General features: G+C 34.9%; 114 protein-coding genes, 11 pseudogenes and 1 riboswitch (1 of these 126 only partly in view). Of the genes and pseudogenes, 84 read left to right on the plus strand and 41 right to left on the minus strand.

The genetic code is table 11. The annotated features are described in order from the left end of the window. The first annotated feature begins 404 nt into the window (after positions 1 to 404). From AB3U99_RS03395 to AB3U99_RS03445, 11 genes are all read left to right on the plus strand, one after another. The gene (locus AB3U99_RS03395) at positions 405 to 1,541 is read left to right on the plus strand and encodes an endospore germination permease (RefSeq protein WP_400245454.1); all 1,137 of its coding nucleotides are present in this window, start codon (positions 405 to 407) and stop codon (positions 1,539 to 1,541) included. Positions 1,542 to 1,665: 124 nt separating this feature from the next. After that, the gene (locus AB3U99_RS03400; protein WP_400245457.1) at positions 1,666 to 2,784 is read left to right on the plus strand and encodes a GerAB/ArcD/ProY family transporter; all 1,119 of its coding nucleotides are present in this window, start codon (positions 1,666 to 1,668) and stop codon (positions 2,782 to 2,784) included. Then, complete coding sequence (locus tag AB3U99_RS03405; RefSeq protein WP_400245460.1) at positions 2,781 to 4,373, plus strand: spore germination protein; 1,593 nt, start codon at positions 2,781 to 2,783, stop codon at positions 4,371 to 4,373. Before AB3U99_RS03400 ends, AB3U99_RS03405 begins: the two co-directional genes overlap by 4 nt. After that, the gene (locus AB3U99_RS03410) at positions 4,370 to 5,566 is read left to right on the plus strand and encodes a Ger(x)C family spore germination protein (protein ID WP_400245463.1); all 1,197 of its coding nucleotides are present in this window, start codon (positions 4,370 to 4,372) and stop codon (positions 5,564 to 5,566) included. The genes AB3U99_RS03405 and AB3U99_RS03410 overlap by 4 nt, the downstream gene beginning before the upstream one ends. A gap of 168 nt (positions 5,567 to 5,734) precedes the next feature. Next, positions 5,735 to 6,088, plus strand: coding sequence for a flagellar basal body rod protein (locus AB3U99_RS03415; protein ID WP_400245465.1), 354 nt, complete (start codon positions 5,735 to 5,737; stop codon positions 6,086 to 6,088). A gap of 14 nt (positions 6,089 to 6,102) precedes the next feature. Beyond that, positions 6,103 to 6,753 carry a PspA/IM30 family protein gene (locus AB3U99_RS03420; protein WP_400245468.1) on the plus strand — a complete coding sequence of 217 codons (651 nt, stop codon included), beginning with the start codon at positions 6,103 to 6,105 and terminating at the stop codon, positions 6,751 to 6,753. 534 nt (positions 6,754 to 7,287) lie between these two features. Then, positions 7,288 to 8,022: a cell wall-active antibiotics response protein LiaF gene (gene liaF, locus AB3U99_RS03425; protein WP_400245471.1), complete on the plus strand. Its 735-nt coding sequence runs from the start codon at positions 7,288 to 7,290 to the stop codon at positions 8,020 to 8,022. Further along, on the plus strand, positions 8,019 to 9,065 hold the full coding sequence (locus AB3U99_RS03430) for a sensor histidine kinase (RefSeq protein WP_400245473.1): 1,047 nt from the start codon (positions 8,019 to 8,021) through the stop codon (positions 9,063 to 9,065). The genes liaF and AB3U99_RS03430 overlap by 4 nt, the downstream gene beginning before the upstream one ends. After that, positions 9,058 to 9,690, plus strand: coding sequence for a response regulator (locus tag AB3U99_RS03435; protein WP_400245476.1), 633 nt, complete (start codon positions 9,058 to 9,060; stop codon positions 9,688 to 9,690). Before AB3U99_RS03430 ends, AB3U99_RS03435 begins: the two co-directional genes overlap by 8 nt. 198 nt (positions 9,691 to 9,888) lie before the next feature. Further along, the gene (locus tag AB3U99_RS03440; RefSeq protein ID WP_400245479.1) at positions 9,889 to 11,214 is read left to right on the plus strand and encodes an oligosaccharide flippase family protein; all 1,326 of its coding nucleotides are present in this window, start codon (positions 9,889 to 9,891) and stop codon (positions 11,212 to 11,214) included. Between the two features lie 92 nt (positions 11,215 to 11,306). Further along, positions 11,307 to 11,867 (plus strand): RNA polymerase sigma factor, encoded by a 561-nt coding sequence (locus AB3U99_RS03445; RefSeq protein WP_400245481.1) that lies wholly within the window; start codon positions 11,307 to 11,309, stop codon positions 11,865 to 11,867. A 400-nt stretch (positions 11,868 to 12,267) separates the two neighbouring features. On the opposite strand, the gene AB3U99_RS03450 is transcribed toward AB3U99_RS03445, so the two are convergent. Beyond that, positions 12,268 to 12,528, minus strand: a complete 261-nt coding sequence (locus AB3U99_RS03450) for a hypothetical protein (RefSeq protein WP_400245483.1) — start codon at positions 12,526 to 12,528, stop codon at positions 12,268 to 12,270. Positions 12,529 to 12,654: 126 nt separating this feature from the next. On the opposite strand from AB3U99_RS03450, the gene AB3U99_RS03455 reads away from it, so the two are divergent. From AB3U99_RS03455 to AB3U99_RS03465, 3 genes are all read left to right on the plus strand, one after another. Then, a complete protein-coding gene (locus AB3U99_RS03455) occupies positions 12,655 to 13,587 on the plus strand; it encodes a magnesium transporter CorA family protein (RefSeq protein WP_400245485.1) in 933 nt (310 codons plus the stop codon). 111 nt (positions 13,588 to 13,698) lie between these two features. After that, positions 13,699 to 14,205 carry an acyl-CoA thioesterase gene (locus tag AB3U99_RS03460; protein WP_031537398.1) on the plus strand — a complete coding sequence of 169 codons (507 nt, stop codon included), beginning with the start codon at positions 13,699 to 13,701 and terminating at the stop codon, positions 14,203 to 14,205. Positions 14,206 to 14,488: 283 nt separating this feature from the next. Continuing rightward, a complete protein-coding gene (locus tag AB3U99_RS03465) occupies positions 14,489 to 14,773 on the plus strand; it encodes a hypothetical protein (protein WP_400245487.1) in 285 nt (94 codons plus the stop codon). Between the two features lie 231 nt (positions 14,774 to 15,004). Here AB3U99_RS03465 and AB3U99_RS03470 read toward each other — a convergent pair whose 3' ends face one another. The 3 genes from AB3U99_RS03470 to AB3U99_RS03480 all read right to left on the minus strand — a co-directional run bounded on the left by AB3U99_RS03470 (position 15,005) and on the right by AB3U99_RS03480 (position 16,495). Then, positions 15,005 to 15,637, minus strand: coding sequence for a Bax inhibitor-1 family protein (locus tag AB3U99_RS03470; protein ID WP_400245490.1), 633 nt, complete (start codon positions 15,635 to 15,637; stop codon positions 15,005 to 15,007). Between the two features lie 73 nt (positions 15,638 to 15,710). Next, the gene (gene mscL, locus AB3U99_RS03475) at positions 15,711 to 16,085 is read right to left on the minus strand and encodes a large conductance mechanosensitive channel protein MscL (protein WP_400245492.1); all 375 of its coding nucleotides are present in this window, start codon (positions 16,083 to 16,085) and stop codon (positions 15,711 to 15,713) included. 137 nt (positions 16,086 to 16,222) lie between these two features. After that, positions 16,223 to 16,495, minus strand: coding sequence for an acylphosphatase (locus AB3U99_RS03480; RefSeq protein WP_400245495.1), 273 nt, complete (start codon positions 16,493 to 16,495; stop codon positions 16,223 to 16,225). Between the two features lie 400 nt (positions 16,496 to 16,895). Here AB3U99_RS03480 and AB3U99_RS03485 point away from each other — a divergent pair, with 400 nt between their 5' ends. Beyond that, positions 16,896 to 18,014, plus strand: coding sequence for a hypothetical protein (locus AB3U99_RS03485; RefSeq protein WP_400245497.1), 1,119 nt, complete (start codon positions 16,896 to 16,898; stop codon positions 18,012 to 18,014). A gap of 105 nt (positions 18,015 to 18,119) precedes the next feature. On the opposite strand, the gene AB3U99_RS03490 is transcribed toward AB3U99_RS03485, so the two are convergent. Continuing rightward, positions 18,120 to 19,352 carry an aminopeptidase gene (locus AB3U99_RS03490; RefSeq protein WP_400245498.1) on the minus strand — a complete coding sequence of 411 codons (1,233 nt, stop codon included), beginning with the start codon at positions 19,350 to 19,352 and terminating at the stop codon, positions 18,120 to 18,122. A 215-nt stretch (positions 19,353 to 19,567) separates the two neighbouring features. Here AB3U99_RS03490 and pgmB point away from each other — a divergent pair, with 215 nt between their 5' ends. After that, positions 19,568 to 20,233 (plus strand): beta-phosphoglucomutase, encoded by a 666-nt coding sequence (gene pgmB, locus AB3U99_RS03495; protein ID WP_400245500.1) that lies wholly within the window; start codon positions 19,568 to 19,570, stop codon positions 20,231 to 20,233. Positions 20,234 to 20,890: 657 nt separating this feature from the next. On the opposite strand, the gene AB3U99_RS03500 is transcribed toward pgmB, so the two are convergent. Together AB3U99_RS03500 and AB3U99_RS03505 are read right to left on the minus strand one after the other, a co-directional pair. Continuing rightward, complete coding sequence (locus AB3U99_RS03500; RefSeq protein WP_400245503.1) at positions 20,891 to 22,972, minus strand: DNA topoisomerase 3; 2,082 nt, start codon at positions 22,970 to 22,972, stop codon at positions 20,891 to 20,893. A 248-nt stretch (positions 22,973 to 23,220) separates the two neighbouring features. After that, positions 23,221 to 23,415, minus strand: coding sequence for a hypothetical protein (locus AB3U99_RS03505; protein ID WP_400245505.1), 195 nt, complete (start codon positions 23,413 to 23,415; stop codon positions 23,221 to 23,223). A gap of 78 nt (positions 23,416 to 23,493) precedes the next feature. On the opposite strand from AB3U99_RS03505, the gene AB3U99_RS03510 reads away from it, so the two are divergent. From AB3U99_RS03510 to AB3U99_RS03525, 4 genes and pseudogenes are all read left to right on the plus strand, one after another. Then, the gene (locus tag AB3U99_RS03510; protein ID WP_400245507.1) at positions 23,494 to 23,874 is read left to right on the plus strand and encodes a DUF1992 domain-containing protein; all 381 of its coding nucleotides are present in this window, start codon (positions 23,494 to 23,496) and stop codon (positions 23,872 to 23,874) included. A 264-nt stretch (positions 23,875 to 24,138) separates the two neighbouring features. Further along, entirely contained in the window at positions 24,139 to 24,939 is an 801-nt protein-coding gene (motA, locus tag AB3U99_RS03515) for a flagellar motor stator protein MotA (RefSeq protein ID WP_400245510.1), read from the plus strand. Beyond that, entirely contained in the window at positions 24,932 to 25,729 is a 798-nt protein-coding gene (gene motB, locus AB3U99_RS03520; RefSeq protein ID WP_400245512.1) for a flagellar motor protein MotB, read from the plus strand. The genes motA and motB overlap by 8 nt, the downstream gene beginning before the upstream one ends. 208 nt (positions 25,730 to 25,937) lie before the next feature. Then, positions 25,938 to 26,114: pseudogene (locus AB3U99_RS03525) on the plus strand (winged helix-turn-helix transcriptional regulator); the annotation flags it as partial. 29 nt (positions 26,115 to 26,143) lie between these two features. Here the strand turns inward: AB3U99_RS03525 and AB3U99_RS03530 are convergent. Both AB3U99_RS03530 and AB3U99_RS03535 read right to left on the minus strand, forming a co-directional pair. Further along, positions 26,144 to 26,794: a hypothetical protein gene (locus tag AB3U99_RS03530; protein WP_400242608.1), complete on the minus strand. Its 651-nt coding sequence runs from the start codon at positions 26,792 to 26,794 to the stop codon at positions 26,144 to 26,146. Further along, complete coding sequence (locus tag AB3U99_RS03535; protein ID WP_400242607.1) at positions 26,724 to 27,728, minus strand: transposase; 1,005 nt, start codon at positions 27,726 to 27,728, stop codon at positions 26,724 to 26,726. Before AB3U99_RS03535 ends, AB3U99_RS03530 begins: the two co-directional genes overlap by 71 nt. Positions 27,729 to 27,819: 91 nt before the next feature. Between AB3U99_RS03535 and AB3U99_RS03540 the strand changes: the two genes are divergently transcribed. Further along, positions 27,820 to 28,737, plus strand: a complete 918-nt coding sequence (locus AB3U99_RS03540; protein ID WP_400247945.1) for a carbohydrate kinase family protein — start codon at positions 27,820 to 27,822, stop codon at positions 28,735 to 28,737. A 14-nt stretch (positions 28,738 to 28,751) separates the two neighbouring features. Then, a complete protein-coding gene (locus tag AB3U99_RS03545; protein ID WP_400245514.1) occupies positions 28,752 to 29,663 on the plus strand; it encodes a pseudouridine-5'-phosphate glycosidase in 912 nt (303 codons plus the stop codon). 151 nt (positions 29,664 to 29,814) lie between these two features. On the opposite strand, the gene AB3U99_RS03550 is transcribed toward AB3U99_RS03545, so the two are convergent. Further along, positions 29,815 to 30,144 carry a helix-turn-helix domain-containing protein gene (locus tag AB3U99_RS03550; protein WP_400245516.1) on the minus strand — a complete coding sequence of 110 codons (330 nt, stop codon included), beginning with the start codon at positions 30,142 to 30,144 and terminating at the stop codon, positions 29,815 to 29,817. A 462-nt stretch (positions 30,145 to 30,606) separates the two neighbouring features. Here AB3U99_RS03550 and AB3U99_RS03555 point away from each other — a divergent pair, with 462 nt between their 5' ends. After that, positions 30,607 to 30,816, plus strand: coding sequence for a hypothetical protein (locus AB3U99_RS03555; RefSeq protein ID WP_400245518.1), 210 nt, complete (start codon positions 30,607 to 30,609; stop codon positions 30,814 to 30,816). A gap of 195 nt (positions 30,817 to 31,011) precedes the next feature. Continuing rightward, a riboswitch (cyclic di-GMP riboswitch) is annotated at positions 31,012 to 31,096 on the plus strand. Between the two features lie 32 nt (positions 31,097 to 31,128). Next, positions 31,129 to 31,278, plus strand: coding sequence for an anti-repressor SinI family protein (locus tag AB3U99_RS03560; protein WP_400245520.1), 150 nt, complete (start codon positions 31,129 to 31,131; stop codon positions 31,276 to 31,278). Between the two features lie 168 nt (positions 31,279 to 31,446). On the opposite strand, the gene AB3U99_RS03565 is transcribed toward AB3U99_RS03560, so the two are convergent. Further along, positions 31,447 to 31,770: a helix-turn-helix domain-containing protein gene (locus tag AB3U99_RS03565; protein WP_400247946.1), complete on the minus strand. Its 324-nt coding sequence runs from the start codon at positions 31,768 to 31,770 to the stop codon at positions 31,447 to 31,449. 274 nt (positions 31,771 to 32,044) lie between these two features. On the opposite strand from AB3U99_RS03565, the gene treR reads away from it, so the two are divergent. The 3 genes from treR (at position 32,045) to map (ending at position 34,435) form a co-directional block, all read left to right on the plus strand. Further along, entirely contained in the window at positions 32,045 to 32,761 is a 717-nt protein-coding gene (gene treR / locus AB3U99_RS03570) for a trehalose operon repressor (protein WP_400245522.1), read from the plus strand. A 76-nt stretch (positions 32,762 to 32,837) separates the two neighbouring features. Next, positions 32,838 to 33,356, plus strand: a complete 519-nt coding sequence (locus AB3U99_RS03575) for a type 1 glutamine amidotransferase domain-containing protein (protein WP_400245523.1) — start codon at positions 32,838 to 32,840, stop codon at positions 33,354 to 33,356. Between the two features lie 326 nt (positions 33,357 to 33,682). Next, positions 33,683 to 34,435, plus strand: coding sequence for a type I methionyl aminopeptidase (gene map, locus AB3U99_RS03580; RefSeq protein ID WP_400245525.1), 753 nt, complete (start codon positions 33,683 to 33,685; stop codon positions 34,433 to 34,435). 522 nt (positions 34,436 to 34,957) lie between these two features. Here map and AB3U99_RS03585 read toward each other — a convergent pair. Continuing rightward, a complete protein-coding gene (locus AB3U99_RS03585) occupies positions 34,958 to 35,182 on the minus strand; it encodes a DUF1128 domain-containing protein (protein ID WP_400245527.1) in 225 nt (74 codons plus the stop codon). A 155-nt stretch (positions 35,183 to 35,337) separates the two neighbouring features. On the opposite strand from AB3U99_RS03585, the gene AB3U99_RS03590 reads away from it, so the two are divergent. From AB3U99_RS03590 to AB3U99_RS03600, 3 genes are all read left to right on the plus strand, one after another. Beyond that, positions 35,338 to 35,811 (plus strand): low molecular weight protein-tyrosine-phosphatase, encoded by a 474-nt coding sequence (locus AB3U99_RS03590; RefSeq protein ID WP_400245528.1) that lies wholly within the window; start codon positions 35,338 to 35,340, stop codon positions 35,809 to 35,811. A gap of 54 nt (positions 35,812 to 35,865) precedes the next feature. Further along, entirely contained in the window at positions 35,866 to 36,240 is a 375-nt protein-coding gene (locus AB3U99_RS03595; protein ID WP_400245530.1) for a YtxH domain-containing protein, read from the plus strand. Between the two features lie 398 nt (positions 36,241 to 36,638). Further along, entirely contained in the window at positions 36,639 to 37,460 is an 822-nt protein-coding gene (locus tag AB3U99_RS03600; protein ID WP_400245532.1) for a YihY/virulence factor BrkB family protein, read from the plus strand. Between the two features lie 692 nt (positions 37,461 to 38,152). Here AB3U99_RS03600 and AB3U99_RS03605 read toward each other — a convergent pair. Both AB3U99_RS03605 and AB3U99_RS03610 read right to left on the minus strand, forming a co-directional pair. Then, positions 38,153 to 40,084 (minus strand): heavy metal translocating P-type ATPase, encoded by a 1,932-nt coding sequence (locus AB3U99_RS03605; protein ID WP_400245534.1) that lies wholly within the window; start codon positions 40,082 to 40,084, stop codon positions 38,153 to 38,155. A 194-nt stretch (positions 40,085 to 40,278) separates the two neighbouring features. After that, on the minus strand, positions 40,279 to 41,454 hold the full coding sequence (locus tag AB3U99_RS03610) for an MFS transporter (protein ID WP_400245536.1): 1,176 nt from the start codon (positions 41,452 to 41,454) through the stop codon (positions 40,279 to 40,281). Positions 41,455 to 41,695: 241 nt separating this feature from the next. On the opposite strand from AB3U99_RS03610, the gene cax reads away from it, so the two are divergent. The 3 genes from cax (at position 41,696) to AB3U99_RS03625 (ending at position 44,727) form a co-directional block, all read left to right on the plus strand. Beyond that, the gene (gene cax / locus AB3U99_RS03615; protein WP_400245538.1) at positions 41,696 to 42,760 is read left to right on the plus strand and encodes a calcium/proton exchanger; all 1,065 of its coding nucleotides are present in this window, start codon (positions 41,696 to 41,698) and stop codon (positions 42,758 to 42,760) included. Positions 42,761 to 43,191: 431 nt separating this feature from the next. Beyond that, positions 43,192 to 43,803, plus strand: coding sequence for a YitT family protein (locus AB3U99_RS03620; protein ID WP_400245540.1), 612 nt, complete (start codon positions 43,192 to 43,194; stop codon positions 43,801 to 43,803). Positions 43,804 to 43,902: 99 nt separating this feature from the next. Beyond that, entirely contained in the window at positions 43,903 to 44,727 is an 825-nt protein-coding gene (locus AB3U99_RS03625; protein ID WP_400245542.1) for a YfkD family protein, read from the plus strand. Between the two features lie 211 nt (positions 44,728 to 44,938). On the opposite strand, the gene yfkAB is transcribed toward AB3U99_RS03625, so the two are convergent. Then, complete coding sequence (yfkAB, locus tag AB3U99_RS03630; protein WP_400245543.1) at positions 44,939 to 46,060, minus strand: radical SAM/CxCxxxxC motif protein YfkAB; 1,122 nt, start codon at positions 46,058 to 46,060, stop codon at positions 44,939 to 44,941. Between the two features lie 418 nt (positions 46,061 to 46,478). Between yfkAB and AB3U99_RS03635 the strand changes: the two genes are divergently transcribed. The 6 genes from AB3U99_RS03635 (at position 46,479) to AB3U99_RS03660 (ending at position 51,946) form a co-directional block, all read left to right on the plus strand. Beyond that, complete coding sequence (locus AB3U99_RS03635) at positions 46,479 to 46,964, plus strand: hypothetical protein (RefSeq protein ID WP_400245545.1); 486 nt, start codon at positions 46,479 to 46,481, stop codon at positions 46,962 to 46,964. Positions 46,965 to 47,173: 209 nt separating this feature from the next. Continuing rightward, positions 47,174 to 47,359: an SE1561 family protein gene (locus AB3U99_RS03640; RefSeq protein ID WP_349204163.1), complete on the plus strand. Its 186-nt coding sequence runs from the start codon at positions 47,174 to 47,176 to the stop codon at positions 47,357 to 47,359. Between the two features lie 190 nt (positions 47,360 to 47,549). Further along, complete coding sequence (locus tag AB3U99_RS03645) at positions 47,550 to 49,091, plus strand: fumarate hydratase (protein WP_400245547.1); 1,542 nt, start codon at positions 47,550 to 47,552, stop codon at positions 49,089 to 49,091. Positions 49,092 to 49,267: 176 nt separating this feature from the next. Next, entirely contained in the window at positions 49,268 to 50,017 is a 750-nt protein-coding gene (gene pdaA / locus AB3U99_RS03650) for a delta-lactam-biosynthetic de-N-acetylase (RefSeq protein WP_400247948.1), read from the plus strand. 109 nt (positions 50,018 to 50,126) lie between these two features. Further along, positions 50,127 to 50,993, plus strand: coding sequence for a DNA-3-methyladenine glycosylase family protein (locus tag AB3U99_RS03655; RefSeq protein WP_400245549.1), 867 nt, complete (start codon positions 50,127 to 50,129; stop codon positions 50,991 to 50,993). 92 nt (positions 50,994 to 51,085) lie between these two features. Beyond that, positions 51,086 to 51,946: a YitT family protein gene (locus AB3U99_RS03660; protein WP_400245551.1), complete on the plus strand. Its 861-nt coding sequence runs from the start codon at positions 51,086 to 51,088 to the stop codon at positions 51,944 to 51,946. Between the two features lie 87 nt (positions 51,947 to 52,033). On the opposite strand, the gene hmpA is transcribed toward AB3U99_RS03660, so the two are convergent. Continuing rightward, positions 52,034 to 53,242: an NO-inducible flavohemoprotein gene (gene hmpA, locus AB3U99_RS03665; RefSeq protein ID WP_400245553.1), complete on the minus strand. Its 1,209-nt coding sequence runs from the start codon at positions 53,240 to 53,242 to the stop codon at positions 52,034 to 52,036. Between the two features lie 170 nt (positions 53,243 to 53,412). Between hmpA and AB3U99_RS03670 the strand changes: the two genes are divergently transcribed. Next, on the plus strand, positions 53,413 to 53,871 hold the full coding sequence (locus AB3U99_RS03670) for an RrF2 family transcriptional regulator (protein WP_400245555.1): 459 nt from the start codon (positions 53,413 to 53,415) through the stop codon (positions 53,869 to 53,871). Positions 53,872 to 53,973: 102 nt separating this feature from the next. Here the strand turns inward: AB3U99_RS03670 and tnpA are convergent. Further along, a pseudogene (gene tnpA, locus AB3U99_RS03675) lies at positions 53,974 to 54,224 on the minus strand (IS200/IS605 family transposase); the annotation flags it as partial. Between the two features lie 189 nt (positions 54,225 to 54,413). Then, on the minus strand, positions 54,414 to 54,554 hold the full coding sequence (locus AB3U99_RS03680) for a hypothetical protein (RefSeq protein WP_341191764.1): 141 nt from the start codon (positions 54,552 to 54,554) through the stop codon (positions 54,414 to 54,416). A 492-nt stretch (positions 54,555 to 55,046) separates the two neighbouring features. Here AB3U99_RS03680 and rlmD point away from each other — a divergent pair, with 492 nt between their 5' ends. Continuing rightward, positions 55,047 to 56,447: a 23S rRNA (uracil(1939)-C(5))-methyltransferase RlmD gene (gene rlmD / locus AB3U99_RS03685; protein ID WP_400245557.1), complete on the plus strand. Its 1,401-nt coding sequence runs from the start codon at positions 55,047 to 55,049 to the stop codon at positions 56,445 to 56,447. 20 nt (positions 56,448 to 56,467) lie between these two features. On the opposite strand, the gene AB3U99_RS03690 is transcribed toward rlmD, so the two are convergent. The 7 genes from AB3U99_RS03690 to AB3U99_RS03720 all read right to left on the minus strand — a co-directional run bounded on the left by AB3U99_RS03690 (position 56,468) and on the right by AB3U99_RS03720 (position 62,293). Further along, entirely contained in the window at positions 56,468 to 58,057 is a 1,590-nt protein-coding gene (locus AB3U99_RS03690) for a recombinase family protein (RefSeq protein WP_400245559.1), read from the minus strand. Between the two features lie 247 nt (positions 58,058 to 58,304). Continuing rightward, entirely contained in the window at positions 58,305 to 59,777 is a 1,473-nt protein-coding gene (locus AB3U99_RS03695) for a recombinase family protein (RefSeq protein ID WP_400245561.1), read from the minus strand. Further along, positions 59,774 to 61,186, minus strand: a complete 1,413-nt coding sequence (locus AB3U99_RS03700; RefSeq protein ID WP_400245563.1) for a recombinase family protein — start codon at positions 61,184 to 61,186, stop codon at positions 59,774 to 59,776. The genes AB3U99_RS03695 and AB3U99_RS03700 overlap by 4 nt, the downstream gene beginning before the upstream one ends. Positions 61,187 to 61,219: 33 nt before the next feature. Further along, positions 61,220 to 61,621 carry a recombinase family protein gene (locus AB3U99_RS03705; RefSeq protein ID WP_400247949.1) on the minus strand — a complete coding sequence of 134 codons (402 nt, stop codon included), beginning with the start codon at positions 61,619 to 61,621 and terminating at the stop codon, positions 61,220 to 61,222. Next, complete coding sequence (locus AB3U99_RS03710) at positions 61,587 to 61,784, minus strand: hypothetical protein (RefSeq protein WP_400245565.1); 198 nt, start codon at positions 61,782 to 61,784, stop codon at positions 61,587 to 61,589. The genes AB3U99_RS03705 and AB3U99_RS03710 overlap by 35 nt, the downstream gene beginning before the upstream one ends. Positions 61,785 to 61,849: 65 nt before the next feature. Beyond that, complete coding sequence (locus AB3U99_RS03715; protein ID WP_400245567.1) at positions 61,850 to 61,990, minus strand: hypothetical protein; 141 nt, start codon at positions 61,988 to 61,990, stop codon at positions 61,850 to 61,852. A gap of 141 nt (positions 61,991 to 62,131) precedes the next feature. Beyond that, entirely contained in the window at positions 62,132 to 62,293 is a 162-nt protein-coding gene (locus AB3U99_RS03720; RefSeq protein ID WP_400245569.1) for a hypothetical protein, read from the minus strand. Positions 62,294 to 62,623: 330 nt separating this feature from the next. On the opposite strand from AB3U99_RS03720, the gene AB3U99_RS03725 reads away from it, so the two are divergent. The 7 genes from AB3U99_RS03725 (at position 62,624) to AB3U99_RS03755 (ending at position 73,887) form a co-directional block, all read left to right on the plus strand. Next, positions 62,624 to 64,114, plus strand: a complete 1,491-nt coding sequence (locus AB3U99_RS03725; RefSeq protein WP_400245571.1) for an N-6 DNA methylase — start codon at positions 62,624 to 62,626, stop codon at positions 64,112 to 64,114. Continuing rightward, positions 64,104 to 65,273: a restriction endonuclease subunit S gene (locus tag AB3U99_RS03730; RefSeq protein WP_400245573.1), complete on the plus strand. Its 1,170-nt coding sequence runs from the start codon at positions 64,104 to 64,106 to the stop codon at positions 65,271 to 65,273. Before AB3U99_RS03725 ends, AB3U99_RS03730 begins: the two co-directional genes overlap by 11 nt. A 47-nt stretch (positions 65,274 to 65,320) precedes the next feature. Beyond that, positions 65,321 to 68,647 (plus strand): DEAD/DEAH box helicase family protein, encoded by a 3,327-nt coding sequence (locus AB3U99_RS03735; protein WP_400247950.1) that lies wholly within the window; start codon positions 65,321 to 65,323, stop codon positions 68,645 to 68,647. A gap of 173 nt (positions 68,648 to 68,820) precedes the next feature. Beyond that, entirely contained in the window at positions 68,821 to 69,360 is a 540-nt protein-coding gene (locus tag AB3U99_RS03740) for a hypothetical protein (RefSeq protein WP_400245574.1), read from the plus strand. Positions 69,361 to 69,485: 125 nt separating this feature from the next. Next, positions 69,486 to 70,580 carry a DUF4297 domain-containing protein gene (locus AB3U99_RS03745; protein ID WP_400245575.1) on the plus strand — a complete coding sequence of 365 codons (1,095 nt, stop codon included), beginning with the start codon at positions 69,486 to 69,488 and terminating at the stop codon, positions 70,578 to 70,580. Positions 70,581 to 70,625: 45 nt separating this feature from the next. Continuing rightward, positions 70,626 to 72,326 (plus strand): hypothetical protein, encoded by a 1,701-nt coding sequence (locus AB3U99_RS03750; RefSeq protein ID WP_400245577.1) that lies wholly within the window; start codon positions 70,626 to 70,628, stop codon positions 72,324 to 72,326. A 367-nt stretch (positions 72,327 to 72,693) separates the two neighbouring features. Beyond that, complete coding sequence (locus AB3U99_RS03755; RefSeq protein ID WP_400245579.1) at positions 72,694 to 73,887, plus strand: hypothetical protein; 1,194 nt, start codon at positions 72,694 to 72,696, stop codon at positions 73,885 to 73,887. Between the two features lie 304 nt (positions 73,888 to 74,191). On the opposite strand, the gene AB3U99_RS03760 is transcribed toward AB3U99_RS03755, so the two are convergent. Continuing rightward, positions 74,192 to 75,193, minus strand: a complete 1,002-nt coding sequence (locus AB3U99_RS03760) for a toll/interleukin-1 receptor domain-containing protein (RefSeq protein WP_400245581.1) — start codon at positions 75,191 to 75,193, stop codon at positions 74,192 to 74,194. Between the two features lie 221 nt (positions 75,194 to 75,414). Between AB3U99_RS03760 and AB3U99_RS03765 the strand changes: the two genes are divergently transcribed. Continuing rightward, positions 75,415 to 76,302, plus strand: a complete 888-nt coding sequence (locus AB3U99_RS03765) for an FRG domain-containing protein (protein WP_400245583.1) — start codon at positions 75,415 to 75,417, stop codon at positions 76,300 to 76,302. Between the two features lie 316 nt (positions 76,303 to 76,618). On the opposite strand, the pseudogene AB3U99_RS03770 reads toward AB3U99_RS03765, so the two are convergent. After that, positions 76,619 to 77,701: pseudogene (locus tag AB3U99_RS03770) on the minus strand (tyrosine-type recombinase/integrase). Positions 77,702 to 77,810: 109 nt separating this feature from the next. Here AB3U99_RS03770 and AB3U99_RS03775 point away from each other — a divergent pair. From AB3U99_RS03775 to AB3U99_RS03790, 4 genes are all read left to right on the plus strand, one after another. Next, a complete protein-coding gene (locus tag AB3U99_RS03775) occupies positions 77,811 to 78,164 on the plus strand; it encodes a hypothetical protein (RefSeq protein ID WP_400245585.1) in 354 nt (117 codons plus the stop codon). A gap of 209 nt (positions 78,165 to 78,373) precedes the next feature. After that, positions 78,374 to 78,691 (plus strand): hypothetical protein, encoded by a 318-nt coding sequence (locus AB3U99_RS03780; protein WP_400245587.1) that lies wholly within the window; start codon positions 78,374 to 78,376, stop codon positions 78,689 to 78,691. A 481-nt stretch (positions 78,692 to 79,172) separates the two neighbouring features. Next, positions 79,173 to 79,397 (plus strand): hypothetical protein, encoded by a 225-nt coding sequence (locus tag AB3U99_RS03785; protein ID WP_400245589.1) that lies wholly within the window; start codon positions 79,173 to 79,175, stop codon positions 79,395 to 79,397. 48 nt (positions 79,398 to 79,445) lie between these two features. Beyond that, positions 79,446 to 79,676: a hypothetical protein gene (locus AB3U99_RS03790; protein WP_400245591.1), complete on the plus strand. Its 231-nt coding sequence runs from the start codon at positions 79,446 to 79,448 to the stop codon at positions 79,674 to 79,676. On the opposite strand, the gene AB3U99_RS03795 is transcribed toward AB3U99_RS03790, so the two are convergent. Beyond that, positions 79,654 to 79,785, minus strand: a complete 132-nt coding sequence (locus AB3U99_RS03795) for a hypothetical protein (protein WP_400245593.1) — start codon at positions 79,783 to 79,785, stop codon at positions 79,654 to 79,656. The two genes, AB3U99_RS03790 and AB3U99_RS03795, sit on opposite strands and share 23 nt — an antisense overlap. 348 nt (positions 79,786 to 80,133) lie before the next feature. Between AB3U99_RS03795 and AB3U99_RS03800 the strand changes: the two genes are divergently transcribed. The 7 genes and pseudogenes from AB3U99_RS03800 (at position 80,134) to AB3U99_RS03830 (ending at position 83,908) form a co-directional block, all read left to right on the plus strand. After that, positions 80,134 to 80,322 (plus strand): hypothetical protein, encoded by a 189-nt coding sequence (locus AB3U99_RS03800; RefSeq protein ID WP_400245595.1) that lies wholly within the window; start codon positions 80,134 to 80,136, stop codon positions 80,320 to 80,322. Positions 80,323 to 80,435: 113 nt separating this feature from the next. Next, positions 80,436 to 80,991 (plus strand): annotated as a pseudogene (locus tag AB3U99_RS03805) (DUF4372 domain-containing protein); the annotation flags it as partial. A 19-nt stretch (positions 80,992 to 81,010) separates the two neighbouring features. After that, positions 81,011 to 81,385, plus strand: a pseudogene (locus AB3U99_RS03810) (ATP-dependent helicase); the annotation flags it as partial. 20 nt (positions 81,386 to 81,405) lie between these two features. Beyond that, positions 81,406 to 81,696 carry a hypothetical protein gene (locus AB3U99_RS03815; protein ID WP_400245597.1) on the plus strand — a complete coding sequence of 97 codons (291 nt, stop codon included), beginning with the start codon at positions 81,406 to 81,408 and terminating at the stop codon, positions 81,694 to 81,696. Between the two features lie 212 nt (positions 81,697 to 81,908). Next, a pseudogene (locus tag AB3U99_RS03820) lies at positions 81,909 to 82,273 on the plus strand (type II toxin-antitoxin system PemK/MazF family toxin). 106 nt (positions 82,274 to 82,379) lie between these two features. After that, complete coding sequence (locus AB3U99_RS03825) at positions 82,380 to 83,360, plus strand: bacteriophage abortive infection AbiH family protein (protein WP_400245599.1); 981 nt, start codon at positions 82,380 to 82,382, stop codon at positions 83,358 to 83,360. A 389-nt stretch (positions 83,361 to 83,749) separates the two neighbouring features. Next, a complete protein-coding gene (locus tag AB3U99_RS03830) occupies positions 83,750 to 83,908 on the plus strand; it encodes an HNH endonuclease (RefSeq protein WP_400245601.1) in 159 nt (52 codons plus the stop codon). A gap of 230 nt (positions 83,909 to 84,138) precedes the next feature. On the opposite strand, the gene AB3U99_RS03835 is transcribed toward AB3U99_RS03830, so the two are convergent. Both AB3U99_RS03835 and AB3U99_RS03840 read right to left on the minus strand, forming a co-directional pair. Continuing rightward, entirely contained in the window at positions 84,139 to 84,390 is a 252-nt protein-coding gene (locus AB3U99_RS03835; protein ID WP_400245603.1) for a type II toxin-antitoxin system RelE/ParE family toxin, read from the minus strand. A gap of 11 nt (positions 84,391 to 84,401) precedes the next feature. Further along, a complete protein-coding gene (locus tag AB3U99_RS03840; RefSeq protein WP_400245605.1) occupies positions 84,402 to 84,701 on the minus strand; it encodes a type II toxin-antitoxin system RelB/DinJ family antitoxin in 300 nt (99 codons plus the stop codon). Between the two features lie 460 nt (positions 84,702 to 85,161). Between AB3U99_RS03840 and AB3U99_RS03850 the strand changes: the two genes are divergently transcribed. The 7 genes and pseudogenes from AB3U99_RS03850 (at position 85,162) to AB3U99_RS03880 (ending at position 89,672) form a co-directional block, all read left to right on the plus strand. Then, positions 85,162 to 85,599, plus strand: coding sequence for a hypothetical protein (locus AB3U99_RS03850; RefSeq protein WP_400245607.1), 438 nt, complete (start codon positions 85,162 to 85,164; stop codon positions 85,597 to 85,599). A 19-nt stretch (positions 85,600 to 85,618) separates the two neighbouring features. Then, a complete protein-coding gene (locus AB3U99_RS03855; RefSeq protein WP_400245609.1) occupies positions 85,619 to 85,822 on the plus strand; it encodes a hypothetical protein in 204 nt (67 codons plus the stop codon). A 13-nt stretch (positions 85,823 to 85,835) separates the two neighbouring features. After that, a complete protein-coding gene (locus AB3U99_RS03860) occupies positions 85,836 to 86,327 on the plus strand; it encodes a hypothetical protein (protein ID WP_400245611.1) in 492 nt (163 codons plus the stop codon). Beyond that, the gene (locus AB3U99_RS03865) at positions 86,324 to 86,851 is read left to right on the plus strand and encodes a hypothetical protein (RefSeq protein ID WP_400245613.1); all 528 of its coding nucleotides are present in this window, start codon (positions 86,324 to 86,326) and stop codon (positions 86,849 to 86,851) included. The genes AB3U99_RS03860 and AB3U99_RS03865 overlap by 4 nt, the downstream gene beginning before the upstream one ends. Before the next feature lie 328 nt (positions 86,852 to 87,179). Next, positions 87,180 to 87,509 (plus strand): TnsD family Tn7-like transposition protein, encoded by a 330-nt coding sequence (locus AB3U99_RS03870; RefSeq protein WP_400247953.1) that lies wholly within the window; start codon positions 87,180 to 87,182, stop codon positions 87,507 to 87,509. Between the two features lie 236 nt (positions 87,510 to 87,745). Beyond that, positions 87,746 to 88,347: pseudogene (locus tag AB3U99_RS03875) on the plus strand (IS4 family transposase); the annotation flags it as partial. 71 nt (positions 88,348 to 88,418) lie between these two features. Beyond that, entirely contained in the window at positions 88,419 to 89,672 is a 1,254-nt protein-coding gene (locus tag AB3U99_RS03880) for a hypothetical protein (RefSeq protein ID WP_400245615.1), read from the plus strand. Positions 89,673 to 89,734: 62 nt separating this feature from the next. Here the strand turns inward: AB3U99_RS03880 and lgt are convergent. Next, positions 89,735 to 90,534 (minus strand): annotated as a pseudogene (lgt, locus tag AB3U99_RS03885) (prolipoprotein diacylglyceryl transferase). Positions 90,535 to 90,821: 287 nt separating this feature from the next. Then, entirely contained in the window at positions 90,822 to 91,025 is a 204-nt protein-coding gene (locus AB3U99_RS03890; RefSeq protein ID WP_400245616.1) for a DUF2933 domain-containing protein, read from the minus strand. Between the two features lie 382 nt (positions 91,026 to 91,407). Here AB3U99_RS03890 and AB3U99_RS03895 point away from each other — a divergent pair, with 382 nt between their 5' ends. The 4 genes from AB3U99_RS03895 to AB3U99_RS03910 all read left to right on the plus strand — a co-directional run bounded on the left by AB3U99_RS03895 (position 91,408) and on the right by AB3U99_RS03910 (position 92,914). After that, positions 91,408 to 91,584, plus strand: a complete 177-nt coding sequence (locus tag AB3U99_RS03895) for a hypothetical protein (protein ID WP_400245618.1) — start codon at positions 91,408 to 91,410, stop codon at positions 91,582 to 91,584. An 86-nt stretch (positions 91,585 to 91,670) separates the two neighbouring features. Next, positions 91,671 to 91,931 carry a hypothetical protein gene (locus tag AB3U99_RS03900; RefSeq protein WP_312095812.1) on the plus strand — a complete coding sequence of 87 codons (261 nt, stop codon included), beginning with the start codon at positions 91,671 to 91,673 and terminating at the stop codon, positions 91,929 to 91,931. Further along, positions 91,928 to 92,311: an aspartyl protease family protein gene (locus AB3U99_RS03905; RefSeq protein ID WP_400245620.1), complete on the plus strand. Its 384-nt coding sequence runs from the start codon at positions 91,928 to 91,930 to the stop codon at positions 92,309 to 92,311. The genes AB3U99_RS03900 and AB3U99_RS03905 overlap by 4 nt, the downstream gene beginning before the upstream one ends. 339 nt (positions 92,312 to 92,650) lie before the next feature. Further along, positions 92,651 to 92,914: a YolD-like family protein gene (locus AB3U99_RS03910; RefSeq protein WP_400245622.1), complete on the plus strand. Its 264-nt coding sequence runs from the start codon at positions 92,651 to 92,653 to the stop codon at positions 92,912 to 92,914. Between the two features lie 6 nt (positions 92,915 to 92,920). On the opposite strand, the gene AB3U99_RS03915 is transcribed toward AB3U99_RS03910, so the two are convergent. Then, complete coding sequence (locus AB3U99_RS03915; protein ID WP_400245624.1) at positions 92,921 to 93,115, minus strand: helix-turn-helix transcriptional regulator; 195 nt, start codon at positions 93,113 to 93,115, stop codon at positions 92,921 to 92,923. Between the two features lie 224 nt (positions 93,116 to 93,339). On the opposite strand from AB3U99_RS03915, the gene AB3U99_RS03920 reads away from it, so the two are divergent. After that, entirely contained in the window at positions 93,340 to 93,702 is a 363-nt protein-coding gene (locus AB3U99_RS03920) for a ParM/StbA family protein (protein WP_400245626.1), read from the plus strand. Beyond that, a pseudogene (locus AB3U99_RS03925) lies at positions 93,692 to 94,359 on the plus strand (IS110 family transposase); the annotation flags it as partial. The gene AB3U99_RS03920 and the pseudogene AB3U99_RS03925, both read left to right, overlap by 11 nt. A 165-nt stretch (positions 94,360 to 94,524) precedes the next feature. On the opposite strand, the pseudogene AB3U99_RS03930 reads toward AB3U99_RS03925, so the two are convergent. Further along, positions 94,525 to 94,881: pseudogene (locus AB3U99_RS03930) on the minus strand (DNA topoisomerase III); the annotation flags it as partial. 210 nt (positions 94,882 to 95,091) lie between these two features. On the opposite strand from AB3U99_RS03930, the pseudogene AB3U99_RS03935 reads away from it, so the two are divergent. The 4 genes and pseudogenes from AB3U99_RS03935 to AB3U99_RS03950 all read left to right on the plus strand — a co-directional run. Next, positions 95,092 to 95,541: pseudogene (locus AB3U99_RS03935) on the plus strand (DNA topoisomerase); the annotation flags it as partial. Between the two features lie 49 nt (positions 95,542 to 95,590). After that, positions 95,591 to 95,857 carry a pectate lyase gene (locus tag AB3U99_RS03940; protein WP_400247955.1) on the plus strand — a complete coding sequence of 89 codons (267 nt, stop codon included), beginning with the start codon at positions 95,591 to 95,593 and terminating at the stop codon, positions 95,855 to 95,857. Positions 95,858 to 96,421: 564 nt separating this feature from the next. Beyond that, the gene (locus tag AB3U99_RS03945) at positions 96,422 to 98,125 is read left to right on the plus strand and encodes a PTS transporter subunit EIIC (RefSeq protein WP_400245628.1); all 1,704 of its coding nucleotides are present in this window, start codon (positions 96,422 to 96,424) and stop codon (positions 98,123 to 98,125) included. Positions 98,126 to 98,137: 12 nt separating this feature from the next. Continuing rightward, the gene (locus tag AB3U99_RS03950) at positions 98,138 to 98,953 is read left to right on the plus strand and encodes an MBL fold metallo-hydrolase (RefSeq protein ID WP_400245630.1); all 816 of its coding nucleotides are present in this window, start codon (positions 98,138 to 98,140) and stop codon (positions 98,951 to 98,953) included. Positions 98,954 to 99,340: 387 nt separating this feature from the next. Here the strand turns inward: AB3U99_RS03950 and AB3U99_RS03955 are convergent, their stop codons facing one another. The 6 genes from AB3U99_RS03955 to AB3U99_RS03980 form a co-directional block, all read right to left on the minus strand. Continuing rightward, entirely contained in the window at positions 99,341 to 100,747 is a 1,407-nt protein-coding gene (locus tag AB3U99_RS03955) for a subtype B tannase (protein WP_400245631.1), read from the minus strand. A 112-nt stretch (positions 100,748 to 100,859) separates the two neighbouring features. Next, on the minus strand, positions 100,860 to 101,609 hold the full coding sequence (locus tag AB3U99_RS03960; protein ID WP_400245633.1) for a ChbG/HpnK family deacetylase: 750 nt from the start codon (positions 101,607 to 101,609) through the stop codon (positions 100,860 to 100,862). 24 nt (positions 101,610 to 101,633) lie between these two features. Further along, the gene (locus AB3U99_RS03965; protein ID WP_400245635.1) at positions 101,634 to 102,146 is read right to left on the minus strand and encodes a PTS glucose transporter subunit IIA; all 513 of its coding nucleotides are present in this window, start codon (positions 102,144 to 102,146) and stop codon (positions 101,634 to 101,636) included. A 15-nt stretch (positions 102,147 to 102,161) separates the two neighbouring features. Further along, positions 102,162 to 102,998, minus strand: coding sequence for a PRD domain-containing protein (locus tag AB3U99_RS03970; protein WP_400245637.1), 837 nt, complete (start codon positions 102,996 to 102,998; stop codon positions 102,162 to 102,164). Between the two features lie 62 nt (positions 102,999 to 103,060). Further along, entirely contained in the window at positions 103,061 to 103,801 is a 741-nt protein-coding gene (locus AB3U99_RS03975; protein ID WP_400245639.1) for a DUF554 domain-containing protein, read from the minus strand. Positions 103,802 to 103,903: 102 nt separating this feature from the next. Then, the gene (locus AB3U99_RS03980) at positions 103,904 to 104,773 is read right to left on the minus strand and encodes an alpha/beta hydrolase fold domain-containing protein (RefSeq protein ID WP_400245641.1); all 870 of its coding nucleotides are present in this window, start codon (positions 104,771 to 104,773) and stop codon (positions 103,904 to 103,906) included. Between the two features lie 275 nt (positions 104,774 to 105,048). Here AB3U99_RS03980 and AB3U99_RS03985 point away from each other — a divergent pair, with 275 nt between their 5' ends. From AB3U99_RS03985 to AB3U99_RS04015, 7 genes are all read left to right on the plus strand, one after another. Then, the gene (locus AB3U99_RS03985) at positions 105,049 to 105,924 is read left to right on the plus strand and encodes an AraC family transcriptional regulator (protein ID WP_400245642.1); all 876 of its coding nucleotides are present in this window, start codon (positions 105,049 to 105,051) and stop codon (positions 105,922 to 105,924) included. Positions 105,925 to 105,980: 56 nt separating this feature from the next. Continuing rightward, a complete protein-coding gene (locus AB3U99_RS03990; protein WP_400247957.1) occupies positions 105,981 to 106,280 on the plus strand; it encodes a recombinase family protein in 300 nt (99 codons plus the stop codon). Between the two features lie 180 nt (positions 106,281 to 106,460). Continuing rightward, a complete protein-coding gene (locus AB3U99_RS03995; protein WP_400245644.1) occupies positions 106,461 to 106,673 on the plus strand; it encodes a hypothetical protein in 213 nt (70 codons plus the stop codon). Between the two features lie 354 nt (positions 106,674 to 107,027). After that, on the plus strand, positions 107,028 to 108,998 hold the full coding sequence (locus AB3U99_RS04000; protein ID WP_400245646.1) for a sensor histidine kinase: 1,971 nt from the start codon (positions 107,028 to 107,030) through the stop codon (positions 108,996 to 108,998). After that, positions 108,991 to 109,974: a response regulator gene (locus tag AB3U99_RS04005; protein WP_400245648.1), complete on the plus strand. Its 984-nt coding sequence runs from the start codon at positions 108,991 to 108,993 to the stop codon at positions 109,972 to 109,974. The genes AB3U99_RS04000 and AB3U99_RS04005 overlap by 8 nt, the downstream gene beginning before the upstream one ends. A 2,005-nt stretch (positions 109,975 to 111,979) precedes the next feature. After that, positions 111,980 to 112,762, plus strand: coding sequence for a septum site-determining protein MinD (gene minD / locus AB3U99_RS04010; RefSeq protein ID WP_400245650.1), 783 nt, complete (start codon positions 111,980 to 111,982; stop codon positions 112,760 to 112,762). A gap of 467 nt (positions 112,763 to 113,229) precedes the next feature. Then, on the plus strand, positions 113,230 to 114,153 hold the full coding sequence (locus AB3U99_RS04015; protein ID WP_400245652.1) for an ISL3 family transposase: 924 nt from the start codon (positions 113,230 to 113,232) through the stop codon (positions 114,151 to 114,153). Positions 114,154 to 114,270: 117 nt separating this feature from the next. Here AB3U99_RS04015 and AB3U99_RS04020 read toward each other — a convergent pair whose 3' ends face one another. Continuing rightward, positions 114,271 to 115,343 carry the 3' portion of an ABC-F family ATP-binding cassette domain-containing protein gene (locus tag AB3U99_RS04020; protein WP_400245654.1) on the minus strand. It continues 481 nt past the right edge of the window, so only the last 1,073 of its 1,554 coding nucleotides appear in the window; the start codon falls outside the window, past its right edge; its stop codon occupies positions 114,271 to 114,273.

Below are 115,343 nucleotides of genomic sequence, written 5' to 3' on the forward strand. Positions count from 1 at the left end.
TTATCGTCTTAATAGATGGCTGTCTTCTATAAGATTCTTTTTTTTCAAAAGTATTCAGGCTGCAAGGTAATAGCAACAAACAGCCTAATAATATAGAAGCAAGATAGATTAATTGGAAGTACAAACCCATCTCAACAAGAAGAAAATTAGGGAAGGTGAAATTCCGAAAACCCGGCTGATGGAAGTATCCCTTTATCTAAATAAGTGACTACTCTTACCTTAGCGGATTAATTTTAGTATGCTTTCACTCTTAGAAGAAGGATATAGGTACACAGTCTTGCAAAGCAAACTTAGATAAATCTCTTTCGTGTAATGTAAGTATACATATCAAAACTACATGTTTTTAATTTGTATATATAGGAACCAAGGCGCTTGCGCTTTTCTAAAAGGAAGTGTGTAACAGCATGTTAAAAGAAAACATTTCGTTAACTCAATTGGCTGCAGTAATTTTTAATTTCCAAATTGGTAGTACGATTGTAATTGGCCTTGGATTAAAAGCGAAGGAGGATGGATGGATTGTTCTTCTGATTGCTTTAGGGTTAGGAATAATTATTACCTTGTTTTTTATTTATATGATGTCTTTGGCACCGGGGAAAAATTTATTTGAGATGTTTGAGTATTGTTTTAAGCGTCCGGTTGCAATTGGCCTCAGTCTTATTTATGCTATTTATTTTTTTTATTATAGTTGTCGTATTATTAGGGACTTTGGAGAGTTAATTGCAAGTACGGTACTTCCTATAACACCAATTGAAGTATCGACAATCATGCTTGTAATTGTGATGGGATATATTATGTATATGGGATTGGAAGTTCTTGCTAGAACTGCAGAAATCTTTACTCCTTATGCGTTTATCTTCATTCTTCTTTTATTTATTTTTTTGTATGCAGGCAATAACATCGATTTTTCCAATATTCGACCAATCTTAAAGGATGGGGTTAAGCCACTCTGGAGTGTTATTTTTCCCTATGAAATTGTACGACCCTACGGACAATTGCTTATTCTAACCTACATATTGAGCAATGTATCAAATGCCAAATACAGCAAGAAAATAATTATTTATAGTGTCCTTATATCAAGTCTATTATTGCTAGTAACGTCGCTGATGACTATTTTGTCTTTGGGGCATGATATTGCCCTACGCTCCAATTTTCCATTGTTGAGTGCAGCTCGGCTTGTTTCAATCGGCAATTTCCTGCAGCGAATAGATGCTATTGTTGTTTTCTGTATGATGCTAGGAACACTTGTAAAAAGTTGTATCTATATTTATGGAGGATTAAAAGCATTAGAATATATTTTCAATCAAACATTTCGATATTTTGCCTTTCCAATGGTTTGCGTTATAGGTGTTTTTACAACCTTAATTGCTCGGAATTATTCTGATCATATGAATGAGGGGTTGCAGTCTAATCCTTACCTATTACATATTCCTCTGCAATTTGGATTACCATCACTTATGGTGTTTATTATGATGATTAAACATTGGAACAAATCTAACATCAAGAAGAAGGTGAATAGAGATTATACCGAACACGGTTCATAAAGAAGCTGTTGTTTATAAAGGAAGATGATAACTCGGAAGAAGTGATGCTTAAATTCCAACTAGCAATGAACTAGATGTTTTAAACGCTAGATGAAAATTAAAACCAACAAGGTGCTGAATGATTATGTTGACAGAAAAACTATCTTTAACTCAAATATTTACGATGATTATCAATTTCCTTCTAGGAAGTTCTATCGTAGTTGGCATAGGAATGGATGCCAAAAGAGATGCATGGCTAGTTGTATTAATTGGAATGTTTGTCGGCTTAATTATTATGAATTTTTATCTTTATTTAATGTCATTGCTACCAGGAAAAAATATATATGAGATAATCGAATATTGTTTTTCTCGAAAAATTGCTGTCATTTTTGCTCTAGTTTATTTAAGCTATTTTATCTATATTTCTGCAAGGGTTATTAGAGACTTTGGGGAATTAATCACTTCTGCTATTCTCCCTGCAACGCCCGTAGAATTCACGATATTCACGCTTATGTTAGTAATCGGTTATATCTTGTATTTAGGTATCGAGGTATTAGGAAGAACAGCAGAAATATTTAGCCCCTATATGTTTATATTTGTATTCATGTTGTTTATTTTATTATACGCTGGAGGCAAAATTAATCTTACTAATGTGCAACCAATTCTTAGCACTGGTATTAAGCCAATCATTAAGTCTGCCTTTCCGTCTATTATTGCCTTTCCTTTTGGAGAGTTAATAGCATTTACAGTTATTTTAGCGCATATAGGGGATTTCAAAGTGGCTAGGAGGATATGTTTAATCAGCGTATTTATAGCAAGTGTAATCTTATTAGCTTCCGTTTTTCTCATCATTGCTACTTTAGGAGAAAATACAGCAGTGCGTGCAAATTTCCCATTATTGATTGCGGCAAGGCTTGTTAGCATTGGGGAGTTTCTTGAAAGAATAGATGTGTTAGTTGTGTTTATTATGATGTTAGGAATATTAATTAAAAGTTCTGTGTTTTTATACGGTGGCTTAAAAGGAATTGAGTATATGTTTAAGATTCCTTATCGTTATTTTGCAATGCCGGTCTCCTGTATTGTAGCGATGTTTTCTATCTTTATTACGATAGATTTTTCCGATCATATGGTGGAGGGTTTAAATGTAGATATATTTCTACTACATATTCCACTTCAATTTGGATTCCCTATTTTGATTGTGTTGGTACTGTTAATAAAAAAATGGAAGGAACAAAGGAATGAAAAAAGGGGGATAAAAGCATGAATTATTTTAAAAAAATAATGTCTATAAATAGCAAAAAAGAGATACCCTCTAATGTTGTTCCAACTAAAGCAAAAGAGATAGGCATAGATAAACTTACTTTTGAAGAGCTAAAAGAGGAACTTAATTCAACCTTCGGGAATACTGCTGATTTGCAGTCTGATGTTATTCGAGTGGGCAAAAGTGAAGGGTGTATTTACTATTTAGAAACGGTAGTAAATACGGAAATGTTAAAAGAGATGTTAGGAAATACGTTGGAAAATTCGGCAGATAAAGATATTACCATAGAAACAGTGGATGATTTGCAGGATCTAAGTAAAAAAAGTTTTGGTGTTTCTGGGTATAAATTATTAAAGACAGTTAATCATATCGTTTCTTCAATCTTGGAAGGGCGTATTGTCATTGTTTTCAGAGGTGTTGAGCAGGCGCTTAGTTTAAATTATATTAACAGTGAAGGAAGGGCTGTAGCCGAGCCGACAACACAAACAGTAGTAAGGGGACCAAAGGACGCTTTTGTAGAGGATGCATCGACAAATATAAACTTAATAAGAAAAAGAATAAAAAATCACCACTTACGTTTTGAGAAATTCATGATAGGAAATGAAACACGTACAAATGTCTATATGGGTTATATGTATTCTATTGTGAATGAAAAAATATTAGAAGAAGTTCGGTCAAGATTAAATAAGATTGATATATCTGCCGTGTTTGAGTCTGCAAATGTGGAGGAATTAATTGTAGATAAAAGTATGACTGTGTTTCCACTAGCTATGAATACGGAGCGTCCGGATGCAGTAGCAACCTATTTAATGGATGCGAAGATTGTCATTATTATTGATGGATCACCGTTTGTATTAATTGTTCCAGCTGTTCTTACTGATTTTTTTACTTCACCGGAAGATAACTATCAAAATTATTTTATGAGTAGCTTTGTTCGGATGATTCGATATTTGTCTTTTATGATTGGTTTAATCATGCCTTCCGCTTATGTAGGTGTATTAACCTTTCACCCAGAGCTTTTACCAACCACTTTATTATTAAGTGTTATTGCTCAGCGGGAGGATGTTCCTTTTCCAGCTGTAGTAGAGGTATTCATTATGGAAATTACATTTGAAATTTTAAGAGAAGCAGGGGTAAGGATGCCACGGGCTGTAGGTCAAACTGTTTCTATTGTAGGTGCATTAGTTATCGGACAGGCAGCGGCTGAAGCAGGAATTATTTCAAACATTATGGTTATTATTGTTGCGATAACCGCGATTGCTAATTTCGTTTTCCCGAATTATAACTTCGCAAACGCATCGAGACTTATTCGATTCGTTCTTATCATTGTTGCATCTATATTAGGTTTATATGGTGTTCTTTTAGTACTTGTATTCATGGTTGCGCATTTAAGTTCTCTTCGTTCCTTTGGAGTTCCATACTTAGCGCCAGTTGCTCCATTTATCGTTGAAGATCAAAAGGATGTATTTGTCCGATTCCCACTATGGTCGATTAGTAAGAGACCATCCTATTTAAGCCCAAATGTGAAGAATAGGCAAAAGCCCCAAGGATCTCCGTCGCCCCCTAAACATGAAGGTGGGGACAAAAAGTGAAAAGAATCGCTGTCTTTCTATGTATACTAAACAGTTTATTTCTATTAACGGGCTGTTGGGATAGAAAAGAATTATCAGAAATTAAAGTAGTTGCAGGGATGGCAATAGATAAAGGCGAAAATGCAAAATACAAAGTGACAGTGGAGGCGTTGAATGCTGCTGAATTAAATACACAATCTGCAGCTGGAAATTCGCCTACGTTGGTTGAAGGTATTGAAGGGGATTCCGTCTCCGAAATTACCCATCTTTTCAATGAGTATTATTCGCAGTTTCTAATCTTCTCTCATATGAAAGTGCTCGTAATTAGCGAGGAAATAGCAAATGCAGGGAGACTTGACTTTATTGATTTTTTAGAAAGAAATAGAGAAATTAGAGATGATTTTAATATTATTATTGCTAAAGATGGAAGGGCAGAAGATATTTTAAAAGTAACTGCCCAAGATAGAAAGGCATCTTCTTTAAAGCTATCTCCACAAATGGATCATTTGCTGGAGGACTGGGGAGGAGACCCTGGAATGAGCATTATTAATTTTATCTCCGAACTTAATTTGGAAGGAAAAGAACCAGTACTTGCTACTGTCCGGTTAAAGGGTGATGTAGAAAAAGGAATGAGCATGGAAAATATTACGAAGGTAACGCCTGATGCGATTGTAGTGGTAGATTCGTTGGCGATTTTTAAAGATGGCAGGGTGATAGGTTTTCTTAGCTTAGAGGATTCCAGAAACTATTTATGGACAAGAAATGATTTAAAGACAACTTCATTGACCATTGAATGTAAAAAAGGAGACTATAGTGCGATTCGAGTAACAGAGTCACAAACAGAAGTAACTTCTAAAATGAAGAACGGGAAGCCTTCTTTTCATGTGAGTATAAAGGCGGAAGGATTTATTGAAGGAACACAATGCTATAAAAGCGTGGAAGAGCTAGGTACGATTGCGAAATATGAAAAGTTAATCAATGAAACTTTTTCAAAAAAAATAACGGATACTATTACGAATGTTCAAAGACAATACCAAGCAGATATTTTCGGATTCGGAGAAGTGATGAGAAGACAAGAATTTAACTCCTTTATGAAGGTAAAAGATAAATGGAATGAAGAATTTGCAAAAGGAGATGTAAAAGTAGATGTGAATTTTGTTCTTAGAAGATCGGGAATTCGATCTAAGAGCTTCTTAACAGAAACGGAAAAATAAATACTGCTGAATTAGAAAAACTGTTCACTGCGAACAGTTTTTTCTTAGCCCTTTTTAGGATTAGCCTCTTCTAAGACTAAAGTTGTAGAGGAAAATCAAGCTAAGGCATGTTATGAAAAAAACAGGAAGAAGGTAACATAGTAGATAAGAAAGGAGCGAATACACAAAATGAAAAAATTTGGTTTATTTCTTATTGGAGCAGTAGCCTCTATTATACTTTTATCACAGATAGGTCCATTACTAGGTTTAGTTATTAGTGCAGTAATTCTTTATTTTGCCTTTAAACAATATGTAAAAGCAACAAGTACAACAGGCAAAATAGGGTGGGGGATTGCAGGAATCATCATGCTCGTAATAACTGCAAGTAATCTGCCAGCAATTATTGGATTGGCAGCCGTTTATGTACTGTATCTTGTTTATAAAAAATGGAACAACAACAAAAAACAATCGATTATTTCAAAAAATTCATCTGACGACCCATTTCAAAATTTTGAAAAGCAATGGTCTGAATTAAATAAATAAGGAGAGATAATAACATGACAAATTTATTAGAAAGAATGAAAAATACCGTTTTGGCTGACATTAATAATTTATTAGACAAGAAGGAAGAGAAAAATCCACTTGCTCTTTTAAATCAATACGTAAGAGAATGTGAAAAAGAGACAGATAAAGTAAAAAAATTGGTGGAAAGACAATATAAATTAAAAGAAGAATTCTCCAAAGAATTGCTTCATGCAGAAGAGATGGCAGAAAAAAGAAAAAGGCAGGCTGAGGTTGCTAGTAAAGCAGGAGAAGAAGAGCTTTATTCCTTTGCTCAGCTGGAACAAAAAAATTATGAAGAAAGAGTAATACGTTTAAAAGAATCGTTGAGAAATACTGAACAGCAATTGCATGAGATCGAAACAAAATATATGGATATGAAACATAAATTAAAAGACATGAAGATTCGCCAAATGGAGCTAATGGCAAAGGAAAATATCACAAAAGCACACCATACGATGAATAAAGTTTTGGAAGAAAAACAAGCAAAACCAACAAATCAAGCACGCTTTACCGAAATGGAACAATATATTGAAAAACTAGAGAACAAGATAAATACAGAATACTATAAACAAACAATGGATGAAAAATTAGCAGAATTAGAGAAAGATATGCTAAAAAAAGAAGATGACTCCATTTCCTTATAAAAAAATGGTATCCTAAAAGAGGCTGGAGCTACAAAAGCCAGCCCCTTTTATTTTTGATATAGACAAAAAAGAAAGAATTAAATAAAATTTCAAAGGTTGTTTTTAATAAATTATGTAGGTAACCACGTTGTCAAACGGTTGATTGGAACGGAAGGTGCGAGACTCCTGCGGGATTAGTGGGATAGGTGAGACCCCGCAGGCGGAACGAGGCCACTGAAAAAGTATAGTTATCCAAATTAAATGAGGATTTGAGTCTTTAAAAGCGAATAATAAGTTGGTTTGGAGAGGTGACCGCTTGACTCCTATGGGAGCTGCGAGAAAGTCCGAGACCCTGCAGGAGCGTGAGCTGTGAAGCGGCTCGGCGCTCCCCGCGGAAAGCGAGCATCCTGGAGTGGAAAGCAACCTACTCATTCAACGTGTACTGTCATTTTTAGTCGGTCTTAATTTAATGATTTAGTATTAGCCATTTATTTTTTGTGGGGAGAAACAATCAAATTTTCACCATAATAAAACAAAGAAGGGAGAGAATAGCCAATGTTTAAACAACTAAAAGATAATTATGCAAATTGGGTTTATGTGGTTGGAGGGTTTTTATTATTAGAACTCTTTGTCTTTAATCCAGGACTAATCTTTTCCCTTCTTGTTTCAATTGGCATGATGTATATATCAAAGAAATCACTACAAGGCGGAATTGGAAAAATCCTTTTCTGGGTTGGTTTACTGCTTTTAATCGTTAGTATTCTAAATATGATTACCGTAAAAATAATTTTATTGACGATTCTTGCCTATTATCTTTTTCAATTATTCCAAAAGAAGAACACTACCGATGTAATTAAACCAATTATTAAAGATAAGGAAACGGAAACTCTTACAGAAGAGCCAATAATTAAGAAAAAGTCCTTATTTACTAATTCATTCTATAATCGCAATATTACTCCAGATCATGTCTATGAATGGAATGATATTAACATTCAATGTGGAATAACGAATACGACGGTTGATCTTAGCTATACTGTTTTGCCAGAGGGAGAAACGGTCATCATGATTAAAAATATTGTAGGTGATGTGAAGTTATATATCCCTTATGATATGGAAGTTAGCATCAATCACTCCGTTTTATTTGGTTCTTATCATATATTTGGCGAAGAAGAAGAGAATGTATGGAATAAAAATGTAAGTATTCGGACTGCTAATTTTGATCAAGCAGAAACAAGAGTAAAAATTTTCACCACCTTTATTGCTGGTAGCTTAGAGGTGAAAAGAATATGAGTATTATTACGAGACAAATTTTGTGGGGAGTATGTACATCCCTTCTTTTACTTGTATTCTTTTCCATTTGCTATTTAGTTGTTTTTCCTCCAGCAAACTGGGAAGCTTTGTGGGAAAAAGAGTTAATGGACGTTCCGTTCATTTTATTTTTAACAAGCGTTGATATTACATTAGGTATCCTAATTGGTTATTTGTCCGGGTTTTCTTGGAGAAAACAAATTCGTTCCATTGAAGCAATGTTACATACGATGGATAAAATGGAGTATCATCCCTTGCAGCCCATTGGCTCAACAGAGGAGCTGCAATCATTAAGCTATAAAATGATTCAATTGCAGAATCAATTAGTAGAACAAACGAAGCGCTCACAAAAGCTTGTGAATGAGAAAGCGGAAGATCAAGCAGTGAAGGTTCAAAGTGTCATTATCGCAGAACGAAATAGACTAGCAAGAGAGCTACATGATTCTGTTAGCCAACAATTATTCGCAGCATCTATGCTGTTGTCGGCGATTAACGAAACAAGACCGAAAACAAATGATCATGAATCAAAACAGTTACAGCTAGTAGAGGATACAATTCAACAATCTCAATTAGAAATGAGAGCTTTATTGCTTCATTTAAGGCCAGCTGCTTTAAAAGGAAAATCATTAAAGGTAGGAATCCTCGAATTATTACATGAATTGCAGCAAAAGGTATCTTTAGAAATAGAATGGAAATTAGAAGATATTGATTTAGATAAAGGAATTGAGGATCATCTTTTTCGGATTCTTCAAGAATCTGTATCCAATACATTAAGACATGCAAAGGCAAATTACTTAGAAGTTCAGCTTATTAAAAGAGAAGCTTTTGTCATTTTACGAATAATAGATGATGGTGTCGGCTTTAATGTGGATAAAAGAAAGGCAGGGTCTTATGGTCTTCAAAATATGCATGAAAGAGCAGCAGAGATTGGCGGAGTATTAAAACTAATTAGCTTGGAAACGAAAGGTACACGTCTAGAAGTAAAAGTTCCAATTTTGGAAAGAAAGGAGGATACAAATGATTAGAGTATTACTAGTTGATGATCATGAAATGGTACGAATTGGAGTTTCCTCTTATTTATCTGCACAAGCAGATATTGAAGTAGTGGGAGAAGCAGAAAATGGAAGAAAAGCAGTGGAGCTTGCACTTCAATTAAAACCGGATGTTATTTTAATGGATTTAGTAATGGAAGAAATGGATGGAATTGAAGCAACACGCCAAATAGTAGAAGCATGGGAGGCTGCAAAGATTATTATTGTCACTAGTTTTCTTGATGATGAGAAAGTCTATCCAGCTTTACAGGCGGGTGCAACTAGCTACATGCTCAAAACATCGAAGGCTAGTGAAATAGCAAGAGCTGTGCGCGAAACCTTTCAAGGCCAAATTGTGCTAGAACCAGAAGTAACCGATAAAATGATGACAAAAATGCGGGAAAAGAAAGCAACTCCTCTGCATGAAGAATTAACCGCGAGAGAAATGGAGATTCTTCTATTAATGGCAGAGGGCAAAAGCAATCAGGAAATTGCTGATCATTTATTTATCGCTTTAAAAACGGTAAAAACACATGTTAGCAATTTACTTAGCAAACTACAAGTACAGGATCGAACGCAGGCAGTCATTTATGCTTTTAAGCATTCCCTTGTAGAATAAGTAAGCCAAAACCCCTTTAATATACGGAATAATCCCTTAATCAAATGTTTAATTAATACATTTCTCTCTCTTCTATTGAGAAAAAGACAAACTAGGAAAATATTTTTCGAACTTGTCTCATATGATGGTAAAGAAGAGAAAAATAAACACACATCTTTTACGTATACGTTTGTGGAAGATAGATTGAGGGAGAGATTCATGAGTTCATTTTACAAAGGGACCTTCTTATTAATTGTAACAGCGTTTTTTGGCGAATGTATTGAATTCATCGTTAATATGATAATGGCACGGGAACTGGGAGAGCATGGACTAGGATTATTCATGACAGTGTTACCTACTATTTTTCTCATCGTTCTACTTGCTACCTTTGAGTTACCAACATCTATTTCAAAATTTATAGCAGAGAAAGATTCGAAGTATCATTTGTCGATGCTTCAGCAAGTATTAAAGTGGACGATCATTTCTACTATTTTTCTAACCATCATCGCATCTATCATCATACCTTTTATCCCAATTTTTAATTCCTATCATCCACTCTTAAAATGGCTAGTCATTCTCCTGCTGCCGATTATTTCCTTCACTTCTATTGCAAGAGGTTATTTTATGGGGAAACAGCAGATGGGGAAAATTGCAGCTTCTAATTTTTTGAAAAAAATCATTCAGCTTGGATTATTGGTCTTCTTATTTCAGTGGTTTTCCTTTGACTTAAATACCTCTGTATTAATTGCCTTTTTTACAATTGTCGGAAGTGATACAGTCGTATTACTGTACTTAATGCATATGTTTTTCGTACAGTATCAGCGGATTAAAAAAGGGAAAAATGAAATCATGAATGGAAAGGTAATTTGGAAAGATTTATTATCCGTATCTATTCCAACAACGGGTCTTCGAATCTTTCATGCGCTGACTCATGCAATTCAGCCTTTTTTAATTAAAGGAGCGTTAGTGGCTTCAGGAATTACGGCAGCAAACGCAACAGAGCAATATGGAATGCTTGCTGGAATTGCGATGACGATTGGATTTTTCCCAGCCTTTATAGCCCATAGCTTTATGACAATGTTGATACCGACCGTTTCGAAAGCATATGTCCAAAATGACTATACAAAACTGCAAAAACTATTGCAGCAGGTCATGATTATTACCGCTATCTACGGAACGATTGCTGTTGGGATTTTTTATTTTTACGCGGATACATTGACAATGACCTTTTTTCATTCCACTCAGGCAGCAATAATTGTTCAGCTTCTATGGCCGTATTTTTTACTACATTATTTTACGATTCCAATGCAAGCGTACTTAATTGGCTTGGGATTGCTAAAGGACGCGGTTTTTCATAGTATTTGGTCAACTTCTTTCTCCTATGCAGCGATATATTATTTAGGTTCTTTAAGTCAGCTTCAAATGAGTGGAATCGCGATTGGAATGAATGTAGGGGCAGTCATTTTAGTATCGTTACATTATTTAACAATATGCAAAAAAATAGGGATTTCGATATGGTTAACACCAGTAAATAAACTTCATTAAAAATTTTTGTTAAAAAAAGTGTAGGGATTCGTACGTTGCAAAACGTTTATTAAGTAGAATCGTAAAAAAAGGGAAGGGGAAAGCGAAAGAAAATGGAATCCCTAATAGATAAAACGCAATTAGCGGAAGAAAATCAAGAGGAATTATTTGAACAGGTAGTGAAAGAATACGGAAAATCAATTTATATTTATATAGTATCACTCGTGAAACATAAAGAACTAGCAGAGGACTTGTATCAAGAAGTATTAATTTCTGCTTATACATCGTTTGGATGCTTTGAGGATTTTCAGAAAGTAAAAAGCTGGCTATATAAAATAGCTCTTAATAAATGTAGAGATTATTGGAGAAAAGAAAAAAAATCGAAGAAATTTTGGGAAGAGTCTGTCTATACATATGCCAGAGATACTTCAGATGTACTGGAACCAGAGGAAACATTAATGAGCAAATGTGATAAAGAGGAAATGATTGATACACTAGAAGAACTTCCTAATATGTATAAAGAGCCTTTACTCCTTTTCTATTACCATAATCAAACATTAGTGGAAATTAGTACTCATACAAAAACACCGTTATCCACGGTGAAAACAAGAATGAAACGAGCGAAGGATCAATTAAAGCCTAAGGTCATGAATAATAAAATTGCTTATTTATAAAATGAAACTTGCAGTAGTGGGGAATGTTCATCCACTCATTGATTTGTTGATATCACTGGAAAAATTGCTATTTATTGCACTCTTAACGGACAGTAAGTCTCTCACCTGCAAGCTTTATGAGAATTCGAGGAAGATAGGTGGGAGATCAACTATCCGTAAAGGTCCGAATGGTTTAACTAACTATCAGAGGGGTATGAAGGAAAACCGCCTCTTATGGAAGTTTCGCTTTATTGAATATTGATAGTAGTCGGGTGCTAAAATTGGGATGGAGCATTGGTTTTCCTTTCGAATGCTCGATATTCTAATTGATTTTAGAACACTTCTAATGGACTTGGATTCCATTCCTAGTGGATAAGTGCAGCCACCATGTAGTTGCTATTCAAATCCTGTAATAATAGACTTAAGTTTCTGCTAATTTGTCATTTCTTTGTTTATTATAGTAATTCACCGAATACATGGCACCTTCATTTACCATATTATTATCACCAATATCATCTGGAGCGGGATTTCCTGCTTTCGAAAGTAAATCATCTTTTTGCGTAGTATTGAATTTGTTTTTAAAGCGAGTAAGCATATCTTTTCCTTTATGTGTGAAAAGGAAAAAACTTCCCACTCCTGCCCCAACGATTGCAAAGGTACGCATTGAATTTTTTCCAAACATTCGAGAATCCCTCCTATTTTTTTACTAGTCCTTCTTGTTTCATTCCTATTCTTTATTTACCCCATTTTAAGTTTTACAAACTACGATCAGGGAATAATAATAGAAAAGCTAGTAAGGGGGATTCAAGTGAATAAATACCGTTTAGAGAACTGGGATTGGTATCAGTTGTTAGAAGAAGCGGATATTGGGGAAGTTTCCTTTGAAAAGGGACCGTTAATAAATACTTGGTTTCGCGAAATCAAAGATAACCGAAATAACTATCTTCATATTGATACCTCTGTAGAAGATCAGGAAACATTAAGTGGCTCCCTTATATACCATCGGGAGATAGATAAAAGAGAAGAGTATGAAATTTTTCATTTCTATTTATCAAATGATACATTAATCACCTTTGATTATAAAGATAATAGTTTGCATATCGATAGAAATAACTTCATCCAGGAAATAAAGCGAGCACAAACGCCGATTGAAGGGTTTATGGTTATTTTAGGGAAAATACTGACAGAGATTTTGTACCATATCGATTCATATGAAGAGCAATTGGATGAATTGATTTGGGATGTAAAACAGAGAAATAGTATAAAGACATTAGATAAAGTATATCAATCTAGACATGAACTTCTTATTTGGAAGAATGTCATGATCCCCTTTCTCGAAATAAGATACTCGTTAGAGGAGGCATTTGGAGAGAAAATTACAAAGGGAAAAGAATATGCTCGTGTCAGTAAAAGAATGGAGCGAGGATTAACCTTGGTGGAAGAATACCAGAAGGAATTAAATAACCTTGTCGATTTTGAAGAAGTCGTATCGCAGCATAGAGGGAATGAAATTATGAAAACTCTTACGGTGTTTACTACGCTATGCACCCCAATTATGGCTTGGGGTGCATTATGGGGAATGAACTTTAAAATAATGCCAGAGCTAGAATGGAAGTTAGGCTATCTGTTTTCTTTAGCAATTATTATTGGGTCTACTGTCGTTGTATTTTTCTATCTCAAATCAAGAGGGTGGATGGGAGATTTACTAAAAGTACGGAAGAAAAATTCTTTTTTTCGATAGCTCTTTTCCAATCAAAATTAGACTCTCCATAATAAATTAGCATATAATAATGATGGTAGATATGATATTTATATTAAATAAAAACTCCCACAGGTTATGCAAGGAGGATGTATGGAAGAGTCTAAATTTTGTAGTGAATCACTTGTTGTAAAAACAAGCATTGTTTTTCCAACAGACACAAATACTTATGGAACATTATTTGGCGGTAAGTTAATGGCATATATAGACGATACTGCTGCCATCTCAGCTATGCGACATGCAAGAAGAGGAATCGTTACGGCTTCGACCGATTCTGTTGATTTTTTGTATCCGATTCATGAAGGGAATGCTGTTTGCTTAGAAGCTTTTGTGACCTATACGGGATCTTCATCTATGGAGGTTTTTGTAAAAGTAACTGCGGAAGATTTAATTTCCGGAGAACGGCATTTATGTGCACTCAGTTTTCTAACGATGGTTGCTATTGATGAGCATGGAAAACCGACAAAAGTTCCCAAAGTAATCCCACAGACAGAAGAAGAAAAGAGTTTATATGAATCTGCGAAGGAACGAGCAGAAGCAAGAAAGAAACGGAAGAAAGAAACAGAAGAGCTTGCAAAAAAATATAGAAGTTTAGGATGAGTGATAGAGAAATGTCATTTTCTCAAATGGAACAATCGGATGATTCGCTAAATAGTGGAAGAAGTTGTCGAAGGGATAATGCTTGATGATATAAGATTCCCCAAATGGTAAAAAAACGATATTAGATGCTGTCGAAATATCAAATTATTTTCCAGGAAATGATGGGAATTTCCGATATCTTGTCTAATAACATTGTCTGATTTTGCAGGGGGGATAGATTTCATTTTTTCCTTGCCCATATATTATCCTCATTACTACAAGGGATAGATGCTAGGAGGTAAAAATGAAAATATTTTCCCTTTCCTATTTTGTTGTCACAAGGAAGATTGACTTACATATTCAAATCGAAGAAGAAGAAAAAAGTCTCATTTTATGGAGTGATAGAGTTACAAGTGAAGAGCATACATTTCATTTAAAGGCGATACATGACATTTCTTTTAAACCATCACCAAATCGCTATAAAATGCTTTACTTGCATACAAATAGAGGTGTATTCTCTTTTGTTGTAAAAGATAATCCTGAGGAAATGATTCAACTAATCAAAAGTCGTTTGGAGGATTATCAATAAAAGGGATAAAGTGCAGCTGTTTCTTTATCCTACTCTTAACGGACAGTAAGACTCCCATCACAAGCTAATGAGAATTTGAGGAAGATAGGTGGGAGATCAACTGTCCGTAAAGGTCCGAATGGTTCAACTAACCATCAGTGGGGGATGAAGGAAAACGCCCACTGATGGAAGTTTCAATTTATCAAAAAAGGTTTGAGCAAGGAGGTTATGGGCCTCTTTACTCAAACCTTTCTAATCTTTTTGGGACAGAATGCCGAATATACGTAAGATACTTATAAATAAATTTAGGAAATCGAGGTATAAATTTAAGGCCATTAAAGGGACCTGATCTGCTGTTACGCCATGATGCTTCATTCGATTGAAATCATAAAGAACATAGCCACTAAATACAAGTACACCGACAAAGGAGTATGCAAGCATTCCGCCTGTTGCTAATGGCCAGAAGATATTAAAAATACCGATAGCAATTAAGGCTATTAAGGAAGCAAGTAACATCCCTCTTAAGAAAGAAAAGTCGCGCTTCGTTTTTGTCGCGTAAATAGCGACACCAGCAAACACAACGGTTGTAGTTCCTAATGCGTTGATGACAACATTTCCTCCGCCTGTTGATACATAATAAGATACGATTGGAAATGTAGTAATCCCTGAAATAAACGTAAAGGTAAATAAGAAACCGTAGGATAATGATTTTCCTTTTCTCGCAAAAATGGCAATTAATAAAAGAACGACTTCTAAAATAGACAATGGTAAGAATAAATAGGTTGGGACAAAATTACCAATCATCGTGCCGATAAAAGCTATTCCAAGAGAAAGGGCAAAAGTTCTTAAAACAGAGGGCATATATTCATTACTTGGACTATGCATACATTTTTCTTCACTCCAGTATTGAGTTTTGGTTTATAAGATACTACGAAAACACTCTCTAAGAAGTTTCAATTTATTTTTCGCGAACAGCTTCTGCTTTTAATAAATCGCGGATTTCTTTTAATAATTCTTCTTTTGTATCTACTGTTACAGCTTCTTCTTTGACTTCTTCCTTTTTCTTAAATTTACTTATTAAACGAACTACTAGAAAAATAGAGAAAGAAATAATGAAAAAATCAACAATGCTTTGTATGAAATTACCATATTTAATATCTTCATATTTCCATGAAGAAAAGTTTACTCCAAGTATAAAGTAAGTGAAGAGGGGCATAATCAAATCCTGAACTAATGAACTGACAATTTTGCTGAATGCTGTGCCAATAACGACCCCAACTGCTAAATCAATTACGTTTCCTTTTATTGCAAATGCTCTAAATTCTTTCCACATATAATCCTCCTGAAATAAATCTTTTGTTTCCATTATTGGTTATTAAGATATAATTATTCTTACATGAAAAATATGTCATTTCAAGCCTCTTCTATTGATAAAATAGGTTAAAAAGGAATAAGGGGAAGCCTGAAAAATTAGTATATTACTTTAAAATTTAAAAATGGTTCTTTTGGCTCATTTTCGGTTATTTCTATATGCTGTACTTTTGCGAAGCGATTTCCTTTTTTTAGTTTTTCTACAAAAGTATGTAGTGTATCGGGTGAAGCAACGGCAATACATTCAACAGTGCCATCTGTTTTATTTCGAACCCAGCCAGTTACATGGTTTTCTAAAGCTAAAGTTTGTACAAAGTATCGAAAACCAACTCCTTGTACCCTTCCGCTAACAATAAGATGAAATTGCTTCATTTTTTACCTCCTCATGGAATAACTTCTTATAGATGATGAGAACCATTTGCTTTTTCTATCAATCATCTCATATTTATTTGTATTGTCGCAAGTTGGGTCATTAGATGTGGAGAAGAGCTGCAGAAAATAGTCCATATGTTGTGTGTGAATGGTCTTGGGAATGGGGAGGAAAGTTGTTGGAAAAAGCTAGATTTGTAGATTGGAGAGCAATTTGGTACTATTAATAGGTATGTATCAGGGCTCTGACAAAATTTTAGTACTATTCTTTGTGAGCCTTAAATAAAATAACTTATGGTGAGAGTGCCATTTTTTGATGAAAAGGGCAACAAATAACCGTAATCGAAATATTTATTCTCCTAATAGAGGAGAATAGATGTGTTTGAAAAATAGGAGAAATATAATGAAAAGAAATAAATATATCTGGCTGTTATGGGTCGGAGTAATTATAATTGCAGGAATTTTAGTGGCTTCCATGGTGAATTCTTATTTAACAGATAAACAAAAGAATGAGATTGACAAAAAGCATGTAGTTATTAAGAAAGATTTACAATGGGTAGAAGAAAATGCATATTTTGAAATAGATATGAAAGTCAAAGAGAAAGCGTATCAGGTATTTATTGTAGGTGAAGGGGAAAGGAAGTATCAGCAAGTCGAAGATAATGAATTTGGAAAAAAAGATGATACGATTGTAACTGGAGACTTTTCCTTTTACTTATGGACAGAAGAGTACGGAAATGAGGTAGTGAAACAGGAGCTTGAATTACCAAATCCGATGACTTTTAATTTGTCACAAAAAAATACAGGAACATTTCTTGTTAATCAGCAAAATATTGCAGCCATTTTTCAAGGGAAAGAAGCAAATGAAGTAATGGCTTATTTCTATACTATTCATGGTGAGAAATTGGTTACTTTGACAGATTATGGCATGCAAATATACAGTAAAAATATTAAAAACATTCAACAAAAATATATACAGACATTAAGAAAAAAAGATAATGAAATAATGGAATTTGATACATGGATGCTTGAGCCAAAGAATGGGAAATTATTAAAAGTGGATGGAACTTCTATTGAAAATAAGAAAATCATTAAAAATTGGCTGGATAAGGAAGAGTTTTATTTTCCGTATAAGAATTTAAGCATCACATCAAGCTTAATAAATTTAGCGGAACAAGGAATGTTAATAGGTGCTCAATATCCAATTGGTACCAATATAAAAGAGATAAAGAAAATAAACTCGAATTATACGGATGCTGATTATAATCAGAGATACAATCAATTAGATCTTCCAGAGGTGACTTATTACTATGATAAGGGCACGGAACTGGTTACCTCTATTTCAATCCCTGGAATTCGATTAAAAGAAACGGTGCAGTCTATTCAAGATACATTAGGGAAGCCTGAGGATTTTGTTACAAAAGAAGATGGGTATGTTGCGACATATTTAGCAGGAAAATATAAACTAATGATCCAATTAGATTTATCTCAAAGGATTAAATCAATTCGATTAGTAAAATAGGATTTTTTATTGTATCAAAAATAAGGATGTTCCATGGAATGTTAGATAAATCGTAACCATTCCATGAGACATCCTTTCTTTCAATCTATTTCGGGAGGTAGGTGCTTAAAAAGCCCAATCGCCATTACGGAACACTGCTTCTACTGTACCATCTGCAGTAATACCATCAATGTTCATTTTGTCTGAGCCAATCATAAAGTCGACATGTGTAATACTGTCGTTTAATCCTTTTTCTGCTAATTCTTCGCTAGACATCTTTTTTCCACCTTCGATACAGAATGCATAGGCACTGCCGATTGCTAAGTGGTTTGATGCATTTTCATCAAATAATGTATTGTAGTAAAGAATGTTAGATTGTGAAATTGGAGAACGATGTGGTACTAAAGCAACCTCTCCAAGATAATGAGAGCCTTCATCTGTTTCTACTAATTGACGAAGAATTTCTTCTCCTTCCTCAGCCTTCACTTCAACAATACGTCCATCTTTAAAGGTAACAGAGAAATTATTAATAATGTTACCACCATAGCTTAATGGTTTTGTACTTGATACAGTTCCATTTACACCTGTTTTATGAGGAACAGTGAAAACTTCTTCTGTCGGCATATTTGCCATGAATTCAAAACCTTTTTCATTGATAGAGCCTGCTCCACACCATAGATGTCCTTTTGGAAGCTCAATAGTTAAATCTGTACCTGGAGCTGTGTAATGAAGCTTTTGGTATGCTTTCTCATTTAAGTAATCTACTTTTGTATGAAGTGTTTTATCATGCTCTTTCCAAGCTTGGATTGGATTATCTCGATCCACTCTAATTGCTTTGAAAATAGCATCCCAAAGTAATTCTATTCTAGTATCTTCCGGAGCGTCAGGGAAAACAAGGTTTGCCCAAGCTTTTGAAGGAACAGCGATTACAGTCCAGCTTACTTTATCGGACTGTACATATTTTCGGAACTGGCTTAAAGCTGTGCCAGAAGCTTTTTGGAAATTACTGATTCTTTCAGAAGCAATCCCTTTTAAAAGGTCTGGACTTGAAGATACTACAGACATGAAGGCTGCTCCTTCTTCTGCAAGTGCAATTGTTTCTTTTGCTCTCCATTCAGGATATTCCGTGAATGCTTCGTCTGGTGCCAATTCATATTTTGTGCGAGTAACGACATCATCACCCCAGTTAACAACAACATTTTTTGCACCAATTTGGTATGCTTCTTTCACTACTAAACGAACAAATTCAGCCGATTCAATGGATGTATTGATAACAAGTGTTTGTCCTTTTTGGATGTTAACGCCGACCTTTACTGCCAGTTCTGCATACTTCTGCAGATTTTCTTGAAATGTACTCATATTTTTATTCTCCTTTTCTATAAGCTATTAGCTCTATGTATGAGCAAGAATCCCATGGATGGAATGGATGCTGCTTCTATTGTAGCTTTTTTAGAAAAAGAAATAAACTGATTCATCGTAACATTAGGATAATAATTGATAGTATTCAGAGGAGCATGACAACTAGGCTGTATTTTTTGTTAGAATAGAGGTGACGATTATTCAAGGAGGATTATATGTCTAATAAATTGCAGGCAGTTATCTTTGACTTTGACGGGGTAATAGCAGATACTGTCCCTAATTATTACGAAGCAACGAAAAAAATGGCGATGGAAATCGGTGCACCTTTTACAAGAGAGGATAATTTAAAGTATCAGGGAGTACCAAGAAAGATTCTTATTGATGATTTAGTGGCACGGACAAATAAAGTTTTCACGGAATTAGAAAAAGAAGTGCTAGGCAATCGGAAAAGTGATTACTATAAAGTCTTAATTAGTGAATTTACCGTTGAAAATATGTTGCCAGGAATGTATGCGTTTCTGAAAGAATTGAAGGATGCAGGTATAAAATTTGGAATTGCGTCCTCTAGTTCCAATGCTCCTTATCTTTTGGAGCGTTTTGGAATTCGAGACTGGTTTGAATGTATCGTAGATCCTCATTCTTTAAAGAGGGGAAAACCAGATCCAGAAATATTTTTAACAGCTGCGGATTGTTTAGGGGTTGATTATGCTAATTGTGCTGCAATAGAGGATGGGCAAGCAGGATTAAGCGGGATATTACAAACACCTATGTTTGCTGTTGGAATTGGGGAAGGGGAAGTTTTTGAAAAAGCAGATTGGCGTGTTTCCTCGACTTTGGAATTAAAGGCTGATACTTTATTAGCGAAATTTAATAAGAGATAAGAGGTTGGGGGACATAAATAGAAGATTTGTAAAGGCGAATTATTATCCAAAATGGTTTTCATATGCTTGGTGAACGCCATTTAGCCTATGGTTTTAGTCAAAAGTGGTTTTCATATGCTTGGTGAACGCCATTTAGCCTATGGTTTTAGTCAAAATGGTTTTCATATGCTTGGTGAACGCCATTTAGCCTATGGTTTTAGTCAAAAGTGGTTTTCAAATGCTTGGTGAACGCCATTTAGCCTATGGTTTTAGTCAAAATGGTTTTCATATGCTTGGTGAACGCCATTTAGCCTATGGTTTTAGTCAAAAGTGGTTTTCATATGCTTGGTGAACGCCATTTAGCCTATGGTTTTAGTCAAAAGTGGTTTTCAAATGCTTGGTGAACGCCATTTAGCCTATGGTTTTAATCAAAAGTGGTTTTCATTCGCTAGATGAACGCCATTTAGTCTATAGTTCCTATCAAAAGTGGTTTTCACTTGCTTGCTGAACGCTATTTTTTCCATAGGGGAGCATATCATTCAAGCTGTGTGGGTAATAGCTACAAACTATATAAAACGCTTTCTTAAAAGCTAATTAAAAAGCCAAACAATCAAACTTTCGTGTAATTGTTTGGCTATAACTTGAGCTAAGACACATTTGTCCTAGCCTTTTAGCATTCTATTCTTCTTTTTTCATTGCAGCTTTTAACAGGTCACCCAAACTGTTTCCAAAGCTTTCGTCTTTACTATATTTTTGAACTAGTTTTCGTTCTTCTCTTTTGTTTATCGTTTTTTTACGATCTGTCGCTTTTTCCACAACATTACAGTTTCTACATTGGAAATAGGTTCCAGCTACACCGTCATGAATCTCCATTTTCTTATGGCATTGTGGACAGCGTTTATTTGATAGTTTAGGATCCTTTCTTTTGCTGAAGGAACAATCTAAACTCGAGCATACAAGGATTTTTCCGTTTTTCGTATTCTTTTCCTTCAAGAAGGAATCACACTCAGGACATTTGGATCCCGTTAAATTTTGCATTTTATATGATTTATCACTATGCTTAATTTCACGGACAAATCGTTTGGTTTGATCTTTGATTTGCTCCATAAATTGTTTAGCATTTGCTTTTCCTTTAGCTATATCCTCTAACTCCTGTTCCCACTTTGCTGTTAAATCTGGAGTAGTTAAATCATCGTTAACAAGATTAATTAGCTGTTTCCCTTTAGAGGTAGAATGTAATTTGCCATTTTGTCTTTCTAGCACTTCAGAGGAAAGAAGTCTTTCGATAATTTCTGCACGTGTAGCCGGCGTACCAAGACCAAACTTCTCCATTTTCCCTAGAATATCAGCCTCCGTAAAACGAGAAGGGGCTTCAGTGAATTTTTGTTCCATTATCACGGATTGGACTTTTAATTGTTTTCCCTTTTGAAGCTGTATGCTTTTGGTGGAATCAGTTTTACGGTTATCTAAAGCTTTAAAGCCTAAATCTAATACATTTGTCTCTTGGGCAACAAAGTTTTCTCCATTGATATTTAACGTAGTAGAAATCGTTTCATACTTATATTTTGGATAAAATAATGCCAAAAATCTTTTTACAATTAAATCATAAATCTTTACTTCCTCATTATCTAACCGATTTAAAAAAACTGGCTGTTCGGTTGGAATAATCGCATGGTGATCGGACACTTTATTGTTATTAAATACATTATTTGCCTCGACTTTGCCTTTATTGCGTAAAACAGGCTGTACTTCTTCTTTAAATGCCCCAGAAATACTTTCTAATCGATCAAGCATAGTTGCCTTCATATCTGTCGTTAAGTAGCGTGAATCCGTTCTTGGATAGGTCACAAGTTTATGTTGCTCGTATAGTTTTTGCAAAACATTTAACGTCTTCTTAGCAGAAAAACCAAATCTTCTATTTGCGTCACGTTGCAACTCGGTTAAATCATAAGGCAATGGTTGATGTTCTGCTTTTTCTTTAATGGTAAGGGACTCGACAACCGCTGGCTTTCCTTTCGAATTGGAGACAATCTGTTCTGCTTTTTCTTTAGAAAAGACTCTTCGTTCCTGGTTTTTTTCATATTTTGCTTGCAGAGAGTCTACATTTGCCGTGATAGTCCAATATTCTTTCGGAATGAAGGCTTGAATTTCTTTCTCTCTTTCTAATACCATGGAAAGGGTTGGCGTTTGCACTCGTCCAGCTGATAAGGGATCATTGAACTTTGTCGTTAAGGCTCTAGAAACATTTAATCCAATTAACCAATCTGCTTGCGCTCTACATACAGCGGATTCGTATAAACGATCAAATTCTTTCCCTGGTTTTAACTGCTTAAAACCATCTTTTATCGCACGATCCGTTTGAGAGGATATCCATAAGCGTTTAGTTGGTTTGTTAAAACGGATTTTGTCTAATATCCACCGTGCAACTAATTCTCCTTCTCGACCTGCATCGGTTGCGATAATGCATTCTTTAATATCTTTTCTTTTTGCTAACTGTTCAATTGCTTTGTATTGATGACTTGTTTGTTTCATTACCTTTAATTCCATTTTCTGTGGAATTATTGGCAAATCATCTAGATTCCAATTTTTGTATTTAGGATCATAGTGCTCTGGCATTTTTAATTCAATTAAGTGACCTAAAGCCCATGTAACAATGTATTTATCTGATTCTAAATAGCTTTTATTTGATTTATTGCAGCCAAGCACTCTTGCTATTTCTCTAGCAACACTTGGTTTTTCACATAGCACAAGAGATTTCATGTAAACACCTTCTAACAGAAAATTTTTGGCTGTTTCTTGATTTTTGAATAAAAGTTGGTTGATTACTGTTTATTCAATTTAAGGAAAAGCCTTTTGAGAATTATACGATACCTTCTAGTATAACATGAGATGAGGCTGGTAATAGGATATAGTATTCAATGAGGGGAAGGACTGAGCTTGTTTTTGTTTTTGGGGAATAAGAGGAACGGCGTCCAAGTCTCTTTTTGAACGCCGTATATTGCTTTGTTTTACTCTTCTTGTTCGATTCGATTCTTGAATGCTTCTTGTGTTACAATAAATTCTTCATCTCCAGGAGCATCTTCTGTATGCGTATGCTTTCTTGTGTCTTTTGGAAGCGGTCCTGGATGGTGTTTCCTTTTATGATTAAAATGTTCTCCACGTGCCAATGATAACACCCCTTTCTTACCTTTTTTATTTTTCATAAAAATGGTCTATCCTATGCGAAAGAGAAGTAGAAAATATATAATGGAAATAAGTTAATAAAATAGGAGGGTTCGCGAATGGATTTTTCGTTTCTTGTTTCAGAGGATAAAATTAAAAAAGCGTATCAAAATGGTGAGTTTAACAATCTTCCTGGGTTCGGTAAACCACTTCCCAAAGATAGCTTAGCCTCCGTACCAGAAGAATTGCGAATGGCTTATCGCGTATTGAGAAATGCTGGATATTCTTTAGAAGAAGATAAGATTAGACAGGAATTATTGTCAATGGAAGATCTAATCCGTTCTTGTGAGACAGCAGAGGAGAAAGTGGTTTTACAAAGGAAATATAATGAAAAATTATGGAGATTTAATAAAATAATTAGAAAACGAACAGGCACTAGTCATTCAACGCATTTTTCTGATTATCAGAAGAAGGTGGAGGACCGGTTATTTCCTAAGTGAGTTTTATTATGTTTGGCTGATATAGGTAATTTTGGATCATAAGTGGTAGAATTAGCTGATTATTCGATTTTTTCCTCATAATCAGATTGAATTATTACGAGAAGGTGATGATAATCGCCCTTTTTTGAAAAAAAAGCGGGATTATCGTCATGAATCATGAAGTTATCAAAATTTACATAAAATAAAACTAAAAAAAGGAGGAGAAATGTCGAAAAAAAGGGTAAGACTTAGAAAAGAAATTTTGGAATAAGATAGGTGAACAAGATGGATAAAACGTCATTGATAGGAATTATACTTGCCATTATTGCTGTTGGAGTAGGGATGGTATTTAAAGGAGTAAGCCCAATAGTATTAGTGAATCCAGCGGCTATTCTCATTATTTTAGTAGGTACAGTTGCAGCAGTTGTAATTGCCTTTCCTACGTCAGAGATTAAACGAGTTCCAAAGTTATTTGGAATTTTGTTTAAGGAACAGAGATTACAGGATACGAAAGAATTAATCCGATTGTTTACAGAGTGGGCACAATTAGCTAGAAAAGAAGGTCTCCTTGCTTTAGAGGCAAAAATAAACGAAATTGAAGATTCATTTTTGAAAAATGGCTTATCCTTATCTGTTGACGGACAAAGTGCAGAGTATATTAGAGATATATTAACAGAAGAAATCGAGGCAATGGAAGAGAGACATCGCGCAGGAGCACTTATTTTTACGCAAGCAGGTACCTATGCACCTACATTAGGAGTGCTTGGAGCAGTAATCGGGCTAATTGCAGCTTTAGGAAATATGTCTGATGCTGAAGCACTTGGACATGCTATCAGTGCTGCGTTTGTTGCTACCTTGATGGGGATTTTTACTGGGTATGTTTTGTGGCATCCATTTGCAAATAAGCTGAAAAGAAAATCTCATATGGAAGCAAGTCAAAAATATTTAATGATTGAAGGAGTTTTATCCATTTTAGAGGGAGAGGCACCTAAAGTAATTGAGCAGAAACTAGCATCGTATTTACCAGTTTCAGAAAGAAGACAATTTCTGGAAGGAAACGAAAGTAGTGTGAATGCGAATGAGTAAAAAGAAAAAAAAGAAAGTGCATCATGACGAACATGTAGATGAATCTTGGCTGGTTCCTTATGCAGATATTCTTACGTTATTGTTAGCTTTGTTTATCGTATTATATGGAATGAGTTCTGTCGATGCAAAAAAATTCTCAGCAATAGCAGATGCCTTTAATAGAGAATTACAAGGAGGGACAGGTTTTTTTGAATATCCTAGTCCCGCACCATCGACGAAGAATGAGAATTCAGATGTTGAAATAGTTGATAAAGAAAAACAAGAAGAAACGAAAGATCTCGCTGAAGAGGACTTAAAGGAATTACAGAAACAGCAAGATAAAAAGGAATTGGCAGACATTCAGAAAAAGGTAAATGCCTATATTGATGAGAATGAATTAGGAAATAAGCTTGATACGGAGCTTACTGGGGAAGGCTTGCATGTATCGATTAGAGATAATGTCCTATTTGCTTCAGGAAGTGCAGATGTACGAAGCAAGGATAGAAAAATTGTTTCTGAAATTGCCAATTTACTGGTGATGGACCCACCAAGGAGTATTATAATAAGCGGGCACACTGATAATGTTCCAATTAGTAATTCTCGCTATGACTCAAACTGGGAACTAAGTGTAACTAGAGCGTTAAATTTCATGAAATTACTCCTTGAAAATAAAAAACTTGATCCTAAATCATTTAGTGCTAAGGGGTATGGAGAATTTCAACCGATTGCCAGTAATAAGACTGCTGAAGGAAGAGCAAAAAATAGAAGAGTGGATATTTTAATTCAACCACGAATAGCAACAGAAGACTAACGAATGATAGTCTTTCTGTTGCTGTTTTTTTGTAATTAGGAAGAAGGATGATCGTTATAAGACGAATAGATAAAATTTTTGCAGGAATGAATAAATTATTGTCTTTCTATAAACAAAAGTTTATAATATAAACAAAAGTTTTGTTGAGTTGAGAGGCTATTTTTCTTACTTTATACAATTGCTAGTTTCACTTTAACCTGAGGGGGAGATGGAAGTGAATGATAGAGAGATGTACATACTTCAGCTAATTAAAGAAAATCCCTTTGTGACTCAAAATGAATTAGCGGAGAAAATGGGTCTGTCCCGTTCTGCGGTAGCAGGGTATATTTCTTCTTTAACAAAAGAGGGAAAACTATTAGGACGAGCTTATGTATTACCGAAAAAAAACTTAGACGGCACAACTAACACAATAGGTTAGTTGTGCTCGTTCCATTTGCTCTCAATATTGAGTAAATATGCATTTGGGTCCTTTTTAAACCTTCTCTGTTTTGTGTGTTCAAGTATCCGGTTATTCCACTTATTAGCTTCGTTCTTATAGGTAGAATAGTCAGCTTTCCTTATCTTATTCAAACCGTCTCGTTCATCTGTAACACCTTCAACAAAAACAATGTTTTCACCATGACGAACAATATAACGATTCCAAGTTCGACTACCAGTTATTCGCCTATGCCTTACTTTTGTACGTCTAAAGAATAGTTCTAAATCATTGTTCGTCCTAGGTAAGAGAGGGAAATCGTATATAGTAAAAAGTCCTTTCCAAAAGCCATTACTATATCTTAAAAGATTATCCACAAACGCATGATCCTCTTCCCGATTAAGCTCTTTTTTAATATGATCTAGATACTGTTTTAGTCTATTTTCGACCCAAGAACTTGTTTTATTTTCAGATGGCTCCATAATAGTGGCAATCCGTTTAAAACGCAGGTCCCAACGTTTCACAAGTTGATAATCTGAGTTAAAGTTATCAACATTACTGACTATTCTGAATAGCTTTTCAAGTAAAAGAGTCCCCTTTTTTATCCAGGCATTTTTCAATCGAGTCTTTGATTGATTTTGTTCGTTCATAGACTCGAGTACCAGGTAATTCAAACGGGGGCTTACCATCTTCCAGTAATACGGAGCGAATGGCTGCCACATAATCACTTGCGATTTCATCTTCTAAGCTTTCTGAAGGGGATTCTTCTATTTTTCTCTCGATATCTCGAATTCCCCTTAGCTTCTTTTTAATATTTGTCTTTAACTTTCGGTCCTTTTCCACTAATGGTTTGGCAATATCCTTAAAGTAATGGAACTGACAATACTGATATGGAATGTTTGGTGCGACTTTCTCAATCGCTAAACGGATTGACTGTTGCCCATCACTAATAAACCCTTGAATTGGGTAACCCCAATTAATGATGGGTTGAATAATCCCAACCAATTCTTGAGATGCACTACTCTTTAGATTGTGTGCAGCTAGGACAGTTCCACTTAGTACCTCACGGATTACATAAAGTGTTTCGTTTCCTTTTTCAGGTTGAACGCCATCAATAGAAAGGATTAATCCGTCACTTTCTTCTACGACTTTCTCTAAAATTTCTTTCGTGTTCTCTTCGACAGATGACCTAAGTAGTAACGCGTAGCGTTCATAGAGTTTTTGAACCTGTCTTTCAGAGATTTTAATCTGCTTCTCCGTTAGTATGTCGGTAATTTCTAATCGTGTTTTATGTTCTTTAAAGCGTAAATGACCAATATGAGCAATGACATCCATTCCATATGTAATATGTTTCATACTGAGTTGTTCAGCCTCTGCAGAGCGATAAACGATATGATTATCACAGGAGTTATTTTCGCATCTGTAACCTAGATTGATTACTTTAAATTCACCTTTAAGAGTAGAGATGGTTTTCCGCCATACAGGATGACAGTATGTTAATTTGCCTTCACATTTAGGGCAATGTGTAATCTCAGGAGTATAGTAAATAGATTCAACTGGATTTAACCGATTTTTTGTACGCATAAATAAACACCAACTTAAATAATTTATAAGTCTATTATAACTCATAAACATGGTTGGTGTTATTTATTCCGCGTAAGAAAAAAAAGAAGTTATTTGTATTGGTGGAGCCAATATTGATCGTAAAGTGCAAGCAGAGGAAACGATTCAGTATGGAACGTCGAATCCGGCTTCTACAAGTCAGTCACCTGGAGGAGTTGCAAGAAATATTGCGGAGAATATAGGCAGACTGGGGCTCGAGACCTCTTTATTTACGATCGTAGGAGATGACCATGAAGGGGAATGGTTATTAGATAACACGAAAAATTATGCAGATATCACTCCTTCTCTATTGTCTAATCTGTATAGAACGGGTACATATACAGCCTTGTTAGATTCTGATGGTGAGCTTGCAGTTGCCTTAGCTGATATGTCCATTTATGACAGCATAGATAAAGAAATAATTGATAAAAAATGGGGCTATATAGCAACCTCGGAATTAGTCATACTAGATACTAATTTTTCTGGGGATGTTTTAGAGCATATCATTGTTAGATGTAGGCAAGAAAAAATGGCATTATGTATTACACCAGTTTCTGCACCAAAAGTAAAAAAATTGCCAGAAAACTTGCAGGGAGTTACATGGCTTATTGCAAATAAAGATGAGGCCGAAGTACTTGCTGGAATGAAAATTAAAGAAGAAGGCGATTTCTTTAAGGCAGCCGAAATAATTCTTGCCAAGGGTGTAGAAAAAGTGGTTATTACTCGAGGTGATAAAGGACTTATTTATTTTACTAATTTAGGTGAGGCTGGAGTTATTTTACCTCCTAAAGCAGAAGTGGTCGATGTTACAGGGGCTGGCGATTCACTTGTTTCAGGCATTATGTATTCTCATATTAAAGGCCTAAACACGGAAAATGCCTGTAAAATTGGAATTGCTTGCTCGATCATAACACTTCAATCCAATCAGACAGTAAATCCTTTATTAAATAATAAAAAGCTGCAAGAAATATTCGGAAAAAACTTTCATTAAAAGGAGCATATAACATGAAAATGGAATGGCTAGAATTCTCAAAAGAAGTCTTAGAAGCAAAGAAAAACAATCAACCAATCGTCGCATTAGAATCAACAATTATATCACATGGTATGCCTTATCCTCAAAACGTAGAAACGGCTAAAGAAGTAGAAGATATTATTCGCAAGAATGGGGCAGTGCCTGCAACGATTGCCATTATTGAGGGTAAAATTAAGATTGGCTTATCAGAAGACGAAATTGAATTTTTAGCGAAGAGCGACAATATTGAGAAAGCAAGTAGACGTGATTTGCCTTACCTAATTGCTGGCAAAAAAAATGGAGCAACAACTGTAGCTGCTACCATGATTTGTGCAGAACTTGCAGGGATTAAAGTGTTTGTAACGGGCGGAATTGGCGGTGTTCACAGAGAAGCTGAACAAACAATGGATATTTCTGCAGACTTACAAGAGCTTGCTCAAACAAGTGTAGCAGTTGTGTGTGCTGGTGCAAAATCAATTCTAGATATTGGTTTAACACTAGAGTACCTAGAAACATATGGCGTGCCGGTTGTTGGTTATGGAACAAAGTCTCTTCCAGCCTTCTATACAAGAACTAGCCCATTTGAAGTGAATTTTTCTGTAGAAACTGCAAAAGAAGCAGCAGATATGATTCAAACAAAATGGAATTTAGGACTAGATGGAGGGGTTGTGATTGCCAATCCAATTCCAGAAAAAGATGCCCTTGAGGAAAAATATATTACCGACATTATTGAAAAAGCACTACAAGAGGCGAAGGAGAATAATATTACTGGTAAAAGGGTAACGCCATTTCTATTAAGCAGAGTAAAGGAGCTAACAGAAGGTACCAGCCTTGTAGCTAATATTGCATTAGTTAAAAATAATGCAGAAGTTGGATCTAGAATAGCAGTCGAGTTAAATAAATAATAAAAAGGACTATTTAAAGTAGAATGCCGCCTAAAACCGGTAGCGATTCTTTTTGAATAGTCTATTTATTTTTAAAAAGGGGCTTCTTCTTGAAAAAGTTGAAGCCCCTTCTGTATGATGCCTGCGCTTTTCCATTGCGCATTCTGCGTTACTAGTCTTCTTGTCTTTTTTTGAACTTAACGTATTCTAGAATACCGGCAAAATCATCTTTTGTAATCCCGTCCTCTATAGCTTCTTCTACTAAACTCAACCAGTCTTCGTCTATTCCGTCTATGGCAATATTGTTATTGTCTAGTAGTTCTTCTACATTGGTATCAAGGGTATGCGCGAGTTTCGTTAGCACTTGAAGGGAGGGGTTTTTTTGAATTCCCCTTTCAATGTAACTTAAGTAGGATTTAGAGACACCGGATCTGTCGGAAAGTTCATTGATAGAATAACCTCTTTTTAATCTAAGCTTCTTTATTTTTACTCCAACCAACATGAATATTCTCCTTACCACAAATAGAAGTACCATTTCATTATAACGAACGAATCGTTCAATAAAAAATACAAAAAAGCTAGAAAACGGGAGGTATTTCGAGAAAAAGAACGGTAATTGTTCGTTAAAAAGAAAAAACGGCTGATTTTGGAATTTTTGAAAATGATAGATTTGCACTATACTAATTAAAAAGTTCTTTAATAAGAACATTTTAGTGTTTGTAGAACGAATAGAAAAACTACAACAGAAAACCATCGTGGAAAGTTCGTTATAACGATGTACTTTTACTCCAATTAATGATCATTTATTTTAAGCATTGCATATTTTATCCCACTCTTAACGGACAGTAAGATTCAACCGTCCGTAAAGGTCCGATTGGTTCAACTAACCATCAGTGGGGGAGGAAGGAACCCCCACTGATGGAAGGTTCACTTTATGAAGCTAAATGAATAAAGAGGGTGAAAAATGTATAGGAAAAACTGTGATAAATGCTATAGACCATCGTTTAGTAGTAATGAACTAGGAAAATGGATTTGCCCTATATGCCAAAATGATTTAACTGAATATCCTTTTTTTGACGCGATTACATTTGAACAAATTCATATTAATTATTCGTTTAAAAAAGTGATGAAAAGCTATACAACACAATATTATGATAGAAGTCAAAATAAATAGTAATGAAGGCATATAAATTAAATGTAAATAATGCGTTAGTAGGAGTATTTCGATAAAATTTGAGGAATATAACATTTTTTGTAGAAAAAAAAAGAAATCTTTTAGCGATTTGTCCTAATTTTATGACAAATTACTGCATCTTTTAAATGTAAAAAAAGATATAATGAGAAAACAGGAAAGGACAAGTGAAACATTATATGTTAAGGGCAAACCAATACGAAAGTTTGGGACGCAAAGTCACGGATCTAATGTTTTATACAATGATGGCCGGACTGCCAAAATACAAATGTATTTTTGGGAGGGAAGAATTAAGTGATTAATAGTCAACTTTTTACCGAAGAATTGGATTCAGAATGGATTCAATTAATTAATGAAGCCAAAAATATTGGAATGAATTTGCAAGAAGTAAGAGAATTTCTACGAAATGAGAAGGATTACTTAATTCAGGGAAATCCAAAATAATCATTTGTATAAAGTAGATTTGTAAGGATATAGGCAAAAAAAATAGGAATGTCTACATTGAATTCATCACAATAGGTATGAGGATACAATCGTATTGTGAGAAATTCAATGTAGGAAAACCTCTTTCGAATTTTTATAACTTTTTATGATAATATGTTGAAAATAGGATTATTTTTTTTGTTCCATTCGCCACCTATTAAATTCCAAAAACTCACGAAATTCTTTTTTTGATACACCAGAATCCATTGCTTCTTTTACAATTTTTAACCATTCAGAATCTAAATCATCTTTATTTTGTTGATCATTTATTAAATGATCAACTGGTATATTGAAAACAGCTGCTATTTTTTCTAAAAATTGAATGGATGGGTTGGATTGTAAATTTCTTTCTAAAGAACTTAAATATGATTTTGCAACTCCTGCTTGTTCTGCTAATTCCGATAAGGACATTCTTTTCTCTAAACGTAGCTGCTTTACACGATCCCCAATCATACGCTCACTCACTTTCACTCTTAACGGTATGTATATTTATCATAGCATTTATAGATAAAAAGTTCCATATAAAGAACGAATTGTTCTATCCATTATGCTTAAATAGAAAGGCTAATGTCATTTTTTGTTCAAAATATTGAAATGTATTTTGTAGTATTTACCCTTTCCTAAATAAAATGAAACATTTTTTTATTTGTTTTTCAATCCTTTTTAGACAATTTGTTTAAAAAAGAGTAGAATGGTAACGAATAATTTGAAAATGTTGGTGAATTGCGTGTTGAATAAATATTATATGATATTTGAGGAGCTTGAAGCTGCGATAAGAAATGGGAAGTACCCGCCAGAAACTATTTTACCATCTGAAAATGAATTAGCAGAGCAATATAATACATCTAGAGAAACAATTCGTAAGGCTTTAAATATTTTATCTCAAAAAGGATATATCCAAAAACTCAGAGGGAAGGGTTCCTTAGTTCTTGATTTAGAAAAACTGCAATTTCCGATTTCGGGATTGGTTAGCTTTAAGGAATTGGCCAATAAAATGGGACATTCCTCTGTAACCATTATTGAGAGCTTTTCGAATAAAAAGCCATCCTCTCTTTTGCAAAAAGAGATGCAGCTTAGGAAAGAAGATACAATATGGGAAGTTTTTCGAGTCAGGGAAATTAATCAGGAACGGATTATTCTAGATAAAGATTATATCGTCGAAAAATATGTGCCTGGATTAACAAAAGAAATATGCAGAAACTCTATTTTTGATTATATAGAGAACGAATTGAACTTAAAAATTAGTTTTGCTAAAAAGGAATTTACAGTGGAAGAACCGACAGAAGAAGACTATAATTTGCTTGATTTAGAAGGATTTCATTCCATTGTTGTCGTTAAAAACTATATCTATTTTGAGAATGCCACTTTATTTCAATTTACAGAATCCAGACATCGACCAGATAAGTTTCGATTTGTTGATTTTGCAAGAAGAAATGAAGCGTAAAAATAACGATAGCATGTTTTATTTTCTTTCTATGGGGAACGTTACTTATAGAAAATAGGAAAAGGAGATGCTATATATGAGTAAGAAAATTGCTACTTTAATAACTGATATGTTTGAGGATTCTGAGTACACAGAACCAGCTAAGGCTTACAAGGAAGCTGGACATGAAGTAGTAACGATTGAATTGGAAGCTGGTAAAACAGTGGAAGGAAAGCAAAAAGAAGCGACGGTTAAAATTGATAAAGGAATAGCTGATGTTACTCCAGATGAATTTGATGCATTATTTATCCCAGGTGGATTTTCGCCTGATCAGCTTCGTGTAGATGATCAAGTAGTTGCCTTTACTAAAGCCTTCATGGATGAGAAGAAACCAGTTTTTGCAATCTGTCATGGCCCTCAATTGCTTATTACTGCGAAAGCGCTAGAGGGGAGAAGTGCAACTGGCTACAAATCGATTAAAGTGGACATGGAGTATGCTGGTGCAACGTTCAAGGATGAAGAAGTTGTCGTATGTGGGGATCAATTAGTGACAAGTAGAACGCCTGAGGATATACCGGCATTCACTAGAGAGTCTTTAAAGCTTTTAAATAAATAAGGAAAGTAAGATAGGATGAGTCTGTACGTACACCTATTCATGATAAGGAGAATATAATCTTTTTATCATGAGTATGGAGTAGGTATAGGCTCTTTTTTTGTGTTAATCTTAAGGAGAGATCATTTGTTATTTTGGCTTATACAATTAAAGCCTGTTGATTTCCACCTCAATCAACTCAGAATGTTAATTACATTCTTTTTAAAAAGAGAGCATACTTAATAAAACCGCGAATATTAAAGAGGAAATATCAGAAGAAAAACGAGAAATAGACAAAATTCTATTTTTTAATCCTTAGCGGTAACTATAGATAGAAAGAAGGATTGTAAATGATTGTTTTAAAATCGAATCGAGAAATAGAGCAAATGAAGAAGGCTGGTGAGATTCTGGTTGGTTGTCACAAAATGATTGCTAAGCTGATAAGACCGGGTATTACCACTTTGGAAATTGATCAGAAGGTAGAAGCGTATTTAGCGGAAAAAAGGGCAACGCCTGAGCAAAAAGGGTATCGTGATTATCCATATGCAACTTGTGCAAGCATAAATGATGAAATTTGTCATGGTTTTCCAAGGAAAGAGCCGTTGAAAAAAGGGGATATTGTCACAATTGACATGGTTGTTAATTATAACGGAGCATTGGCTGATTCAGCATGGACATATGCGGTTGGAGAAGTATCAGCAGAGTTGCAGAAATTAATGGATGTAACAAAAAAAGCATTGTATGTAGGTATTGAACAAGCTAAGCCTGGGAATCGAATCGGGGATATTGGATTCGCGATTCAACAGTATGTGGAGGAACAAGGATTTTCTGTTGTGCGAGACTTTATCGGCCATGGCATTGGAAAAGCAATTCATGAAAAACCAGAAGTTCCTCATTTTGGGTTAGCTGGAAAAGGGCCGCGCATAAAAGAAGGCATGGTATTCACAATCGAGCCAATGGTCAATGTTGGCGATTATAAAATGAAAATGGATAACAATGGCTGGACAGCAAGAACGATGGATGGCAAGCACTCCGCGCAATATGAACATACGATTGCAATCACAAAAGAAGGACCTGTGATACTTACAGATCAAGATGCATGATCTGTAAAAGCTACATAAGGGAGGGCAAGTTACTCTCCTGGGGATTTAAGGATAACTGCTAAAAAGAGGCTGGGACAAAAGAATTCCAGCCATAGATAAATCCAAACAACTATACGGTAGTTCCATATGATTGTTCGGGTTTATATTGGTTTATAAAAGGCTGTTTCAGTAAAGATGGTGTTATTATCCGCAGCCTAAAATACACTTCGCTTTCCATGGGGCGAGCGCCGAGCCGCTTCGTCGCTCACGCTCCTAACAGGGTCTCGGACTTTCTCGCAGCTCCCATAGGATTCTACGTGTATTCAGGCTGCTCCGTTTTTCCAATTAATTAATTTTTTCTATTTCCATAATAGTTTATAGAAAAACAATCTTTAAAAACGAATTAGTTTTTACACTGACTATATAAAATCATAAATAACTAGCATGAAAAAGTAGCCTTTACTTAAGAGCTAAATTAAGGATTGTTCGTCTTTACAGGTTGGCTATTTAGTTTTGTCCCAGCCACTTTCTTTATAGGGAAAATTATTGCTTACGTAAGCTTCCTAATTCTTCAGCAATTGCCTGCATTTCATTTGGACTAAAAGAATCTCTTTTCATTACATGCTCATAAATTTCTTTAATGTCATCATAAAGATCTTCATCAAAATGAGTGGATTTGATGGCACCGATGTTTAAAACCTTTAACTTTTCTTTTATTTTTTCAATCATGAAATTTACGTTTTCTGTAGTTTTATTATCTAAATTCATACCTTTCCCCTTTCTTGGACAATAAAGTTGTTCTATTTATCTTTTCATGCAAACATAGAAATGTCAATATAGACTATGGTTCGCTAATATAAGTTGGTTATAATCACCTTAATAGTAAATGAAGTATGTAAATACAAAAATGGAGGAAAATAAAAATGAAAGTACGCGTTTTATTTATTTGCTTAGGAAATATTTGTCGCTCCCCAATGGCTGAGGCAGTGTTTCGTGATTTGGTGGAAAAAGAAGGATTGCAAGAAAAGATTGTTTGCGATTCAGCTGGAACAGGTGGATGGCATATTGGAAATCCACCGCATCATGGAACTAGAGATATTCTAAAAGTAAATAAAATTAAAGATACGGGCATATTTGCTCGTCAATTAGAGGAAAAGGATTTAGAAGATTATGATTATCTAATTGCAATGGATAACAGTAATATTGCAAACATTAGAAAGCTAAATGAAATGTTAGATCATACAAAGGTTCGACTTTTAATGGATTATACTCACCATGCTGTGGGAAAAGAAGTGCCAGATCCATATTATACTGGCAATTTTGACGAGGTTTTTGCATTAGTAAAGGATGGCTGTGAAGGTTTGTTACATGATATAAAAAGTAAGTATGTCTTGTAATCAAATCATTTCCATCCTTTATTGATCATAAAAAAAGAAGGGTGGAACCAGTGGATGAAAATGTGTATTTCAAAAGGACTTTTTATCGGTAGCCTTATTGGAACGGCAATAAGTTTATTGGACAAACAGACAAGACAAAATGCTGTTACGAATATGCAGCATGCAAAAGATACGGTAACAGATTTTGAGCAAATGACGACTAGTCTTAATAGTACCACGGAAAAAATAAAGAAAACAGCGATGAAAATTTCGGATGATGCTGTTTTTGTCAAGAAGCAATTGGAAGAATTAAAAGGGATAACACCAGTGGTAGCAAGCATTATTCACGATACGAAGGAAGCTTTTTTCAATGGTAATATTAGAAATCAGGAAAGAAAGCTTGTTTCCAGCATACAATATTTACCTGAGACAGGATCAGACAGAAGATAATTTTTTGAGAACAGTTTTCCTTGCCATTGTTACTTTAACTAATCGTAAGGAAAACACTTTTCGAAGGGAAAAAGAGATTTGGATGAACCTAAATAATGTAGAGTTATATTCTGCATATTTTCGCAGCATAACATTCTTTTCTTTTCCCTGTAATAAATGTATTTTATCCCACTCTTAAAGGACAGTAAGACTCTCACCTGCAAGCTTTATGAGAATTCGAGGAAGATAGGTGGGAGATCAACTGTCCGTAAAGGTCCGAATGGTTCAACTAACCGTCAGTGGGGGAGGAAGGAAAACCTCCATTGATGGAAGTTTCACTTTTTCCGTATCCTATGTTTTAATGGGGCTGTAAAGGGCAATAGACATACATAAAAGAACTGTTAGGACGGTGATTTTGTATGGGAGAGGTCATTCCATTTATAAAGGTTCTCATCAAGAAAATCCAACAAGATAGTGTATTTGATCTCGCAGCACAGTTATCTTATTATTTTCTATTATCTATTTTTCCGTTGCTTATTTTTGTTATGACGCTCCTTCCGTATCTTCCGATTACAAAGGAAGACCTATTAGGAGTGGTCGATGGTTTTGCACCTGGAGATATCATGGATACTATTGAAACAAATATCGATCAAGTGTTAAGCAGAAATGTTAGTCTTTTATCATTCGGTATTATCGCAACAATATGGTCTGCTTCTAATGGATTAAACGCTATCGTAAAGGCACTTAATAAAGCCTATGATGTCGAAGAAACTAGATCTTTTATTGTTGCAAGAGGAATGTCTATTTTGCTGACGCTTGGGATGATTGCAGTAGTGGTAGTAGCCTTGCTATTACCGGTGTTTGGAGAACAGATAGGGATGTTTTTATTTTCCCAATTTGACTTAACAGAAGAATTCTTATCCATGTGGAACACACTCAGGTTTCTTGCTTCCCCAATCATTTTATTTATTGTGTTTCTTGCCCTTTATTGGGTTGCCCCCAATAAGAAACTTAAATGTATTTCCGCTATTCCAGGAGCCACTTTTGCAGCGATTGGTTGGGTGATTGCTTCTTTAGCTTTTTCCTATTATGTAGGGAACTTTAGTAATTATTCGGCGACATATGGAAGTATCGGAACGATTATTGTTCTAATGATTTGGTTTTATATAACAGGTATCATCATTATATTAGGTGGCGAAATTAATGCCTACTTTACCGAGAGAAAGAAAGAGCCTTGCTAATTGTATCCGTTTTTTACCTTTATAAAAGAAGGAAAAAAGAACAAACTACTAGAGGGGAAAACAATAAATAAGGGGGAATTTAGAATGACAAAGCATACAAAAAAAGATGGCGGCACTAAACAAAAAGGGAAAAGCAAACCTAAGCATAAAACATCTGGATCTGCTAACGGGCAAAACGGCTATCACTAACCTAAAGCAAGAAAATAATTTCTGAAATGATGTGCTCCCATTATCGTATTCGCTATAATGGGAGTTTTTTTAGATCAAAAGGCAAAGGTTTTCTTTAGACAAGAAAAAGTGTAAGTTGTTTTAATAATAAGGGCCTCTAAAGTAAGTGGCGTTATAAATAGTACTCGTTCTGACGAATAGAAAATCCATAATGGGGCACAGAAATTGTCATTTCACGTGTGTAAAGCCTTTCTGTTTCAAAAATCATTATTAGTAACCACTGTCTTTCGTGAAAATATTTATCCTACTCTTAACAGACAGTAAGACTCTCACCTGCAAGCTTTATGAGAATTCAAGGAAGATAGGTGGGAGATTAACTGTCCGTAAAGGTCCGGGTTGGTTCAACTAACCATCAGTGGGGAAGGAAAACACCCACTAATAGAAGTTTCCCTTTACCATAGGGAGAAAGAAACATGCAAAAACTCGAATCCATTTTAAGATTCGAGTCTATAGAGGTGTTTGTATTAGTTTTTGAGCAATCGCAAGCTATTTAAGATAACCAAGATTGTACTTCCTTCATGTCCTATTACTCCAAAAGGAAGGGCAACGACTTGTAAGAAGTTTGAAACGATAAGAAGCATGATAACCGAAATGGAGAAGATAATATTCTGTTTAATAATTCGATTCATTCGCTTGGATAGGTGAATCGCTTCTGCAATACGTGGTAAATCATTTTTCATTAATACGACATCTGCGGTCTCTAAGGCAACATCTGTCCCTTCTCCCATTGCAATTCCTATATTCGCAGTTGCAAGAGCAGGTGCATCATTGATTCCATCTCCTACCATTGCAACGATTCCATATTTTTCTTTCAGTTCTTTAATGGAAGTTACCTTCTTTTCTGGTAGGCATTCAGCAATATATTCATTGACATGACTTTCTTTGGAAATGGCTTTTGCGGTTTTTTCGCTATCTCCTGTAATCATAACAGTATAAATGCCGTTTTGCTTTAAGCTTTCAATCGCTTTTTTTGATTCTTCTCGGACAATATCCTTTAATGCAATCAATGCTATTATTTCATCGTTTTTTTGGACAAATACAGCTGTTTTACCTTCTTCGGATAACTGATTAAATATCCCCTGCTGGAAAGTTTTCGCTTCTTTTTCTCCTACAAAAGCTGCTTTCCCGATTCGCCATTCTGCCTTATTCATTTTTGCAGTAACACCCCAGCCTGAATTATCTTGAATGCTCTCAGGCTGTTTTAACGGTTCTTTATATTTCTGCTCAGCATACCGAACAATTGCTTTTGCTAAAGGGTGGTTCGAATGGCTTTCAATGCTAGCTGTTAATTGGATAATTTCTTTTTCAGTATATTTGTCATGAACAATCACATTCGTTACGACGGGCATTCCTTTTGTTAACGTTCCTGTTTTATCAAAAGCGATCGCTTTTACATGAGCAAGATTTTCCAGATGAACTCCACCCTTAAAAAGGATTCCAGCTCTTGCTCCGTTTGATATCGCAGCAAGGGTAGCTGGCATAATACTTGCTACTAATGCACAAGGTGATGCTACAACTAAGAAAATCATTGCTCGGTAGAAAGTTTCATTCCAAGACCATCCCAGAAAAAAATGAGGAAGGAACATAAGTAGAACAACGATTGACAAGACTATTTTGACATAGGCCCCTTCAAATTTTTCGATAAATGCTTGAGAAGGAGATTTCTCACTTTGAGCAGATTGAATTAATGTAATAATCTTTTGGAATAGTGTTTCATCTGCATGCTTTGTAAGTGTCACGGTAATAGAGCCACTTATATTTACAGTACCTGCAAACACCTCATCATTTATTTCCTTCGTTAGCGGTATCGATTCTCCTGTAATGGCTGCTTCATCAATGGCAGTTGTTCCTTTGAGAATTTTACCATCGACAGGGATTCTTTCTCCTGGCTTAATTAAAATAGTGTCTGAAACGGTAAGAGAGGAAACGGGAACTATTTCTTCCCGACCATCAGGGAGTATTTTCACTGCTTCCTCAGGCTGTAAATTCATGAGCGCAGATATTTCCTTGTTGCTCTTATTCATCGTATAGGTCTCTAACGCACCGCTTACAGAAAAGATAAAGATTAGTATCGCTCCTTCTGCCCAGTATCCGATAAGGCAAGAGCCAATCGCTGCAAAAATCATCAGCATTTCCACGTTTAATTCTTTATTTGCGATTGTCTCTTCGATGCCTTCCTTCGCTTTGGCATATCCACCAATCACAAAAGCGAGCAAGTATGCAGCGATAGACAGGGGCGAATAATCCAAGTGGTTTAAGATCCATCCTATCATAATAAAAATTCCGCTTATTCCAGCAGCAATAAGCTCGAGATGAGGAGATAGCTTTGCTAATATAGATGGCTTCACTTCTACATTGGATTGTACGAAGGATTTTAATTCTGTTTCTGTGGACATTTACATTTCCTCCTTTTAATAACTAAATATTTTTGATTTCTTTATTCTTATTGAGAGAGATAATCAAGTTCAATACCCTTAAAAAACACGAAAGCTGCCACCTAAAAAGGTGACAGCAGAAATGACAAATTAAAATAATTTTTTGATATTTAATTGTATGAGTTTATCCTACCACATATTGTATGTGCTGAACATCATTTTGCTTCTGCCAAACGATGGTTTTTTCTTTCTTTTTTTCCAAAGATAAAAATCACCAAGCAAACAGCTAATAAGATGGTAGCTATCACTATAAAATAGCTAATATGCTGGAAATATTGAATAAATACTCCTCCTAAATAAGGACCAATTAAACTACCGACACTAAAGGCCATACCACATAGAAGATTTCCAGTAGGCAGTAGATTGGCTGGAACTAAATCAGTCATATAGCTAATCCCTAAAGAGAAGGTAGAGCCAACTGCCATTCCAGCAAGGAAAAGACAGATAATTAAACCGATTAAATAAGTCTCTAGGACGCTGGCAAAAGAAAAGCAGACAGTGCCGATAAATAAAATGGTTATAAGTGTCTGTCTTCTACCGAACTTATCGCTAATCATTCCTAAAGGAAGCTGAAAGACTATTGCACCTATGGAAAAGGCAGTAAGTAAAAAGGAAATTTGGACAACTGTTAATTCGATTCTCAAACCATACACTGGAAAACTTGAATTTAAGCTTGATTCCAAAAATCCATAGGCAAGCGGTGGAAGAAAGGCGATCCAGGCATACTTCATAGCACTGGAAAAGCGTTTCATCGTATCGATAAAGGAATTAGTTTCTACCGTTTGCTCTGGAAAATCATTTTTAATCCATAAAATAAAGATCCATGCGATAAAGCACATAATGGATGAAAGAATGAAAGGAAGGGATTCATTAATTTTGATTAATGGTGTTAATAATGGTCCCACTGCGAATCCAATACCAAAGAAAACCCCATATAGAGAAATATTTCGTCCCCGTTTTTCTTTAGGTGATGCTGTCGTTATCCATGTTTGTGTAGCGAAATGAAGGGCGTGATCACCAATTCCGATACATAAACGAAGGAGGAACCAAAACCAAAAGGTCTTCCATAGTGGAAAAAGGGCTAATGAAAGGATGACAATCAACCCGCCGAAAACGATTACAGGTTTATAGCCATATTTACGCAAAGGATATTCCATAAAAGGAGAAATCAGAAGAATCCCTATATAGAGCCCCACTGCATTTAATCCATTTAAACTAGAAGAAAGACCATCATTTTCAAAAATGACTGCTATTAATGGAAGCAGCATTCCTTGACTAAATCCAGAAATACTGACAATGCTAATTAGTACTGCAAATTTTTTACTGTTCATATTATTCTCCTCAATGTTTTACCTGCTGACAATATTTAGTCTCCCTAAAAGATGTTAAATGGGATTTAACAGTATTGCAATAGATTTTTTTTAAGAGATAAGAAAGTTAATTGACAAAAAGAAAAGGAGAAACATTTTTTTAGAGAATTGGTTATATTTGGGCAGAGTAGCTGTATAATAAGTTTAGCCTCCGGTTGGAAGGGAAATTATATGAAAGTGATAGAAGAAAGGAAGCGAAAAAATGGTTAATAAAATATTTACGATTGCAGCTTTTATTGGGGTTCCAGTATCAATAATCGGCACCTTACTCCATTGGTCAAGCATTGTTATGTTTGTTATTTACTGTCTTACGATCATCGCTTTATCTAGTTTTATGGGAAGAGCGACAGAAAGCTTAGCGATTGTTGCTGGTCCTCGAATTGGTGGATTATTAAATGCAACCTTTGGTAATGCAGTAGAATTAATCATTGCTATATTTGCATTACGTGAAGGTTTAACGGAAGTTGTATTGGCATCCTTAACTGGATCCGTTTTAGGGAATTTATTGCTTGTGGCAGGCTTGTCCTTCTTCATTGGGGGATTAAAGTATAAGAGACAGCAATTTAATGTTTTTGATGCTCGCCACAATTCTGGTCTATTAATTTTTGCAGTAATCGTTGCATTTGTTATTCCAGAAGTATTTACGATGAATATGAATGAAGGAAAAACACTTTCTTTAAGTATTGGAATAGCTATTATTTTGATTTTATTATATTTAGCGGCATTATTCTTTAAACTTGTAACTCATCGTGGAGTTTATCAAGTCGAAAAGAATGGCGAAACTGGGCATGAGCATGAGGAAACTCCAGAATGGTCCGTGAAAAAAAGCATCACTATTTTAGCAATCGCAACACTAGCTGTAGCTTATGTGTCAGAAAACTTAGTACATACCTTTGAAGTAGTAGCAGAGTCCTTTGGATGGTCAGAGTTATTTATCGGGATTATTATTGTTGCTATCGTTGGAAATGCAGCGGAACATGCTTCAGCTGCTGTAATGGCCTATAAGAACAGGATGGATATTGCTGTGGAAATCGCGATTGGATCGACGCTGCAAATCGCGATGTTTGTTGCACCATTATTAGTGCTAATATCTCTATTCTTCCCGAGCGGGATGTCATTAGTATTTACCTTGCCAGAACTTATTAGTATGGCAACAGCGGTGTTATTAATGGTGAGCATTTCGAATGACGGAGAGACGAACTGGTTTGAGGGTGCAACATTATTAGCAGCTTATGCGATTATGGGGATTGGATTTTATTTGCTTTAAAACGTATAGAGAATATAGAGAAATAACAAGGCCTAGCCGCTTTCTTTACAGCGGCTAGGCTTTCTTTCGTAAATCCACCTCTCTATTATTCATAATTAAGTCTTTTTTAAGTATTCGTTGATTTAAATATGTTGTGTAGGGAATCTATCATGTCGCTTCCATCGGATCACCAACCTCTTTTCCTTTTATTGTTTGGATAAAATTCTGATTGATGAATATTCAAAGGTTTTTATTTTCCTCCTTTACTAAAATACAAGCGATCTAAAATAGCTACCCTCCTTTTATTTGATGACTTTATTATACAATAATAATTGATAAATGTAAATATTCTGATTATTTAATTTTGTGTATTTTGGACAAGTTTCCGATTTTTTATGCATATGAATGAAAGTAGCGATAAAAGCATGTATGAGAAAGGAGATATAAGGGGAATGTCACTGTTTTTTCGAAGCACTATCTATGTTGGTGGGCTTTTCATATTAGCATTTGGGGCTACGTTGACAATTAAGGCAAACTTAGGAGCAGGTCCTTGGGATGCGCTCAATGTGGGGCTATCTCATTTAGTGGGACTTACTATAGGGAGCTGGATTGTGATTGTAGGAATCGTCCTTATATTCGTCAATGCTTTTCTTTTGCGCAAAAAGCCAGATTTATTATCACTTGCAACGGTGTTTATTTTAGGGTTTTTTGTTGATTTCTGGATGGCACATCTCGTCAATCAGCTTCATTATTTTATGTTTATGAGCCAATTGCTATTACTTATTACTGGATTAATTATTATTGGTTTAGGCATAGCTCTCTATTTACAATCGGAGTTTCCTTTAAATCCAATCGATCATTTTATGGTTACTATTCAAGAAAGATTTGGCGTAAATCTTATGACGGCCAAGTTAATTGGAGAAATACTTGCGTTATTGTTCGCCTTTTTAGTAAATGGCCCAATTGGACTTGGTACACTCATTATTGCTTTTGGGCTTGGTCCTGCTATCCAATTTTTCCATCCGTATTGCTCAAAGTTAACAGGAAAATTTGTAGTGAAATAGAAGTTAGAAAAAAAATAATTTAATAATGGATAATCTAGGCGAACTCCGAAAAAAATAATCATAGTTATGGATGATTATTTGAAGGGAGTCAAACTTGCTATGTATAAGAAAATAACGATTGTGCTTTTATCTTTTTTCTTAATGCTTCCAATGTTAACTTATGCGGAAAAAGCAAAAGAGAAAGAAAAAGAAGAAAATCTACCGAAATCTAAAATTATTACCATACCTAATTCCGTTATGAATATAACAAAGGAAAATACGTATCCAAATCCGACTCAGGATGTGCCTAAGCTACAGCCTAGTGAATTAACGCAACAGCTTATTAATTCTTCTAAGGTGAAAATCGACAATCCAGATTTAATCCGGATGCTGAATGAGTCCACGGTGAATAGTACGCCATTTGCTCTCGGCTATAAAGCGATTGTATATTTAGGACAATGGCCCCTTAACTATGAATCAACAGAAACAGCACCGAATTGGGAGTATCAAAAAATAAATACTAATTATTACGATAACCGCGGTGGCAAGTCACCATATCAAATCCATTATGTACAAGAATCACAGAAAACGGTAAGAGGCGGCTTAACTGCCAAGGTGCCAAATGCGGAGCAAGTAAAGAAAATGATGCTAGTTAAAGCAACACAAAATTCAGGATTATCGCTTGCTTTTGAAACGGTAATTGGTACAGGGACTAAGAAAGACCAAGTCTATAACATCCCTCCTAAAAGACTAGGATATTTATATGGATATGCTCCTGCTGTCAACGAAAAAGGGAAAGTGACATATGGAGAAGTTTATATGATGCTAAAAGGAAGCAAGAAATCAATTGTTGTTAAAAATGTAACTTCTCAAGGAATTGGTGCATGGATTCCAGTACAGGATCATGTTTCCTTTGGATTTTTGGCGAGTGAAAGACCGAAATAAATAGGGAAAGGAAAGGCTGACTATTGGTTGTCAGTCTTTTTTTATGGGGGGGAGATTTTGGAATGAATGGTGGGGGGGAAGTAGTTTTGATGGGGAGGAAGAACGCCAAAAAAGCAACAGGAAGAGCAGAGAGTAGTTTTCAAAAAGCTGTTACATACTCAAAACCAATTAAAAAAGTGCCCATTCTTTCAAAAATGAGCACTGATTTCCTTTATCTACTAATTAACGCTTTTCTTTTAGTAAAATCAACATCTTGATAATAGCTATTTTTCACAAGTACGTTTGGACCAAGGCATTTGACAGCTGGGCAATGGCAATTTAATGAACTTGCTAAATCAGTAGACAGCCATTTTTGGAAAATATCCTGTAAATTATCTTTTTGGATATTTCCAAGTGCTGGCGTGTCGCCAAAATCTGTAACAATAACGTCGCCGGTAAAAATATTTACATTTAAACGAGAACGACCATCTGGATCATTACGGACCGTTACATTTTTGCTAGAATAAAGGCGGTTTAATAGCTGTAAGTCTTCTTCTTTCGTGTTACAAGGATAGAATGGAAGTGTACCAAATAGCATCCACACATTTTCATCACGAATATCTAAAAGGTGGTTGATGCTGTCTCTAATTTCATCTAATGACAATGTTTCTAGAGCAGAGGCGAAATCTGATGGGTACATTGGGTGAATCTCGTGCCTCTGACATTTCATTTCATCGACAATTTGTCGGTGGATATGCTCTAAATATGGGAGGGTACGTTTATTAAGCATCGTCTCTGCAGAAACAACGACGCCAGCTTCTACTAATGCTCTACTATTTGTAATAATGTTGTTAAATAGTTTGCCTCTTTGTTCATACGTTGGTTTTCTTGTCATCATTGCAAAACCGCGTTCTGCGAATTCCTCTTCTGTTCCCCAGTTATGGGAGATATGCAATACATCTAAGTAAGGAATTACGGGTTCATAACGATCAAGTCCTAGTGTTAAATTTGAATTTAACTGCGTTTTTACGCCACGACTATGGGCATATTTAAAAAGTGGCACGACATAATTTTCCACAGATTTTCTACTCATCATTGGTTCTCCACCAGTAATACTGAGGGAGCGCAAATGAGGAATTTCATCAAGTTTTTTCAGTAATAAATCAATCGGTAAGGCATTCGGATCTTTTGGCTGAAGCGTATAACCGACAGCGCAATGTTCACAGCGCATATTACATAGGGTCGTTGTGGTGAATTCAATATTTGATAAGGTTAATTTTCCATGCTGCTCCATATCCATATAAGCTTCCCAAGGGTCTATGCTTGGAGTAATCATGTTTTTTTCTGTAATCATCTTAATCTCCTTTAAAAAGAATAGTTAAACTATATCTATGTGCAATTAAGGTATAGAATGCGATTTTTATCATTTCATGCTATATAAAAGGGGATAAAAGACCCCTTGTCATTATTAAAGGAAAAATCTTATCTGTCAAATGTTTTTGTTTTAGGCTATTTTCGTAAAGTTTGTTGCTATCACCTGCAGCCGGAATACAGTTCGCTTTCCGTGGGGCTCGCGCTGAGCCGCTTCGTCGCTACGCTCCTGCAGGGTCATAAGACTGTCTCGCTAATCTACGTGTATTCCGGTTGCTAATTGCTTCCAACTAATTTTTTTTCCTATTGAAAAAACAACAATTTTTTAGAAAACAACCTTGTTTTAAATGCTGCTTGTAGGGGAAAAGAAACGAATAATGAGAAGAAGGGAGATGAATGAGATGTCTAATGCAACAAAGCAAGGAAATAAAATTGTAACAGGCTTAGTAATTGGAAGTGTCATTGGTGTCACAATTTCTCTGATTGATCCAACCACAAGAAGAAGAACAATGCAGAGGGTAGAACATTTTAAAGACACAAGTACTCGTTTTGCCCAAAGCTATAAAGACAATCCTGATGAGTTCAAGAGCAATTGTAAGGAAAGAATGAGTATTTCTGCTGATGCAATGAGGGAAATTGCGACAGAGACCCAAGGATTGTACAAGCAGATTCAATCCACCTTAACAGAACGATCCAAGGATTTAAAAGAGATTACAGATGATTTTAAACAGCTTTATTTTCAAACAAAGAACCAGTATAAACGCATTACAAAGAAAATCATCACCACAAAAGATCGAATTATTGAATCATCCGATGTAGAAGAAAAGCCACAGCTTCCTGCTACAGCAGACAAAGAAGTTATGAAAACAGACACAGTACTTTCATAAGCAACTTTCAATAGCATATATGGAGAAAGGAGCATCTAGATTTTTTGCTAGATGCTCTTTTTAGTAGCTATTTTGATTGAGGGGGCTAGCGAAACAATGGAATAAGGGTGTAAAATGATAAAACATGTGTAAAGCTATAATAAGGAAAGGTTGCCGAATCGGCGAAAATTCGATACGATTAATAGGTAGTTTTGAAAGGAGAGAATACATTGGGTAGTTCAATTACTGATAAAAATGAGCAAGTTACTTTTTTAAAGACAAGATTAAATATGTTTATGGATGTACTAGATGCGATTGATCCAGAAGAAGCAGAATTAGAAGATATTGATCGTTTAATTGAAATGATAGACGAAATTGAATCGAAATGTAATGAATTTAAACATAGAGATATGTAATAAATAGCTGCTTGGGTGAAAAAATTCATCCAGGCATTTTTATTGGAGTTTTTTCGGAATATTTCTGTAAACGATTGCAAATTACTTCTCTATCACAGGAGAGAAGAGTATAATTTTTTATAGGGAGTTATTTGAATGCAACATAAAATTTGCAAGGATTACTTGCGCTTTTCAATTGAGGGGGAGAAGCATGTATTTTGAAAATCTGAAGAAGAGTATTTACGATTTAATTGTAGAAACATCGACCAATCTTCCAAAAGATGTGAGACGTGCAATCGCGAAGGCGACAGCGTCAGAAAATGCTGGAACGCGTTCTGCGATGAGCTTAGCGACGATTACGCAAAACATTGGAATGGCCGATAAGGAAGTCTCACCTATTTGCCAAGATACAGGGTTGCCAACTTTTAAAATTAAGACACCTATTGCTGTCAATCAGCTAGAAATAAAAGCAGCTATTTACGAAAGCATGGAGCTTGCAACGAAAAACGGTAAGCTTAGACCGAATTCCGTCGATTCTCTTACAGGGGAAAACAGTGGAAATAATTTAGGGGCAGGTACACCTGTCATTAAGTTTGAACAGTGGGAAAAGGACTATATCGATATTCGTTTAATTTTAAAAGGTGGCGGCTGTGAAAATAAAAATATTCAATACAGCCTTCCTAGTGAATTGGAAGGACTAGGTCGTGCCGGTCGCGATTTAGACGGGATTCGTAAATGTATTCTACATTCTGTTTATCAGGCACAAGGGCAAGGATGTAGTGCTGGATTCATTGGAGTTGGAATTGGTGGAGACCGCTCTGCTGGCTATGATTTAGCGAAGGAACAGCTTTTCCGCTCGGTAGATGATACAAATGACATTCCGGAATTAGCAGATCTCGAAGATTATATAATGGAAAATGCCAATAAATTAGGAATAGGTACAATGGGATTTGGCGGGGAAACAACGCTTTTAGGCTGTAAAATTGGTGTGATGAACCGGATTCCTGCAAGCTTCTTTGTATCCGTTGCTTATAATTGCTGGGCATTCCGCAGATTAGCGATCTCTGTAAGCCCTAATACAGGTGAAATCAAGGAATGGCAATATCAAGAAGGAGATAAAATTAACTTCAAGGCAGAAGCTGATGAGCAAGATGAAGCAGCGGCAGCTGAGGAAGTAATTACACTTCAGGCACCAATCACGGAAGAAGCCATCCGTCAATTAAAAGTTGGAGACGTTGTCCAAATTAATGGCATGATGTATACAGGCAGAGATGCTATCCATAAGTATTTAAGTACAAATGACGCGCCAATTGATTTAAATGGGCAAATCATATACCACTGTGGACCAGTAATGCTAAAAGATAAGGATGGAAATTGGCAGGTTAAAGCAGCCGGACCGACAACGAGTATTCGAGAAGAGCCTTATCAAGGGGATATCATGAAAAGATTTGGCATACGTGCTGTTATTGGAAAAGGCGGTATGGGTGCCAAAACACTGAAGGCGTTGGAAGAGCATGGTGGCGTCTATTTAAATGCAATTGGAGGAGCCGCTCAATACTATGCAGATTGCATCAAGTCAGTAGAAGGGGTAGACCTTATGCAATTTGGTATACCAGAAGCAATGTGGCATTTAAAGGTAGAAGGATTTAAAGCAGTAGTGACAATGGATGCCCATGGCAATTCTCTTCATAAGGATATTGAAATGTCTTCATTAGAAAAATTAGCGCAATTTAAAGATCGTGTATATAAATAAAACTGGGAGGAACGGCTAATGATTAGCCGTTTTTTTCTGTGCTATTCCTTTGCTTTTTATTACCAAGAATGAATTTCTCTAGCCTACAGAAAATAACAAAAGGAATGAAAGGCAAAGGAGGAATTGCATTGAAATTGGCCATCAAAACGTTTATTTGCTTTGCTGCTTTTTGTTTAATGGCACTTCCTGTTTTAGCGAATGTATCCAATAAACCGCTGAGCTGGGGATTTAAAAAAGGGGTAAATGAGCAGCCGGCAGAAGCGGGAAAAGAATTAGATGAATTACTTGAAAAATATGGTGCTTATTATAAAGATACAAGCGAAAAGAAGGTGCTTTACGTAACCTTTGATAATGGCTACGAAAATGGTTATACAGGTAAGATACTAGATGTATTAAAAAAGGAAAAAGTTCCAGCAACTTTTTTTGTTACAGGTCATTATTTGAAAAGTGCTCCTGACCTTGTAAAAAGAATGGCAGCGGAAGGACATATTATTGGCAACCATTCCTACCATCATCCAGATTTCACGCAAGTAAGTGATGAAAAGCTAAAACAGGAGCTTGAATCAGTGGTAACAGAGACGGAGGCACTAACAGGAAAAAAAGGGATGACTTATTTACGTCCTCCCCGTGGGGTTTTTAGCGAACGAACATTAAAGCTAGCGAACGAACTTGGCTATACGCAGGTATTTTGGTCCCTTGCCTTTGTGGATTGGAAGACTGATCAGCAAAAGGGCTGGCAATATAGCTATGATAATATTATGAAGCAAGTTCATCCAGGCTGTATTTTATTGCTTCATACCGTCTCGAAAGATAATGCCGATGCATTGAAACAAGCAATTAAGGATTTGAAAAAAAGAGGCTATACCTTTAAAAGTCTAGATGATTTAACAATGAAAAGAGAAATGGATGAAGGAATATTCCATTAAATAGTGTTTCCCCGCCCAAATAGAGCTCCACTCGATTTGGGCTTTTCAATGGATTTGTACACCTCTAATTATGCTATAATAAAAGTGAAATGAGAACAGGTGATGCTCTTTGCATACAGTTAACATTCAAGGACCATATAATTTTGATTTGGTATTAAGTCGGCTAGCGTTGGACCCATTACATGTCCTCGACAAAGAAGAAAGATGGGTCAAGGTACCAATCCGTATATATAACCAACCGATTGTAGTAAAGGTGCAGGCCGACGGTACAACTGAAAATCCAGTCTTTCGTTTAGAATTGGATGAGATAGATCCATCCTTCCATGTCCTCATTATTAAAGAAATCCGCAGAATTTTCAGATGGGATGTATCCATGCTTGCCATTCATGAACACTTTCAAAAAACGAATTTAAATCAAATTTTTGACCAGCATTATGGAACTCCAATAGTGTTGGATTTTCATCCATATAATAGTCTTGTGCAATGTATCATTCATCAACAGTTAAATCTTAAATTTGCGTTTACTCTAACAAAACGATTCGTTACTACTTATGGGTCTGAAAAAAATGGGGTTTGGTTTTATCCATTGCCTGAAACGGTGGCAAAATTGACCGTGGAAGACTTGCGAGCACTTCAATTTACTACGAGGAAAGCAGAATATATTATTGATTTGTCGAAGGAGATTGAGAAGGGAAATTTGAATATAGACAGCTTATATGAAAAGTCTGATGAAGAAATTATGACGGAACTCCTACGTTATCGGGGAATTGGTCAATGGACAATTCAGAATGTATTACTATTTGGCTTAGGGAGAAATAATCTTTTTCCAATAGCAGATATCGGAATTCAAAATGCCATCAAGAAGCTCTTACAATTAGAACAAAAACCAACAAAAGAGGAAATGGAGGCAATGCTTCCAGAATGGCATCCATATTTAAGCTATGCTTCGCTTTACTTGTGGAGAAGTATTGAGTAGCGAGTGGACCTAAAGCGTGTTAAGAGAGTGTTTATGGTAAAATATAGAGTAAGTAAGCTAATTATTTCAATAGTTTGAAACGAGGAAAGTAAATGCAGAAAAAACAAAAGAAGCTTCTTATGGCTTCACGAGCACTATTAGTGATAATTGGAGGAATTATCACTGGGTATGGGCTCGAAGCAGTGCTTATTCCAAATGCAGTCTCTGATGGAGGGGTTACTGGTTTAAGTATCGTTGGTTCTCAGTTAACAGGATTTCCTCTCGGGATTTTAATTGGAATATTAAATATTCCCTTTATATTTTTAGGATATAAACAGATAGGGAAAAGTTTTGCTGTATATTCCGTTATCGGCATACTATCTTTAGCTGTCAGTACAAGCTTAATGCATCATGTTCCAACAATAATTGAAGGAGATACCCTTCTGATAACGGTTGTTGGTGGGATTATCATCGGTTTTGGAATGGGTTTAGCATTACGTAACGGTGGGGCATTAGATGGAATTGATATGTTAGCTGTATTGCTTTCAAGAAAATTGCCATTTGGAACAAGTGATTTAATCTTATTTTTAAATATGTTTGTTTTTATTTTCGTATCTACGGTATTTGGTCTCCAAGGAGCTATTTTATCCGCTATCGCATACTTCATTGCCTCTAAAGTAATCCACATTGTAGAAGAAGGTTTAAGTGGATCCAAAACATTTAAAATTATTACAGAAGAGCCGGAAATAATGGTAGAAACAATTCGTGATCGCTTAGGTCGCGGTGCAACCTATACACTAGCAGTTGGCGGATACTCTAATGAACAATTTAAAGAAATCACCTGTGTAGTCAGCCGTATGGAAGAAAGAAAAATGAAGGAAATAATACATGAATTAGATCCTAAAGCGTTTGTCGCTATTTACGATGTTTCAGAAGTAAAGGGCGGAAACTTTAAAAAACGGGATATTCATTAATAGAAAAGGAGAGCTAGTTGTGAAAGACAACGTTGCTTTCCTTTTTTGCGTTTTAATTAAAACACATTCGCCTTTATATGAACTAGCTTATAATTTTAATGAGGGTCCAAAGAATTCATAATGAATATGTGCATCATCGATATCATTGTCTTTCAAGCCTTTTACTACTGTCTGTAAAAATGGAACTGGTCCACAAACATAGTAATGCCCGTCTGCAACGATGGCATTCTCTTTTAGCCATTCTGTGTCAAGGTAGCCGGCCTTCTTAAAGAAAGGATTTAATTTATCCTTCTCTGATGGATATTCGTAAATATAAGAAAGCTGGAAGTTAGTGATTCTGTCTTTAATACTGATTAACTCCTCATTAAATGCTTGGATAGCACCGTTTCTTGCAGAATGGATAAAGTTTACCTCTCTCTTTGGCTGCTCTTCGGCAATTGTTGCTACCATACTCATAAATGGTGTAATACCAACACCACCACTGATAAAAACAATAGGGCTTTCTTCTTTTATTAGCGTAAAATCGCCAGCAGGTACAGTAACTTCTAACGTATCGTCCACATTTATATCGCTATGTAGATAATTAGATACTTTCCCATCAGGATTCTCTGTTGCCGCTTCTTTTTTTACAGAGATTCGGAAATATTCTTTATTGCTAGCACTTGATAAGCTATATTGTCGATTAAATAAGAATTGTTCTCCTGGAATCGATAAGCGGATTGTAATATATTGACCTGCTTCATAGGCAGGTAAAGAACTACCGTCTGTTGGAGCTAGGTAAAAGGAAGTAATCACATCACTTTCTTGGACCTTTTTGCTAATTTTAAATTCCTTATAATCAGACCAACCCCCACTTTTAACAGCACTTTCTTCATACATTTGTTTTTCAATATCAATAAATACTTGTGCAATTACACTATATGCATCAGCCCAAGCTTGGATAATCTCATCGGTAGCAGAATCCCCTAGAACTTCTTTAATCGCTTTTAATAGAAATTCACCAACGATTGGATAATGCTCTGCTTTAATCATTAAACTGCGGTGTTTATGGGCGATTTGTTTGACAACTGGTATAATAGTCTCAAGTCGATCAATATTTTGTGCTGCTGCTAATACGGTATTAGCGAGAGCGGTTTGTTGACGTCCCTTTGCTTGATTAGCATGGTTGAAAATATTCAGCAGTTCAGGATGGGCTGTAAACATATTTTTGTAGAAAACAGTAGTTATTTGTGTACCATGGACTTGTAATACTGGTACAGTAGATTTAATAATCTCAATTGTTTTTTGTGCTAGCATTTTTATAACCTTCTTTTAAAGTAATATTTCAAATACATCTTTTATGATAAAAGTCTGTCTGTATAAAAGCAATATTTCAAATACATCTTTTTCACTGTTTTTAACATGTTTAACAAAATGTTCACATTTTCACTATAAGAACCGTAAAAATAACAAAAGGAGATAGAGTTATGCGGTTAACTAATTATTCTGATTACTCTCTAAGAGTATTAATCTATTTGGCAACACAAGAAACGTCAAAACTTACAAATATAAAAGAAATATCCGAAGTTTATCAGATATCCAAAAATCACTTAATGAAGATTATTTTCAATCTCGGAAAACTGGGATATATTGAAACAATTAGAGGCAGAAGTGGTGGCTTTCGCTTAGCAAAGGATCCAGCTGACATCAACATAGGAGAACTTATTCGCAAAACGGAAGAGAACTTTTATTTGGTTGAATGTTTTGAGGATAAGAATGCTTGTGTCATTACGCCAGTATGTTCTTTAAAACATGTATTAAACAATGCCTTAGAACAGTTTTTTAAAGTATTGGACCAATACACGCTTGCGGATATAGCAGAAAATCAGGTGATGCTAAAAGACTATTTTGCCTTGAAAAATAAACCAACCTCAGACAATATCTAAGTTTGGTTGGTGCTATTCTTTTTTTTCTTTTTCTTGAGAAATAGGGGTAGCACGATACACATAACCACGGCTTACTATTTCAAGCATTGGTTTCACCTCCTGTCATTTTTGTTTTTGGTTTTGGATATATCTACGAACCTGCTCTCTTCCGTATTTTCACTAACCGTTGCGATAAAGTAGCTAGGACTCCACAAATGACCTCCCCAAAGAAATCTTTTGATTTCGGGATGGAGTTTAAATAATCTCCTAGCTGATTGCCCCTTTAAGGTCTTCACAACAATTGGGATATAATGCTGAGGCTTCAAGGAAATCAACAGATGAATATGGTCTTTATCGGTTTCCATTTCTTCCATCGTTATCTCGTGCCATATGTATTTCCCTCTTTTTCCGTCTCCTTTCATTCATTAGAAATACTATTTTTAGGAAGCTTATTCCCTTTAAGGGATAAATCTATACTATAAAGAGGGAGAACGGAGAAAAAAAGGGAAGAAGAGGCTGACATTTAAGTCCGCCTTCTCTTCCCTTTTTATTTATCTCATTACTTATTCATTTGTTTCATTCTCAGCAGGTGTTTCTGTTTCAGTATCTTCTGTTTGGTCATCATTTTGGTCTGAGCAACCAACTAGCATACCAGTGAAAAGTAAAGCTGTCATCATTCCTAATGTTAACTTCTTGAATTTCAAAAGAATCACCTCAATAAGTAATTTTTGGTACTACCCTAGTGTATAGAAACTTTGTTAATTCACTATTAAGCTAACGATAAAACATGTTAATCATTTCTAGGTTTTTTCTCCTAAAAATCTATCCTTTTATTTATTACTTTCACCCCATTAGCGGTAAAAAATCTTGGTTTATAAAGATTCGTTCATTAATAGGGCTTAACATTTCTTTATAACAAATTCACTTCTTATTAATCTTTCAAACTTGGTACCAAGTTATTCTAAAAGTAAAGTTGACCAAGGAGGGATTTTTGTCATGCACTAAAGGCTGCACTTGAAGGGAGGGTGTTTTTTGTTGTCTTTCTTTGAAAAGGAGATGGGAATTTTTTCTGCAGACAGCTGATGATCAGAACTGGATATTTCGGCTAAGAAGCTTTAGTATATGAAGAAGACAAGAATGAGGAAAGCTAGTTATAATAAGTTTTTTAATAGAGATGATAATAGGAGTAATTATAGATGAAAGATAAACAGCAAAATACGGTGGCAAAGTTGAAGGTAGGACAAACCTTTCCATTAACAATCAAGCGATTAGGGATAAATGGCGAAGGAGTCGGCTATTTTAAAAGACAGGTTGTATTCGTGCCAGGTGCTCTTCCTGGAGAAGAAGTAGTAGTAGAGGCAACAAAGGTTCAGCCTAAGTTTTCGGAAGGAAAGGTAAAGAAGATAAGAAAATCTTCCCCCTTTCGCGTACAGGCACCATGTCCCATTTACGAGCAATGCGGTGGATGTCAGCTTCAGCATTTAGCCTATGACCAGCAGCTACAGGAAAAAAGAGATATCGTTATCCAATCATTAGAACGTCATACAAAGCTGAAAATCGATAAATTAGATATTCGCCCAACAATCGGAATGGAAGATCCATGGAACTATCGCAATAAGAGCCAATTCCAAGTGGGACAGCAAAAAAATGGTGCAATCATTGCAGGTCTATACGGACTTGATTCCCATCGCCTAATCCCAATTCAGAATTGCATGGTACAACATCCGTTAACGAACAAGGTATCAGAAGAAGTTCGCAAAATCTTAGAAGAATTCCAAATCCCAATCTATGATGAACGAAAACAAAAAGGGATCGTCCGCACGATTGTAACTAGAGCAGGATTTAATTCAGGCGAAGTTCAAGTCGTACTTATCACGACACAAAAAGAAATGCCAAGAAAAAAACTAGTAATGGCTGAAATCCAAAAAAGATTACCAGAAGTGAAATCATTAGTACAAAACATAAACGGTAACAAAACCTCGCTTATTTTTGGAGAAAAAACAATCCACTTAAGTGGGGAAGAAGTAATCCAAGAAACATTAGGAGATTTAAATTTCGAACTATCAGCACGTGCCTTTTTTCAATTGAATCCTGTGCAAACAGTAAAGCTGTACGATGAAGTGAAAAAAGCAGCTGCCTTAACTGGCAAAGAAAAAATTGTAGATGCCTATTGTGGGGTTGGAACAATTGGTTTATGGCTAGCAGATGGCGCAAGCGAAGTCCGAGGGATGGATACGATCGAAGCAGCAATTACAGATGCGCAAAAAAATGCAGATAAACACGGTATCGAAAACGCAACCTATGTAACAGGAACAGCAGAACACTGGCTGCCGAAGTGGGTAGAAGAGGGGTGGCGTCCTGATGTGGTTGTAGTCGATCCACCGAGAACAGGCTGTGATCGTAAGTTATTAGATGCGATTAAAAAGGTTAAACCGAAGAAGTTTGTGTATGTTTCTTGTAATCCATCTACGTTGGCGAAGGATATTGATTATTTGTCTAAGGATTATAAGGTGGAGTATTTGCAGCCGGTGGATATGTTTCCGCATACGGCGCACGTCGAATGTATCTCGCAACTCATTTTAAAAGAAGGCAACTAACCCAATTGGGTGTTGCCTTTTTACGTTTCCTGAAAAGGATTTACGAAGTTGTAATGTATACGTAGATTTCCATCAATGCTACAGGTTATTTTATTCACTAAAGAATGCAAGACTTGAGGAGTAAGTTCGCTTAGTAAAGAAACTTCTTTAAGCTTTTTACCTAAATCAATGGCATAGTTCTCACTTTCACACTCTTCAAGTTTTTCTTGATACTCATTCTTGGACTTTTCTAGCTCTGCTACGTCCTGGTCTATCTTCTCTCTATACTCTATCAACTCTTCCCGAGAGATAATTTTATCTGCATACATATCAAGGTAATCTTTCTTTCTGGTACGTAATTTATTTGCTTTGTTTTTGATTTTTGTTAGTTCATTTGTAATTGAAACCTTCTTTTGATCCAGTCTTTTCTGTAAGCTCTTAATAAATTGTTCGTCTTGAATGGATGCGAATAGCTCTTGTAAATCTTCTAGGATAGTGTTTTTAAGTTCCTTCTCCCGGATAACTACTCTATTTAAGCAAAAAGTATCTCCGTGTTTAATATTGCCGCCGCATCTGTACCCTTTTTGATTTGCTTTGTACCACATTCCTTTTTGACAATTTTCACAGAACAATACATTCGTGAATAAATGCTTTTTGGGTGCAGTAGTAGTACGTGTTCTACTTTGGAGCATTTTTTTTACAGCCTGAAAAGTTTCTTTTGAGATGATCGGTTCGTGCGTGTTTTCTTGAATTGTAATTTTGTCTACTTCAAGAATTCTTCGTTTTGTTGTTGTAACCGAAACTGTTTCAGTCCTGTTTTGAACAAGATCACCACAATAATGTTGATTGTTCAAGATATTTTTAATTGTAGTAGCGTGCCATAAAGGTGATGAGTTAGACTTATTAGCAATTTGTGAAGGAGTAGGAACTTTTTCTGCTGTGAAACTTTTTGCTATTGAATCCATTCCTTTTCCATCCAAGTATTCTCTGAAAATTCGTCTTATGATTTCCGGAGTGTTGTCTTCACGGATTTTTAGCTGTCCGTTTTCCGAATAATATCCATAAGGTGGATTAGAGCCTACAAATAAGCCTCGATTAGCTTTTGTACGTTTGGCAGCCTTATTTCTGCGGCTGCTAGTGGCTGACTCATTTTCGTACAGCCAAGCAAAAAGACCAAAGTTTTGCACGTCCCCGGTAATCGTATTAATCGAGTTATCAAGGCAGACAATATGAATATTATTTATCAGGCAGATATCTCGTAGTTCATACGATAATCTTCCATTACGGGCAAGTCTGGAAAGTTCTTTAGCTAGTATTACATCAAATTTTCCAGCTTTTCCATCTTCAATTAATGTCTTTAAACCAGGTCTGTTTCCTTTTGTTCCTGATTGCTTGTCAGTATAAATCTCTACGATCTCCCAATCATTTTGGGCGGCGTAATTTCGAAATAGATCGATCTGATTATCGATTGAAGTTCTTTGTGAATCCATCTCTGTGGAGACACGAGCATATATTGCACATCTCAAAACACGATCACCACCATTAGTAGTAAAGTATTGAGATGTTGGTGGGTTTGTAGGTATAGTATTGACCACATTCATAGGTCTTAACTGAGTTGTAATTAAATTCATTGATAGGTCTCCTTAATGATTTATCTATGTATAATTTTCGATACTTCGTCCATACTAATAATAATTTTTTCGATACTTCATCCAGAATGGTATACCAATCTGGACAAAGTACCGAATTAGCCTCAAATGAAACCCCTAGTTATAGGGGTTCTGGTTATAGTCTCAGTTTGCGATATTTCCGAACAGCTAAATGTTCGGTTCTATGTCCAATAATCAACTACTACATTTCGATAATTCATCCAATATGTTAATCAATTAGATTGGAGAAGATATTTGATTTAAAATGTAATTGTGGTTCCTGGTCAGTAGAGAGAATAAGGTAGTCTACAAAATACAGGATGATGAGTCTTTTCTCATCTGATCCTAATTGATGATCCAGTATCTCATTAAATCTGGAAAAGAACTGATCCTTTTCTACAAGTTGATAAGTGGCCTTTAAATTTTCTTGGCAAATCGTGTATTCTCTTAAAGAATTTTTGTGTTGTTGAATAAATTCCAAAATCTTTAGCTCAAGTTCTCGATCTTTAAGATCTCTTGCTATCTTTAATTTTTCTTCTAGCTTTTGTAAAAGTATTTGCTTTGTATCAACAGTTTGTTCAACTTCTATACTCAGTTCGTTAATAAAAGCCAATGTCTTAGGTATTATCTGGTTTGTTGAAATTAACTCCTTAACACGAATTAGTATTTCTGGGATAAATCTGTTGTGAACTTCTTGAATGCCAACTTTATATCCGCAACTTTTACATACATAGTAATAATAGTCATATTTGATTCCATTTCTTTTAGTTGAGCCATTCTGTGTGCTTAAGGGCTGAGCACAATGTTTGCATTTCACTTTGTTTAAAAATAAAAAAGGTGTATCTATCCGGCCGAATGTTTTTTGCAAATGATTGTTTTGTTTAATTAATTGAGGAAGGAATTTGTTAATGATAGGTTGATGTGATTTTTCAAAAATGAATTGCCTTTGCCCATCATCTTTCCTCTTGTGTACATTCCAGATTAATTCGCCTATATAAACTGGATTTTTAAGTATGTTTTCAACTGTACTAGACCGCCATATTCCGCCTTTTGGTGAAGGAATCTCTGCTTCATTTAAGATTATGGCAATTTTTTGTAAAGACTTCCCCCAGCCTGAAAGGAAAAAAATAAAAGATACAATGTCAGCATTTTCATTGGGTTCCAATTGTTGTTGGTGTTTTTGTTTTTTTATCTGATTATATCCATAAGGAGTTTTTGAACCGGGTCTAAATGTTTCTTTACTTTCTAAAAAAGTTGTTAAATTACCTACTGCACGCTCAGATTTTACTTCTGATTCGTGTTGGAATAACAAGAAATTCATTTTGATACTGGTATCTTCTGGATCAATAGGTTTATTCGAGTTAGTTGTATAGACTTCTAGTTCCGGCAGCTTTTCTAGCATTGGGCGGTAAAAATCAATAGTGAATGAATAACCAGTACGATCCATCCGAGAAATATCGTGAAAAATAACAGTCGGTATATTCATTTCAACCATTTTTTCACCCAGTTCCATCAGCTTTTTTCGTTGAGCCGCACGTTTGGAATATTCACTTGTAACGTCTTCAATGTAAATTAAATCATCAGTGACAGAGAGTTGATTCCGCTTGGCGAATTCTTGAATATGCTGTTTCTGGATTTCTACACTGTTATTTTCTTGTTGCTTATACGAAGAACGGCGAATATAAGCAAATGCTAATTTCAAAGTAAATCATCTCCTTTAAAAATGTATTGGGAACGAAAATCTTGGATATAGTCAAATTTGTTAACTTCAATGTTTACCTCATTTGGATAAACATATAATGTTCGGATAAGTAACGAAGTTAGAAAAAAAGGATTTGTTTGCCTGCATTTATGTAAATATTCTTTTACAAGTTTTACTAAGTTTTCATTTTCTAATAAAAGGTCCCCTTTTTCTTCTATTAGGTTAAGACGATCCTTTTGTATGTTCTCTAATTTTGTAATTTCAACGTAGTGAGGGTTCTCCTTCCAATTGGTAAAATCATCAGTATCAAAAATGATTTTCTCCATCAAATTATGTTTTTTTACTTCTAGTGATTTCAATTCTGCATCAACATTTTTCCGAATTATTTGGAAGAAGTGCCTTGAATCTTTAAGTAGCAGTTCGGTATTTAGGTGCTTAATGATTTTGCCTAGTGATTTATTAATAATAAGAAATAAATCTTCAGTTCCTAATAAATTTTTTGAGTGTTTTCGTGAGCAGGAGTACCAGGCTTTTTCAGCTGGGATATCCATATAAAAAATCATTGGCTTCCTACAAATGCCGCAGCTCACATTGTAAATATCTTGATTTCTTAAAGATCGCTCAATCTCTTGATAAGTTAAAAGCACGGCATTGTGAGCTTGTAATTCTTCAAAGCCCTCATAACTTAAATAAGGCTCTACGTGTGAAAGTTTGTTCCTCCCTGTAGTCAAATCATATCCGGCATAAAAAGGGTCCCTAGCAATTTTTATTAGTTGATTTGTAGTAGTTTTAAGGGCCTTTTTATACTCTTTTAAAGTTTCTTCCAAATCTTTATGTGTTGTAACCTTTTTGATTGCAGTGAAGAATTGGAGTAAAGAATCCTTTTTACTAGGATCTTTAATGTACTGCTTGGTCTCTTTTTGTTTTATGTATCCAAGTTTATGAGGTGGATATCTTTTTCTAGCTTCTTCTGTTCGCCTAGCAATGTTTTTTCCCTCAACATCACTTACAATGTTCATTACGCCTTCAATAAATGTGCTATCTGTTGCCTGTTGATGACCATTCCCAGCTGATGTAAAGAAAATCTTTACATTATGTTTTTTACACAGTGAAATAAAGTAATTAGACTCATAAAAGTCCCGAAACAATCTTGAGCGGTCAAAGGCATAGACAATCTCAACTTGATTATTAATCATCATTTGAATCAGTTTTTTCATTTGTGGCCTTTTCTCAATATCCAGTTTATTAGCAGAAACTCCATCCTCATTCAAAATTAAAATCTCATTAGGAATGTAATTCTTGCGATACATAGAATCAGCTGATTCCTGCATAGCTAAATCCTGGTTGGTGGTACTCACTCTACGAAAAAAGACCTTATACTTGCTTTTATTCTTTACTGTTTGAACCATTGTTTCTCTTCCCTTTACTATGTTTTGAAGTAATTAATCTTTTAAAAAAAGATTGTCTAAAAGTGTGCAGTGTGTTTCCTGTTGATAACCATTTCCTGTTGAAGTATAGAAGATGTTCACGTTATGTTTTTTACAGAGTAAAAGAAAATCATTAAATAAATAAAAATCTCGGAACAATCTTGATCGGTCATAAACGTAGATAAGATCAATCTGATCGTTCATAATCATTTGGTACAGTTTTTTCATTTGTGGCCGATTCTCAATAGTTGTGTTTGCAGAAACTCCATTTTCATTCATTATTAAAATCTCACTAGGTGAATAATTCTCTCTGTATAAAGAATCTGCTGATTCCTGTATTTCTAGATTTTGATTGGTGATGTTAGCTCGACGGTAGAATACCTTATACTTTGTTATGTTTTCTTTTGTTTGAATCATTGTTCTCACTTTCCTTCGCAATTTTTTGATGAAGTAATTTTGCCTGAAGCCGATGAGGTAAATCTAATTGATCAACAATTATTCGCTGGATTAAATGTTGAATCCAAATCTCAGCTACAGGGTTAATCTCAGAATCCGTTTGGATATTAATTTTCTTCCGCATAAACACACCTCCGCTTTACATCTTTGACGGAAATAGGTGTGTTTTATACGGTTAATCATAGATAACTAACTATTGATTGATTTCTGATCGTCAAAATCTAAATCAAATCTTAGTTGAACAGATTCCTCTTTATCTGTGTTTTTAATAAGTATTTTGATAATTCCTTTCTTCTCACCGGGAAAAGAATTAATGCTTTTTTCTTTCATTGTTTATGCCCCCAGTTTTATATGCTAGGAATTGTTCTAGTAGGAAGTTCGATAAGTAGCCTTCCTCCTGAAGTCTTACTAATTTTTCAGTAAAGTTGTTATGTTCTAATCTAGTTAAGGATAAATCTGATTCTGTATGTCTCAAGCACACTCACTTCCTATCTGGTCTTTCTTATCTAGTGAATATTTTTCATTTGATGTTTGATCTATTATTCTATCTATTTCAGAAACTAATAAATCTTGGATAATAGTCCTTGCATTAAGTGCATTTTCTTGTGAAGCGTAGCAACGTATAACTTTCAAAATTCTCTCTCCTTGTTCTAGTGATATTTTTATGTAAGAAAAAAGGAAGTAACTAAAGCTCAATACTGATTCTTATATGTAAGTGTTTAATTATTGGTTGAATTACATCCAAATTTCTTGCGATAAATTTTTCAAACGGATTATATTCTTTAATTTTTTTGAAAACCAGTTTTTGCAGAAAAAATATAAAATATATTTCTTTTAGGTAAAAAGTATTGTGCTTTTGGACTCTGATAGCGGGATCTTCCATTATATTTCCATTGGGAGTTATAGTATAATTAACCTTACATATGTGTTTGGTATGATTCTTATTATTTATGAGGTGTAACAATGATAACGGGAGAATTAAAGAATAAAGTAGATAAAGTCTGGGAGACATTCTGGACAGGTGGAATAACAAATCCTTTAACTGTTATTGAGCAGTTTACATATTTGTTGTATATCAAGGGCCTAGATGATAACGAAAAGAAGAAAGAAATGGATGCAGAACTTTTAGGCATAGAACACGAAGGTATCTTCCCACAAGATAAGCCACAGTTGCGTTGGTCTATTTTTTCAAATATGGGTCCAGATGAAATGTTTAATGTGGTGACCCAGGAAGTTTTCCCATTTATTAAAGATCTTGGTGGGAAAGGATCTATTTACTCTAAATTTATGAAGGATGCTATTTTTGTAATTCCTACACCATCGCTCTTAGCAAGAGTAGTTGCAGGAATAAATGGATTAATGCAAGCCAGTAATACAGGTGGTAAAAAGGATACTTTAGGTGATTTATATGAGTATTTACTTTCTAAACTTTCAACTGCTGGTACAAATGGCCAATTTAGAACCCCGCGTCATATCATTGATATGATTGTTAAATTGATGAAGCCAACACCTGAAGATATTATAGTAGATCCAGCAGCCGGTTCAGCAGGATTTCTTGTTTCCGCTGGAGAGTATTTAAAAGAAAATCATAGTGATATGTTCCTGGTTCAAAGTCTGAGAGAGCATTTTAACCAAAAAATGTTCCACGGATTTGAGATGGATGGAACAATGCTCAGAATCGGTGCAATGAATATGATGCTTCACGGGGTAGATAATCCTAATATAGCTTACCGTGATAGTTTGTCCGAGCAGAATAAGGATACTGAGCAGTACACACTTGTTCTGGCTAATCCACCTTTTAAGGGTTCTTTGGATTATGATTCCGTATCTGACGACCTTCTAAAAATAACAAAAACAAAGAAGACTGAGTTATTATTCTTAGCATTATTTCTTAGAATGCTAAAAAAAGGCGGAAGGGCTGCTGTTATTGTTCCAGACGGCGTATTATTTGGCAGTTCTAATGCTCATAAATCTATTCGGAAAGAAATTGTTGATAATCAAAAATTAGAAGCAATTATATCAATGCCATCAGGCGTATTTAAACCTTATGCGGGAGTTTCAACTGGTGTAATGATCTTTACCAAAACTAATGCTGGTGGAACGGATAATGTTTGGTTTTATGATATGAAAGCAGACGGGTACTCCTTAGATGACAAACGGAGCCCTATTAAAGAAAATGACATTTCTGATATATTAGATAGGTTTAGCGATTTAGCTACTGAAAGAGAAAGAAAACGAAATCATCAATCTTTCATCGTACCGGTGGATGAAATTAGGGATAATGGGTATGACCTGTCAATTAATAAATATAAAGAAAGTGATTTTGAGGAAGTAAAGTATGAAAAGCCTGAGATTATATTAACTCAGATAAAAAAACTGGAAGAGGAAATCTTAGTTGGCTTCTCAGAGTTAGAAAAAATGGTATTAAGTTCAGGTGGTAACAATGACAAATAAACTTAGTGAAGTTGCATTAAAAGATATCATTGATATACGGGATGGTACACACGATTCTCCCAAATATGTTAATGAGGGTTTTCCTTTAATAACATCTAAAAATATAAAGGATGGAGAAATTGATTTTTCTAATGTTAATTTAATCTCTGAAGAAGATTACAAAAAAATTAACAAAAGGTCTGAAGTATCAAATGGTGACATTATAATGCCAATGATAGGTACCATTGGAAATCCTATGATAGTTAATACAGAAAAGAAATTTGCTATAAAAAATGTAGCACTATTCAAGTTTGATTCAGACCGAAAATTAAATAATAGTTATTTATACTATTACTTAAAGTCTGATTTATTTCATCAACAAATAAATTTTGTAAAAAGAGGCGGAACACAATCTTTTATATCCTTATCAGATATTAGAAACCTTAGAGTGCCTATTTTTAATACAAACTATCAACAAAAGGTTGTAAAAATACTTAAAAAGGCTGAAAATCTAATCGAATTACGTAAAGCACAAATAGTAGCATTATTTGAGTTAATGCAGAGTATTTTTTTTGAGATGTTTGGGGATTTAAGAGAAAATAATAATTGGGACAAAGTTCCCCTATCGGAATTGATTGAAGTTGACACAAAAGTTATAAAGACTATTAGTGATTATCAAGACTATAACTTAGTAGGGATTGATAATATTGAGAAGATTTCTGGCAAGCTAATCAATTTAAGAACAATTAAAGAAAGTAAGGTTTCAGGTAGTAAATATTATTTTAAATCTGAACACATCCTGTATAGTAAAATTCGTCCATATTTAAATAAAGTAGCCATACCAAACTTTGAGGGATTATGTAGTACAGATGCATACCCATTAAAAGTTAAGGAAGGTAAGGCTAATAAGGCCTTTATTGCATTTATTTTAAGGTCAGATGCTTTTGTTAAATATGCTGTTTCTAACAGTAAGGGAGCAAATATTCCCAGGATTGATAAGAAGCAACTTCTAAATTATTTAACTATTAACCCTAATATTGATTTGCAAAATGATTTTGAAGTAAAGTACAAATTTATTCAATCAAAAATTGAATTACTAGAATACAGTCTTAATGAACTTGAAATAAACTTTAAATCACTAACCCAGGGTGCATTTAAAGGAGATTACTCTAATGATTAGTATCGCCATTAATATTAGTTAAGGGGGATAATTCGGTGACAAATTTTATGTTTTTACAAAAGAAAGCTCATTTTGCTAGTTTTGCAAATTCTTGCTTGGAGGCTGAAAAAAGTCTCCAAGTAAGTCCTGCTACTTGTGCCATTTTAACTCGTCGTGCTTTAGAACTGTCTGTAAAATGGCTATATACTTCAGATAGCGAACTTAAAGTACCTTACCAAGATAATTTATCTAGTTTGATTCACGAGCCAACTTTTAAGTCAATTATAGATGAAGATCTTTTTCCTTTAATGAAATACATCATTAAACTAGGTAATGTGGCGGTTCACACTAATTCTACTATTACAAGGGATGAGGCTGTATTAGCATTACATAATCTTCACCAATTTGTTGATTGGCTAGATTATTGCTACTCAGAAAGTTATTCAGAGACAGAGTTCAAAGAAGAGCTTCTTTTAACTGGAGACGAGCCAAGAAGAAGACCTGAAGAATATAAAGAGCTATATGAAAAGTTGAGTTCCAAAGACCGAAAGCTTGAAGACTTGATGCGTGAAAATGAGGAACTACGTAAGGTCTTAACTGATAAACGCATTGAGAACACCGAACAATACAATTTTCAAGTTGACGAAATTTCTGAACTTCAAACCAGAAAGATCTACATTGATTTAGAACTTAAATTAGCCGGTTGGGAGTTTGAAAAAAATGTAATTGAAGAATATCAAGTTACTGGTATGCCGAACAATAAGAATACAGGATTTGTGGATTATGTTCTACTTGGAGATAATGGGAAGCCAATAGCTGTAGTTGAAGCAAAGAGAACCTCTTATGATGCAAATAAAGGAAAGCAGCAAGCTAAGTTATACGCTGATTGCATTGAACAAATGCACGGTCAAAGACCGGTTATCTTTTATACAAATGGTTTTGATATTCGCCTCTGGGATGATATGAATTATCCTGAGAGGAAAGTATCTGGATTTTATACTAAGTCAGATCTTCAACTATTAATTGATAGACGTACAATTCAAAAACCGCTAGATAATATAGAAATTAAGGATGAGATTTCAAACCGTTATTATCAAAAAGAAGCAATCCTTGCTGTTTGTGAAGCTATTCAATCAAAACAACGAAAAGCACTCTTAGTTATGGCTACTGGAAGTGGAAAAACAAGAACCGCAGTATCCCTGGTAGATGTTTTGGTAAGACACAACTGGGTGAAAAATATATTGTTCTTAGCGGACAGGACTGCTTTGGTATTACAAGCAAAGAAAAATTTTAACAACCTCCTCCCGAGTATGACTCTCTGTAATTTGCTTGATAACAAAGACAACCCTGAATTAAGCCGAATGGTATTTTCGACATATCCGACGATGATGAATACGATTGATGATACAAAACGAAAAGACGGTAATAAGCTTTTTACTGTTGGCCATTTTGATTTAATCATTGTTGATGAAAGTCACCGAAGTATATATAAAAAGTTCCGGGCAATCTTCGAATACTTTGATGGTATCATATTAGGCTTAACAGCTACTCCAAAGGATGAAATTGATAAAAACACTTACGATATTTTTGGTCTAGAAACTGGTGCTCCTACTTATGCATATGAACTTGAACTAGCAGTAAAGGATGGTTATCTAGTTGAATACAGAACAATTGAAGCGTCTTCGAAAATATTAGATGATGGTCTCCGTTATGATGAATTATCTGATGAAGAAAAAGAACAATTTGAAGATACCTTTGATGAAGAAAGTGAAGAAATAAGTAACTCTGCTGTAAACCAATGGTTGTTTAATGACAATACTATTGATCAAGTGTTAAATGACCTAATGGAGAAAGGGATCAAGGTTGAGGGTGGAGATAAGCTAGGTAAGACAATTATCTTTGCTAATAATTCCAAGCACGCTAAACGTATTGTTGAACGGTTTAATCATATATATCCGCAATACAATGGGAAATTTGCTGCTCAAATTGATTATAAAGTCGATTACGTTCAAACTCTTATTGATGATTTTTCAACAAAGGATAAATTTCCTCAGATTGCAGCATCTGTAGATATGTTAGATACAGGGGTAGATATTCCTGAAGTGGTCAACCTGGTATTTTTCAAAAAGGTTCGATCAAAGTCTAAGTTCTGGCAGATGATTGGCCGTGGTACTCGCCTATGTTCAAATCTTTTTGGAGTCGGTGAGGATAAAGAGTACTTTTTAATTTTTGACTATTTAAGAAACTTTGAGTTTTTTAGAGAAAATCAAAAAGGAATTGAAGGGAAAGTTTCAGTTGGATTAACTGAACGGATCTTTAATTTGAAAGTAGATATTATTAAAGAACTCCAGGCAATCGATTTTCAAGAAGAACCTTATATTCGACACCGTAAAGAACTAATTGAAGATGTGTATCAAGAGATTAGTCGGCTTAACGATGAAAACTTCCAAGTAAGAATGCATCTACAGTATGTCCACAAATATAAAAACAGGGACAATTGGCAAGCTCTTAGTGTAACGAATGTAAGTGAAATACAAGAGCATATCTCTCCGTTGATCATTTCCATAGTGGATGATGAACTAGCAAAGCGATTTGATAGCGTAATGTATTCCATTGAACTTGCAAAACTAACTGCAAAAAATGCAACTAGGCCAATTAAAAGTGTAGTTCAAACAGCCGAAGAGCTCTCTAAGCTAAGTACCATCCCACAAGTTAATGCTAAAAGAGATATCCTATTAAAAGTACAGACTGATGTTTTTTGGGAAGAAGCCAATATTTTTGAACTTGAAGAAGTTCGTGAAGCAATACGTGAGTTGGTTAAATTCCTAGAAAAAGAAAGCCAGAAAGATTATTACACTAACTTCAAGGATAATTTCACTTTAATTGGTGAAGGTGAAGCTCCTTTTTATGGATCAAATGACCTGCAAAATTACCGTAAGAAGGTAAATCAATACTTGAAAGAACATCAAGATCAAACCGCCATATATAAGCTCCGGCATAACAAGACACTGACCAGACAAGATGTAGAAACTCTTGAGGGAATTCTTTGGACTGAGCTAGGAACACAGGAAGACTATAAAAAAGAGTTTGGTGATACCCCGATTGTAAAACTGGTTAGACAAGTAGTAGGTCTTGACCAACAGGCAGCCAATGAAGCTTTTTCAGAGTTCTTAAATGAAGAAAAGTTAAATGTTAACCAACTACGTTTCGTTAAACTCATTATTGATTATGTCGTCAAAAATGGAACTCTTGAAAAGAAGGTATTACAAGAAGATCCATTCCGGGCTCTTGGTAGCGTAACTGAACTGTTTAGAGATAACATTGATGATGTAAGAGGGATTATTCAAATAATCGATGTAATTAATCGTAATACGGAGGAGTTTGAAGGGGCTTAATGTTACATTAATTTTCTGAATAAACATAAGCTCGAAGCTGTGAGAATATTAAAAGGTTTATCTAATTTTCAGGTAAACCTTTTGAGTATTTTTTGAAAAATAGGGGGCATACAGGATTGTCTTTAAGCTTTTGACAGCTAGTAAGGGGATTTTATTGATAAGAGGTGATGTTGATGGCTCTTCAAGCGGAAACATTGGTTGAGGAATGGTTCAATCGTAACGGTTATTTTACTATACGAGGATTAAAAGACAAGATTGATGAAATTGATATCCTGGCTATAAAAAATATTGGCGGAAACAAATGGGATTGTATCCACTGCGAAGTTCAAGTTAGTATACGGCCGGTTGGTTATATAAGCAAACTGACATCACAAGTTATGAATGAATTACAAGTTTTAAAGAATACAAGTGCAAAGTTAAGAAATGATCAGCAACTCAAATTATGTGCTACACAATGGGTTGAAAATAAGTATGGCTCATCCAAAAAACAACTATTTAGAGATAAACTGATGTCTAATGCTAACTGGCGTTATCAATTCGTTTATGGAAATGTTAAGGATTCAAAAGAACTAATCTATATTTCTCAACAGGGTGTTCAGATAATCTCTTTTCAAAAAGTATTAGAAGATTTATGCACAAAACGAACAGAATTTGACTTTTCGGGGTCATCAGCTGGAGACCTAGTTGAAATTATTAACTTTATAAATGGATAAGTAACACCGACCTACATTGCAGTTTAAATAACGGAACAGGTTGATGAATATAATGATTACTGAAGGAAAATATTGATTTAAGTCGAATTATGTATAAAATAATCATTTTTTTAAGGGCGGATCAAATGGAACTTAAGGAATTAATTATAAATATAAAACCGAGAGAAAAAAGTGGTTCTAGGTCTGCTAATCGCTTTGCTTATCAGCAGGATTGGGTGATTTGCAAAATTTTAGAGTTACATAAGGAAAATTTAGACTATTTAATTCTCCTAGACTATCACGATGATGTGGTTGTACTTAATAGCGAGAAAGAACCGGATCAAATGTCATTTTATCAGCTAAAAACAAAGCAACCTGGTACTTGGTCTACCACAGATTTAACAAGACAAAGTTCAGGGAAAAGCGGCAAATTGCCTTCCATATTGGGGAAACTATACGATTGTCGTTTGAAGTTTCAAAAACATACATTGTCAATTCATTTTGTTTCAAATGCTCTTTTTAATGTGAAGTTAAATTCATTAGAGGAGAAAGGGATTGACAAAAGAAAAATTTGTTTTAATCAGCTTTCGTCAAGTGAAGTAGGAAAGGTAGTAAAGAAAATCAAACAAGAATTTAATTTGGCTGACGATCCAGACCTAATTGATATGACTTTCTTGGAAGTGTCTGATTTGAATGTAAATGACCGAGAGACGTATGTGAGAGGAAAGCTAGGGGTTTTTTTAGAAGAATTAAATCCCAATGGTAAGTTTCGAGTAGGGTTGATATATAAATCCATCTTTGATGAAGTAAAAAGAAAAAACAATTATGAATATGATTTAGATCAGTTTGAGGATTTAATAAAACATAAATCAATTGGTCGTTCTATGTTTGAACATATTCTAAGTAATGTTGATATAGAAAATAAATATGAAGAATTGTGGAATATGACTGAGAGACAGTTATTGGCTGAGGGCATCCCCATTAGAGTAAGGTTAAATCTAAGAAGCTCTTGGGACAAGTATGAAATTCAAAAAATGGACTTGTCTAATCAGTATTTATTATCGATTAAGAATATAATTAAAAGAACGCTTGAGCCATATATTGAAGATTCAACTATTTCGAAACTTTATCAAGGAATATTGGAGCCAACATATAAACACTTTTTGGTTACAGAACCAAACTGTATTTATGATGAATTTTATATAAAATCTATTATTCTAATGGAGTATTACGGGATATGAATGGAAACTTTAGAAAACTAATCCGGAATTTAAGGAAGAGGAATTATGAAGAGCTTAATAATAAACGAGATACTGTTGTTATCGAAAATGGAGAGAAAAGCAAAGAGGGTACAATTTCATCCAAAGACAACAATTATAAAAGGGACTAACCACACTGGGAAATCTTCATTACTAAAAAGCATCTATACTACCTTTGGGGCAACTCCTAAAATTGTTCATCCTAAATGGCAAAACGCTGATGTGATAACTGTTGTTAAATTCAGCGTGGAGAATCAAGATTACACGATTTTAAGAAAAGATAAATTTTATGCTGTTTTTAACCACGAAACAAAATCCATTGAGACGTTTAATAGTGTTACAAAAGGTTTAGGTCCTTATTTGTCTACTATATTAGGCTTTAAGATTAAGTTGAACAACAAGCAAGGAGATTTGATTACACCACCACCAGCCTATTATTTCCTTCCCTTTTATGTGGATCAGGATGCAGGATGGAAAGCAAATTGGTCTTCATTTGATAAGTTGTTTCACCTTAAAGGAACTTGGAAGAAAGATATGGCAAATTATCATTCTGGTATCAAACCAAATGAGTATTATGAAACAAAGGCTGAAATCCAAAAATATAACACAGTAGTTTCAAATTTAGAATCTGAAAAGAAACTTACTCAAAATGTATCGAACAAACTCATTGATCAATTTACTAGAGTTCAATTGGACATTGATATGGAAGCCTTTAAGAGAGAAATAGACGAATTAGTGATGCTTTATCATTCTTTACGAGAAGATGGGGATGCACTACAAGGAAAAATTGTAGAGCTTAACAATAAAAAAATTAGTATTCAATCCCAAATTTCAATCATTAAGAACACAATGACAGAATTAAATATGGATTACCAATTTGCATTGAATGAAGATGAGGTAGTTTCTTGTCCGACTTGCGGAAGTATCTACGAGAATTCATTTGCTGAAAGGTTTGATTTAGCAAAAGACGAAGATCGTTGTCAGGAGTTATTGATTGAAAAGGAGCTTGAGTTAAAAGAGATAAAAGAGGCAATTGCTATTCAGTATCAATCCTTTAATCAAAATAATACCGAGGTAGAAAAAATTAAAGAAACCTTAGATAAGAAACAAGGCGAAATTACACTTAGGGACTTGATTCAAAACGAAGGCAAAAAAGAGCTTAGAGTTTTATTAGACTCGGATATAAGTCGATTGAACAAAGATATTGTTGAAAATACTGAAAAGATTGACCTTTTAAAGGAAAATATAAAATTCTATGATGATAAAGAAAGGCAAAAGGAAATAAAAACCCTTTATACAAATACAATGACTGACCTTCTGTTAAAATTAGACGTGCTTACGATGTCACAAAAATCATATAAAGCCATTGATTCAGTAATAAAGGAAACTGGAAGCGGATTGCCAAGAGCATTACTAGCTTATTATTATAGCTTCTTAAAAGTAGTATTTAAATATTCGACTGCAACCTTTTGTCCTATTGTTATTGACTCTCCAAATCAACAGGATCAATCTCCAGAGAATTTAAGGAAAATGATTAACGTTATTTTGGAGAAGCAGCCAAGGAACTCCCAGATTATCTTGGGAGTAAGAGAAATGGATACTGAAGTTGATTTTGAAGGTAAGATAATAGAACTAAAAACACAATATAGCCTACTTCAAGAAGATGAATACGAATCTGTCTCTATGGAAATAAACCAACTTTTAGAGGAGAGCTTGAATCTCCGATGATTTTCTATAATGATATGGACAAAGTTAAAAGAGCTCATTGAATTTCAACCGGAAACAGTCAAAAGGTTCAACTTATAATCTTACTGACCTTACCAAGGACATTAACTCGAACTGATGGCTTAAATGAAGAAACTAGGTATAAAGATAAATCTGGTTCAAGAGTATAGGGGTTAAACTTAATTATAACTAGTTGCAATATGTGGATAATCAAATCGAGAACGTGATTCCTCCTTTGATTAGCATAAATAGCAGGAGGATATGAATCTATTAATCCATTTCATCACTTTAATGGTTATCTATTTAGATGAGTTAGGATTAGTATTATCATCTACTTATTAATGAATCCAAGCAGAAAGTAGTGAATTCAATGACTAAAAAACTGCTGTTGATACTGGTGATAATCGTGATAACCGCTTGTAGCAATTCAGATGAAGAACCGCTTACTAACCAGGTAGATAGTAATAGTGTTGATAAGACAGTTTTAGAAATTTCCAAAGAGATTGAGCCAGTCCCCCAAGATTCTTTAAAAACGATTAAAGATATTAGTATATATTTTTCGTCAAATCGGCATTCCTCTACCACCTTTGATATAACAAATGAAGAAAACGATAAGGTGGGTACTTATAAGCAAATAGTTACTAATGAAGATAAGGAAGGAAATTATGTTATTTCCTCTACTATGGAAGAGTTCCCCTCAGAAACAGCAGAAAGTCTAAATACAATTAAGAATTATAGATTATCACTTGAAGAAATTAAACTGATACGCCAAATCGATAATTTAGTAGGTACAACCCTTAAGGATACAACTATTATTAGTAATACTAAAAATAGTTGGATAAATAATTATGAATTAGGAGGAGATCAACAAAGTAGTATTACTTCGATAAATAAAGAAGTGCAAACTTCATTCGGTACATTCTCTAATTGTATAGAAGTTACAGAAATTACGGAAGATTCAAGGGAAATTACCGTTAAAACATATGCACCCAATATTGGTTTAATTCATCAGGTGGTTACAATAGATGGAGTGGTTAATATGGAGTATAAATTAGTAAATTATTATCCGGAAATATTTGGAAAAGATATAGAGGAATCAAAGAATACCTTTGAGAACATTGAAGAGAACGAATATTTGTCGGAACTTCCCTCTATTACAACAGGAGAAGTAAGCAAAATAAATTTAAATGATTATGCTGCTAACGTTAACGAATACTCAATCAATCAAGTAGAATACCAAATTCTTCACCGTCCCAATTATCAAAACGGAAAAGATAATGAACACATTTATACCTTTGGTAATGATATAGGAGATATTCAAATTTTAACTAATAATGATGCTTTAATTAAAGAAGTGAAATTTGAATCTGATGAACCTTTAGGAGAAGAAGGTTTGTTATATATGCAATGGCTGATTTTGAGTCTTAACTCAGAGATTAAACCAGAAGAAGCTAATGAGTTCTTGTTTAGCAGTCCCTCACAGTATTATGAAATTAAAAATTTTTTAGTCGGTCTAGAGTCAGACGGTAATAACTTCAAATTCGTGATTTTACCTAATAAATAAAACCAGCGTTTAGTGCATTTACTTCCTATGTTGTATTTTTCGCATTTAAAAGGGGTTACTAAAGCCGGAAATAACAAGAGTTTTGAGAAAAAAATATTCTTTTACAAACTAAAAAAAGAACCGAAATGGTCCTTTTTTACGTATCGAAAAGATTTATAAACTTTGCCATTAAATGAATTCGTTTTTCTAGTCGTATCTATATTATACTGAGTAATGAACTCAGACTACTAAGTTCTGCTGCTCTTTTATTTCGGCCTACTTGATAAGGTTCACATCAAACTAATATGTCCTTTGTCTTGTGCAGCTACCGAATAGAATGGACAATATTGTTTTTCCAAATTTCTTTGACGATTTCCTCTGGGGTTGAAGCATTTTTGTTTCCGAACATATTCATTGTCATTTTTAACTTCAATTGTTTCTTATCATCAATATCATACGTTATCATCTCATTCATTGAATTGTCTGACATATTTATGTGTCTACCATAGGAGAGATTGATGGTATTACGTCCGAATGATCCACCATACCATATCTTTATTCCGTTCGCATTTTGACCGTCAACATACAAGTTGAAAACAGTTTTATAGTTGTCCACGTCATCTTGGTCAAATTCAAATTCTGGGTTTGTAGATTGGATCTGAGTAAACAGTGAATTGAATACATCAACTATTTGCTTAAAACTGTCCTTCATAAACTTTTCAATATCCCGATCTGTGATACGTTTAAGGCTTGGTAAATCTATATCGGAAAAATCGACATCCACAGATATAGTTTTATTCAAATTTTTTGGTTTTTCTATTATTCTTCTTGAAGGTATTTTAGGCTCCAGTGTAGGAAATTCACCGACAGGCTCGACATAATACCGTGGCTTTTCATATAGCCGATAGATTAACTCGTCAAGTTTATCATCAAATTCTGTATCGTTGCTAAAATCTATTGCATACTGACCTTTGAAGTGGAAAGGAAATACCTTGTTATAGTCTCCTTGGTGTCGCATTATCGGAACCAATTTATTAGGATTTTCCATCAATAACGGAAGTGTCAATTGGGATTCAAATCCTACTCCACCTTCAAAGTTATCAGCTTTGCTTGCATAGTTTTCCGTCAAAACAATAATAATGTAATCACTATCCCTTACTTTTTCAACCATCATTCTATTAAGATGGACTGATTTTTCCTGCGTTTCAAAGATATCTGTATCTGCAATTAACCCTTTTTCTCTTAATCGGTTAGCAAGATAGAGAACCCACTCTTGATGTTCTTCTGAATCCCAACTATAACTTATAAAAACACGTTTTCTTTCCATTCGAATGCCCCTTTTTACAAATGAACTTTTGTCTGATGCAATTAAATCTTTAATCATAGAGTGATTTGACGTATTAATTATAACAGAAGATAAGTGAACATCTTGTTAGTCATCATTTTTATTTTCAAAAAAACTACCTAGATTTGAGGAATTAGAAAATAGAACGGGTATGGGGAATATCCGATATTGATTATAATTAATAAATAATAGGGGGGATTTTTATGGAAAATGAAAAGAGAGCGTATGACCAGCTTAAAAGTCGAATAATTAATCATATTGAAGATCACAATATGAAATTGGGTAATCTTTGGTATAGAGGCGAATCTAAATTATTTGATAGTATGCCGTCAACATTATATCGACAAATGAATTTTAATGGTGAGCCGGATGAACGAAAAGTAAGTCGTTTAATCCACTTTAATAATATTCATCACTATGAAAAGTGGATTTATGATAAATTTACGGAAGAACTAAAAGAGAAAGATATTGATTTATACCGAAGTATAACAATGAATGGATGGGATATTGTATTTTATATGCAACACTATGGCATTCCAACTCGATTCATAGATTGGTCTGAAAGTTTACATACATCTTTGTTTTTTGCAACAGAAAAAGCTCATATGAACGAAGAAGATGCTGTCCTTTGGTTATTTGAACCTAAAAAAATGAACGAAATACTACGTGACAGTTATCAACTACAACACCCTGAACCAAGCAATACGTATGAAAATTTTGTTAATGCATATTTCCTGCGTATAAATCAAGATTTAGGAGCTGCTATAAGTCCTAATAGTTATAGTATTGGAGTCTACGCGTCAGGTGATATTGAACGTATGCATAGCCAGTATGGTCATTTTGTTTTTATTCCAAAAGAGTACAGAGATATGAGGTCTTATATTGAAGAAATTGTTTTAGGTGATAGTAACCTTCAAGAGAGAGTTCTAAAAAAACTAATTATACCTAACAATGAAGCAAAATTAATTAACAGATACTTAGAAAGCATTGGCTGTGACATAAGTAAATATAGGTTAAACGAAACACCTTTAATTAATGCCAAAGAATATAATTTCACCGAATTTATTAATCGTTATCAGACACATTCTTAATGTGAAGTATAGTTAGATATATAAATTTAAAAAAGCTATAAATTCGTTGGCGATAATTGGAGAAAAAAGAATCCTGTTGTTAAGGTATGTAAGCATTTTTTAAACAAGCCAGCAGCACCTTTATATGGTTTGATTTACATACTGTAAAACCAGTACACTATAATGGATAGTTGATAAACCCACCAACATCCCTTGTGTTGCCAATTACAGTCCACGCATGTTGAATGCGTAGCTCGATTAAATTTGATATAACAGGCTTTTCATGCAAGGTATGTACACATTGACCACATTTTGACCACATACCTTGCAAATAAAATTATTTAGAGATGAATTTTTCAAAGAGATCGACTGATTTTTCTTTCATTGATTCGGTGACATGAGCATAAACATCATCGCCAGTTGTTTTTATACTGCTATGGCCAAGACGAACTTGTACTTCTTTTAAAGACATACCTGCTTCTAGACACATGGTAGCATGAGTATGCCTCAAATCATGAAAACGGATTTTTTAAACATGGGCAGTTTTAATTGCTTTATTAAAATCTGCTGTTAATGCTCGAGGGAAAATTGGTTTTCCGGTTTGTGTTGAGAAAATTAGATTATGGTCCTCGTAACTTTTGCGAAGGGCCATTTTCATTTTGTTCAGATGCGCTTTCCAACTTTTAAGAACCTGTATAGCAGAATCACCTAGTTTGATTACACGATTAGATGCTTGGGACTTAGTTGTGGAAAACTTATATCCGTCTTTATTGTAAATTAGAGATTTATCCACATTAAGATCATTCTTTTCCAAGTCTAGGTCATCCCAAGTTAAGGATAGAATTTCACCTCGACGACAACCGGAACTTAAGGCGGTATTAATTATTGTATAGAGTCTAAGGTTCGTTAACTTAGTAACTTCCAAGAAAATGTTCATTTCATCCACAGACCATGTTTTTTGTTCGATTCTTCTTGGTCTTGGTTTTTCCACATCGATAAGAGGATTAGCGGGGATAACTTTCCATTTACGAGCTGCATCCAATGCTCCGTAATGGTATTGATATACTCTATATATCTTGGAGAAAGTCCTTCCTTCGTCTGTTAGATCATTAATAAACTTTTGAAGGATAATAGTATTTAACTTTTTTACCTTGTATTCACCTAATACAGGGATGATTCTGTAATTTGAAGCATTTGTGTACTCTCTAAAGGTTGTTTCCTTTAATTTTCGCTTCATTGTTAGCTCGAACCACCGCTCGAATAGATTTTTAACTGTTATTTCACTTAGCTCTGCAGACACTTCACCGTTATCTTGTTTCTTAAGTTTGTTTAAAGCTTCGTCGATTTTTGCGAGGGCTTCTTTTTGTGCGACGGGCAGTCGCATAGAGTGTTGATAAAAGTCAACACTCTTCTTTTGCATTTTCAGACAGAGACGTCATTTTGATGAAACGACTGAGAGAAGAAAATGATGAAGGAATCCCAAGTGGTGTAAGTCCACTCCCGAGGAGACTGACCTAGCGAACAAAGGAGTGGGTGGAATAGACGGAGAAACAATAGAAAGTTATGAAACTAAAATAGAAGAGAATATCCAGTCCCTTCTAAATAAATTACGAACAAAAACGTATCAAGCACAGCCCGTAAAAAGAGTATACATTCCAAAGAAAGATGGCAAGAAACGGCCTCTAGGGATTCCTACAATAGAAGACTGTATCGTACAACAGTGTGTAGTGAATGTGCTTCAACCAAAGTTCGAAGATCTCTTATTTCATAACTGGTCAGTGGGGTATCGACCAAACAGGGGAGTAGAAAGAGCACTACAAATCGATTCACTTTTCACCATTGGAGACAAGGAAAGAAAGATAAGAAACCAGTTTTCCATGTAACACCAAAGAAAGAATCTATGAAAGACTTTCGTCTCAGAATAAAAGATAAGACACGGAAAACATTAACTTTAAGCAAAGAAGAATGGATAAATCGTGTAACCCCAATAATACGAGGAAAAGTTAATTATTATGTGACCATCATCAAAGCGATTAAGTCCAATGAAGAAATATAACTGAAAAGCTCTTGTATTACTCGTTGGATGAAACGTATGTTCTTAGAAATAGACGTATACATAAGAAGACTGGGAGTAGCTTTTATCCACCGTCATCGTAGTCAAAAGAAAGAACAAAAGATGCGGTCTAAATGGAACAACCAGTTCTTCGTTAAAATTAAACTAATTCCTAGCTATTGGTTATACCTAAACAAAGCCTTTGGTTATACATTAGAGCAATATCTAGAAGAGATGAAGAACAGAGGAAAACGAAAATATCAACAAGCAATTAGACGTGCAAAAAGAAAAGGCGAAGAGTATTTTACTCTTCACCGGCTTCAAAAGATGCAAAATGCCTGGAACGCATCCTCTTGATTAATAAATTGTAACATATGGGTAAGCCGTATGCCTTAATAGGGCACGTACGGTTTGATAAGGTGGAAGCCATGAGAGTGGTTTCCCTACTTTATTTTATTATTGGAGTGATTTTATGTTTAAGAAAATCAAATAGTTTTTAGCAAGATAGATCAAGCGGAGCAAGCCATTTTATTAAACGAAAAATATTAATTGGAGGAATGACAAATGAGTGCAACAACAGATAAATTCTTAAAAGGAATCAAGAGTGGAGCATTAGCATTGTGGAGTAAATTTAATAGAGAGCACACTATAATCGTTCACATTAAATGAACACCTCAGAAAAGCCCTGCTCATTAAAGTGGGTTTTTTTTTTGTGTAATTTGCCAAAATATAATTTTATCTTTTAGAAAAACAAAAACATTCTGGAAGGTATTTGAAAAAAATATATAGAATTTTCTAGTCAGTAAAAATAAATTGAAATGAAAAGGTGAGGAGATTTATGGCTAATTTACCGAAAAAAATTGTATTATGTTTTATCGTAATTGCATTAATTTTGAGTATTTCGCTTCCTAATTTAACATCAGCTGCAGGACCTCCACCAGATGAACCAGTGCAAATGACTCAATTCTTACAAATGAGAGCTAATCCTTATATTTATCTTAATCAAGAAACTGGTAAATTTTCATTGAAATCTGGAATTGATAGTAAATTTACAGTTGAATAATTACAAGTCATAAAACGTGCTGTAAGCAGAAATAATGCTGAAATAGAAATGAATATATCAGAATTAACAATGGCTGATAATAGTTACGTATCTAAAGAAACTAGCTGCCTTCCTGAAAATTTTGTGTTTGAAAAAGATGATCCACTTTTTAGTGATGGTAATTTAGTATCGGTACCAGAAGAGTCATCAGCAATTAATAAATCTATTAATAGAAAGAAAAATTTTGATTATGAATATAAGTGGTGGGAATTAGATATTATTTTTCACATACATGGGTAAAAACATTTAAAAACAACTTATTATTACTTACTGTTGCTACAGCAGCAACCAATGCAACGATAAGTAAATACGCAAAAGTAGCTGCAGGAGTAAAAATAAATATCGTCACTGGCGTGTAGCCCTTGGTGCATGGGCTTTTATAGCACAAGATAAAAATAAAGGAGTCTACTTTGATTGCTATTTTTATATTCCTACTCGATGGTATCCAGCACCTTAAAAAGGGGGTGATCTAAATGAAAAATGCAGCTAATAAAAAATGGTATTTATTGTGGTTAAGTATTGCAATTATTGCTTTTGTGTTATGGGTATTGACAAAATTAGTTTAAAATTTAAGTCACAAAGAAACTTGTAAATTGATTGGATGATTAATTTACAAGTTTCTTTGTATTATTGTGAAATAACAGGAATATAGTCATGAAACGAAGAATCCTTCCTAGTAAGAAAGGAGGGGTAAATTGTGGAAGCAAAATTATTAAAAAGACATATTGAACACAATAATCAGATTCGTTGCGTTTATTGTGAAGAAAATTTATTGTTAGGCGAACCTATTTATGTGGACATAGCGCATACTATGACCCATCAAAGATGCGGCCACTATCTAAAATTAAAAGATAAAGGCACACTCACTAGTGTCGCTCTAAAATAATTCAACACAAATTTTAAAACTGAATTTTCTGCAACTTAATTTTTCCATAAAAAAATCCTTTATAATGGTTGGGAGGTAGTAACCTATCCAAATCCAAAATAAAGGACTTACGCATGGATAAGTTTACACGAAAAACATCATTTGAACAATGGCTTTCACCGCTTAATCAGACATTATTAGAAGAACAGGTGAAAACACATCAATTAAATTACTATACAAAAGAAGCTTTATATGGTTTCCTTTTTGAAACTACTTTTGTATGCGCAGCTCCATGAGACCGAGAGTTTACGGGCTTTGAGTGACGCTGTATTTTCAGACGATTTGCAATGTGCTACAGGGTTGAACTCGATTAGCTTCTCCCAATTAGGAAGACGAATCAATACAATTCCAACTGAGTTCTTTCAAACGTTTTTTTTAGATTTGGTCGCCCAAATCCATAAGAAAACAGATTTTGAAAAACGAAGAAAGATTTCGACACCACTGAAAATCATTGATTCGAGTACACTTCCACTTAATTTAACCAATCATACGTGGGCAGAGTTTCGAAAGACAAAATCGGGTGTAAAGCTTCACTTACGCCTTGTTTTCATGGAAAAAGGCTTCTCCTATCCAGATAAAGGAGTGCTTACGAATGCCATCGAACATGATCGAGGTCAATTTCGGGTTGTCACTGTGCACTTAAAATTATGGCAAACCCCTTCTAGTCGCCTATTGGTATAAACATGATCTTGCCCGTATTCGTGAACGTTTTGATATCAGAACGATTGATACGGCAAAAGACATCGATGATTGGAATGCTGAAAAAATTCCAGTTGCCTTAATCCATCCAGCTTCAGCTGGACATGGATTGAATTTGCAGGAAGGTGGCTCAACAATTGTATGGTTTGGGCTGACTTGGTCATTGGAATTGTATCAGCAATTAAATGCACGGCTCTGGCCGCAAGGACAAAAGAAAACGGTAGTAATTCAGCATATCATTACCCGTGGTACACATGATGAAGACGTCATGAAAGCGCTGGAAACAAAGGATATTCGGCAGTCTGCTTTGATTGAAGCAGTATAGGCGAGGATTGGAGGTGCGGTATGAGCGAAAGAATCGAAAAAATCATGCACAGTTATCAGCAAATAGTCATGGAGCGAAATTGCCTTGAAAATCAGATTGTGAACTTTCAAGGAATCACAGCATCGGAAGTGATCGAATCAATGTATTTTGAACAGCCGGATGGTGAGCGTGTTCAGACAAGTGGTGTTTCTGATAAGACTGGCCGCATCGCCATCACCTACAAGGACAGGATGAACCGAATTAACAGAGAATGGCAAGAGCATCTTGTGAAGAAACATTCCGCGCTTTTCGAGGAATTGCTATTTTTTTGAGTCAGCCATTCTTTCGCTAAGTGGTATTTTGCCAGATTTTATTTCTGATATGGTTATAAACGGACTCACTTGGGATGACCTTGCTGCCAAATATCATGTTAGTAGAACGATGGTAGCCAAGTATAGGAAAAAGGCAATACGTGAACTGGATATCTTATACACCATTCACGACAAAGAAATGGCAGAGTACATTTTGAGTTGAGGTGAAGCAAATGTGTAGAAGAGGAGATATTTATCTAGTGAATTTCGGGGAGAACATAGATACTTGCAAACAGAAAGGATTCCGCCCAGTGATAGTGGTCAGCAATAACAGAGCAAATTCCCACTCCCCTGTTATTACGGTTGTTCCATTAACTACAAAAATCAATAAGAACGGTATTTACCAACCCATGTATATATTCCTTTATCCGCAGTCCGTGGATTGAGCAGTGGAAGTATGGCCCTTGCTGAACAAGTGGAAGCCATCGATAAAACTCGATTACTTGGAAAAAAGGGGTTCATAATTAACAATGGAATTATGGACCAAATTACGAGAGCGATACAGATACAAATCGGGGTTTATGCAGAATATAACTGAAGAAAAAGTTAATCTCACGAGCCTTATGGTATTGCAGAGAGACTTTTGATATATTGAATTGATAGTCTATTAGACTAACCAAACTGGAGAAATGAGGAGGAATAGGATGAAGCTCATTATCTGTGGAAATGGTTTTGATATACATCATGGATTTCAAACTAGTTATCAAGCATATAAAAAATTTCTGTTGGAAAAGTATCCTCATTCCTTTCGTGCCTTTGAGGAATTTCAATATATTGATTTGACGAACTCTGACAGGTGGAGTGACTTAGAAAATTCGTTGACAATAAATTATGAGGATTGCGTTAGCGATTCATTATCAGAATTTTACCCTGATCTTAATAATGACAGTGACTCAAGATGGTATGATTTTCAAATTGACTTGGAAGAGCAAACAAAATTTATATATGATTTTACGGGACTCTATTTATTTGAGTGGCTAGGTAATGTTGATTACACTTTAGCCGAGAACAAGCTTGATTTAAATCCTAATGACTTATATGTTACATTTAATTATACAAGCACTTTAGAAAATGTTTTTGAAATTCCTATTGAAAATATTTTCCACATTCATGGGTCGATTGAAGAAGTAGAAAAACGTCATTTACAAAATTGGTTTACTCCCTATTTCAGGACGATAGAAGATGCTGAAGTTGCCGATCAATTTCAAGCTGATGAGTTTAACTCTGGTATTGTAAGGGAGCACATTCAATTTGGATCAATTGATAATGATCCTTTGCAAATTAAAAAAGATTTAGAGGGACAGTACGGAGATGATGATTTTTACACTGTTTCGATTGAACCTGGAATTGATAACCTTATTGATTTCTGTAATGTAGCGACTAAAGATATTAAGAAAAACTATGAAGCTTTAAAAAATTTCATTATTCAAAATGAAATTAATCAAGTTATAATTATGGGTCATTCAATAATGGGTGTAGATAAAGCTTATTACAATGACATAATCGTTCCCTTATTAAAGGAATGTTTTTGGACATTTTATTATTATAATGAAGAGAATTTAGCAGACGCTGAACGATTTGTTGAAAGGTTCTCTGTTGAAAAATATGAATTCGTTAAGTGGTAGTAAGTTTACGAAGGTTTACCAATGGTGTACTAACGGTATACTGTTTTTTCAATTTCATTGCAATATACTTATAATTGCCAAGGATTTATACGGAGTTTGGGTCTTTCCTAGGCTCTTTTTCATTGGCCGGATGCGGCTTTCATCCTTTCACGCATCCGTACATAGAAAGGAGAAAGCATTATGCCTAAAAGACCCGCTACCCCATGCAAGCATCCTAGATGTGCAAGGCTTGTTCCCTCAGGTTCAACCTACTGTGAGGAGCACGCACCACTTCACTTCCATGATGTGAAAATGTGAAAAGTACAAAAGAAAAAGGATACGACAGCCGTTGGAGGAAGGCACGAAAAAGGTTCTTGAAGGCACACCCGCTATGTGTGAGGTGCTATGACATGGGAAAGCTTGAGAAGGCAACAGTTGTTGACCATATTGTTCCTCACCGAGGTGACCAAGATTTGTTTTGGGATGAAACCAATTGGCAGCCATTGTGCAAGTCATGCCATGATAGAAAGACGATGACCGAGGATAGGTATCAAGAGTTCAAGTACTGACAACACTTCCTTATCACGGAACTTTTGGTCAAAGCTATTATGAAATGTCGCACCTCGTTATAAGGTAGATTATGGGTAAAAATTTAATGAGAAAATAAGTAGAAACCCTTTCAGCATAGTGTTGAAAGGGTTTCTGTATATTCGTTTTAATCCATATCCATTTGTGAGAGCTGATGAACCTGATCACGTTTTCCGTAAACAACAGCGGTTACCTGAACCTTTAAATGCTCCTAGTCTATCCAGACGTAGACTAGAAAATTTTTAACAGGCATTTTACGAATTCCATAGCTGTGCCACGGTTCTTCTTCAGTAAGGGCAACTCGTTGTGGAAAATCGGAGAGAGAGGAAATCGCAGTCTCTAATGCATCCAATAGATTTAGTGCAGCATCCGGGGCTTTCAGATCAGAAGCAATGTAGCGTGTGATTTCCTGTATCTGTTCTTCTGCCTGAGTGGTAATTTTTATAGTGTAGGTTTCAGCCATCGTTCTATAACTTATAACTCCCGTCTTAAGTCGGCAAATACATCGGCTACAGGACGGGAACGGTTCGCTTTAGCATCTTCAAACCCAGCTTGCATCATGGCATCGAATTGTGCAGCATCCATTTTATCGATAGCAATCGGTGCAGTGGGAACGGACAGAGAGAAAGGGATGCTCTTTGTCATGATTATTTGTTTGTAAAGCATATTGATGACAACAGAAGCAGGCACTCCCAGTTGAGCCATAATCGCTTCAGCTTTTTCTTTTATTTCCGGTTCAACACGCGCAAGGATATTTGCGGTTTTAGCTGCCATAATCATTCCACCTTTCTTTTTTCTTTATTGTATGCTTTTGTATAACGGTTAGCAATACAAAACCAGAATTCTCTGTCACAGTGACGCCTCGAATTAGAACCTAGGTTATTATGTTTTCGACAATGATGGCATAATTGTATATCCCACCGATAACACATCTTCACCAACTTACAAAGAATATACGGTAGTTAAAGGTGATTCTCTCTGGGCAATTGCAGCCAAACTACTCGGTAGCGGTACAAGATACACAGAGATTGTTAAACTGAACAATTTAAAATCAACGATTATCTATGCCGGTCAAAAACTGAAAATCCCTAACTAAGTATGATGCCCTTGGAGGTTTAAAACTTCCTTGGGCATTTTTTTTATTAAATAACTGCATTGAGCGTTGACTCTTTCGCTCTACTTGATATACTGAGTGAAGTAGCCACCACTCATATTATGAAGGAGGTTTTAATAAATGAGAATTCAATTTTATCCAAGCGAAGAGTTAGAAAAAAAACTTAATAATGAAGCAGAACAACTTGAGGTTAGCGTTAGCACATTGGTTAATGATTTATTAAACAAACATTATGGGCTCATTCCTGCCACGTCATTATCAAACTCAGAATTACGAAAAAAAATATTTGAGGAGATATCTAAGTTTGTTACAAATCAGAAACCTGGAAAGGAATTTGATTTGAACGAAGCATCTGAAACTTTTAAGCATATTGAAATGGTATATGCAGGAAAGCCAAGTATCATTAAGGCACAGATTGGTAAGGAATTTAACAATAAATATGTTGGATTAGTAGAACCATTTACCACTGTTAAACAAGTTAGATTAAAAAATGATAAACCTAAGCTAACAGTTGGTAATCGTGCTGCGATTTATGTTGTAGGCGGAAATAACGTGTAAATAATGGAGGAATAAGTAAATGAAAAATCCTATTAATACTTGGTCATTAAAATATGTACAATCGCTTAGAAGAAAAAGTGCCTGTATAGGTAAGCCAATATCATATACATTTACTTCTTTTGATAGGCAGCAGGCAATCACCAAGCTTCAAACTCTGTATCCTAAAGGGAGAATTAATTCTTCATTTGCAGATAGAATACTATATCTTTCGGAGCTATATTAAGGAGGTTCTGCTGATGAATAGAACAGAGGCAATGCAAACTGTTGAAAGTCTGTTGAAAAATAACTTTAAGTATCTATATAAAAAGGAAAAGCTGAATATTTTCGAGTTGCATCTTTCGTTCCAAATGGACAGCAAGACACATGAATTACAGACAAGTATGGAATTTCAAGATACCTGGGTTGATATTTTAACTTTTATTTCCCCAACTGCTTTGAAAGTAGGGTGTGATGAATATTATGAAGTTCTTAAGACAGTAAATTATGTGAATTGGTATACTAAAGCTAATGGACGTTTTTATGTGGATACATACGGTGATCTGGCTTATAGCTTGCGTATAAAGTATGATTTTCTAGATGCTGAACCCCACATGGCAATAAGTGAGATTGAGGCAGCTATTGAATACTATTCAGACTTATTTATCCCATTACTGGATGTTTGTTTAGGCAAGAAATTATTTCATGATGCAAAAGTATTTATTGATGAAATGTGGGGAGATATAGAATGAAAGAAGAATATGAATTGAAACTTCAGGACGAATTTTCCTTCATGAAAAGAGATATGACTATAAAGGATAGAACTACAATGCGTAATATTTATCAGGCATGGGGATGCGAATGCTCTGGAGGGTGGTATCCATTGATAAGAGAACTCTGTCAGGCTATAACCGATAGGTATACACAAGATGGCATTCCTGTTGATATTGTTGTAGAACAGATAAAAGAGAAATTCGCAAGTCTTAGGTTTTATTATTCCTTTGAAGATACGCCTTGTGCTTTGCAGGCCATTGATTTTCTTGGAAGTTCTTCTTTACGATTTGAACCATATAATGAAAATGATGATGATGCCAAAAAGAAATTAAGGCATGATATTTCACAAATTGTTCGTGCATTTGAGAACAAAAGCAAAGCAATCTGCGAATACTGTGGGAAAGAAGGAATCATCAGAATGGATATGCGTTGGAAAAAAACTCTTTGTAATGAGTGCTATAATAATTATCTTAAAAAACTTGAAGAAAGACAGAAAAAATAATAATTGAAATAGCATAAACGGTAACACATACCAGGCTATGCCGATACTTTTTTAGAATTGAAAATACCTTAATTCTCTGTCACAGTACGCCTCGAATTATGTCGACAGGGAGTTAAAAAGATTGCAATTCTGTATTTTTAAGTTGTGATGGCTACATTGTAAAGAAAAATGAATACAATTACACCTCATATAGTTTTTGGGAGGACAAATGAACGAACTTCATTGAAAAATTCCCCACTTAAATCGAAATTGAGTAATCCATTTACGTATGATAGTTACAGATATACCTATAGAATCGACAAATTTCGGTGCACTGTGACTTAAAATTATTAATAGTGAAAGTGATTCAAAGAAGAAAGTCCATAAAGATAATGATTTGATAAATGAACGTCGAAGTGAATGGATCCAATTGCAAAAGGAATTTCCTTTCCTTTTGAAAACCAAATTGAGAGAGAAAGTGCCAGCGGTTTATACTTTCTTATATAGGAATGATAGAAATTGGCTGAACGAAAATTCTCCAGAACTGCAAAAGGTTGAAACCATAAATAACCGAGTTAATTGGTTAGAAAGAGACCAAGAGGTATTAAAGAATATCCGTAAAGTGGTTGAAGATATAAATAGTAGAAATGGAAAGCCCCTACGAATAACAGTTCTATGATGAAGTAAAAGTATTTCTTCAACAAATGGGTGTTAAAAAGTAGTTAGTCATAATTTTCTAATAAGGTATAATGAAATAAATAATATAAAATATATCACTAGTGTTTCTTTAATTTAATTTCACTATTAAAAATACTCAAAATGTTCAATTTTATCATTTTGTGTAAAGAAAAAGTCCTTTATAATGGATTAGTCAGGTGGTAACCTGTCCAAATCCACTAATAAAGGACATCATATATGGACAAGATTACACGAAAAAATTCATTTGGACAATGGTTTTCACCAATTAATTCTCAAATATTTGAGGAACAAGTGAAAACAATGAAATTAGATTTCTATACGAAAAATTTACGACCGAGTCTTTCCTAAAATTACTGCTTTTTGCGCAGTTACAGGAAGTCGAGAGTCTTCATGCATTAAGTGACTGTCTTTTTGATGACAATCTTCAAAAGGCAATTGACCTTGATTCTATTAGTATTTCTCAGTTATCACGGCGATTAAATGGGTTGAATCCAAACCTTTTCCAGAGGCTTTTTCTTGATTTAGTATCACAAATTCATGTCAAAACGCACTACACGAAACTTGTGATGCCATTAAAAATCATAGATTCAAGCACTTTGCCACTCAATTTGACGAATCATAAATAGGCAGAATTTCGCAAAACAAAGGCGGGAGTGAAGTTACATTTACGTCTTGTGTTTATGGAAAAAGGAACTTCCTACCCTGAAAAAGCCATTATCACAACTGCCAAAGAACATGACCGTGGCCAACTCGAAATCATGGTAGATGACAAAGAATGCATGTATGTGTTTGACCGTGGTTACTTAGATTATGAGCGACTGTTTATGCAACACTAGTGATTAGAATTACAATAAAATAATACCTATATTTTTATGCTAAGGAGTATCCTATGGACAGCTATTTAAAAAAAATTATCCAAGAATACCGTACCGATATGGAATCTGTTTATCAAACATGGTTTATTAACAACGATGAGCGACTAAAAGCTTTTAGGACAATACGTAATGGAATTAAGCAAGTTATTGAAGAGATTGAACAGAATGAATTTGGTAATGATTTTAGGGGTTCCTCACTTGAGGTTGTGGTCACGGCAATAGCTGAACAAAAACAAGTTTTTGAAGGTGCCGCACATGCATTTTACTGGAAACCTAAACTTCGAATTCCTGATATTTATGAAAATGAAGATAATAAAAAAGCGTTTGCCAGATTTCTAAAAAGCTGCCTGCAAAATACAAATGAAAAACAGTTACTAGAAGAGATACTAAAACTTCATAATATAGGGATAAAGGGACTTGGACCCGCAGTGGCTAATATTTTATATTTCCTTCATCCAACCATCTTTCCGCCTTTTAATACAGCCATTGTTAATGGTTTTAATAGTCTATTTAAAGAAAAAGTGAAACTGGGTTCATGGACAGAATACCTACGCATGAGAGAAAAAATATTAGATTTCAACAAGCGACATGGATCTCTGCTTTCAAAAGATCTTGGCGCAGTTGCAGGACTGTTTTTTGAAATTGGGATTACACGAATCGTAATTCCTGAGAATCATGAAGTAGTACTAAATCAACTAGAAAAGCGTGAAAAAAACAATAAAAAAAGACATAAAGATGTAGTAAATGATGGCATCGAAAACCATGATCATACTGAAATGCAATATCATCTAGCTACTCTAGGTTCTTCTCTCGGTTATCATATTTGGATTGCCAGAAATGATCATAAACGGGAATGGAATCAAAAAAAACTAGGTGAATTTTCAATGCAGCAGTTAGGTCTATCCTATGATATTCCTTTTCAGGTTAGAGATACGATTTCTTTAATAGATGTACTGTGGATTGATCAGAATGGCTCTATTGTTTGTGCTTTTGAAGTGGAGAAAAGCACCTCCATTTATTCTGGTATTCTACGACTTTATGACTTAGCATTAACTATGAATCATCAAAACTGCAAATTTTATCTAGTTGCACCTAATAAGCGTGAAAAAGAAATTCAAGCTCAACTGCTTCGTCCCTCATTTCAACATGAGCAAATGTGTAGCATCTCTTATGTGCTATTCTCTGATCTTCGCTGTGACTGTGATGCCATGTGTAAATTTGGAATAGATGCGAACGTTTTAAATAAAATATCAAAAACTATATTATAAAGCTTTTATCTTAGGGAGATCAGTGAAATATAAACACTGACCTCCTTAATCGAACTTAACCATTACTCCGTATATTTATATTTAGAATACCCCTTCCATCTTCTATATAAAATGAGCAAGATAGATACAGCGATTAAAGCCAGAGACAATACTTGAGCAATTCGTAATGATTCAGTGAGCATCAGGCTGTCTGTTCTTAATCCTTCTACAAAAAATCTGAATACCATATAGCATATGAAAGGAATATTTCCCCCTGTTTAGGATTAAATTTGCGAAGTATAAGTAATAAAACAAACCCTAATAGATTCCATAATGATTCATATAAAAAAGTAGGTTGATAATACGCTCCGTCTATATACATTTGATTAATTATAAAGTCTGGAAGATTTAAATTCTCTAAAATATTTCTTGTTACTTCTGTTCCATGTGCTTCTTGATTCATAAAATTTCCCCAGCGGCCAATTGCCTGACCAAGTATAAGGCTAGAAGCGGCAATATCAGCCAGTTTCCAAAAAAGAAATACCTCTTTTCTTGGCAAAGACAACAGTAGTAATTACTCCGCCAATAATCGCTCCATGAATGGCTTGCCACCTTCCCATATAGCAATTATTTCACCTGGTTTTTGTGAGTAATAGTCCCATTGGAATAATACATAATAAATTCTTGCACTAATGATTGAGATTGGAACCGCCCAAAGCAATAAATCAGCAAATAGAACTTGAGGAAGCTTTAATTTTTTCGTTTCTCTTATTGCAAGCAACCAGCCTAAAGCAATTCCTGTTCCAATAATAATACCGTACCAATAGACTGTAAGCGGACCAAATTCAAAGGCCACTCTATCCAACGGTTGTATATTTACCACATTTATTCACCTCTTAATTTTTCTTTACGATTATAGTTTATATCATCTATATCAAGATTTCGTTCACTTTCATTGGTTGTGTTTTAAAAAGGACTCTTTGTTGGTTAAAAGAAACTTTTTATTATTGACAGCGTGATATTGTTGTTTTTACAATCATCACAATTAACACAGCAAACTATTGGTTTAAGACAATAAACATTTAGAGCCTGTCATGAGGAAATATTGAATCCTTGATGACAGGCTATCACTATACCTGATATTAAAAATAAATGTGTCGCATTTCAGCTTTAAGACTCTTTTTTGATCAATGTTGAAAGATTAGCAATCTCCTTTTTAAGCTTCTCATTTTCATTTTGTAAATTGTTCATTTTCACATCTAATTCTGTCATTGAATGTGAATTATGGTGCTTATGACCTCCGCCATGTCCCTTCATCATAAATATCATCATTAAAGGACAGATCAGTACTAATAGATACGATAACCATTCCATTTAGCTCACTCCTATTGTTTTTCTATATTATAAGACTAAAAAGTGGAGAATTTATGGAGATAAAGGATGTTTTTACATAAAACAAAATATTTATTAAAGGAGCCACTTCCTGATTAGTTAAAATATAGAATTCTTACAGTTATATAACTGGAACAGAAAAATCAGCGGGGATGTCCCCACTGATTTTATTACTTCATGATACTAATACCATTTGGGATTTCGCCAACATTGAGTGTATCGATAAATTCTCTGTCACAGTGACGCCGCGAATTATGTCGACAGGGAGTTAAAAAGATTGCAATTCTGTATTTTTAAGTTGTGATGGCAATATTGTAAAGAAAAATGAATACAGTTACACCGCATATAGTTTTTGGGAGGACAAATGAACGAACTTCATTGGAAAATACCTCACTTATATCGATTGAGTAATCCATTTGCGTATGATAGTTACAGATACAAGATTGCTGCTGAAAGCATAAATGTTCCTCAACATTCCTTCTTTTGTATTGATTTAAATACATTCATTTCCCCGACAACCAATATACAAATATATCACTAGCATTTTTAAATAAGCCATTAGGTTTCTTAATATCAAAAAATGATATAATAAAAATAAAATTAAGAATGAATCGGAGGCGCATATGTATGAAATGGTCTGAGGTACGCGAACATTTTCCAGAACGGTGTGTCTTAGTTGAAGCGTTAAAATCCGAATCGAGAGGAAAAGAAAGAATCATCAAAGAAATGTCAGTAATTGATGACTTTGAGAACGGTAATGCAGCATGGAAAGTGTATAAAAAACTACATGGGGAAAATCAAAATCGTGAATTATATATTTTTCACACGAATAACGAAGAAATAAAGGTAATTGAGCAGCCATATATAGGAGTGCGAAGAAGAGTATGAGATTTCAAATGGATGACCACTTACCTCTAGTATCTGTTGAGATTGAATACAATGGGAACAAAAAGACATTCAATAACGCATTGCTTGATACCGGCTGCTCTTCAACCATTTTAGATACAGATTTATGTGAAGAAGTCGGATTGATGCTCGATTTAGAAAATGCCATTACACGAAAGATGTATGGAATTGGCGGTACGGAAATTTGCATGGAGCAAAAAGTATACGGTATGAATATTGACGAGTTTCAACTTAATAATTTCACTATACAGCTCGGCGATGTTAGAGAAATGCATGGATTTGACTGCATCATCGGCAGTGACTTCTTTCTTGCAAATAAATTAATCATCGACTTTGAAAATATGGAAGTGCGAAAAAATTAGGTTAAGGTAAACACCACTACATCAATATTTATCTGCCATCACCATCCAGGCCATGTCGAGTGTGTGGCTCAATTAACATTGATCTTGTAACCCAAAAATAAACTCTTCCGAACAAAAATAAACATTTCCGATTCAGACTCGATTTCAGTTAAAATAAACTTTTCCGATTTTCGATTCTGATTCAATATTATCCCGGTTTTTCCTCAATAGGAATCCGGGAATTTTTCTTGTCTTTTTTTTTCAATAGAAATCCAAAAATTCTCTGTCACAGTGGCGCCTCGAATTAACTAATGTATTGTCAATTGGGCCAGTTCGTAAAATAAAGAGAGGGGCATAATTATGACATTAGCAAAGCCTAAGAAAGTTAAAAAACCAGCAAGACCTAGTCGAGATGAATTTGAATTAGAGGAGATTACTAGTAGCCTAACAGAAGCGTATGAAGAAAAGAATGATATTCTACTCACTGTGTGGAAAAGGGAAGATCCAGTTAGAGGAAAAGTAGTGAAAATGGATGGAAACACAAAGTTAATTCATATTGAAGGATTTACAGAAACGTTTAAAATACCTTTTATAGATATATTAAAAGTCCTTTATTGTGAGTAGGGTTTTTTAGTCTTCCCAAATATAAAAGTCATTTACAGTGCAATTAAGTATTTTAGCGATCTTATAAGCTTTATCTATCCTGGGATAAGTCCTATTATTTTCAAAATCACTCAATTGTTGATGAGAAATTCCTACCTGTTGAGCAACATACTTCTGCATTAATCCTTTAGCCTTCCTTATTTCACCTATTTGAGATTTCATATTTAAAACTCCCTTGTGGTCAACTTACTATTTATATTCACTATTTCCAACAATATTCCTTCTATTTTACTTAGTACATATATAACGTATTTCATTATAAAAAATAACGTAAAAAGTGAATATTCCCTTTGTGCTCAAATTAAGAATGTATTACAACCGTAACACAAGAAAGCAAATTAGAGAGAGCTGGTATTACGGATGTAATACGAAATGAGGTGAATTTAATGTTAGTTGGAATTGATCCAGGTAATTACGAGACAAAGATAGTTACTCCCTTTGGTGCATTCCAATCTTTATCTTGCCTGGGAGAATATCGGGAATTAAAAATCGATAAAGAACTTGGGAAGGAGGATATATTTTATGAATTTAATGGAGAAAAAGGATTTGCGGCAAAGTTAGCATTAAAAGAGTCCTTGTTTAAACGTCAAATGGCAGGAGATAGCAAAGCGCATCAAGATGCTCTAATACGTATTTTAATAGCTTTACATCGGATTACTAATGACAATGATTTCGACATAGTTGTTAATCAACCAATCGTAAAACATAAGCAAGATGAAACTAAACTAAAGTGTCTTTTTATTTACTGATGAATTTAGTACGTCAGAATCTGTGTTACAGGCTGGGGAAAATAGACTAACGGAAAGGATTTCAGGTTTATGTTTGAGTCGATCAGAGCGTTGGGCAAGGGAAAGAGCAAAGAAACTCCTTGAAGCAGCGAACCGCAATCCATTTAAGAGCACATTGTATCAAAGTCATTTGATAAGTCTAGAAATGTATATTCAAATGCTTCTCCAATACCAAGAGCATCTAGCAAAGTTAGATAATCAAATAGATGCCCTTGCAGGAGAAATAGAAGAATATAAGATTATCCAGTCAATCCCCGGTATCGGAGAAAAAATCGTAGCAACGATTATTTCCGAAATCGGAGAGATTGATAGATTTAATCACCCTAAAAACTAGTTGCTTTCTCTGGGCTTGATCCAAGTGTACATTCTTCAGGTAAATTTACAGCGACGATAAATCGAATTACCAAGAGAGGATCAAGCAGATTACGTCATGCCTTATATATGGACGTTCTCTGTGGGACTAGAGGCTCTCGAAATAAAAAGCTAAAAGCGTTTTATGATAAAAAGCGAGAAGAAGGAAAACCCTTTAAAGTAGCCATGATTGCTTGTACAAACAAACTAGTTCATTGGATTTTTGCATTACTAAAAAGCAAAGAAACTTTCCTTGATTTAGCTTAAAATATACAATTTAGTAAGTAATGAAAAACCTTCCGGTTATAAAAAGGAAGGTTATTTGGCATGAACATTTTTAGTATAGCATTTATTTTTTCGTTTTTTAATGAAAAATATGGACATCCTATTAGCTGGTTTAGTGCAACAAGGCGGATATAAATTTTAAGGAATTTAATCAAGTTTTAATTTTTTTAATGCTTCTGCTAAGGAATAATTTAATGGTTCAACATCTTTATTTTGGTTTTTCAAATACTTCTGCACAGTACGTTTATCTACTTTTCCGTTAGATTCTATTTTACGTCGTGCTTGGAAGGCAGATAGTTTTTCACGATAGCCATATTTACATGTTAAGATTTGACCTTCACCTTCACCACTGAGTTCTAATTTTTTATGACATTGTGGGCAGCGTGCATTCGTGACCTTTAAGACGTTTTTACGATGTCCACATTCACGGTCCTGACAAACAAGCATTTTGTCTTTTCTTCCGTTAACTTCCAGCATTTGTTTTCCGCATTCGTGACTTTTTTTTGGAAATGTTGTCGTAAAAGAGATCCACATCATATCAAAAGGGGGACAATTATTAGACTTAGTACCCGAAGAATTAAGTTCACCTTTTACAACGGCAGAATGGGAACAAAAGTTGGAATTAATTGCAAAAGGAAAGCTAAAAAAAGAAGTATTTATAAATGAAAATACACACGAAAGAAATCGTTGCAGAAATTAAAGCAAGTAACAAAAAGTTTTAACGAACGTAAAATTAATGATTTAGTCGTAAAACGACTCCTAGCCGTACTATTCCCTGCGTTTGAATACGAGCAGTTAACGCGCCGTGCAAAAATAGAAAATGAATACTTCGTTGCTCGCGGGAAAACAATCGTGAATGCCGGTTGGAAAGAGGTTTATGAAAACCAATTTGATGAGGTGGAATCTACAGATGATTTAAAAGAACAAATATTACCTCACATTGAAAAAGGTGAAATATTAAACATTAAACTAATCTTACAGACATCAGGTCAAACAAAGCCACCTACACGCTTTACAGAAGCGACATTGTTATCGGCAATGGAAAATCCTACGAAGTATATGGAGACTCATAACAAACGGCTTTCAGACAAATTAAAATCGACTGGTGGCCTTGGAACTGTTGCAACTCGTGCAGATATTATCGATAAACTATTTAATTCCTTTTAAATTAAAAAACGAGGCTCATCTACCCCACAAGCCTTTAAACGATAAGATGTTCCAGGTAAATGCCCCTTCTACATTTGAAATTATTAATTTCACTGCAAATGATGCAGGAAAAATGATCCGCCAAAATGGAGGTACTACTTTCAAAACGAGCATTCATATTGAAGGTAGTCTCATCACGAACATGGATGAGGCTGTCTTCCGAACGGATAGCAACACTAGTGAAATTACGATGACAAATACTTGTTATTCCAATGTTGGTCAAAAATGGTGCAATTTCGACCATGTTTCGGAAAGTAATAATGTAGAATTTTAAAGGATTTTTAAAGCCCCCTGCAATCAAAGGGGCTTTGGTTATGTTCTATTTATTATTTAGTTTGGGTTGGATTAAGTTGAGTTGGGCTAGGACGCATAACTTAGGTAAAGTGACGCATTTTGTAAGCAGACCGACGCATTTTCTAGGTTAATTGGCGCATATGCGAACTAGACTGACGAATAACTCGACTAAATTGACACATTACCACAATTTTCACTCCATGAGAGCCCCCCATTTTCTTGGGAGGTCTGCCTCTTCTACTTCTCTTTAGAAAATTATAAAAAAAGATTATTGACATGTGAGCGGTTACATGATAAATTTTATCTGTACTTAAATTTCCTTAAACAACTTGGGAAAACATTACTTCAATATTTATATCTATTAAAATAGAATATAGAAAAAAATTGGACTTGTTACTCTTCGGGAGGCATTACCCAAAGCTTATTTAACTATAAATAGGCTTTGGGTTTTTTTTATGGAAATTTATGTATGCATTTAGAACATGAACCGTTAGAAAGCGCGCACTAATAGTTCATTATACTTAGGTTTTAATGGGGGTTCGATATGGAGCAACAAACAAAAGATATTGTCATTCAGCTTGTAGGAGGAAAAGCTAATATCAGCTTCCAAAAGCAGCATAATGATTATCTTGAACTACATCTAAAAGATCAGAGTATCGTAAAGGTTGAAAAAATCACGGAACTTTCAGGAGTCTATGACTGTCAGTTTGATACTGGTGTTTTAAAAGTGATAGAAAATCCTAAATATAAAAGGGACGTGCGAAAGGAGCATACCATGACGAAGAGTAAGGAAAGTCATAAATATGATAAACTCGCAAGCTTTATTTTAGAAAGTGTTGGAGGAAAAGAAAATATTATAAGCCTTACCCATTGTGTAACTAGACTTCGATTTGTATTGAAGGATGAAGATAAAGCCAACAAAGCGGCTCTAGAGGGCGAAGAAGGCATCTTAACGGTAGTAAAATCTGGTGGTCAGTACCAGGTTGTAATTGGTAATACCGTAAGTTTTGTCTATGAGGCAGTTTGTAGAATTGCAGGATTACAAGGTAATGCATCAGCCAATGAAAATGATGATGATGTTAAGAGTAAGAATGTCGTTGCCAAATTGCTTGATATTATTTCTAGTGTGATGACGCCGATGCTAATGGTTTTATCTGCAGCCGGTATGATTAAAGGTCTTCTTACATTAACAGTAGTAATGGGACTTGTGTCTAAAGATTCGGGTACGTACACACTTATGTACACAGCCGGAGATGCATTTTTCTATTTTCTACCTATTATTTTAGGTTATACCGCATCAAAGAAATTTAAAAGTAATGAATTTATTGGTCTTGCGTTAGGTTCTGTGTTGGTTTATCCAACTATGGTAAATCTAACAACTTCAGGGGAGGCATTAGGAACACTTCTTTCTGGGTCCCTTTCTATGGATTACTATACAACCTTTATGGGTATTCCAGTTATTATGCCAGCATCAGGTTATACTTCATCAGTAGTACCAATTATTTTGGCAGTATTTTTTGCAGCAAAAGTTGAAAAGAATTTTAAAAAGATTATTCCAGAAATTGTACGACCTTTTCTTGTTCCAGTTTTAACTCTAGCAATTATGGTACCACTTACTTATATTATAATCGGTCCAATTGCTGCAGAACTTACTAATATTCTTAATATATTCTTCTCAGCGATATACGATCTTCCTCTAGTTGGCGGTCTTCTTGCAGGTGCGTTAGTAGGTGGAGGCTTCGGTATTCTTGTATTATTTGGATTACATTGGGCGCTTATCCCAATGGCAATTACGAATATCGCTGCCAATGGTTTTGATTATATTTTAACTGCTTCCATTTGTGGGCAGTTTGCAGCAATGGCTTGTGGTATTGTAGTATTTTTCCGTACGAATGATATTAAACTTAAAAATATTAGTATTCCAGCAACTATCTCACAAATCATGGGGGTAGGAGAACCACTTATGTATGGTATTATGGTTCCTTATAAAATTCTCTTTATTGGAAACTGTATTGCAGGTGCAGCTGGTGGTGCATTTATTGGACTTATTGGAGCAAAAACGTACATTATGGGTGGTTTAGGAGGCGTATTTGGACTTACGTATTATATCAATCCAATTACAAATAGTTTGAGTGATTTGACTCTTGTCTTAATAGGTATTGCAATTGCATTTATCGTCTCAGCAGTATTTACATTTATCACATTTAAAGATAAACAAAAAACAAATGAGGAAAAAATTGCTGCTTAAGGAGTGGATAAAATGTCTTATTTCACGTCCGAAAAGGTGACAGATAGGATCACTCGAATCCATACGCCATTTGGTGTTTGTATATACCTTGTTGAAGGTAAGGAAGGCGCTCTTCTTCTAGATACAGGCATGGGATGCGGTGATTTAAAAGCATATATTGATTCCATATGCAATAAGCCACTTAAAGTGTTACTATCACATGGACACTGTGATCATGCAGGAGGAAGCGCCCAATTTGATGATGTATATTTACCTTCTGCCGATTTAGAGTTAGAGAGATACCATTGTGCGTTAGATAAACGCATAGCGGAAATTAAAAATGGTCCGGTCCTCCCTCCACAAGAGTGGCGAGCGGAAGATATGATTCCTTCTAGGGTAAAACCATATAAAGAACTTTCTGAAGGTATGGTCTTTAATATTGGTGAGGTAAGCGTAGAAATAATTGAAGTTCCAGGCCATACTCAAGGCCAGTTAGTATTCTTAATACGAGAAGAAAAAACTGCTATCTTCGGGGATGCATGTGGTGTTCATACATTACTCCATTTCCTTGAAAGTACAACTATTAAAGAATACTATCAACACTTACTCCATCTAAAGCAATACGAGAGTGCATTTGACCGAATTCTCAGGTACCACGGAACATTTGAATCGCCTAAAGTCCTGTTAGAAAATAACATCGAATTGTGTGAAAGGATTCTTAATGGAACAGATGATAAGATAGCTGGGAACTTTCATGGAATGAAGTGCTTGATAGCAAGAAATGAAAATACTGATTCAGCTGAAGAGGAAGTCGGGAATATTATGTATAACCCTGATAGAATTAGATAATTTGGTATGACGCTAGTCAAAAAAGGCAATCACAATCTGATCCGATTGATTGATTGCCTTTTTTATATGAAGTTATTACCCTCTGATAACGACTTGAATTAGATCTTTCTAAGAAATTCATCCTCCTATTCCTATATCTACGTCCTTAAACCTCCATAGCCCAAACAATAATAGTTATCTTTACTCCTGTTACCACTTCTAAACTACTGTACCGTTCCCTACCAATGCCACAGCATAAGCAGGAATACCTTCTAGAACCTGCTAGCTGAAGTGAGGATTACCTTGTAATTGTGCCCATCTTAACGAAATTCCCCTCATCTTTTATGAACAAAAAAAAACGTAACTCTTCATTTAAGGAGAAGCTACGTTTTTTTAAAGCAATGCCGATCATTTCTTCAAAGCAATATTATCTATCCAAGCAAACAGTTCATCCAGGTCATAATCGCCGCCATGTCCTTGTCCCCAAGGTAACGTGAAGTCGACATTATATCCTTTGTTCATTAAAGTAGTTGCTAAAATAATTGGAATGGCAAGGGAAGTATCTCGATCAACTGACCCATGGCGAATTCGCCAATGTGAGCTCGTAACATTTTCCGAACTTCCTATGTAGTCCATTGGGTTCATCATCTTAATGATAGTAGCATCTGCAAGTGAACCATCAACCTGAGTGTGCTCTTCAGCAAAAGCACTAAAATGTTGCGCTTTTATCGACGCTGTTCCGAACAATTCGTTTTCTGGTGTTTTTAATTCAATATCATCAAAAGCAAGGGGCGGCTTCATTCTTGTAGCAAATAGAATAAATTGACCAAAATCAAGATCGATGACATTCCCATTGTTAATCGTTATCCACTCTAATTCAGACAAATCTTCCCCTTTTGCCAATGCCGTTTTTGCAGAATCGATGAGAAATGATTGAACGTGCTTTTGGAAACTACCTTTTCCAGATTCATCTAAGGTTAACGTTTCTCCATTGCTAGACTTTAGGCCCAGACTATTTAGGTATGGTGGGAAATTGCGTTTCAATTCAGCAGAGAGGGTGATTTGGTCTACGCTCATTGTGCCTTCAATCGGAGTCTTTTTTATCTCACCATTGACTCTTTCTATTTTTTTCTTCTTATAATCATTTAATCCATGAAATAGCCATTCATAAGCTGCATCTGCATGTTCTAAATTAGTAATGGGGCAATAACAAGACGCCGCAAAGATATCATCTCGTTCTTTAGCTGCACCTATTTTTTCTAAATAAGGTTCATAATCCTGATGATTTCCAGTAGCCCCCAGTAAGGATGATAAGGCTCCACCTGCACTAGTACCGTTGGAAACAATTTTTTCTGTATCTCCTGGAATGACTGCTCGATTATGTCTTAAATAACGAACTGCCGCTTTTAAATCTATGATGGCAGCTGGTGCAACTCCAATGTTTCGTCCATTATCATCCTGTAAGGAACGCCCACGGACACCAGGCATAGCAACCACATACCCCTGTTTTAAAGCAAAGAATGCCGCATTCGCTTCTCCAAACCTTCCTTGCCCAGGTCCTCCTGGTTCTCCAGGTTTATAGCCTCCTACTGTATTGATAAGCAAAATAGGTGCACGATCGCTTGTATATGGTCCGATAGCCTCCCCCTTGAAGTACGCGTCAGGAACATAGATATTCATCGTGTGAAATTGAACATCTACTGGATACTCCACATAAACAATCTTTTCAAAAGCTCTGTATTCTATCGTTTGATTATCCAGTGTTAGTGTTTTTGTTTCGTAGTTGCTTTGGTTAAAATCTAAGCTATATCCCATTTCCTTCCTCCTTAACTACTGACTTACAGAATCTACTAGCTAAATAAAATGGAAAATTATGAATCTAATTTGTGGTAACATTCACATAACATCGTTCTGATTTGTTCCAAAATCATAGGTCTTCATACGTAATTAGTTCTATTCCAGTATCTTTTACCCATTTTAATGTCTGAGGATCGCACAGCATATCTACTTCGAGTGGTCTAGGTATGGTCAGAGAAGAATGGTTTAAGATATATCCATCCAAGTAACCAGGATGACAGACAAACAGTATACACCCATCCTCTGGCACATCCTGCACGCTCCTTTTTAACGATGAAAATGGCACATAATCTGGCTTCATGCTATCCATAGAAACATAAACATCTGTATCCTTTATCTTAATCTTTCCCTCTCCAATCGAAAACGGAGAATAGGTTATACCATGCTTCTTCGCCACTATCTCTGCCGCCATTAGGAAATTATCACTAGCAATCGCATGTACGTCCATGTAACATGGTCGCTTACCGACTAGTTCAATAAATTTCTTTAATTGCGCCTCCGTTTCAAGAATGGCTTCCTCTAGGACGACACAATCTTCTTGTGCCAATCGATACTCCGATGATGATTTAAACGCCCCATTGTTATTGGTAATGCTTGATATGCGAGACGGATCTGTAAGAGGATTACCCGCACAGATATTTGTATGTAATCCTAGACATACTTCTGTATCTCCCAAAAGGTTCAATCCATGTACAACCGTGGACATATTGGTCATAACGCCTACATTCCCGATGATCCCTTCTCTTACGCTTTTCGCTATCCCATAATTGACCCCTTCTGAATAACCTAGGTCATCTGCTCTCATTAATAATTTCTTCATGTTAACTTGCTTCTTTATATTTGTTTAAGATACATGGATCAATTTCTCTAATTTTGATCCAACACCTTGTAGCGAAACTTCTAACTCAGTATATATTTCCGAGTTAGATACGATGACAGCTGTTGTTGTGGAGTACCCTGCCTTTTCCACATCATCAATAGAAAAAGTCATCAAAAGCTGGCCACACTTTACCTTGTCTCCAAGCTTCACTTCTGGTCTAAAGCCTTTGCCTTCCATTTTTACCGTATCCATTCCGACATGTATTAATAATTCAATGCCATCATTACTTTTTAATCCAATGGCATGCTTTGTAGCAGCAATCATAATAACCTCACCATCAAATGGTGCATAAACCTTATCGTCAGAAGGTTTAATGCCGCATCCTTTTCCTAGCAACCCTTTTGAAAATACACCATCTGCAATGTCGTTAAGAGGAATGATTTCTCCTTCTATTGGAGCGTACACCCAATTCTCTTCCGATTCCAATACTAGTGATTCTTCCTGTGTTTTATTTAATAACTTCTTAAATATCCCCATCGTTTTATTCCTCTCCTAATCATTCATGTTGGCAGTGTTTATTATTCGATTTATATGAATCATCAAATAAAGGATTTCTTCCTCTGTACTTTCCGACTTTAATTCTTCATCAATAAAGTTACTAATCATATATGCACATTCATAAGCGAGTGGATTCTTTTCCTTCATCGCTCCAACGACTAATGAACTATCATCAATATACTGAGTCTTATCTTCAATGCGTTTTAAATAATACCTCATATGCATGGCAAATCTGTGGTAGTTGAAGCTATTTTTATCTATCGGAACAGAAAAGAAATCCTCAATTATTTTGGCTACCTCTAGAATTAATTCTTCTTGGTCTTTCCCGTCTGCCACGGGTACCTTCTCCACCTCTGCATTCACAAAGTGCATGGCAATATTGATAATTTCACTAGTTGGCAGACTAACATTTAATTTGGATTTTATAAGCTCTACCGCATACCTTCCAAGACTCGTTTCTTGTGGATATAACTGTTCCACATCATAAGAGAACACCATCTGCATTTCTTTATATTGATTCATTCGAATAATGGCAAAATTAATATGGTCTGATAAACTAATAACAAGATTAGGATTTAAGTAGCAATCTAATGTTGTTTGGGCTTTTTCTACAATAAGTGCTGCAACTTCAAATACATCCTCTGGTATTTCCTCAATCAGACTATAAAAACGTTTATCAACCTTATAGAACGTTTTGGAAATCAAACGCAAATCCTTAATCTCATAAGGCATTACAGGAAATCCAATTCCCTTTCCAAAGGCAATCAGTTCGTTTTTATTGTCGTCAACACATATGGCTACATTATTATTAATTTTCTTAATCGCCCTCATAAAAACTACTCCTTTACCAATTCTAAGAAAATGAAAAAACACGCTTGATAATAAACATAACTTTAAAAGAAATGGGACCAAAGCGATGATATTGGCATTACAATAATTAGCCCTGGTAACATGTTTGCAACTGGAAAGGCCTTAATCCCACAAATTCTAAATCCTGTGACAAGCATGATAATGCCACCTAAAGCAGAAAAATCAGCAATTAACGCGTCGTTTACTACTGGTAAGATTAAACCAGCACTGAAAAATAAGCCTAACAAAATAGCGACCTGAGGGAGCGCAATCGTTAATACGATATACCCTAGCGCTGTAGAAAAAATAATAGCTGTAAAAAAGTCTAGAAATGATTTTGACAATAATATGGAAGGATCCCCTGTCATTCCTTCATTTAATGCACCAAATATCCCCGTACCACTTGCGCAAAACAAAACGACTATCCCTACAAATTTCTCCATAAAATCTTTAGATTCCATCGTATTATTGCTGGAAAAGATTTTTTCTATCGGATCTTTCACCTTATTTGCACACCATTCAATCCCTTTTTCAAATTGGACTAATTCACCAATAACACTACCTATAATTAAGGAAAGAACAACTGGTGGTAGAGAGTCTAGTTTTACAATTAACGTAACCCCCATCCCCATCGAGGCGGCACCAAAGGTTAGAGGTAAAGCAACCCTTAATCTTTCAGGAATTTTATCACTTAAATAAGCGCCAATAATCCCCCCAAAAAATACAGCCAACGCATTCACTATTGGACCTATTGGCATGATGATCATTCCTTTCTCGTTTCTCAATCCTCCATAGTTGGAACGATCGTTTGGACATAATTTACATAACATAAACCTAAACTAGCAGTAGAACTACTACCAGTTCAGGGTCGATTTTTCTTTGTAGATTCAACCTTTTAGTAGACGATTAATAAAGGCATATACCTTATCTAAGTTTTCACTTGTCTCAAATTTTTCATCACCGTGATCAACGTCCTCGATTATTTCAAAATGAACCTTTTCTTCTAATCCTGCCTGCTTCACTTTTTGAACAAAATCTCTCGACTGTTGGTATGGAACAATCTTATCTGCCCTACCATGTTGAATAAACATTGGAGGCATGTCTGGATGAATGTATGTTTCTGGATTTGACCTATCTAATAACAAACCAGCAGCTGTCAGTGGCTTGCCTAGAAATAAGGACTCAGGCGAATCATCCGCATCATGGTCAGGATAGTTTCTTAATAGTCCACTTTCTTCAAGCTGCTTGTCCATATTTGAAAAGTTTACAGGTGGAAACCAGGCTACTACCCCTTGAACATTGGCTTTTACATCGAGGTTTGGATCGTTTTCATCATCAAATAGTTCAGCATCTTCAAACAAGCCAGCCATCAGTGCCATGTATGCACCAGCGGAACCACCCCATACTACCATCCGATTCGTATCCAAATTATATTGATTACGATTTGCTTTTATAAACCGAATCGCTCTTTTGATGTCTTTCACTGGAATCGGAAACTTGGCTTCATCACTTAATCGATAATTTACGGCAACTACTGCATAGCCTTTTGCCAATCCATGAAGCATTGGTTCTATCATTTCTCCATTAAGCTTGTCCCCTTTTTTAAATGCCCCACCGTGTATCGAAACAATAACAGGAAAAGGGCCATCCCCTTCTTCAGGATAAAATATATCTAGCTTTAATGTCTCAGATACATCCCCATAGCTTATATTTAATAATGTATTCTCATATTTGCTCGTATCAATCAGCGGTCTCATTCGTCAATACCTCCTAATTGCTTTTTAAATCTAGCATTCTTTATCATTTTGATATTCAACAACCTACTAAATAAAGGGGAAATATTACTCTTATCCAAAGAAGATAAGAATATCTAAACTAGTAAATATACTTGAAGTATAAACAGTTTAATTAGATGGAACAAGGACAATAATTTACTAAAAAAGGGCAAAAAGGAATCTTTTATCGTTTATACAAATAGTCTATATCCATGATATAATTTACTAGATTACAAGCGTATCGAAGGAGGGGAATCATGGTTGATCCGTTCATTTACCAAACAATCACACCTAACAAAGGATTACCATTCCGATTATTACTTCATAACACAGGAGAAAAACGTACAGTTATTAAGCACTGGCATAAGTCTTTAGAAGTTTCTTACACTGTTTGCGGAAAAATCGAAGACTACTATATTAACGGGAACCACTACACTACCAAACCTGGTGATATTCTCATTGTTAACCCATATTGTATCCATGGTATTCAGCTTGAAAATCAACAAGAAAGGGTTTCGTTAACTCTGATGATTCCAATAGAGTTTTTGAACACTTTTTCCATTGATATTGAAGACTTCCGCTTTCAAAATACAATAGAACTGGATATGACAGATGTTCAAAAAGAGCATTACCATAAAATGCAACAAAGCTTTCAAGAACTATATGAATGTAGTAAAAATGAATTTTCCAATCCTATTCGATTGAAAGCTATTAGTCTAGTTTTTAATATTTTATATATACTTACCAACTACTTTTACGAGACAAATGAACCCGCCTCTTTTATTGGCAAAAAGCACTTTACTTATCTAGAAGAAATAACTTCTTATATAGAGAGCAATCATGACCAAAATCTGAGCTTGGCGAATATTTCCGATACATTTCATTTGTCAAAAGGCTACTTATCCAGAATTTTCAAAAAATATATGGGGGAAACCATCCCTCAATATATTCTCCAGGTTAGATTACAAAAGGCCTATCAACTGCTGCTAAATACCAATGATACAATAGAAATGATTACCGAAATGGTTGGATTCCCTAACAAAAAAGCATTTAGTAAAGCATTTAAGGAAGTATATGGAGACACGCCTCTTCAGTACCGGATTAAGTATCACTCTAAAGAAAGTATGGAGTAATAGAAAAGTATATTGGTCTTCTGTCAAGAAAGTAGACACAAAAAAATTGAGATTTAATTCTCTGTCACAGTGACGCCTCGAATTATGAAAAGTATAAAGGTGATGCTCTTCTTCAGAAGACTTATACGGTCGATTATCTGACGAAAAAGAGAGTACAAAATACCGGCCAAATTCCGAGGTACTATGTTGAAGAAAGCCATCCAGCGATCATCTCAAAAGATAGGTGGGAAGCGATTCAGCTAAAAATGGAGAGAAGGCGAACCTTTGCAGAGAAACATGGGATTGTAAAAGTTGATTATGCTACGGTAGATAACCCTTTCGCAGGAAGAGTTATATGCGGACACTGTGGTAGCTAATTTGGAAGAAAGGTTTGGAATTCTACTGATGAGAATCTTAGAAGGGTCGTCTGGAGATGTAATGAGAAGTATAAGGTCAAAGGCGAAGTAAAGTGACAAAATAAACATATTGATGATAGGGTATTATATCAAGCATTTGTTCACACTTTTAATACCATTTTAGAAAATAAAGAACACTTTATGCAGAAATGGCAGCGAAAAGATGTCAGTGGCAATTTTCTAGTAAAATACAGAGCAAAACAGTTTATTGAGCTTTTTCAGAATGCAAATTCAATTACAGAGTTTGACTTGGAGTTATATTTTAAATTGATTGAAAAGCTGACTGTGTTTGAAGGATCAATAATTATTGTGAGTTTGCTAGATGGGACGGATGTAGAGTGTGGAATTGAATAGAATATTATTGGCCGGTTGGGGTGAGTTAGCCTTAACGGGCTATTTTTTGTTTAAAGTAAATCCATACAACATAAAGTCAGTATGTAACTATTTAACAAACGAGCAGAAAGGGAGCTAAAAGTAGTCAGTAAAACTTATTAAACGATATGGCCATATTGTTTAATAAGTATTGTAAATTTTTTTTATATTTGAAATAATTGTTGTTAAACGAATTAACCTATTACGATACTCCAATGCAGAGAAATAACATCCTCTTGAAGTTGCTGCATGATATCAATCTTTTTGGCTTATTTCAACGCTCGACCCTAGTATAAGAAAGAATAACGCTGTTACCAAGAGAAAGGGGAGTTGCATTTGAATCGAACAAAAATCCTTTTTATTGTAGGAACCCTTTTAACAATGATCGTTCTTATCCTTTATTATATCAATGCCTTGGAGAAGACATCCTACATTAAACAAGGTGAGTTGGATCTTGCAAAAACTGATTTTGATCATAACTGTGTGATTGCACTTAATGGTGAGTGGGAATTTTATTGGAATCAAATTTTAGATCCGACAGATTTCATACATCATAATCTATCTGATTTTCAGTATGCCTATGTTCCAGGGAACTGGTTAAGGGATCTAGAGGGCAATACGTATGCTAAAAAGGGTTATGCTACGTATCGGGTGAGTTTAAAAAATATTCCTAAGACAAAGTACTTTGGTCTAAAAAAAGCAAATATAAGAAACTCCAGTAAAATATTTGTTAATGGGGAGTTAATAATCACAGATGGCATTGTATCAAAGAGTCTTGATGGAAGTGTGGCGGGAAATAATTCAGACGTTGTTTACTTTGAACTTGAGGATACAACAGCTGAAATCATCATTCAAGCAGCTAATCATGAATACATCGTTGGTGGTATAGCAAAACCAATCATCTTTGGTCACCAAAAGGAATTATCGCAACAGCATATCCGAAAAGTCATGTTTGAATTTGCAATGATTTTAGTTGTTTTGGTTATTGGATTTTTCTATTTGTTTTTATTTTTAGCAAGTAAAGATTATCGAAAAAAAGAGCCAGTAACATTACCTCTTGCACTTAGTTGTCTTATTATTGGTGTTATGAATAGTATTTATAGTGAGAGAATTATAACGATTATATTTCCAAAATTAACATTAGACTTAACTTTCCGTTTTGGGCATTTTATGAGTGGACTTTCTGTCATTACGGTTTGGATTGTTGTGAATAAGATAAATAATGTTTTTTTACCAACTAAAATGAGAAATTTTCTTATTGGCTTATATAGTTTGTTTCTCGTGTTTGTTTTGACATTGCCTTTAGAGGTGTATATAACAACGTTAAACTTCTACATGATTTTAGTTATATTCATATTCTTCTTCATATGGCTACGGATATTTTTACTTTTTTTCAAAAATAAAGTACCTTCAAGTAACGAATTGGAACATAGTACGCTCATCGTTTCTGTATTTAGTATCTTTTTATTTTGGTTTGATATGATCCTATATAGCTTAGGCTTAAAAATAGACATGTTTGTTTCTATTCTAACAGTAGCAGTCTATAGCATTGCCCTTGCGATTTTATTAATTTTGAGATACACCATTTCTTATAAAAAAAATGAAGAACTATCAATTAAGCTAATTGAAACATTTTCTACTTTGGATCAAACAACGAAAGAAGTCCAAAGAAATGAACTTGCATTTTTACAAGCACAAATCAAGCCGCATTTCTTGTTTAATGCGCTAAGTAGTATTATTAGTCTTTGCTATACGAATGGAGAAAAAGCAGGAAAGCTGCTTACAGATTTATCAAATTATTTGAAACGTTCCTTTGATTTAGACTTAAAAACAGATTTCGTTACGATTGAAAATGAGTTAAAACTAATCGAAGCCTTTGTTGAAATCGAAAAAGCAAGATTTGGAGATCGAATCAAAGTTACTTATGATATAGCCGATGATGTATTAGCACTTCGAATTACACCATTAGTGATTGAGCCACTTGTTGAAAATGCAATTAGGCATGGCATTTTAAAAAATAAAGATGGTGGTGAAGTGAAGCTTACGATAAAAAAGCAGCATCAATCCGTTTATATTAGTGTTGAAGATAACGGAAAAGGGATGGATATTGAACAGGTTGTTCGTATAAAAAATGGTGAAAGTGACTTGAATTCATCACAAGGAAATGGAATCAGTTTAACGAATGTTTATACAAGATTAAGAAATGAATATCAGGTTGAGTTGAATTTTGATGCGAATCGAAGCGGGACAAAGGTGTATTTTACTATTCCTGTCAAGGAAAGCTGTGAGGAGGCGGATGATGATTAAGGCAGTATTGGTCGATGATGAAATCCTCGTACTAAATCTATTGGGAAAAATTATTAGTGAAACAAAGGATATAGAAGTAATTGGTACATTTACGGATCCTGAATTGGCTTTAGTAGAAATTCCAAAGCTTCAGCCAAATGTAGTGTTTTTAGATGTCGATATGCCAGAGTTAAACGGGATTGAACTTGGTACAAGATTAATAGAATCAAATGAAAATGAAGATATGGAAATTGTTTTTGTGACGGCTTATGAGCAGTATGCGATCCATGCGTTTAAGCTAAATGCGATTCATTATATTTTAAAGCCTGTTGATCCACATTCAATCAATGAGATTGTGAGTAGAGTTTATCAGAAAAAAGGGAGAGAAGAAAAAAAGAGTACTGAACGTGGAGAGATAAATTTATTTGGTAACGTGCATTTACGAGTGAATGGTAACAATATTGATTTTTTAACGGGGAAAATCGAGGAGCTTTTAGCTTTGTTAATCCTAAATAGAGGGAAAGGTATCAGTAAGTGGGTGATTACAGATATTCTATGGAAAAATTCTTCAATAGAAAAATCCCTTCAAAATTTATATACGATGATATTCAGATTGAAAAAAATGTTGAAAAATGTTGGGATTAAAGTTAATGTGACGAGCAAAAATAGTATCTATCGAATAGAACTTACAGATGCGTACTGTGATGTAATAGAATTCGATCGCTTTATGAAGAAAAGGTTAAGGGTTAATGATCATAATCTAGACGAATTCAAAAGAGTCATTTCACTATATCAAGGTGATTTATTTGAAGAAAAAGATTACTTATGGTGTATGAATGATAGAGAGCGATATTACCAAGATTTTGTTAACCTTGTAAAAGTCGTTGCCAATTATTACGGGGAAAATAAACGTTTTGATCAGTTGGAGAACTTGTTTCACACCGTTAGACATAAGGTAAGGGAAGAAGACTTTGAGCAACTAATTGTAAAAAAATGAAAAGGCAAGCTCTCTGCATTTCATTGTGTAGAGCTTGTTTTTTTGTTAAGAGGTCGATGTTCATGTAAGAAAAATGTAAGGTTGGTTTGATATAGTTTTGAGAAGTAGTTTTTGTGATGTTGTTTTAGTATGTTTTATATTCCGTTAAATGGGGAGCTTGTGGTGATTTAACCTTATCAGAAATGGATTCTTTTTTCATTTATTAAGTACACAAACGATTTACGAGAAAGCCCATTAGTTAGGCGATAATGCCTATTTTATAAAATCTGTGAATAATTCAGGATAAATTAATATTTATTTTGATGTAATAGCACGATGATAACTTAGTATTCCTTTCATGAATTTAATTACCACTGCTATCCAAGTGGATGATAAAGTGAATTTATGGACTTTACAACCTGCATTGGATGCGTGTGATCCTATCAGAAAAAATATATTATTATATTATACTGCAAAAAGATCAATTTCTTTATGAAATAAGACTACTAAAGATTGGGAGAGTAATACAAGATATATTGGTGTACTAATGCCGCTATTAAGGAAAAAAGTTGTGGCGATTATTTTGAAGTCGTTATTAAATATATTTTATGAAAATGGATTAATTATAATTAGTTTACATGTTGCAAAATATGATTATTCATATAGCTAGTATTAAAAAGGTGTGAACTATTAATGGAATGGTTAAAAAAATCTAAAAATGTAAAATTAGTGGGATTCATAAGTTTATAATTTATGGTGATTGATTCGTCCGATGTGGAAAAAAAGGTCGAAGTAACTTATATAGATAAGAATAATGATAATAACGGCAAATCTTTGGTTAATCCGGACGATATAAAAGCTTCTAAGTACATATTACTATTAAATAGCTTTATTTTTATAAGACGGTTTGTCAAACTAACTACGACATTGAAGACGATCATGTATAAAGCAAGGGGATTTAAGGTCGTATTTTGGCAATTAGATTTTGGTATGAGTAAACTATTGCCCCCTGAGAAATATATTATTTAATTGGACATCCTTTAACATCTCTAAGAAATTCACTTAGGAACGACAATTTTCAACAAAATATGTACAAGTCTCTTTACGAAGTTCTCTATATGGAGTACTGTGTGTTTAGAGATAGGTAAATAGTATGACTTTTACCCATTTCTTATCTAGTTGTTAATGATTGATAGTATTCTGAGGTTTTTTCTATTAATACACATAAAGAATATTAGTTTGAATATTGTCAAAAAGCAGGTGAGTATATGCCTTATTATATTTAAAAGAGATTTGGACACCTTTCAGATTGGTGAAAATTAGATTTTTCAAAGAACTCCACGTAGGAAAATAATGGAGTGAAATTGGTGGTAAACCACGGAGACCATTTTGTTAAGTTCTGTAAAATAAATTAGAGAAAGGACAAATAACCGTAATGTCAGAACATAAAACCGATGTGTACAGTTTGTTGAAAAATGTGGATAAAGATTCTAATTTTATTGATTTGACAATAAGTATAGTATCTTCTCCTTACATAAAACCTCAAGTGAAAATGAACGTATTAACAAGAATGGTCGAAGCTTACAATCTACTAAAAAATAAGAATAAAGAGATATATAATAAAGAGATTAATAAATTTGAATGAAATAAGGCGTGATTACACAGACTTTTAAAATTTATGTAGAACTTATTCGGTTAGTTATCATTTTGTAATTTTTCTTTTGTTTTAGAGACAAATAACTTTGTTCGTACGATTGCGATGTTACATTAGGACGTGAAGTAATGATAAATGTGGTTCAGAGATTCTTCGATCTCAATATAAGAGGGACTTGTATGATATTGATCATAGTAGTCATTTCATATCTATATATAGCAAGAAAACTTTCAATAAACAAAATAAGTCAAATGAAGAAAAAAAAGCTGAAAATCCGGGTGCAAGATGCCTTGAAATACAATAAAAGTGAATCTGAAAAAACTCTAAAATCACAAGGGAAATGATTCAGAATAAAAGGGGAGGACTAGAGTAGTGGGCCGTATAATTACGATAACCTCTGGTAAAGGTGGTGTGGGGAAAACCACTGTAACTGCTAACTTAGGTACGTCTTTAGCTTTACAAGGTAAGGCAGTTTGTTTAATTGATGCCGATATTGGACTAAGGAATTTAGATATACCATTGGGTCTTTCGAATAGAATTGTCTATGATATTGTTGATTATATTGAAGGGATTTGTGAATTAAGACATGTAATCATAAAAGATAAAAGAGTGCCTAATTTGGCGTTTATTCCTGGAAGTCAGGAATACTTGGTATCGGATTTATCTTCTCAAGTGTTTAAGGAAGCGGTAAATAAAATTGCAGAAGATTTCGAATATGTGCTGATTGATTCTCCAGCAGGTATTGAACACGGGTTTAGAAATGCACTTGATGCAAGCCATGAAGCAATTGTTGTAGTTACACCAGATCGTACCTCAATTCAGGATGCAGATCGAGTGATTGGAATAATTGAACAGTTACATTCTGTTAAGCCAGTTTTGATTATTAATATGTTAAAAAGAGATATGTATAGTAATGTGGACAATATAGAAAATAGAAATATATTATCCACATTACAATTAGAAGTATTAGGAACTACTTTTGAGGATATTGAAGTTGTTCTTTCTCTTCATAATGGAGTACCCATTGCTCTTGATCCATCAAAGGAGTCTGGTCTTAGATTTCGTCATATGGCAAGGAATTTAATTAATAATCAATTTAGGGAATATGTTTCAATGAAAAATGTTAGGCTTAAAAAAAACTATTGGTTTTTTTAGTGTCTGTAGTTCAATTATACCGATCTTAAATTAGGTTGTAATAATTTTTTAACAAATGATTAAAAAACGACAATTTATTGGTTCATCACCGTAACTTGGGGTTGACCTCGTAAAAAATCAATAAATTTACATTTAGTATAGAAGAAAAGCGAAAACTCACGCATCGTAATTGTTGTCGAGACAAACCACGATAGGAGTTTTCGCTTTGTACAACCAGTTTATCAAATTGATTTTACCATTACCATCTTTTTTTACACTTTCTTTGCCAACTGATGAGGAGCCGAATATATTCCCAGTAGAAATATCACCGCAAACGATCCCGTGTCCGATTTGCCAAGGACATACCGTTCGTCATGATCAGAGCCGACGTCGTTTTCGCCACGGTTATGCCTGGCATATTGGTGTTCTTTGGATCGAGCTTTTGGTGCCTCGTCAACGTTGTAAAGAATGTGGATTCACCTTCACCTATGACTTATGGATTAGGACTTGTTCGTTCTTCGACAGAGGCATTTCGTCGTCAAATTGTAAAGCGATGTCAGGGCCGTTCGATTAAGGATGTTTCGTGTGAATACAATCTCCCATATACAACCGTTGAACGTTGGTTTTACTTATACGCAGCCGACCAATTAGTGGAAGAATCCGCCACGCATATTTGTGTGGATGAATTTGCACTTCGAAAAGGACACAACTATGCGACAAGTGTATTAAACGCGGATACAGGACGTATTTTGGCCATTGTTCCACATCGAGATCAAGAAGCGATTACGTCTGTTTTACAGAAAATAACTGGTACCATTCGGGCTGTTGTGAGTGATTTCGCTCCTGCAATGGCTCATGCGATTCGAACAGTGTTTCCATCTGCCATTCATGTTCTGGATCGCTTTCATCTCGTCCAATTTTTCACGGATGCCCTCCAAAGACGTAGACGATATTTAGGGGAAGCGAAGAAACATCATAAATCACGTTTTATCGATCGCTGTTTAGCATGTAAAACAGAAGACTTAACAGCGGAAGAGCGTGGGTTTGTGGCTGAATGGCAAAAGGAAGACTTACATACGAAGCACATTTATCAAGCATTAAATCATATCCGTTATGTCCTTAAAGCAACAACGATGATACAGGCGAAATGTCGATTAAAAGAATGGTTTAAACGCTATCAATTTCATGTTTGTGGTGCCGTTTCAAAGATAGCCAAAACTTTGATTGCACGTGAACAAGCGTTACTAGATACCATTGTTTCGCCACTTTCAAATGGCATCATGGAAGGAACGAATAATAAAATTAAGCTTATCAAAAGACGTGGTTTTGGCTACCGAAACGACGGGCCCATCTCTTCCTGCGACTTCGCTTGGAAACCGGGCGTTAATTTTGTCATCCCCGAATTTTGGTGATGAACCAAAATTATTCCGGCTCTATAAGCTTAGCCAATAGATGTCATATTTTATTAACAATAACAAAAGGGGTACCCAAGTGAAATTATCTTCATTTGGCTACCCCTTAATCATTATTTAAAACACTTTCGTAGTCCAATCCTCACAATTCCAAATATCAGTCGCAATTTCACGATAGAAATCAGGTTCGTGGGATACCATCAAGATGCTTCCGCGATATTCCTTTAAAGCACGCTTCAATTCTTCTTTTGCATCTACATCCAAGTGATTGGTAGGTTCGTCGAGAATTAATAAATTCGTTTCTGTGTTTAAAATTTTACACAAGCGAACTTTGGCTTTTTCGCCACCAGAAAGCACTTCGATTTTACTTTCAATATGTTTCGTCGTTAATCCACATTTAGCAAGAGCAGCACGGACTTCAGCTTGATTCATACTTGGGAATTCGCTCCAAATCTCTTCAATACAAGTGTTGTAGTTGGACTGTTTAACTTCCTGTTCGAAGTAACCGATGTGTTGATAATCACCACGTTCCACTGTACCAGAAAGTGGATTGATTAACCCAAGAATACTTTTTAGAAGAGTAGACTTACCAATACCGTTTGCACCAACGAATGCGATTTTTTGTCCCCGTTCCATTTTCAAATTTAGCGGGCGAGAAAGTGGTTCGTTATAACCTATAACAAGATCTTCAGCCGTAAAAATCCAACGACTAGCAGCACGAGCTTCTTTGAATTTAAACTCTGGTTTCGGCTTCTCTTTCCCTAATTCAATAATGTCCATTTTGTCGAGCTTCTTTTGACGAGACATCGCCATATTACGAGTCGCGACACTCGCCTTGTTACGAGCGACGAAATCTTTCAAATTAGCAATTTCTTGTTGTTGACGCTTGTAAGCAGACTCTAGCTGTTGCTTCTTCATTTCATATATTTTTAAGAAGTTATCATAGTCACCAGCATAGCGATTCAACTCTTGGTTTTCCATATGATAGATCAAGTTAACAACATTGTTCAAGAATGGAATATCATGTGAAATCAAGATAAATGCATTCTCATATTCCTGTAAATAGCGCTTCAACCATTCAATATGCTGTTCATCCAAATAGTTTGTAGGCTCGTCAAGTAATAGGATTTCAGGCTTTTCTAGCAAAAGTTTAGCTAGCAAAACTTTCGTACGTTGCCCACCGCTAAGAT

The organism is Niallia tiangongensis, assembly GCF_044704065.1.
In the GTDB taxonomy this organism is placed as follows: Bacteria; Bacillota; Bacilli; order Bacillales; family Cytobacillaceae; genus Niallia; species Niallia tiangongensis.

Excerpts from the sequence above, each read along its gene's own strand:
- AB3U99_RS03490 (WP_400245498.1), bottom strand. The coding sequence starts at position 19,352 with ATGAGTACATTTCAAGAAAATCTGCAGAAGTATGCAGAACTGGCAGTA.
- AB3U99_RS03450 (WP_400245483.1), bottom strand. The coding sequence starts at position 12,528 with ATGTTTGGAAAAAATTCAATGCGTACCTTTGCAATCGTTGGGGCAGGA.
- AB3U99_RS03505 (WP_400245505.1), bottom strand. The coding sequence starts at position 23,415 with ATGAAAAATAAAAAAGGTAAGAAAGGGGTGTTATCATTGGCACGTGGA.
- motA (WP_400245510.1), top strand. The coding sequence starts at position 24,139 with ATGGATAAAACGTCATTGATAGGAATTATACTTGCCATTATTGCTGTT.
- AB3U99_RS03690 (WP_400245559.1), bottom strand. The coding sequence starts at position 58,057 with ATGAATTTAATTACAACTCAGTTAAGACCTATGAATGTGGTCAATACT.
- AB3U99_RS03740 (WP_400245574.1), top strand. The coding sequence starts at position 68,821 with ATGGCTCTTCAAGCGGAAACATTGGTTGAGGAATGGTTCAATCGTAAC.
- cax (WP_400245538.1), top strand. The coding sequence starts at position 41,696 with ATGGTTAATAAAATATTTACGATTGCAGCTTTTATTGGGGTTCCAGTA.
- AB3U99_RS03850 (WP_400245607.1), top strand. The coding sequence starts at position 85,162 with ATGAGAATTCAATTTTATCCAAGCGAAGAGTTAGAAAAAAAACTTAAT.
- AB3U99_RS03590 (WP_400245528.1), top strand. The coding sequence starts at position 35,338 with ATGAAAGTACGCGTTTTATTTATTTGCTTAGGAAATATTTGTCGCTCC.
- AB3U99_RS03700 (WP_400245563.1), bottom strand. The coding sequence starts at position 61,186 with ATGGTTCAAACAGTAAAGAATAAAAGCAAGTATAAGGTCTTTTTTCGT.
- AB3U99_RS03950 (WP_400245630.1), top strand. The coding sequence starts at position 98,138 with ATGTCTTATTTCACGTCCGAAAAGGTGACAGATAGGATCACTCGAATC.
- AB3U99_RS03620 (WP_400245540.1), top strand. The coding sequence starts at position 43,192 with ATGTCACTGTTTTTTCGAAGCACTATCTATGTTGGTGGGCTTTTCATA.
- AB3U99_RS03760 (WP_400245581.1), bottom strand. The coding sequence starts at position 75,193 with ATGGAAAGAAAACGTGTTTTTATAAGTTATAGTTGGGATTCAGAAGAA.
- AB3U99_RS03825 (WP_400245599.1), top strand. The coding sequence starts at position 82,380 with ATGAAGCTCATTATCTGTGGAAATGGTTTTGATATACATCATGGATTT.
- AB3U99_RS03600 (WP_400245532.1), top strand. The coding sequence starts at position 36,639 with ATGGGAGAGGTCATTCCATTTATAAAGGTTCTCATCAAGAAAATCCAA.
- AB3U99_RS03910 (WP_400245622.1), top strand. The coding sequence starts at position 92,651 with ATGACATTAGCAAAGCCTAAGAAAGTTAAAAAACCAGCAAGACCTAGT.
- AB3U99_RS03460 (WP_031537398.1), top strand. The coding sequence starts at position 13,699 with ATGGAAGAGTCTAAATTTTGTAGTGAATCACTTGTTGTAAAAACAAGC.
- AB3U99_RS03790 (WP_400245591.1), top strand. The coding sequence starts at position 79,446 with ATGAATATATCAGAATTAACAATGGCTGATAATAGTTACGTATCTAAA.
- AB3U99_RS03830 (WP_400245601.1), top strand. The coding sequence starts at position 83,750 with ATGGGAAAGCTTGAGAAGGCAACAGTTGTTGACCATATTGTTCCTCAC.
- pdaA (WP_400247948.1), top strand. The coding sequence starts at position 49,268 with ATGGCACTTCCTGTTTTAGCGAATGTATCCAATAAACCGCTGAGCTGG.
- AB3U99_RS03555 (WP_400245518.1), top strand. The coding sequence starts at position 30,607 with ATGTATAGGAAAAACTGTGATAAATGCTATAGACCATCGTTTAGTAGT.
- AB3U99_RS03670 (WP_400245555.1), top strand. The coding sequence starts at position 53,413 with ATGCGGTTAACTAATTATTCTGATTACTCTCTAAGAGTATTAATCTAT.
- AB3U99_RS03575 (WP_400245523.1), top strand. The coding sequence starts at position 32,838 with ATGAGTAAGAAAATTGCTACTTTAATAACTGATATGTTTGAGGATTCT.
- AB3U99_RS03645 (WP_400245547.1), top strand. The coding sequence starts at position 47,550 with ATGTATTTTGAAAATCTGAAGAAGAGTATTTACGATTTAATTGTAGAA.
- AB3U99_RS03395 (WP_400245454.1), top strand. The coding sequence starts at position 405 with ATGTTAAAAGAAAACATTTCGTTAACTCAATTGGCTGCAGTAATTTTT.
- AB3U99_RS03510 (WP_400245507.1), top strand. The coding sequence starts at position 23,494 with ATGGATTTTTCGTTTCTTGTTTCAGAGGATAAAATTAAAAAAGCGTAT.
- AB3U99_RS03905 (WP_400245620.1), top strand. The coding sequence starts at position 91,928 with ATGAGATTTCAAATGGATGACCACTTACCTCTAGTATCTGTTGAGATT.
- AB3U99_RS03435 (WP_400245476.1), top strand. The coding sequence starts at position 9,058 with ATGATTAGAGTATTACTAGTTGATGATCATGAAATGGTACGAATTGGA.
- AB3U99_RS03745 (WP_400245575.1), top strand. The coding sequence starts at position 69,486 with ATGGAACTTAAGGAATTAATTATAAATATAAAACCGAGAGAAAAAAGT.
- AB3U99_RS03415 (WP_400245465.1), top strand. The coding sequence starts at position 5,735 with ATGAAAAAATTTGGTTTATTTCTTATTGGAGCAGTAGCCTCTATTATA.
- pgmB (WP_400245500.1), top strand. The coding sequence starts at position 19,568 with ATGTCTAATAAATTGCAGGCAGTTATCTTTGACTTTGACGGGGTAATA.
- AB3U99_RS03605 (WP_400245534.1), bottom strand. The coding sequence starts at position 40,084 with ATGTCCACAGAAACAGAATTAAAATCCTTCGTACAATCCAATGTAGAA.
- AB3U99_RS03405 (WP_400245460.1), top strand. The coding sequence starts at position 2,781 with ATGAATTATTTTAAAAAAATAATGTCTATAAATAGCAAAAAAGAGATA.
- AB3U99_RS03530 (WP_400242608.1), bottom strand. The coding sequence starts at position 26,794 with ATGAACGAACAAAATCAATCAAAGACTCGATTGAAAAATGCCTGGATA.
- AB3U99_RS03860 (WP_400245611.1), top strand. The coding sequence starts at position 85,836 with ATGAATAGAACAGAGGCAATGCAAACTGTTGAAAGTCTGTTGAAAAAT.
- AB3U99_RS03865 (WP_400245613.1), top strand. The coding sequence starts at position 86,324 with ATGAAAGAAGAATATGAATTGAAACTTCAGGACGAATTTTCCTTCATG.
- AB3U99_RS03960 (WP_400245633.1), bottom strand. The coding sequence starts at position 101,609 with ATGAAGAAATTATTAATGAGAGCAGATGACCTAGGTTATTCAGAAGGG.
- yfkAB (WP_400245543.1), bottom strand. The coding sequence starts at position 46,060 with ATGATTACAGAAAAAAACATGATTACTCCAAGCATAGACCCTTGGGAA.
- AB3U99_RS03945 (WP_400245628.1), top strand. The coding sequence starts at position 96,422 with ATGGAGCAACAAACAAAAGATATTGTCATTCAGCTTGTAGGAGGAAAA.
- mscL (WP_400245492.1), bottom strand. The coding sequence starts at position 16,085 with ATGTGGAAAGAATTTAGAGCATTTGCAATAAAAGGAAACGTAATTGAT.
- AB3U99_RS03995 (WP_400245644.1), top strand. The coding sequence starts at position 106,461 with ATGCAGAAATGGCAGCGAAAAGATGTCAGTGGCAATTTTCTAGTAAAA.
- AB3U99_RS03765 (WP_400245583.1), top strand. The coding sequence starts at position 75,415 with ATGGAAAATGAAAAGAGAGCGTATGACCAGCTTAAAAGTCGAATAATT.
- AB3U99_RS03500 (WP_400245503.1), bottom strand. The coding sequence starts at position 22,972 with ATGAAATCTCTTGTGCTATGTGAAAAACCAAGTGTTGCTAGAGAAATA.
- AB3U99_RS03985 (WP_400245642.1), top strand. The coding sequence starts at position 105,049 with ATGGTTGATCCGTTCATTTACCAAACAATCACACCTAACAAAGGATTA.
- liaF (WP_400245471.1), top strand. The coding sequence starts at position 7,288 with ATGTTTAAACAACTAAAAGATAATTATGCAAATTGGGTTTATGTGGTT.
- AB3U99_RS03565 (WP_400247946.1), bottom strand. The coding sequence starts at position 31,770 with ATGATTGGGGATCGTGTAAAGCAGCTACGTTTAGAGAAAAGAATGTCC.
- AB3U99_RS03420 (WP_400245468.1), top strand. The coding sequence starts at position 6,103 with ATGACAAATTTATTAGAAAGAATGAAAAATACCGTTTTGGCTGACATT.
- AB3U99_RS03920 (WP_400245626.1), top strand. The coding sequence starts at position 93,340 with ATGTTAGTTGGAATTGATCCAGGTAATTACGAGACAAAGATAGTTACT.
- AB3U99_RS03980 (WP_400245641.1), bottom strand. The coding sequence starts at position 104,773 with ATGAGACCGCTGATTGATACGAGCAAATATGAGAATACATTATTAAAT.
- AB3U99_RS03940 (WP_400247955.1), top strand. The coding sequence starts at position 95,591 with ATGTTCCAGGTAAATGCCCCTTCTACATTTGAAATTATTAATTTCACT.
- AB3U99_RS03840 (WP_400245605.1), bottom strand. The coding sequence starts at position 84,701 with ATGGCAGCTAAAACCGCAAATATCCTTGCGCGTGTTGAACCGGAAATA.
- AB3U99_RS03890 (WP_400245616.1), bottom strand. The coding sequence starts at position 91,025 with ATGGAATGGTTATCGTATCTATTAGTACTGATCTGTCCTTTAATGATG.
- AB3U99_RS03725 (WP_400245571.1), top strand. The coding sequence starts at position 62,624 with ATGATAACGGGAGAATTAAAGAATAAAGTAGATAAAGTCTGGGAGACA.
- map (WP_400245525.1), top strand. The coding sequence starts at position 33,683 with ATGATTGTTTTAAAATCGAATCGAGAAATAGAGCAAATGAAGAAGGCT.
- AB3U99_RS03440 (WP_400245479.1), top strand. The coding sequence starts at position 9,889 with ATGAGTTCATTTTACAAAGGGACCTTCTTATTAATTGTAACAGCGTTT.
- AB3U99_RS03785 (WP_400245589.1), top strand. The coding sequence starts at position 79,173 with ATGGCTAATTTACCGAAAAAAATTGTATTATGTTTTATCGTAATTGCA.
- AB3U99_RS03465 (WP_400245487.1), top strand. The coding sequence starts at position 14,489 with ATGAAAATATTTTCCCTTTCCTATTTTGTTGTCACAAGGAAGATTGAC.
- AB3U99_RS03855 (WP_400245609.1), top strand. The coding sequence starts at position 85,619 with ATGAAAAATCCTATTAATACTTGGTCATTAAAATATGTACAATCGCTT.
- AB3U99_RS03750 (WP_400245577.1), top strand. The coding sequence starts at position 70,626 with ATGAAGAGCTTAATAATAAACGAGATACTGTTGTTATCGAAAATGGAG.
- AB3U99_RS03970 (WP_400245637.1), bottom strand. The coding sequence starts at position 102,998 with ATGAGGGCGATTAAGAAAATTAATAATAATGTAGCCATATGTGTTGAC.
- AB3U99_RS03755 (WP_400245579.1), top strand. The coding sequence starts at position 72,694 with ATGACTAAAAAACTGCTGTTGATACTGGTGATAATCGTGATAACCGCT.
- AB3U99_RS03625 (WP_400245542.1), top strand. The coding sequence starts at position 43,903 with ATGTATAAGAAAATAACGATTGTGCTTTTATCTTTTTTCTTAATGCTT.
- AB3U99_RS03915 (WP_400245624.1), bottom strand. The coding sequence starts at position 93,115 with ATGAAATCTCAAATAGGTGAAATAAGGAAGGCTAAAGGATTAATGCAG.
- AB3U99_RS03660 (WP_400245551.1), top strand. The coding sequence starts at position 51,086 with ATGCAGAAAAAACAAAAGAAGCTTCTTATGGCTTCACGAGCACTATTA.
- AB3U99_RS03730 (WP_400245573.1), top strand. The coding sequence starts at position 64,104 with ATGACAAATAAACTTAGTGAAGTTGCATTAAAAGATATCATTGATATA.
- AB3U99_RS03705 (WP_400247949.1), bottom strand. The coding sequence starts at position 61,621 with ATGATTCAAACAAAAGAAAACATAACAAAGTATAAGGTATTCTACCGT.
- AB3U99_RS03430 (WP_400245473.1), top strand. The coding sequence starts at position 8,019 with ATGAGTATTATTACGAGACAAATTTTGTGGGGAGTATGTACATCCCTT.
- AB3U99_RS03535 (WP_400242607.1), bottom strand. The coding sequence starts at position 27,728 with ATGCGTACAAAAAATCGGTTAAATCCAGTTGAATCTATTTACTATACT.
- AB3U99_RS03710 (WP_400245565.1), bottom strand. The coding sequence starts at position 61,784 with ATGCGGAAGAAAATTAATATCCAAACGGATTCTGAGATTAACCCTGTA.
- AB3U99_RS03880 (WP_400245615.1), top strand. The coding sequence starts at position 88,419 with ATGGACAGCTATTTAAAAAAAATTATCCAAGAATACCGTACCGATATG.
- AB3U99_RS03610 (WP_400245536.1), bottom strand. The coding sequence starts at position 41,454 with ATGAACAGTAAAAAATTTGCAGTACTAATTAGCATTGTCAGTATTTCT.
- AB3U99_RS03835 (WP_400245603.1), bottom strand. The coding sequence starts at position 84,390 with ATGGCTGAAACCTACACTATAAAAATTACCACTCAGGCAGAAGAACAG.
- AB3U99_RS03485 (WP_400245497.1), top strand. The coding sequence starts at position 16,896 with ATGAAAAGAAATAAATATATCTGGCTGTTATGGGTCGGAGTAATTATA.
- AB3U99_RS03445 (WP_400245481.1), top strand. The coding sequence starts at position 11,307 with ATGGAATCCCTAATAGATAAAACGCAATTAGCGGAAGAAAATCAAGAG.
- motB (WP_400245512.1), top strand. The coding sequence starts at position 24,932 with ATGAGTAAAAAGAAAAAAAAGAAAGTGCATCATGACGAACATGTAGAT.
- AB3U99_RS03965 (WP_400245635.1), bottom strand. The coding sequence starts at position 102,146 with ATGGGGATATTTAAGAAGTTATTAAATAAAACACAGGAAGAATCACTA.
- AB3U99_RS04005 (WP_400245648.1), top strand. The coding sequence starts at position 108,991 with ATGATTAAGGCAGTATTGGTCGATGATGAAATCCTCGTACTAAATCTA.
- AB3U99_RS03400 (WP_400245457.1), top strand. The coding sequence starts at position 1,666 with ATGTTGACAGAAAAACTATCTTTAACTCAAATATTTACGATGATTATC.
- AB3U99_RS03550 (WP_400245516.1), bottom strand. The coding sequence starts at position 30,144 with ATGTTGGTTGGAGTAAAAATAAAGAAGCTTAGATTAAAAAGAGGTTAT.
- AB3U99_RS03955 (WP_400245631.1), bottom strand. The coding sequence starts at position 100,747 with ATGGGATATAGCTTAGATTTTAACCAAAGCAACTACGAAACAAAAACA.
- AB3U99_RS03585 (WP_400245527.1), bottom strand. The coding sequence starts at position 35,182 with ATGAATTTAGATAATAAAACTACAGAAAACGTAAATTTCATGATTGAA.
- AB3U99_RS03735 (WP_400247950.1), top strand. The coding sequence starts at position 65,321 with ATGTTTTTACAAAAGAAAGCTCATTTTGCTAGTTTTGCAAATTCTTGC.
- AB3U99_RS03480 (WP_400245495.1), bottom strand. The coding sequence starts at position 16,495 with ATGAAGCAATTTCATCTTATTGTTAGCGGAAGGGTACAAGGAGTTGGT.
- AB3U99_RS03715 (WP_400245567.1), bottom strand. The coding sequence starts at position 61,990 with ATGAAAGAAAAAAGCATTAATTCTTTTCCCGGTGAGAAGAAAGGAATT.
- AB3U99_RS04015 (WP_400245652.1), top strand. The coding sequence starts at position 113,230 with ATGACTTATGGATTAGGACTTGTTCGTTCTTCGACAGAGGCATTTCGT.
- AB3U99_RS03895 (WP_400245618.1), top strand. The coding sequence starts at position 91,408 with ATGAACGAACTTCATTGGAAAATACCTCACTTATATCGATTGAGTAAT.
- AB3U99_RS03595 (WP_400245530.1), top strand. The coding sequence starts at position 35,866 with ATGAAAATGTGTATTTCAAAAGGACTTTTTATCGGTAGCCTTATTGGA.
- AB3U99_RS03780 (WP_400245587.1), top strand. The coding sequence starts at position 78,374 with ATGTTCTTAGAAATAGACGTATACATAAGAAGACTGGGAGTAGCTTTT.
- AB3U99_RS03545 (WP_400245514.1), top strand. The coding sequence starts at position 28,752 with ATGAAAATGGAATGGCTAGAATTCTCAAAAGAAGTCTTAGAAGCAAAG.
- rlmD (WP_400245557.1), top strand. The coding sequence starts at position 55,047 with ATGAAAGATAAACAGCAAAATACGGTGGCAAAGTTGAAGGTAGGACAA.
- AB3U99_RS03900 (WP_312095812.1), top strand. The coding sequence starts at position 91,671 with ATGAAATGGTCTGAGGTACGCGAACATTTTCCAGAACGGTGTGTCTTA.
- AB3U99_RS03815 (WP_400245597.1), top strand. The coding sequence starts at position 81,406 with ATGAGCGAAAGAATCGAAAAAATCATGCACAGTTATCAGCAAATAGTC.
- AB3U99_RS03635 (WP_400245545.1), top strand. The coding sequence starts at position 46,479 with ATGTCTAATGCAACAAAGCAAGGAAATAAAATTGTAACAGGCTTAGTA.
- AB3U99_RS03470 (WP_400245490.1), bottom strand. The coding sequence starts at position 15,637 with ATGCATAGTCCAAGTAATGAATATATGCCCTCTGTTTTAAGAACTTTT.
- hmpA (WP_400245553.1), bottom strand. The coding sequence starts at position 53,242 with ATGCTAGCACAAAAAACAATTGAGATTATTAAATCTACTGTACCAGTA.